Raw genomic sequence first — 112,895 nt, forward strand, 5'->3', positions numbered from 1 at the left:
GCGCTGGCTGCTGCCGCGCCGCGTCTGGCCCTACCTGGACACCGGGCTCGGCCATTTCCTGCTGCTGATGCTGATCGTCGTGCCACTGCTGGCGGCCGTGTTCGGCGTGCTCTACCAGCAGGAGATGCGTGCGCTTGCCGAGACCGTCGTCATGAACGCGCGCGACGGCGTGCTGCTCGGCATGCAGCCGTCGTCGCTGCGTTCGGGCTTCGTCAAGGCCTACATGGCGCTGCTGCTGATCGCGGGCATCGTGGCCTGGTGGCTGGTGCTTGCGCATCAGAGCCGCAAGGTGGCGCAGGAGGAATCGAACCGCCAGACGCACCTGCTCATGCGCGAGATCGAGCTGCACCGCAAGACCGACCATGCGCTGCAGGCCGCCAAGCAGACCGCAGAGCAGGCCCGCAGCATCGCCGAGGACGCCAAGCGCGCGGCCGAGCAGGCCAACCAGGCCAAGAGCCGCTACATCAGCGCCATCAGCCACGAGCTGCGCACCCCGCTCAACAGCATCCTGGGCTATGCGCAGCTGATGGGCGAGGACGCTGCCGTGCCGCCGCATCGCCGGCAGGCCGTGGCCGTGATCAAGCGCGGCGGCGAGCACCTGCTGTCGCTGATCGAAGGCACGCTCGACATCGCCCACATCGAGGCAGGCAAGCTCACGCTCAATGCCCGGCCGATGCTGTTCGCGGATCTCATGAGCGAGCTGGCCGACATGTTCGAGCTGGAGGCGGCCGAGAAGGGCCTGGCGTTCCGCTTCGAGCCCAGCGGCAACCTGCCCGAGACGGTGCGTGCGGACGAGAAGCGGGTGCGGCAGATCCTGTTCAACCTGCTCGGCAACGCGATCAAGTTCACGGCCAGCGGCCAGGTCACGCTGAGGCTGCGCTACGCACGCGAATTCGCGGCGATCGAGATCGAGGACACCGGACCCGGCATGTCGGCCGAGGAACTGGGCCGCATCTTCGAGCCCTTCGCGCGCGGAACCACCGCGGGCCCGGCGGCGCCCGGGGCCGGACTCGGCCTCACGATCGCGAAGATGCTGATCGACCTCATGGGCGGCGAGATGAGCGTCAAGAGCACGCCCGGCGTCGGCTCGGTGTTCAGCGTGCGGCTGTTCCTGCCGCGGGTGCACGAGCCGGCCGGCGCGGCGGGCCGGCGGGCGTCCGCGCCGGCGGCGCGCGCGCGCCGCGGCTACGAGGGCAGGCGCCGGCGCCTGCTGGTGGTCGACAACGAGGAAGCCGATCGCGAGCTGCTGGCCCAGGTGCTGGCGCCGCTGGGGTTCGAGCTGCGCAGCGCGGCCAGCGGTCATGATGCGCTGGACCTGATCGCCGCGGGCTGGCTGCCCGACGCCATGTTCGTCGACCTCGCGATGCCGGGCATCGACGGCTGGGAGACGATCCGGCGCGCGCGCGCGCTCGGCATGGGCCGCACCGCGGTCGCGATCGTCTCGGCCAACGCCTTCGACAAGCGCCTGGACAACGACGTCGGCATCACGCCGGACGACTTCTTCGTCAAGCCGGTGCGCCACAGCGAACTGCTGGACTGGCTCGAGCGCCGGCTCGGCATCGCCTGGACCGAGCGCGCGGCGCCCGCCAGCGCGCCGCCCGCGCCGCAGAGGGTGCTGCCCTCCGCGGACCGCCTGCGGCAGCTGGAGGAAGCGGTCGCACTGGGTTACTTTCGCGGGATCATGAATCAGCTCGACGACATCGATGCGGCCCAGCCCGAGTGTGCGGCCTGGACCGAGGCACAGCGCGCGCTCGCGCGGCAATTCCAGTTCGAGGCCATGAGCCGCGCACTGACGGCAGCGCTGCTGCGCGAAGGTGCGCCATGACCGCGCCGGGCAGCCAGCTGGTGGACACGCTGCGCGGCAGCACGGGCAACAGCGATTTGGTGCTGATCGTCGACGACGTGCCCGACAACCTCGCGGTGCTGCACGATGCCCTCGACGAATCCGGCTACACGGTGCTGGTCGCGACCAGCGGCGAGCAGGCGTTGCAGCGTGCGGCGCAGGCGCGCCCCGACATCGTGCTGCTCGACGCCATGATGCCGGGCATCGACGGCTTCGAGGTGGCGCGGCGGCTCAAGGCCGATGCGGCCACGGCCCACATCCCGATCGTCTTCATGACCGGCCTGACCGAGACCGAGCACCTGGTGGCGGCGCTCGATGCCGGCGGCGTGGACTACGTCACCAAGCCCATCAAGCCCAAGGAAGTGCTGGCGCGCATGAACGTGCACCTGCAGGCGGCGCGCCGCGCGCGGCAGGATGCGCAGCAGGCGGGGCAGGCCCGCAACGCGCTCGACGCCTTCGGCTACGCGAGCATCACGGTGCGCATGCCCGAGGGCAAGCTGATCTGGCAGACCGCGCTGGCGCGCGAGATGCTGCTGCGCTACTGCGGCACCAGCGCGCCGGTGACGCCGCCGGCAGTGCTCGAATGGCTGCGGCGCCACCTGCCCGATGCCGAGCAGCGCCAGATCGAGCCGCCGGCCCTCGCCATCGCGCAGGGCGCCAGCAGCCTGAGCCTGCGGCTGCACCAGCAGACCGGCCACGACGATGGCGGCGACGACTGGCTGATCATCATGCGCGAGGTGTCGGACACGGCCGTGATCGAGGTCATGAGCCTGAGCCTCAAGCTCACGGCGCGCGAGGCTGAGGTGCTCTACTGGGTGGTCAAGGGCAAGACCAACAAGGACATCGGCGAGATCCTCGGCAGCAGTCCGGCCACGGCCAAGAAGCATCTCGAGCGCGTCTACGTGAAGCTGGGCGTCGAGACGCGCACCGCCGCGGCCGGCGTGGCGATGAAGCGCATCCGCGAGTTGCAGCCGCAGTTCGAGATCTGATTCGGCGCGTGCGCATCCACGGAGCTGTCACGCCGCGCTTCTAGAATCCGCCGCATGTTTCGACGCCTGGCGCTCCTGCTGCTGCTTCCCTGGTGCGCATCGCAGGTCGATGCGGCCGGGCATTTCGATGTCGACGACGCCGCCACGCTCGATCCCGGCCAATGCCAGTACGAGCTCTGGGGCGGGCGTTTCGGCGCCGTGAAGGCGACCGAGTATCACCTCGGGCCCTCGTGCCGCGTCGGCCCGGTCGAGCTGGGCCTCAATCTCGATCGCGCGTCGGTGCCGGGCGAGTACGCCGTCGGCTTCGGTCCGCAGCTCAAGTGGACCTTCATGGGCGAGGCGCCCGAGTCCCGCCTGCAGGCGGCGCTTTACCTGGCCGCGACCTGGGACGTCACGCGCGGCGGGCGTACCGGCGGGCAGTTCACCGTGCCCGTGAGCTGGCATGCGCTGGACCCGCTGTGGCTGAACCTCAATCTCGGCTACGACTGGTCGCCCGGCAATGGCGAGCGCACCGGACGCGGCGGGCTGCAGGGCAACTGGGCCTTCAACGACACCGTGTCGCTGGTGGTCGAGCGCTTCAAGGCCTTCGACAACTGGACTTCGCGTGCCGGCCTGCGCTTCAACCTCACGCCGACGATCAGCCTGGACCTGAGCGCCGCGCGCAGCGGCCCCGACGGCGTCAGGGGCTACGCGATCGGGCTCAACCAGGTGTTCGAGCGCTAGTTACAGCGCGGCCTGGCGCGTGAACGAGACCTTGGGCTTGCTGTAGGCAGCCGGCACCGTGTCGCGATAGAAGGCGCGGCGATCCAGGCTCGCGAGCGGATCGTGCGACTTGGCGACTGCTTCGGCACGCACGGTGGCGCGGCTGGCGGTGGAGCTGAAGGTCTGGGCACCGGCGCTGGCACCGTCGGCATAGACGTTGCCGGCACGGGCTGCGGCGACGCCCTGGCTCCTCACTTCCGAGCGGCTGGCCGACGAGGTCAGCGCATGCACGCCGTCGTAGGTTTCGGCCTGGGCGCCGGCGGCGGCAAGCAGGGTGAGCGCGGCAGCGGCGATGATCTTCGAGGCTTTCATTTCACTTCCTTCACAAGGGTTGGTTGGTGAATGGAAGTTTGGACCGCGCTGCGCAGTCGCAACCACGGTGTTTGGAACCGCGGCGTTAGCAGGCTGGAAACAATCGCTGCGACGCGGCCGCGCTCAGAGTTCGGCGCCCTCGACCAGGAAGCGCACCCGCCGCACGCCCTGCCATTCGTCGGCATCGAGCCGCCAGGCCAGCACCACCTTCGGCGGCAGCGGATCGGTGTGTCCAAACCAGATGCCGTCCACCGGCTTGCCGCGGTGCCTGAGCTTGAGTGCCAGGTGCTTCTCGCCGACCAGGCGCTGCGACACCACCTCGACCTCCTCGCTGAAGGTCGGCGGGGCGAAGCCCTGGCCCCAGACCTCGCGGTGCAGCGTGTCGACCAGGTCGACGCGCAGGTACTCGGGCGCCAGTGGCCCGTCGGTGTCGAGCCGGCGCGTGAGCGTGGCGGCATCGAGCCACTCCTGCGCCACCTGCGCGAGCGCCTGCTCGAAGACCGGGAACTGGTCGCGCGCGACGGTGCAGCCCGCCGCCATCGCATGGCCGCCGAAGCGCAGCAGCACGCCCGGATGCCGCTTGGCGACCAGGTCCAGCGCATCGCGCAGATGGAAGCCAGGGATCGAGCGGCCCGAGCCCTTGAGCTCGTGCGACCTGCCGTCGGCGGCACTGGCCGCAAAGACGAAGGTCGGCCGGTGGAAGCGTTCCTTGATGCGCGAGGCCACGATGCCGACCACGCCTTCGTGGAAGTCGGCGCCGAAGACGCTGATCGCGGCCGGCGGGGCGGCGTGTTCGTCGAACAGCGTCTCGGCCAGCGCCAGCGCCGCCTCGCGCATGCCGCCCTCGATGTCGCGCCGCTCGCGATTGATGCCGTCGAGCGTGCGCGCGAGTTCCTCGGCGCGCCCGGCGTCGTCGGTCAGCAGGCATTCGATGCCGAGCGTCATGTCCGACAGGCGGCCCGCGGCATTGATGCGCGGACCCAGCGCGAAGCCGAAATCGAAGGTGGTTGCCGCGGACGCGTTGCGGCCGGCCGCCTTGAACAGCGCCGCGATGCCCGCGGGCATGGCACCGGCCCTGATGCGGCGCAGCCCCTGCGCCACCAGCCGACGGTTGTTGGCGTCGAGCCGCACCACATCGGCCACCGTGCCGAGCGCCACCAGCGGCAGCAGCGCATCGAGCTTGGGCTGGTTGGTGCTGTCGAACACGCCGCGCCGGCGCAGCTCGCCGCGCAGCGCCAGCAGCACGTAGAACATCACGCCGACGCCCGCGATGCTCTTGCTGTCGAAATCGCAGCCGGGCTGATTGGGGTTGACGAGCACGTCCGCCGCGGGCAGCTCGGGGCCGGGCAGGTGATGGTCGGTCACCAGCACTGCGAGGCCGCGCGCCCTGGCGGCGGCGACGCCCTCGACGCTGGCAATGCCGTTGTCCACCGTGATCAGCAGGTCGGCGCCCTTGTCAGCGACGCGCTCGGCGATCGGCGGCGTGAGGCCGTAGCCGTCGACCACGCGGTCGGGCACCAGGTAGTCGACATGGCGCGCGCCGAGCAGCCTCAGCCCGCGCACCGCGACCGCGCAGGCGGTGGCACCGTCGCAGTCGTAGTCGGCCACGATGCACAGGCGCCGGTGATCGCGGATGGCGTCGGCCAGCAGCACGGCGGCCTCGCGCGTGCCGCGCAGCGTATCGGGCGGCAGCAGCAGCGCCAGGCCATCGTCGAGCTCGGCCTTGGCCAGCACGCCGCGGGCGGCATAGAGCCGTGCGAGCAGCGGGTGCACGCCGGCCTGCTCGAGGGCCCAGGCGCTGCGCGGCGGAATCTCCCGGGCCAGGATCTTCATCGTGCTCATAGCGACTCCAGCACGGGCGCCAGTGCCGGCCGCCGGAACAGGCTGCGGGCCCACCCTGCGAAGCCGCGTGGCCGCAGTTCGTAGCGCCGCGCGACGCGATCGCCGCAGAGCGTGAGTGCGACCGTCTCGCCGCGCGTGGCGGCCGCCAGCAGTTCGGCCACCGGGCCGGCGTCGAGCGCCTGCCATGCTGAGGCCCAGGCTGCGCCATCGTCGCGCAGCGCCGGGCTGCGAAGGGCGTCCGCCACCACCGGCGGCGCGGCGCTCGGCACGAAGGCCACGGGCAGGCTGCCGGTGCCGCTCAACCAGAAGGAATTGATGGGCGGAACGCCGCGTGCGGTGCGTTCGTCGTTCACGCGCTCGGTGTAGAGCAGCATCTGCATCTCGTTCTGCAGCCGCCGCAGAGGCCGACCGGCCTCGGACAGCGGCGACCATTGCGAGATCGGGTAGCCCACCGCGCGGTCGATGGATGCGGTCGGCAGCTGGTCGAAGATCGCGCCCTGGACCACCCAGCGCCCCGGCGTGGCGGATTCATGCAGGGCGATCCCGTCCTCCTCGAAGAAGGGTCGCGCAGCGGCCAGCAGGGCAGCGGATTCGGCGGCGTCGATGCGGATATCGCCGGGGTCGCCGAGCATCACGTCGTCGATGCCGACCTGCCAGTGGCACAGGGTCGCGGTGCCCCAGGGCTGGCCGGCCTCGGTGGCCGGGAGGCCGGCCGCACGCGCCTCCATCGCGGCCCAGGGGATGCAGCCGTCGGCCGAAGCGATGCCCAGCGCCTCGGCCAGGGCCCGTTCGTGCGGCGGCGACAGCGTGGCCTCGTCGCCGATGTCCTCGTGCACCGGCGTCAGCCGGGCCAGCAGCGCCTCGAGCTTCGGCAGCCGCAGGCCGGCCACTGCCGCGCGGCAGCCGGGCGTGCCCCGGCCGGCAAAAGGAACGATCAAGTGGCGGGCGATGGCGGAGGCGGGCATGGGCCTATTGTCCGGGATGCCACAATTCCGCCCTTATGCCCCTTCCCTATGAACTGCAACTCGGCTGGCGTTACACCCGTGCCGGCCGGGCCACGCGGCGCAACGGCTTCATCTCCTTCATCTCGGGCGTGTCGATGTTCGGCATCGCGCTCGGCGTCGCCGCGCTGATCATCGTGCTGAGCGTGATGAACGGCTTCCAGAAGGAAGTCACCGACCGCATGCTCGGCGTCATCTCCCACATCGAGATCTTCTCGCGCGACGGCCAGGCGCTCGGCGACATCGACGCCATCATGGCGGCGGCGCGCAAGAACCCCGAGGTGATAGGCGTCGCGCCCTTCGTCACCTCGCAGGCGCTGCTCGCGCGCGGCGAGGACATGAAGGGCGCATTGATTCGCGGCATCGACCCGAAGCTCGAGCCGCAGGTGACGGACATCTCGACCACCGCGCAGCAGGGGGCGCTCGACAAGCTGGTGCCGGGCGAGTTCGGCATCGTGCTGGGCGTGGAGCTGGCGCGCTCGATGTACGTGCGCGTCGGCGACCAGGTCACGCTGGTGGCTCCGGGCGGCCAGGTCACGCCGGCCGGCGTGATGCCGCGCTTCAAGCCCTTCACCGTGGTCGGCACCTTCGACTCGGGCCACTACGAGTACGACTCGGCGCTCGCCATGGTCCACGAGCAGGACGCCGCCCGCGTGTTCCGCCTCGAAGGCCCGACCGGCGTGCGGCTCAAGCTCAAGGACCTGCACCAGGCCCGCCAGGTGGCCGACCAGCTCGCGGCCACGCTGCCCGGCGAGTTCCTGATCCGCGACTGGACCCGTGCCAACAAGACCTGGTTCGCCGCGGTGCAGGTCGAGAAACGCATGATGTTCATCATCCTCACGCTGATCGTCGCGGTGGCGGCGTTCAACCTGGTGTCGACGCTGGTCATGACCGTCACCGACAAGCGCGCCGACATCGCGATCCTGCGCACGCTGGGCTCGAGCCCGAAGAGCATCATGGGCATCTTCGTGGTGCAGGGCGCCATGGTGGGCGTGATCGGCACGCTGGCCGGTCTGCTGCTCGGCCTCGGCATCGCCTACAACATCGACGTCATCGTGCCGGCGCTGGAGCGCCTGTTCCATGCCAGCTTCCTGCCCAAGGACATCTACCTGATCAGCAAGATGCCGAGCGATCCGCAGCGTGCCGACATCATGCCGATCACCATCATCTCGCTGGTGCTGGCCTTCGTGGCCACGCTCTATCCGAGCTGGCGCGCGAGCCGCGTCAACCCCGCGGAGGCGCTGCGCTATGAGTGAGGTGGTGCTGAAGGTAAGAGGCCTGGCCAAGCGCTTCCACGAAGGGCGCATCGACCTCACGGTGCTGCATGGCGTCGACCTCGACGTGCACGCGGGCGAGACGCTGGCGATCGTCGGCGCCTCGGGCTCGGGCAAGAGCACGCTGCTGCATCTGATGGGCGGCCTCGATGCGCCGACCGCGGGCAGCGTCGAGCTGCACGGCAAGAACATCGCGCACGTGGACGCGGCCGAGCAGGGGCGCCTGCGCAACCGGCATCTGGGCTTCGTCTACCAGTTCCACCACCTGCTGCCGGAGTTCAGCGCACTCGACAACGTCGCGATGCCGCTCAAGATCCGGCGCCTGCCGCCGCCCGAATCGGCGGCCGCCGCAGCCGCGATGCTGCAGTCCGTGGGCCTCGGCGAGCGCGTGCAGCACCGTCCGGCCGAGCTGTCGGGCGGGGAGCGCCAGCGCGTGGCGATCGCGCGCGCCCTCGTGACCCAGCCCGACTGCGTGCTGGCCGACGAGCCCACCGGCAACCTCGACCGCACCACCGCGGATGGTGTCTTCGCGCTGATGCTGCAGCTCGCGCGCGACCGCGGCACCGCCTTCGTGATGGTCACGCACGACGAGAGCCTGGCTGCACGCTGCGACCGGGTGCTGCGGCTGACGGCGGGACGACTGGCGGACTGATCCACTGCCCGCGTCCCTGCGTACACCGGGGATTGGTCACCGGAGTCGGGCGATGAATCGATGGATGCGGATTGCGGTCGCGTCGCTGGGCGCGCTCGCGCTGGGAGCCGGGATCGCCGGCTGCGCGCATGCGCCGCCGACGATCGCGCCGGTTGCCGAGGTCGACCTCGAGCGCTTCATGGGCGACTGGTACGTGATCGGGAACATCCCGACCCGGCTGGAGCGGGAGGCCTTCAACGCGCGCGAATCGTATGTGCTCGATGCGGATGGCGCCATCCGCACCACCTTCGAATACCGGGACGGCAGCTTCGAGGCACCCGTCAAGACCCTGCATCCGGTCGGGCGCGTGCGGCCCGGCACGCGCAACGCCGTGTGGGGCATGCAGTTCGTCTGGCCGATCGAGGCCGAATACGTCATCGTCGATCTCGATCCGGCCTACCGGCTCACGATCATCGGTCGCAGCCAGCGCGACTACGCGTGGATCATGGCGCGAACGCCGCGGATTGCGGACAGTGACTATGCAGCCGCGGTGCAGCGGCTGAAGGCGCTCGGCTATTCGACGGAGGGGCTGCGCCGCGTGCCGCAGCGGTGGCCCGACCGCTGAGCGGGCGGGCGCACGCAGGCGCTACGGCGAGCGATGCAGCCGCGGCGCCGCCAGTGCGTCGATGTTGTCGGCGATCGCGACGTCGACGTCGCGCCAGCGCCCGGTGAGCTTCGCCGAGGCCAGCGCGGCCTGCAGCAGCCGCAGCTCCTTGGCGCCGGGCGCCACCTTGATCTGCGCGATCGCGGCCGTGCTGTTGCCGGTGCGCAGCAGCGCGACCATCTTGTCGACCCATTCGTTGGTTCTGGCCATGGGCGGGACTACTTCCTGCCCTTCTTCACCGCCTTGGGCTTGGAAGCCTTGCCCGCATTTGCCGTGCCGCCGGTCTCCTTCTGGAAGCGCTCGAAGTACTCCGACGCCATGCCGCGGATCGACTTGCCGATGTTGGCGTAGTCGTACTCGTTGAGGTTCGCGAGCGAGACGCGGCCCGAGGCGTGCGTGCCGCCGAAACCGCGGCCCGGCAGCAGCACGATGCTGGTTTCCTCCGCGAGGCGGAACAGTGCCTCGTTGGGCTTGAGCTGCGTCAGCAGCCACTTGGCGAAGGCCGGCCCGTGCATCTGGGTCGCGATCTCCTCCATGTCGAGCAGGTGGTAGTAGCGCACCGAATTCGGGTCGACCACCATCGGCAGGCCCAGCGCACGGTAGAGCGCCTCCTTGCGGCGCAGCACGATGCGCTTCATGGCGGCCTTGTAGGCCTGCGGTTCGTCCATCAGCGAGAACAGCGAGAACATCACCATCTGCGCCTGCACCGGCGTCGACAGGCCGGCCGTGTGGTTGAGCGCCACGGTGCGGCTGTCGGCCACCAGCCGGTCGATGAACTTGAGCTTGCGCGGCTCGGTGGTGATCGAGCTGTAGCGTTCGTCGAGTTCCTTGCGCCTGGCTTCGGGCAGCGCCGCGATCTTGCGGTCGAGGATGTTGTCCTCGTGCGTCGCCACCACGCCCATGCGCCAGCCCGTGGCACCGAAGTACTTCGAGAACGAATAGACCAGGATCGTGTTGTGCGGGCAGATGGCGAACAGCGAGACGAAGTTGTCCGCGAAGGTGCCGTAGACGTCGTCCGTGAGGATGATCAGGTCGGGCCGCTGCTTCACGATCTCGGCGATGTTCGCCAGCACCTCGTCGCTCATCTTGACCGAGGGCGGATTGCTCGGATTGCAGAGGAAGAAGGCCTTGACCTTCGGGTCGAGCAGCTTCTGCAGTTCCTTCTTGGTGTACTGCCAGTTGTTCTCGGGCTCGGCGTCGATGTTGAGCTCGAGCAGCTGGTAGTCATTGAGATGCGGGATCTCGATGTAGGGCGTGAAGATCGGCATGCCGAGCGCGATCGTGTCGCCGGCTTCGATCAGGTGGTTCTCGCGCAGGCTGTTGAACAGGTAGGTCATGGCCGCGGTGCCGCCTTCGACCGCATACATGTCGAACTTGCCCACGAAGGGATGGGTGCCGATCATCTCGCGGTGGATGTACTGGCCCACGATGATCTCCGACAGTCGCAGCATGCGGTCGGGCACCGGGTAGTTGCAGCCCAGGATGGCCTCGCACATCTCGTAGATGAAGTCGCCGGCCGACAGGCCGAGCTGGTCGCGCACGTACGAGACCGCGGACTCGATGAAGCGCACGCCGGGCACGCCGCGGTTCGTCTGCGTGAAGATCTCGAAGCGCGCCTCGATGCCTTCGCGCTGCGGGAAGCCGCCGACGTCGTCCATGTAGACATAGGAACGCTCGGATTCGCTCATGGCGAACAGGCCGAACTGGAAGAAGCCGTGGCGTGGCGTCGTGGCCAGGAAGTTCGGATTGCCGCGGCCCGCGTTCAGCATCAGGCGATCGCTCTCGCTGGCGACCTTGATCAGGGCATCCTTGAGTTCGAAGGGGCTCAGGTTGCCAAGCTTTTCGACGTCGCTGAATTCCATTGTTGTTTCCTTTGGGATCGAGATTGAAGGGATGGCACGCCTGCTCAGACCAGCGCCACGATCAGCGGTCCGAGCAGCGTGAGAAAGACGTTGGCCAGCGCGTAGGTGATCGCGAACGGCACCGTCGGGATCGCGTTCTCGGCCTTGTCGAGCACCTCGCCGAAGGCCGGGTTGGCACTGCGCGAGCCCGACAGCGCGCCGGCGAAGTTCGCCACGTTGTCGTAGCGCAGCACGTAGCGGCCGAAGACCATCGTGATCAGCATCGGGACCAGCGTCACGACGACGCCGACGCCGAAGATCGTGAGGCCGAGTTCGCGGATGGTCTGCACCGCCTGCAGGCCCGACGACAGGCCCACCACCACCACGAAGCCGGCCAGGCCGAGGTCCTTGAGCAACTGCACCGCACCGGCCGGCAGGGCGCCGAAGGTCTGGCGCCGTGCGCGGTACCAGCCGAACAGCAGGCCCGACAGCAGCGCGCCGCCGCCGCTGCCGAGCGTGAGCGGGATGTCCCCGAGCTTGACGCTCAGCAGGCCGATCAGCAGACCCACGACGAGGCCGGCGCCGAGGTAGACGAAGTCGGTCTTGCTGCTGGGCACGATGGTCTCGCCGATGCGCGAGGCGACCCGCTTGACATCCTGCTCGGCACCGAAGATCGAGACCAGGTCGCCGGCCTGCACCACCGTGTCGTCCTTCATCGGCAAAACCCGGCCCATGCGGCTGATCTGCGTCACGAAGATGCCGTGGCGGGCGCCGCCGGCGGTCTCTGTGCGGATGCGGCCGATGGTCTTGCCGTCGAACTCGTTGCGGGCCAGCACGATGTCGCGCTTGTGCATGGTGAGTTCCATGCCGTCGACGCCGTCGAGCTCGCGCCCGAGCATCGGCGCGCTGGACACCACGGCCTCGCGGCGCCCGACCACCAGCACGATGTCACCCTGCGCGAGCCGCAGGTCGGGCCCGACCTCGATGAACTTGCCGTCGCGCTTGACGCGCTCGATCGTGATCGTGGTGGCCGGAGTCGCGTTCTCGATATCGGCAACGCTGCGCTTCGGGTCGCTCGTGAGCTCGTAGATGCGGCCCACCAGCGCCGGCGCGGCCGCCTGCTGGTCGGGGCCGAGCGCCGCGGCCCCGGCCTGCATGCGCATTTCCTCGGCCACCGCATCGTCGCGGATCGAGCGGCCCATGAAGCGCGGGAGGATGTTGACGCACACGATGATGGCGCCGAAGGAGCCGAAGACGTAGGTCACCGCATAGCCGATCGCGACGTTGCCCTGCAGCCGCGTGGTTTCGTCGGCCGAGAGACCGAGCTTGGCGATCGCGTCGCCCGCGGTGCCGATGATGGCCGACTGCGTGAGGCCGCCGGCCGCGATGCCCGCGGCCAGCCCCTTGTCGAGCGAGAACAGCTTGGCCATGACGATCACGGTGGCCAGGCCGGTCAGTGCCATCACAGCGGCCAGCACGATCTCTTTTATCGAACGCTTGCCCAGCGAGCTGAAGAATTGCGGGCCGCTCTCGAAGCCGACCGCGTAGATGAACAGCGCGAACAGCACGGCCTTGACACCGTTGTCGATCTGCACGCCGACCTGGCTCACCACCACGGCCGCCAGCAGCGAGCCGGCAACGCCGCCGAGCTGGAACTTGCCGAACTTGAACTTGCCGATCCAGTAGCCGACCGCCAGCGAGAGGAAGAGCGCCATCTCGGGCGATCGCTTGAACAGTTCGTGCAGCCATTCCATGGTCGGGTGGTCCTTGTTCAGTGCGCCTGCATGGCGCTGACGATGCCGACGATCAGCGGCCCCATCAGGGGCAGTATCACGTTCGAGATCGCGTAGGTGATGGTGTAGCCGAGCAATGGCGTGGTATTGCCGGCCGCGTTCTGGACCGCGCTGAGCGCGGGCGTGCTGCATTGCTGGCCGGCGATCGCGCCGAGCAGCACCGGTGTCTCGATCTTGAGCAGCTTGCGCCCCACGAACAGCGAGCAGCAGGCAGGCACCACCGCGATCGCCACGCCCAGCAGCGGCAGCGCGATACCGAACTTGTGGATCAGGTCCAGCGCCTGCGGTCCCGATGCAAGGCCGACGCAGGCGATGAAGGTGGCCAGGCCGATGTCCTTCATGAGCGCGAGGGCGTCGTCGGGGATGCTGAGCCGGTGCGGGTTCCGGGCCTGCCACCAGCCGAAGGCGAGGCCGCTGAGCAGCGCACCGCCACCGGTGCCGAGCGAGAACGGGATGCCGCCGAACTTGATGCTGAAGTGGCCGATGAACACGCCCGCCAGGATGCCGGCCGCCATGTAGCTCATGTTGGTGCGCGCGGACCGGATGACGCGGTCGCCGAAGAGCGGCAGCACCTTTGTGATGTCGGCGCTCGGGCCGAGCAGCTTGAGCACGTCGCGTTTCTTGAGCCGGAAGTCGGGCAGCAGCGGCATCGTGTGGCCGTCGCGCACCACGCCGACCACGTGCAGGTTCTGCGGCAGCCGCGGCAAGGTGCCCTGCGCCTCGCCGTCGTGCACCTTGAGCTCGCGCAGGCTGCGGTCGAACCATTGGGGATGGTTCACCACCACCTCGGCAGTCTCGACCACCACCTCGAGGTCGCTGGTGTCGGCATGCTCGCGACCGAACTCGGCGCCGATGGCCACCATCGCGCTGCGTTCGCCGAACACCAGCACCCGATCGTCGGCAGCCAGCACCAGCGAAGGCGTGATCTCGAGCGTGGCGTCGCCGCGCTTCACGCGCTCGATGCCCGCGCGGCGCTCGAAGGGTCCCATGAGTTCGGCCACCGTGCGACCCTGGCCCCTGGGACCCACGTCGAACACGCGGCCGACGATGTCCGGCGTCGCGCTCTCGCCTTCGGTCGCACCGCCGCCCATCGAGCGCCAGAGCTTGTCGGCCTCGGCACGCAGGTTGATGCGCAACAGCAGCGGAAAGATCTGGCTCGTGACGATCACGATCGCGATCAGTCCGAAGATGTAGGTGATCGAATAGGCGGTCACCACATTGGCCTGCAACTGCTGGATCTGCTCGGCCGGCAGAGCCAGCTTGGAGATGGCGTCGGTCGCGGTACCGACCACGGCCGACTCTGTCGCGGCGCCCGCCATGAGGCCGGCCGCGGTGCCCGGATCGAAGCCGAAGAAGCGACTCGCGCCCACCACGAGTGCGATCACCACCACCACCTCCACCAGGCACAGCAAGCCCATGCGCAGGCCCTTGGCGTCGAGATTGGCGAAGAACTGCGGGCCGCCCGCGTAGCCGAGCGCGAAGATGAACAGCATGAAGAAGACGTTCTTCACACCGTTGTCGAGCGTGATGCCGAGCTGGCCCACGAGCAGCGCGACGATCAGCGTGCCGCAGACGCCGCCGAGCTGGATCGGTCCGAAGCTGATCTGTCCGATCGCATAGCCGATCGAAAGCACCAGGAACAAGGCGATCTCGGGATGCCTTCTGAGAATGTCTGCGAACTCGCTGAGCACGTGCGTGATTCCTCCGGGCTTGGCCGTCAAGTCGCGGCCTCGGCTCCCTTTCGGGCCAGTTTAGCCGGGGAAAACTTCAGGTCGGTGTAGACCTTCGTTTGCGGAGGAATTTTTCTAGAGGATGCGGTTGAACCAGAGCAGCGAGAGTCCTGCCGAGACCAGCGCCAGCGCTGCGGCAGCCATCGCGAACAGGGCCGAGACCTCGGTCTCCTTCTTCTCGACCGTGAGCCGCGAGCTCAGCGTGTTGTAGACCTTCTTGAGGTCGTTGGCGGTGCCCGCATAGAAGTACTCGGCCTGGGTCTTGTTGGCGATCGCTTTGAGCGTCTCCTCGTCGAGCCGCACGCGCATCGACCAGCCCTCGAAGCCGATGGTCTCGCCGTCGACCGTGCCGATGCCCACCGTGTAGACGCGCACGCCGCGGTCGGCCGCCACCTTGGCGGCGTCGAGCGGATCGACGCCCGTGGTGCGCTGGCCGTCGGTCAGCATGATGATCGCCGCCGAGGTGTAGGAGCCCGGCGTCACCGGCGTGAACTCCTTGGGTGCCGGCTTGCCCGCGCGCTCGATCGGGGTGCCGGTCTGGCGGCTCTTGGGCGCGAAGTCCGCGATGTCGATGCCCGCCTCGGGGAACAGCGTGGCCAGCGAAACCACGATCGCATTGCCGGTGGCGGTGGCCCGCTGCAGCTGGAAGGAATCGATCGCCGTGACCAGGTCGTCGCGGTTGGTGGTCGGCAGCTGCGCCACCTGCGCACTGCCGGCGAAGGCCACGATGCCGACCTTCACGGTGCGCGGCAGTTCCTTGAGGAAGCTCTTGGCTGCTTCCTGCGCCGCGACCAGCCGGTTGGGTTGCACATCGGCGGCGCGCATGCTGCCCGAGACGTCCATCGCAAGGATGATGGTCTGCTGGTTGGAGGGCAGCACCACCACCGCCATCGGCCGTGCGGCGGCGATCAGCATCGCCGTCAGCGCGAGCAGGAACAGCAAAGGGGGGATGTGCCGCCGCACGGTCTGGCCCGCGCCCATCGCCTCGCGCACGATCGACAGGCTCGCATAGCGCAGCGCGAGCTTCTTCTTGCGCCGGATGAGCCACAGGTAGAGCAGCACCAGAAGCGGCACGGCCAGCAGCAGCCAGAGGAATTGAGGCCAGAGGAAGTTCATGCGGCCACCGCCTTGGAGTTCGCCTGGCCCGAGCGGACGCGGCGCTTGCGCATGTCGGCAAATCGCACGATGGCTTCCACCAGGTCGTCGTCGGTCGAGAGCTCGAGGGCGTCGACGCCGATCTTGGCCAGCGATTCGCGCAGCTGTCCTTCGCGTTCGGCGGCGATGCGGGCAAAGCGCTTGCGAAAGCCCGCGTCGTGCGTGTCGACCCAGAGCTGCTCGCCGGTCTCGGCGTCGCGCAGCGGAACCAGACCGAGGTCCGGCAGCTCGAGCTCGAGCGGATCGAAGACGCGCACGGCGACCACGTCATGGCGTTGAACGAGATGCGCGAGCGGCCGCTCCCAGCCGGGCTCGGTGACGAAGTCCGAAACCACGAACACGGTCGAGCGGCGAGGAATCAGCACGGCGGCCGACTTGAGCAGGTCGGCCAGGCGGGTCATGCCCTTCTGGGTCGGTGCACGCTCGGCGGTGCGCCGCTCCATCGCGTGCATGAGGTGGAGCACATGGCGGCGGCCGCTTCGCGGCGGAATCACCGCTTCGACATCGTTGCCGTAGACCATCGCGCCGACGCGGTTGCCATGCCGCGTGAGCAGGCGCGCGATGACACCGACGAAGCCGGCAGAGATCTCGCGCTTGGCCTTCACGCCGGAGCCGAAATCGACCGAGCGGCTCAGGTCGAGGACGAACCAGGCGGCCATCTCGCGGTCTTCGGTGAACACGCGAACGTGCGGCGACTGCAGGCGGGCCGTGACGTTCCAGTCGATGTGCCGCACATCGTCGTGGTGCTGGTATTCGCGCAGATCGGCAAGGTCCAGCCCGGTGCCGCGCATCAGGGTGCGGTAGTCGCCTTGCAGCAGGCCGTCGAGGCGTCGTATGACGGTCCATTCGAGCCGACGCAGCGCGCGTTCGACCCCGCTGGCCGCGGCTTCAACGGCCGCGAGCTGCTCGTCGTTGGCGGCTTTCGCGCGCCTAGGCCACCAGCTTTTCATGCTCGAGCGGCTTGGGTGGTGCAGGCACGGCGCGCATGATGCGCTCGATCAGGCTGTCGGGCGTGAGCCCTTCGGACAGGCCTTCGTAGGAAAGCGTCACGCGGTGGCGCAGCACGTCGGGCACCAGCGCGGTCATGTCTTCCGGCAGCGCGTAGTTGCGGCCGCGCAGCATGGCCAGGGCGCGTGCGCCCTGCGTCAGGTTGATGCTCGCGCGCGGGCTGGCGCCGAAGGTGATGAAGCGGCGCATGTCCTTGAGGCCGTGCTTCTCGGGCGTGCGCGTGGCCGACACCAGCTTGACCGCGTACTGGATCAGCGAGGGATCGACGTAGACGCGCTGCGCCTCGGCCTGCAGTGCAGCGAGCTGCTCGGTGCTGGCGACCGGCTGCGCATCGACCTGGGGGCCGATGACGCGCTGGACGATGACGAACTCTTCCTCGTCGGTCGGGTAGTCGACCAGCACCTTCATCATGAAGCGGTCGACCTGCGCCTCGGGCAGCGGATAGGTGCCCTCGGTCTCGATCGGGTTCTGCGTGGCCATGACGAGGAAGGGGCGCGGCACCTTGTGCGTCTCGCCGGCGATCGTGACCTGGCGTTCCTGCATCACCTCGAGCAGCGCGCTCTGCACCTTGGCCGGCGCGCGGTTGATTTCGTCGGCCAGCAGCAGATTGGCGAACACCGGGCCCAGCGAGGTGCTGAAGTCGCCGGTCTTCTGGTTGTAGATGCGGGTGCCGACCAGGTCCGCCGGCACCAGGTCGGGCGTGAACTGGATGCGCTTGAACTGCCCGCGCACCGTGTCGGCCAGCGTCTTGACCGTGAGGGTCTTCGCAAGGCCCGGAACACCCTCGACCAGCAGGTGGCCGCCGGCCAGCATCGCCACCATGACGCGCTCGAGGAAGCGGTCCTGGCCGACCACGACGCGCTTGACCTGATAGAGGATCTGCTCCATCAGTTCGGCCGTGGCCGGGGAGGTCGATTCGAACTCTGTGCTCATGGGCGTTGTGCTTTCTTCGGTGGATCAGAAGGGCGGCGAACCGGCGGCGGATGCGGCGTTCTCGATCGGTACCGCGAAGGCGATGCCGATGAAGGTGCGCTGCTGGGTCGGGTTGAGGATCGCGGTCACGATGCCGAGCACCTCGCCGCTCATGTTGATGAGCGGGCCGCCCGAATTGCCGGGATTGGCTGCGGCGTCGAACTGGATCAGGTTGCCGAGTTCCTGCTTGCCCTCGGGCGATCGGAACGAGCGGTTGAGCCCCGAGACCACGCCGGCCGAGACGGAAGGGCCGATGCCGAAGGGAAAGCCGACCGCCGCGACCTGGTCGCCCGGCATCAGGTCGGCCGTGGATCGCATGGTGGCCGGGATCAGGTCGTCGGGCAGCTTCTGTGCCTGCAGTACCGCGAGATCGTTCTCCGGCTGCAGCGCAGTGATGGTGGCCGGCGCCTCGAAGCCGTCGGCGAAGGTGACCTTGATGGTCTCGGCGCCCGCGACCACGTGCAGGTTGGTGAGGATGATGCCCTTGTCGACAATCACGACACCGGTGCCGACGCCGCGTTCGACTTCCTTGCCGGGCACCTCGTCGGTCGTTTCGGGCGGCTTGCCCTTGGCGAGATTGCGCCCGCGCTTCTCGGTCTTGGCTTCGGGCGTGTTCTTCTCGGTGCCGTAGCCGACCACGCGCACGACCGAGGGCCGGATGATGTCGGCGGCGCGGGCAGCCTGCGACGGCAGGACGTTGGTCTGCAGCGTGCGCAGCACGGCGGCGTCGATGTCCTTCTGGGTGAGGGCCGGGCCTGCCTGGCGCGGCCACAGATAGGCGCCGGTGGCGCCGAGTCCGACCACCAGTGCCAGCAGCAGGCCGAAGCTGCGACGGCCCGGCTGCCACGCCGGCCTGGCCGAAGGCACTGCCGCCAAGGCGGGCGACTCGTCTGCGGACGTGCCCGGCTCCACCGCATCCTGCTGCGGTACGCGGGGCGAGCGGCTGTAGAAAGCAGGCCTGCGCATCGGGGCACCTCCGGGCAAAAGAGAGTCGCTGTGGCAGCCACGGTAGCACGCTTTCCGCGCCCGTGCATCCCTTCGGGCATCATGGCGCGATGGCCTTCTTCGTCGACACCCATTGCCACCTCGACGCGCCCGAATTCGGTTCGGAGATGCCCCGTATCCGTGCCCGTGCACGCAGTGCGGGCGTGGCCCTGTGCGTCATTCCGGCGGTTGCCGTCGACAACTTCGATGCCGTGCGCGAGCTTGCCCATCTGCAGGGCGATGCCTATGCGCTCGGCATCCATCCGCTGTGCACCGGCACGGCCCGCGACGAGGATCTGGACCGGCTCGACGAGGAACTCGGCCGGCGCCGCGACGACCCGCGGCTGGTCGCGGTCGGCGAGATCGGGCTCGACTACTTCGTCGAGGGCCTGGATGCCGCCCGCCAGGAGCGCTTCTTTCACACCCAGTTGCAGCTGGCGCGCAAGCACGCCTTGCCGGTCGTCATCCATGTACGGCGGTCGGTCGACCAGGTGCTCAAGCATCTGCGGCAGGTGGCACCGGGCCAGGCCTGGCAGGGCATCGCGCACGCCTTCAATGGCAGCGCGCAGCAGGCGCAGGCCTGCCTGGCGCTGGGCCTCAAGCTGGGTTTCGGTGGTGCCGTCACCTTCGAACGCGCGCTGCAGCTCCGGCGCCTGGCCGGCTCGCTGCCGATCGACGCGATCGTGATGGAGACCGACGCCCCCGACATCCAGCCGCACTGGCTCTACCGCACCCAGGCCGAGCGCGCTGCCGGCGCATCGCAGGGGCGCAACGAGCCCGCCGAACTGCCGCGCATCGCGCAGGTGGTGGCCGCCCTGCGCGGCATCGAGACCGGCGCGCTGGCCGAGGCGACGACGCGCAATGCGACGGCGGCGCTGCCAAGGCTGCTTCCCCTCGTTCGCCTGTCGGGCGAAGCCCTGCACGGCGCGTAGGCGGATTGCCCGACTTGCGCGGTCCGGTCTGCGGGGCGCCGTTTTGGTGTCATCCTCGCACCCTGTGCAGCCGTTGCGTCATAGTGGCGAGCCAGTCACTCCACTCAAACAAAGGAGCTTTCCCATGAATACATCCATCGTTCGCACCCTCCCGGCAGCAGTCGCGCTGGCCGTTGCCTGCATCGCCGGTTCGGCCGTCGCGCAGACCGCGGCACCGACCACCACCCAGAAGGTCGAGAACGCCGGCGAGAAGGCCTGGGACGCCACCAAGAGCGGCACCGAGAAGGCCTGGGACAAGACCAAGGCCGGCAGCGAGAAGGCCTGGGACGCTACCAAGAGCGGTACCAAGAAGGCCGTGAAGGCGACCGAGAAGGGTGCCAAGGCCACCGGAAAGGCGGTCGACAACGTGGCCACCGATGCCGCCGACGGTACGCGCAAGGTCGGCAACAAGATCGGCGAGAAGATCCCCGGCACCGCCCAGCACGACGCCGCCAAGAAGCCCTGAACACGGGCGCCCGGCCCGGTCGGGCGTGCCAGCGAAAAACCCGCCGACGGCGGGTTTTTTCATTGGCGGCGCGGTGGCTCAGGCCACGGCGGGCGGCGTGATGTTGCGATGCACCAGCGGCGTCTCGGGCGTCGGGTAGCCGGCGGTGCCGAAGGTCTGGACGATCGCCTTGTGGGTGTCGAAGTAGACCTGCCAGTAGTGGTCGGTGTGCGTGTAGGGCCGCACCGCGAGCAGCGGGCCCTCGGGTGTGAAGCCGAGGATCTCGACATCGGGCGCTGGCGTGGTGGCGATGTTGGGGATCTGGCCCACGGCCGCCTTCAGCAGTTCGATGGCCTGCGTCACATCGACGCCGTTGGCCACCTTGGCCGTGACGTCGACGCGGCGGAAGGCCAGCTGGCTGAAGTTCTGGATCGATTCCGACAGCACCTTGTTGTTGCCCACGGTCGTGACCACGTTGTCGGGCGTGATGACGGTGGTGCCGAACAGGCCCAGTTCCTTCACCGTGCCGTTGACGCCGCCGCCGATCGTCACGTAGTCGCCCACCTTGTAGGGCCGCAGCACCTGCAGGAACACGCCGGCCGCGAAATGGGTGAGCAGGCCGCCCCAGGCGGTGCCGATGGCGAGACCGGCGCCGGCCAGCAGCACGGCGAACGAGGTGGTCTTGACGCCGAACATGTCGAGGATCGCGAGGATCAGGACGATGTTGAGCAGCACGCCGAGGATGGAGACCAGGTAGTTGCTGAGCGTCGGGTCGATGCGCTTGCCGCGCTCGAGGGCCGCACCCGCGAGGCGCTGTGCCAGGCCGATCAGCCAGCGACCGACCCCCCATGCCACCAGGGCACCGATCACTTTCAGGCCAAAATCGACGCCCTGTGTCGTCAGGAAAATCCAGATCGCTTCCGTATTCATGTTCCATCCTCTCGCCGGGGCCTGTGCGTCGGCCGCCGTGCAACGTTATGAATAAGCCGGCCTTGCGCCCAGGCGACGCGAAAGTCGTGCTCACGGGACTCGCGCCGATCGTTTCCGACAACACCGCCGTGTTGATACTCGGCAGTTTTCCCGGTGCCCGATCGATCGCGCAGCAGCGGTATTATGCGCACCCGCAGAATGGTTTCTGGAGGATATTGCAGGCGCTGTGGCCCGCAGAGCCCCTTGCCACGGGCGAAGATAGCTATGAAAAGCGTAGCAGATGGCTGCTCGACCACGGCCTCGGCGTGTGGGACGTCTACGCCAGTTGCGAGCGCGAGGGCAGCCTCGATTCGGCCATCCGGGAAGGGGTCCTGAACGACATCGCGAGCCTGCGCCTGCCGCGGCTCGCGGCCGTCGCGCACAACGGCGGCGAAAGCTTCAGGCACGCGCGCCACACGCGCCTGCTGGGCGTCCCGGTGCATCGGCTGCCATCGTCGAGCCCGGCCAACGCGTCATGGAGCTTCGAGCGCAAGCTGGCGGCCTGGCGTGAAGTATTCGAAAGGTATCTGGTCATCCCATGAAGCTGTCGTTGCCCGAAGTCAATTTCTCCGATTGGGGCGACGTGCGCTATCTGCACCTCGGCACCGAGTGGGTCCAGGGCTCGATGAAGCTCGATGCGCCGTTCGAGATCGAGCTCGAATACGTGCAGCGCATGATGGCCTGGCTGCTGTTCGTCGACCCCGCGAGCGTCGGCAAGCGGCATGCGATGCAGCTCGGGCTCGGCGCGGCCAGCCTCACCAAGTTCTGCCGCAAGCAGCTGCGCATGCGCACCACCGCGATCGAGCTCAACCCGCAGGTGGTGGCCGCCTGCCGCGGCTGGTTCAAGCTGCCGGCCGACGACACCAAGCTCGAGATCGTCATCGCCGATGCCTCGGCCGAGATCCGCAAGCCGCGCTGGGCCGGCACGGTCGATGCCCTGCAGGTCGACCTCTACGACCACGAGGCGGCAGCGCCGGTGCTCGACAGCGAGGCCTTCTATGCCGACTGCCGCGCCCTGCTGACCGAGGACGGCTGCATGACGGTCAATCTCTTCGGCCGCTCGTCGAGCTACGAGCGCAGCCTCGAGAAGATCTCTGCCGCCTTCGGCGCCGATGCGGTCTGGGCCTTCAAGCCGACGCGCGAGGGCAACACCGTGGTGCTCGCGCAGCGCGAGGCCAGCCGGCCGAAGCGGCCCGTGCTTGCCGAGCGCGCACAAAGCATCCAGACTCGCTGGGGCCTGCCCGCGCCGAAGTGGCTGCGGGTCTTCAAACCCCAGACCTGACCTCATGAGCGCTGTCACTCCCGCCGCTGCCGCTGCCTCGCGCCACGAAGGCCCGCTGGTGCTGAGCCACCTGATCGAATGGCTGGCCAAGGACGGCGTGATCTCTCCAATGGAAGCCAAGCGCACGCTGGCGCGCTGCGCCCAGGCCGAGAGCCGGCAGGCGCCTCTGGTGCGCCTGGCCAACGTGGCCATGACCCGCGAGCGCGACGGCAAGCCGCTCGACCTCGAGATGCTGACCCAGTGGCTGGCCGGCCGCGCCGGCCTGGCCTACCTGCGCATCGATCCGATCAAGGTCGACGTCGGCAAGGTGGCCGACACCATGAGCGCGGCCTACGCCGAGCGCCACAAGGTGCTGCCGGTGCAGGTGACGCCGAACGAGGTGGTGGTTGCCACGGCCGAGCCCTTCCTGACCGACTGGATCGCCGAGGTCGAGCGCCAGTCGCGCCGCTCGGTGCGCCGCGTGGTCTCCAACCCGACCGATATCCAGCGCTACACGGCCGAGTTCTTCGCGCTCGCCAAGTCGGTGCGGGCGGCCCAGAAGGCGGGCGGCAGCGCGGGCGGTGCCAGCTTCGAGCAGCTGGTCGAGCTCGGCAAGACCAACAAGCAGCTCGACGCCAACGACCAGAGCGTGGTGCAGGTGGTCGACTGGCTCTGGCAGTACGCCTTCGATCAGCGCGCCAGCGACATCCATCTCGAGCCGCGGCGCGACCAGGGGATGATCCGTTTTCGCATCGACGGCGTGCTGCACCCGGCCTACCAGATGCCCATGGGCGTGCTCAACGCGATGGTGGCGCGCATCAAGCTTTTGGGCCGCATGGACGTGGTCGAGAAGCGCCGTCCGCTCGACGGCCGCATCAAGACCCGCAACATGCGTGGCGACGAGGTCGAGATGCGGCTGTCGACCCTGCCCACGGCCTTCGGCGAGAAGATGGTGATGCGCATCTTCGACCCCGACACCGCGGTCAAGGACCTCGATGCGCTGGGCTTCGCGCCGCATGACGCCGAGCGCTGGGAAAAGCTGGTGACGCGGCCGCACGGCATCATCCTCGTCACCGGTCCGACCGGCTCGGGCAAGACCACCACGCTGTACAGCACGCTCAAGCGCATCGCGACCGAGGAGGTCAACGTGAGCACGGTCGAGGACCCGATCGAGATGATCGAGCCCTCGTTCAACCAGACGCAGGTGCAGACGCAGCTCGACTTCGGCTTCACCGAAGGGTTGCGGGCGCTGATGCGGCAGGACCCGGACATCATCATGGTCGGCGAGATCCGAGACCTGGCGACCGCCGAGATGGCGGTGCAGGCGGCGCTCACGGGGCACCTGGTGTTCAGCACGCTGCACACCAACGACGCGCCGAGCGCGATCACCCGGCTCATGGAGCTCGGCGTGCCTTCCTACCTGATCACGGCCGTGATGCTCGGCGTGCTGGCACAGCGGCTGGTGCGGACCCTGTGCCCCAACTGCAAGGAACCCGACGAGTCGGTCACGCGCGAAAAGCTCGCCGAGTTCGTCAAGCCCTGGCAGATCAACGGCTCGGTGCGTGCGTACAAGCCGGTGGGCTGCGTCGACTGCCGCATGACGGGCTACATGGGCCGCATGGGCCTCTACGAGCTGCTCAGCATCACCGAGGCCTTCAAGGGCCAGGTCACCAAGGAGCCCAACACCGCCGGGCTGCGGCGCCAGGCGGTGGTCGACGGCATGCGGCCGCTGCGCCTGGCGGGCGCGCTGCGCGTGGCCGAGGGCGTGACCACCATCGAGGAAGTGCTGAGCGCGACACCTCCGCTCGAATAGCGCCGCGGCGCGCGTCGGCGCGTCGCCCGTTCAGGGAATACCCTGAAGCGCCGATAGGTGGAATCCACATTCGTCTGACTGAAGGCTGACTACACAATCTCCGATCGAATTTTTTCGTGGAGACCGTTCGTGAAAATCAAGAGTCAGAAAGACTTCTTCTCGGGGGTGATGTTCGCCGTCGTGGGCGTCGCCTTCGCATGGGGGGCGACCACCTACAACGTCGGCAGCGGTGCCCGCATGGGCCCGGGCTACTTCCCGCTGATGCTCGGCATCCTGATGGCCTTCATCGGCCTCGTCATCATGTTCACCGGTCTCACGGTCGAGACCGAGGACGGACAGCCGATCGGCAAGTGGGCCTGGAAGCAGGTGGTCTTCATCCTCGGCGCCAACCTGGCCTTCGGCGTGCTGCTCGGCGGCCTGCCGAGCATCGGCGTGCCGGCCATGGGGATGATCATCGCGATCTATGCGCTGGTCATCATCTCCAGCCTCGCGGGCAGCGAGTTCAACCTGCCCAAGGTGCTGATCCTCGCCACCGCGCTGGCGGTCGGCAGCTACATCGCCTTCATCTGGGCGCTCAAGCTGCAAATCCAGGTGTGGCCCACCTTCATCACGGGCTGAGGACCAGACAAATGGAACTACTCAACAATCTCTCGCTCGGCTTCGGCGTTGCGTTCACCTTCACCAACCTGCTGTATTGCCTGGTCGGCTGCATCCTGGGCACGCTGATCGGCGTGCTGCCGGGCATCGGTCCGGTCGCGACCATCGCGATGCTGCTGCCGGCCACCTATGCCCTGCCGCCGGTTTCGGCGCTGATCATGCTGGCCGGCATCTACTACGGTGCCCAGTACGGCGGCTCCACCACCGCGATCCTGGTCAATCTGCCCGGTGAATCGTCCTCGGTGGTGACCGTGATCGACGGCTACCAGATGGCGCGCAAGGGGCGGGCCGGGCCTGCGCTCGCGGCCGCCGGCCTGGGCTCCTTCTTCGCCGGTTGCGTGGGCACGCTGATCCTCGCGGCCTTCGCGCCGCCGCTGACCGAGCTGGCCTTCAAGTTCGGCCCGGCCGAATACTTCTCGCTGATGATCCTGGGCCTGATCGGCGCCGTGGTGCTGGCCTCGGGCTCGCTGCTCAAGGCGATTGCGATGATCGTGCTGGGCCTGCTGCTGGGGCTGGTCGGCACCGACGTCAATTCGGGCGTGGCGCGCTTCAGCTTCGACATCCCGGAACTGACCGACGGCATCGGCTTCGTCGCCATCGCCATGGGTGTGTTCGGCTACGGCGAGATCATCGCCAACCTGTCGCGCCCCGAGGAAGACCGCGAGGTCTTCACGGCCAAGGTCTCGGGCCTGTTCCCGACCAAGGAAGACTTCAAGCGCATGCTGCCCGCGGTGCTGCGCGGCACCACGCTCGGTGCCGCGCTCGGCATCCTGCCGGGCGGCGGCGCGCTGCTGGCGGCCTTCGCGGCCTACACGATCGAGAAGAAGACCAAGCTGCATCCCGGCGAAGTGCCGTTCGGCAAGGGCAACATCCGCGGCGTCGCGGCACCCGAGTCGGCCAACAACGCCGGCGCCCAGACCTCCTTCATCCCGCTGCTGACGCTGGGCATTCCGCCCAACGCCGTGATGGCGCTGATGGTGGGCGCGATGACCATCCACAACATCCAGCCGGGCCCGCAGGTCATGACCAGCAACCCGGAACTGTTCTGGGGCCTGATCGCCTCGATGTGGATCGGCAACGCGATGCTGATCGTGCTGAACCTGCCGCTGATCGGCATGTGGATCAAGCTGCTGTCGGTGCCGTACAAGTACCTGTTCCCGGCGATCGTGCTGTTCTGCGCCATCGGCGTCTATTCCACCAACAACAACACCTTCGACATCTGGATGGTGGCGGCCTTCGGCTTCGTCGGCTATGCCTTCTTCAAGCTCGGATGCGAGCCGGCGCCACTGCTGCTGGGCTTCATCCTGGGCCCGATGATGGAAGAGAACCTGCGCCGCGCGCTGCTGCTGTCGCGCGGCGACTGGGTGGTGTTCGTCTCGCGGCCGATCTCGGCCGGCCTGCTGGCGGCGGCCCTGCTGCTGCTGGTGATCGTGCTGCTGCCGGCGGTCAAGTCCAAGCGCGAGGAAGCTTTCGTCGAGGACTGAGAGCGCTTGCTCCAAAAGGAAAGAAGCACCTTCGGTGCTTTTTTCATGCCTTCGGCGCGCGCGGCGGCTTCATGTGCTGGCGCGCCAGCGCGAGGAAGGCCAGCGCCGCCGGGTTGAGCGGGTGCTTGGCCAGCCGCACGGCCACCACCGGGTATTCGAGCACCGGCCGGGTCACGGCCACGGCGCGCAGGTTGGCGGGCATCAGGACCTCGACGTAGCGAGGCAGCAGCGAGACGCCGGCACCCGCCTGGATCAGGCCGAAGGCGGTCGACAGCATCGACACATGGTGCGCCACGCGCGGATAGACGTTGGCGACGCTCGAGAGCTGCCGGCTCACCGCGCGCCAGACGTTGGCGTCCGGGTTGACGTGGATGAAGGGCAGCGCCTCGAGGTGCCGCGCATCGATCACGATGCGCTGCGCGAGCGGATGGTCGTCGCGCACGAAGAGCGCCATGCGTTCGGTGAAGAGCGGCTCGGTCGCGAGTTCGGAGTGGCCCTGGCCGATGTCGGAGCCGAAGCCCAGGTCGGCCTCCTGGGAGAGGATGCGCGAGATCATCTGCTCGGCCGTGCTGTCGACCAGCGTGGTGGCGAGCGCCGGGTATTGCTGCGAGAAACGCCCGAGCAGCGGCGGCAGCAGCGCGCCGGCCGTGAGATGGCCGACCGCCAGCACCACCCGGCCCTCGCGCAGCTGCGACTGCGACCGGCAGGCGCCGACCGATTCGTCGATCAGGCGCAGCGCGCGCACCGCGGTGTCGACCATCATCTGTCCCGCGTTGGTGATGCGCAGGCGGCGTCCGCGCACCACCAGCGGCTGGCCGAGCTCGTGCTCCATGCGCTTGATCAGGTGGCTGATCGCGGGCTGCGTGAGTTGCAGCACCTCGGCCGCGAGCGTGAAGCTGCCGGTCTCGGCCACCGCGGCCAGTGCCCGCAACTGCTGCAGCGAGATCTCTTCAGGTGCGTTGCCTGGCATAAACAGCGTTCATAGTTCGATAAAGCGGATTATCTGGCTTGATGCGACGGCCTTGCATAGCATTCGCATTCCCGCGTCGGGCCCACAGAGAGAATCACGCATCACCACCATGAAACGAATCCGCTTCCTCCAGGCCTGTGCCGCGCTGCTGTGCGCGGCCGCTGCGCCGGCCAGCTTCGCGCAGGCCTATCCGACCAAGCCGATCCGGCTGATCGTGCCTTTCCCGGCCGGCGGTGCCACCGACCTGTTCGCGCGCACGCTGTCGCAGAAGATGGGCGAGAAGCTCGGCACCACGCTGGTGATCGACAACAAGCCCGGTGCCGGCGGCGCGATCGGCTCCGACATGGCGGCCAAGGCCCCGGCCGACGGCTACACGCTGCTGCTTGCCACCACGAGCACGCATTCGATCGGCCCCGCGATCAACGCCAGGCTGCCCTACGACACGGTGCGCGACTTCACCCCGATCGCCCACGTGGGCGACGCGCCCAGCATCATGCTGGTGCCCAACGACTCGCCCGCCAAGACCGTGCGCGAGTGGATCGACTACGCGAAGAAGAACCCCGGCAAGCTCAACTACGCCTCGAGCGGCAACGGCACCATCGTCCAGCTCACGGCGGAGCTGTTCAAGTCGCAGGCCGGCGTCTACGTGACGCACATCCCGTACAAGGGCACGGCGCTCGCCATTCCCGACCTGATCTCGGGCAAGGTCGACGTGCTGTTCGACTCGCTGCCCACCGGCATGCCGCACGTGCGGGACGGCCGGCTGCGCGCGCTCGGCGTGACGACCCTCAAGCGCAGCCCGCTGGCGCCCGAGCTGGCGCCGATCGCCGACGTGCTGCCGGGCTTCGAATCGAACACCTGGTTCGGCCTCTACGGCCCCAAGGGCCTGCCGGCCGACCTGGTGGCGCGTCTCAATGCGGCTGCCAACCAGGCGCTTGCCGACCCCGAGGTCCGCGACAAGCTCGCACGCCTGGGCATCGAGCCGACGATCAGCACGCCGGCGCAGCTGGCGGGCATGGTGGCCGAGGATGCCGCCAAGTGGAAGAAGATCATCACCGAACGCAAGATCACCGGGGACTGACCCAATGAAATTCGATTACGCCAATCCCTACACCTCCACCCGCATCCCGGTCTTCGCGCGCAATGTCGTGTCGACCTCCCATCCGCTGGCGGCGCAGGCCGGGCTCCGCATCCTCCAGCAGGGCGGCAACGCGGTCGACGCGGCGGTCGCCACCGCGGCCGTCATGACGCTGGTCGAGCCGGTCAGCAACGGCCTCGGCAGCGACGCCTTCTGCATCCTGTGGGATGGCGAGAAACTGCACGGCCTCAACGCATCGGGCTGCGCGCCCGCGGCCTGGTCGCCCGGCTACTTCCGCGGCAAGTACGGCGCCGACGCGAAGACGCCGCCGATGCGCGGCATGGATTCGGTCACGGTGCCCGGCGCGGTCGGAAGCTGGGTCGCGCTGTCGGAGCGCTTCGGCAAGCTGCCTTTCGGCGACCTCATGGCGCCCGCGATCGAGATCGCCGAGCGCGGCTACCTGATGCCGCCCGTGGTGCAGCAGAAGTGGGCCGCCGCGACGCCGATCCTGCAGTCGCAGCCGGGTTTCGCGCAGAGCTTCCTGCCCTGGGGCCGGGCGCCCGAGGTCGGCGAACTGTTCCGCTTCCCCGCTGCGGCGCGTGCGCTCAAGGCCATCGCGGCCACGCGCGGCGAGGCCTTCTATGGCGGCGAGATCGCCGAGGCGCTCGAGAAGTTCTCGACCGCCAATGGCGGCAGCCTCAAGGCCAGCGACCTCGCGGGCTGGAAGCCCGAGTGGGTGGAGCCGGTCGGCCAGGACTACCGCGGCCACCGGCTGCACGAGATTCCACCCAACGGCCAGGGCATCGCGGCGCTGATCGCGCTCGGCATCCTCGAGCATTTCGACATCGGCGCGCTGGCGGTCGACTCGGTGCGCTCGCAGCACCTGCAGATCGAGGCCATGAAGCTGGCCTTCGCCGACGTCTATCGCTACGTGGCCGAGCCATCGTCGATGGAGGTGACCCCGCTGCAGATGCTCGATGGCGCCTACCTCGCATCGCGTGCCAAACTCATCGACTTGAACAAGGCACGGGACTTCAAGGCGGGCAACCCGGTCAAGGGCGGCACCATCTACCTCACGGCGGCCGACGAGAACGGCATGATGGTGAGCTTCATCCAGAGCAACTATATGGGCTTCGGCTCGGGCTGCGTCGAGCCCGGCTTCGGCATCAGCCTGCAGAACCGGGGCCACGGCTTCAGCCTGGCGGACGGCAGCCCCAACCAGGTGGCGCCGGGCAAGCGGCCCTTCCACACCATCATCCCGGCCTTCCTCACGAAGGACGGAGCCCCCGTCATGAGCTTCGGCGTCATGGGCGGCAACATGCAGCCGCAGGGCCACATGCAGACGCTGGTGCGCATGCTCGACTACGGCCAGAACCCGCAGGCGGCCTGCGATGCGCCGCGCTGGCGCTTCAACGCCGGGCTCGAGATCAACGTCGAATCGGCCATGGATCCGGCCACCGTGCAGGGCCTGACCGATCTCGGCCACCAGGTCGACGTCATCAACGATTCCTACCAGGACTTCGGCGCCGGCCAGTTCATCTGGCGCGCAGGCGACCCTGCGGTAGAGGGCTACGTGGCGGCCAGCGACGCACGCCGCGACGGCCTGGCGGCCGGGTTCTAGAGACGGATGGCCCAGGTTCTCCCGGCGCAGGCCGTACCCAGGAGCCTCGCACCGGGCCTGGCCCTGGCCACCTTCGGCGCCATTGCCTTCAGCGGCAAGGCGATCATCGTCAAGCTGGCGTACCGCCACGGGGTGGATGCGGTCACGCTGATCATGCTGCGCATGCTGTTCGCGCTGCCGCTGTTCGCGGTCATGGCCTGGTGGGCCGGGCGCGGCAAGCCGCCGCTCTCACGGCGTGACTGGCTCGGCGTGCTGGGGCTGGGCTTCTCGGGCTACTACCTCTCGAGCTTTCTCGACTTCGCCGGGCTGGCCTACATCACGGCCAGCCTCGAGCGGCTGATCCTGTATCTCAACCCGACGCTGGTGCTGCTGTTCGGCTGGATCGCCTACCGCCGCCGCATCACGCGCTGGCAGGTCGGCGGCATGGCGATCAGCTATGCGGGCGTGCTGCTGGTGTTCGGCCACGAGCTCAGCCTGGGCCAGACCGGGGCCGCGGCCTGGGGCGCGCTGCTGGTGTTCCTGAGCGCGGTCAGCTATGCGATCTACCTGGTGGCGAGCGGCGAGTTCGTGAAGCGCCTGGGTTCGCTGCGGCTGGTCGGCCTCGCGACCAGCTTTGCCTGCCTGCTGTGCATCGCGCAGTTCCTGCTGCTGCGGCCGATGAGCGCGGCCTTCGAGGTGGCACCCGAGGTGATCTGGCTGTCGGTGCTCAACGCCACGCTGTGCACCGCGGTGCCGGTGCTCGCGGTCATGATGGCGATCGAGCGCATCGGCCCCGCGATGGCAGCGCAGACCGGCATGGTCGGGCCGATGTCCACTATCCTCATGGGCGTGCTGATCCTCGGCGAGCCTTTCACGGCCTGGATCGCGGCCGGCACCGTGCTGGTGGTCGCCGGCATCTTTGTCTTCACACGAACGGGGCGCTGAGCCCGGGGAATTCATCATGGATCTGGGAATCGCGGGCAAGGCGGCGCTGGTGTGCGGCGCCAGCAAGGGTCTGGGCTACGGCTGTGCCGAGGCGCTGGTGCGCGAAGGCGTCAACGTGGTGATCGTGGCGCGCGGCGCCGAAGCGCTGGAGGACGCCGCCCGGTCGCTGCAGGCGGTGGCGGCCGGCGCACCCGGCAAGCCCTTCGTCAGGCCCGTCGCGGCCGACATCACGACGCCCGAAGGCCGCGCTGCCGCCTTCGCGCAGCATGCCGACTTCGACATCGTGGTCACCAACGCGGGCGGGCCGCCGCCCGGCGACTTCCGCGACTGGGACCGCGAAGCCTGGATCAAGGCGGTCGACGCCAACATGCTGACGCCGATCGAGCTGATCAAGGCCACGGTCGACGGCATGGCGCAGCGCGGATTCGGCCGCATCGTCAACATCACCTCGAGCGCGGTGAAGGCGCCGATCGACATCCTCGGCCTCAGCAACGGCGCGCGCAGCGGCCTCACGGGCTTCGTCGCGGGCGTGTCGCGCACGGGCATCGCGGCCCGGGGCGTGACCATCAACAACCTGTTGCCGGGCTCCTTCGACACCGACCGGCTCAAGAGCACGCTGGCAGGCGCGGTGAAGAAGACCGGCCAGGACATCGACACGATCCGCGCCGGCCGCCAGAAGAACATCCCCGCCGGCCGCTTCGGCACGCCGGCCGAGTTCGGCGCCATCTGCGCCTTTCTCTGCAGCATTCACGCGGCCTACGTCACGGGGCAGAACGTCCTTGCCGACGGCGGCGCCTATCCCGGCACCTACTGATCGAGGAGACCCTCACATGAAGAGCAAGGCAGTCCGCATCGAGCGCAACGGCGGCCCCGAGGAACTGAAGATCGTCGAGGTCGAGGTCGGCGAGCCCGGCCCGGGCGAGATCAGGATCCGTCACAAGGCCGTCGGCCTCAACTTCATCGACACCTACCAGCGCAGCGGGCTCTACCCGTTCGCGATGCCGCTGTACCTGGGCATGGAGGCCGCCGGCGTGGTCGAGGCGGTGGGCGAGGGCGTCACCCACCTGAAGGCCGGCGACCGTGCCGCCTATGCCAGCGCACCGCCGGGCTCGTATTGCGAGCTGCGCGTGATGCCGGCCAAGACCGTCTGCAAGCTGCCCGATGCGATCTCCTTCGAGACCGGTGCCGCGATGATGCTCAAGGGGCTCACGGCGCAATACCTGCTCAAGAAGACGCTGCCGGCCGAAGGTCTCGTGCCCGGCGACTTCGTGCTCTTCCATGCGGCCGCCGGCGGCGTCGGCCTGATCGCCTGCCAGTGGGCCAGGGCGCTGGGCCTGCAGCTGATCGGCACCGCAGGCACCGACGCCAAGTGCAAGCTGGCGCTCGCGCACGGCGCTGCGCACGCGATCAACTACAGCACCGAGAACTTCGCTGAGCGGGTCAGGGAGATCACGGGCGGCCAGGGCGTGAAGGTGGCCTACGACTCGGTCGGCAAGGACACCTTCGAGGGCTCGCTCGCCAGCCTGCGGCCCTTCGGCCTGCTCGCGGTGTTCGGCAACGGCTCGGGGCCGGTGGCGGCCTTCAACCTCGGCGCGCTGGCCAAGGGCTCGACCTACGTCACGCGCCCGACCCTGTTCTCGCACATGAACTCGCGCGAGAGCACGCAGGCGATGGCCGACGACCTGTTCGCGGGGGTGCTGAGCGGCGCGGTGAAGATCCCGATCGACCAGCGCTACGCGCTCGAAGACGTGCAGCAGGCGCACCGCGATCTCGAGGCCCGCAAGACCACGGGCTGCACGATCCTCACGCTGTAGCGCTGGCTACAGCGCGTCGAGGCGCGACTCGCGCATGCGCGTCGGCGCCAGCGCCCCGGCCGACTCGAGGATCGGGTAGGCGATCGAGCAGATGTGCGAGTTGATGCGCTTCAGTTCGCTGATCAGGTCGATGTGCAGCGAACTGGTCTCGATGCTCAGCGTGGTCTGGTCCGACAGGCGCCCGAGGTGCGTGGTCGCGTAGGCGCGCTCCAGATCGCGGAAGCGCGCCTTCTCCTGCAGGAGCTTCTGGGCGTCGCGCACGTTGCCGTTGAGGAACACGCTCATGCTGAGCCGCAGGTTGGCCACCAGCCGTTCGTGCAGCTCGACGATCTCGGCCATGCCGGCTTCGGAGAAGTTGCGCTGCGGCTTGATCTTCTTGTCCTCGATGTCGATGATCACGCGCTCGATGATGTCGCCGATCTGCTCCATGTTGATCGTGAAGCTGATGATGTCGGTCCAGCGCCGGCTCTCTTCCTCGCCGAGTGCCTCGCGCGAGATCTTCGTCATGTAGTACTTGATGGCCGAATACAGCTCGTCCACGGTGTCGTCGAGCTTGCGCAGCTCCTGCGCCAGCCGCAGGTCGTTGTTGCGGATCACGCCGAGCACGCCGATCAGCATGGTCTCGACCACGTCGGCCTGGTGCAGCGCTTCCCGTGCCGCGTTCGAGATCGCGAGCGTGGGCGTCGACAGCGCCGAAGGATCGAGATGCTGGGGGCGCCGCGTTGCGGCGGGCTCCTGCGGCACCGGCAGCAGCCGCGTCACCAGCTTCGCGACCCAGTTCGTGAGGCCGATGAAGCCGATGCTCACGAGCACGTTGAAGGCCAGGTGGTAGAGCACCACGAACTGCGTCGCGTCCGAGATGTAGGGCCTGACCTCGCGCAGCCACAAGCCGACGAAGGGCGCGGCGATCGCCACGCCGAGCAGCTTGAAGATCAGGTTGCCGACCGTGACCTGCCGCACCGAGACCGCCGACTTGGCCGTTGTCAGCACCGCGAGCACGCCGCTCCCCAGGTTGGCGCCGAGCACCAGGCCCATCGCGACGTCGAGCGGCACCACGTTCGAGCTCGCCATGGCGGCCACCAGCAGCACGACCGCCAGGCTCGAATAGGCGACCACCGCGAGCGCGGCGCCGATCGTGATCTCGAGCAGCACGTCGCTGCCGAGCGTGCCCAGCAGCTCGCGCATCGCCGGGCCGTCGAACAGTGGTCCGGTGGCGGCAACCACCAGCTGCAGCGCCAGCAGCATCAGGCCGAGCCCGATCAGCACGCGCCCGACCCGGCCCGCCATGCTCGAGGAGCGCGTGATGAACAGCACCACGCCGACGAAGATGAAAAGGGGCGACAGCCAAGAGAGGTCGGCCGAGAACAGCACCGACATCAGGGCGGTGCCGATGTCCGCTCCGCGCATCACCGCGAGCGCGGCCGGCAGCGTGACCAGGCCCTGGCCGACGAAGGAGGAGGTCATCAGCGAGGTCGCGGTGCTCGACTGCACCAGGGCGGTCACGCCGATGCCGGACAGCGCTGCCGTGAAGCGGTTGCGCATGCTCTGGACCAGGATCTTGCGCAGATTGGCGCCGAACACCCGCAGCACGCCGGTGCGAACGAGATGGGTACCCCACACCAGCAGCGCGATGGCCGCCAGCAGATTCAACAGATGCTTCATGGAAGCGAAGCACTATAGACCACGCAGGCACCTTCGCCTGCAGGGCGGCGCCGCGTGCGGCGCGAAGCCTCGGCCTACCTGGCCTTGCGGACCCGGCGCAGCTCGTCGAGGATCAGGCAGATGGCGCCGATCGTGATGGCGCTGTCGGCCACGTTGAAGGCCGGGAAGTGGCGCCCTGCGATGTGGAAGTCGAGAAAGTCGACCACGTAGCCGTGCATCATGCGGTCGATCACGTTGCCGACCGCGCCGCCGAGGATCGCCGCCATCGCGAACGAGAACAGCTTCTGGCCCGCGTGCGACTTGAGCATCCAGATGATGAAGATCGCCGCGACAACGCCGATGCCCGTGAAGAACCAGCGCTGCCAGCCGGCGGCATCGGCCAGGAACGAGAAGGCCGCGCCGGTGTTGTGGGCCCGCACGACGTTGAAGAAGCTCGTCACGTAGGTGGCGTCGCCGAGCTTGTAGTAGCCGAGGATCAGCGTCTTGGTGAACTGGTCGACGATCACGATGACGAGCGCGAGGCCGAGCCAGGGCCAGATGCCGAGCCCCGACCCGCCGGAGGATTTGCGAACCATCAGGCGATCTTCCTGGGCTCGCCGGCGCCGTAGAGGTTGCTGGTGCAGCGGCCGCACAGGCCGGCGTGCGCCGCGTCGTGGCCGACGTCGTCGCGCCAGTGCCAGCAGCGCTCGCACTTGGTCGCGGTGCTGGCTTCCACCTGCGCCGACAGCGTGCCGCCGGCCGACAGTTCGACCGCCGAGGTGATCAGCACGAACTTGAGGTCGTCGCCCAGCGAGGCCAGAAGCGCATGGTCGTCGGGTGGGGCCGAGAGCGTCACGTTGGCCTGCAGCGAGGATCCGACCTGACCGGCCGTGCGCACCGTCTCGATCTCCTTGTTGACCGCGTCGCGGATCTCGCGGATGCGGCTCCACTTGGCGAGCAGCGCGGCGTCGGGCGTGCCGAGGTCGCTGTAGGTCTGGACGAAGATCGAGCGGCCGTCGCCGCAGACCTTCCAGGCCTCCTCGGCCGTGAAGCTCAGGAAGGGCGCCATCCAGCGCAGCATCGCCTGCGTGATGTGCCACAACGCGGTCTGGGCGCTGCGGCGCGCGTGCGAGCCGGGCGCCGTGGTGTAGAGCCGGTCCTTGAGCACGTCGAGGTAGAAGGCGCCGAGGTCTTCCGAGCAGTACACCTGCAGCTTGGCCACCACCGGATGGAATTCGTAGACCTTGTAGTGCGCCAGCACCTCGGCCTGGAATTCGGCCGCGCGCGCGAGCGCGTAGCGGTCGATCTCGAGCAGTTCGCCCAGCGGCACCGCGTCCTTCGCGATGTCGAAGTCGCTGGTGTTGGCGAGCAGGAAGCGCAGCGTGTTGCGGATGCGGCGATAGGCGTCGACCACGCGCGCGAGGATCTTGTCGTCGCCCGCGATGTCGCCCGAGTAGTCGCTAGCGGCCACCCACAGGCGCGTGATCTCGGCGCCGAGCTTCTTGTTGACCTCCTGCGGATCGATGCCGTTGCCGAGCGACTTGCTCATCTTCCGGCCCTGGCTGTCGACCGTGAAGCCGTGCGTGAGCAGGCCGCGGTAGGGCGCGCGGCCCTCGAGCGCACAGGCGATCAGCAGCGAGGAGTGGAACCAGCCGCGATGCTGGTCGTGGCCTTCGAGGTACAGGTCGGCCTCGGGGCCGGCGTCGTGGTGCACGTTCGGATGGGTGCCGCGCAGCACGTGCCAGAAGGTCGAGCCCGAGTCGAACCAGACCTCGAGGATGTCGGTGCTCTTGGTGTAGAGCGGGGCGTCCTCGGCGCCGAGGATCTCCTCGGTCGACACGCGGCTCCAGGCCTCGATGCCGCCTTCCTCGACGATGGCCGCGGCCTGGTCGAGGATTTCCATCGTCCGCGGATGCAGCTCGCCCGAATCCTTGTGCAGGAAGAAGGGGATCGGCACGCCCCAGCTGCGCTGGCGGCTGATGCACCAGTCGGGCCGGTTGGCGATCATGTCGTGCAGGCGTGCACGGCCGTTCTCGGGATAGAAGCTGGTCTTGTCGATCGCGGCCAGCGCGGTCTGGCGCAGGGTGAGCGGCGCCTTGTCCTTCGTGAAAACGCCTTCGCCTTCGTCCATGCGAATGAACCACTGGGCCGCGGCGCGGTAGATCACCGGCGTCTTGTGGCGCCAGCAGTGCGGGTAGCTGTGGCTGATCGCCTCGGTCGTGAGCAGCCGGCCGGCATCGCGCAGCGCCTGGATCACCAGCGGCACCGCCTTCCAGATGTTCTGGCCGCCGAACAGCGGGAAGTCCGGTGCGTAGGCACCGTTGCCCTGCACCGGGTTCAGGATGTCGTCGTACGAGAGGCCGTGCGCGATGCAGGAGTTGAAGTCGTCCACGCCGTAGGCCGGCGAGGAGTGGACCAGGCCGGTGCCGTCGTCGGCGGTCGCGTAGTCGGCCAGGTAGACCGGCGACAGGCGGCGATAGCCGGCATCGACGTCGTACAGCGGATGCTCGAACTCGAGCCCGCCCAGCCGCTCGCCCTTGACCGTGGCCAGCACCGTGCCGTCGAGCGCATAGCGGTTCATGCACATCTCGACCAGCGAGGCCGCCAGCACCAGCAGGCCGCGCTCGGTGTCGACCAGCGCGTAGTCGAGCTCGGGGTTCAGGTTGATCGCCTGGTTGGCCGGGATGGTCCAGGCGGTGGTGGTCCAGATGACCGCGAAGGCGTCCTTCGTCAACGCGGGCAGGCCGAAGGCCGCCGCCAGCCGGGCGGGATCGTGCGCCTTGAAGGCGACGTCGAGGGTCTGCGACTTCTTGTCCGCGTATTCGATCTCGAACTCGGCCAGCGAAGAGCCGCAGTCGAAGCACCAGTACACGGGCTTCAGCCCGCGATAGACGAAGCCGCGCTCGATCACGCGCTTGAAGGCGCGTATTTCCCCGGCTTCGTTAGCGAAGTCCATGGTCTTGTACGGATGGTCCCATTCGCCCAGCACGCCCAGGCGCTGGAAGTCGGTCATCTGCTGGGCGATCTGCTCCGTGGCGTAGGCCCGGCTCTTGGCCTGCATCTCGTCGCGGCTCAGGTTGCGGCCGTACTTCTTCTCGATCGCGTTCTCGATCGGCAGGCCGTGGCAATCCCAGCCCGGCACGTAGAGCGCGTCGTAGCCCTCGAGCTGGCGCGCCTTGGTGATCATGTCCTTGAGGATCTTGTTCACCGCGTGGCCCATGTGGATCTGGCCGTTGGCGTAGGGCGGACCGTCGTGCAGGATGAACTTGGGCGCGCCGTGGCGGGCGTCGCGCAGGCGGTGGTAGCGCCCCTCGTCGTTCCATTCCTTGACCCAGCCCGGCTCGCGCTTGGGCAGGTCGCCGCGCATCGGGAAGGGCGTGTCGGGCAGGTTCAGTGTGGCGCGGTAGTCGGTGGCGCCGTCGGTCTTGGTGTCAGCCATGGAAGTTCCAGAAATCTGCGCTGCTCGGGCAGCGCGCGGGGATAGAGGGGGGCATGCGGCCCCTGGCATCCCAGGGCGGCCGAACGCGGCGGAAAGCGACGGTTTCCGCTTTAAATTCGGTCGCGCGTGGTCTGGCGATGGGTTTCGGCGTGCGTGGAGGCGAAGAACGCGCGCGCGTCCCGGCCGTCCTTCGCGATGCCCGCAGTCAGGGCCTCGAGGCTGGTGTAGCGCAATTCGTCGTGCAGTTTGTGCAGCAGTTCCACGCGCACGATTTTACCGTAGGCCCCCTCGCTGCCGAGTTCGGCCGGCCAATCGAGGCAGTGGGTCTCGAGCAGCACGCGGCCGCCGTTGACGTCGTTGGCGTCGAGCGAGGGCCGCACGCCGAGGTTGGCGACGCCCGGCAGCGGCGTTTCGGACAGGCCGTGCACCAGCACGGCGAAGATGCCGCTGGCGGCCGGTTTCCAGTGCTTGAAGCGTAGGTTGAGCGTGCGAAAGCCATCGCTGCGCCCCGGCGCCGAGGCGCCGAGCGCGCGTCCGAGCTTGCGCCCGTGCACCACGTGGCCCGAGATCGCGTAGGGCCGGCCCAGCAGCGCCTGCACGTCGGCCATGCGGCCTTCGCCGAGCGCCTCGCGCACGGCCGAGCTCGACACGCGCAGCCCATGCACTTCGTAGCTGTTCATGCGCGCGACGTCGAAGCCGTGCACGTCGCCGGCGCGGTCGAGCATTGCGTAGTCGCCGGCGCGTCTGGCGCCGAAGCGGAAGTCGTCGCCGACCAGCACGTAGCGCGCACCCAGGCCCTCCAGCAGCACCTCGCGGATGAATTCGTCGGGTGTCTGCGAGGCCAACCGGTGATCGAAGGGCAGCACGATGGTCTGGGCCACGCCGCCCGCGGCCAGCTCGGACAGCTTGTCGCGCAGCGTGCCGATGCGCGCCGGTGCCAGTTCGGGACGCTTGTTGAGCGCCGCGAAGTAGTCGCGCGGATGCGGCTCGAAGGTCAGTACGCAACTGGGCAGGCCGCGCAGCCGCGCCTCGGTGTTGAGCAGCCCGAGCATGGCCTGGTGGCCGCGGTGCACACCGTCGAAATTGCCGATGGTCAGGGCGCAGGCTGGAGCCACGCCCGGATGCCTGAAACCCCGGAAAACCTGCATGTCGGTATCTTTTTGATAGCACTTTGCGCCCACGGAACGGGCGCATCAGGGCTTTTTGTCACAAAGCCGGTATATTGTGACGCACTGCGACATGCGCAAGCCCGGGGGCTCGCGTCGTGCCCTGGTCTTTCCGAGGTTCTCTTTTCATCGAAGGAGGCGTGTGGTGAAGGTCTTGAAGCTGTCGGCCCAAGGGCTGCCCCAATCGTGGATATCGCTCGAACAGGCGGTCATCCACTACGCGTCCGACGAGGTGCGCTGGGAAGTCGGCGCGCAGGTGGCCGTGTTCCGGGGTGGCCACAACGCACTCACCGGCCAGCAGTCGCAGATCGCGATCAACAGCATCATCGGCACCAAGGGCGTGCCGCGCATCAACCCTTTCAACCAGCGTCCGGGCCTCACCAACAGCAAGCTGTTCGCGCGCGACCGCAACGTCTGCGCCTATTGCGGCGGACATTTCCACGAGGACGAGCTCACGCGCGAGCACATCATCCCGTTCGCCCAGAAGGGCATCGACACCTGGATGAACGTGGTCACGGCCTGTCGCCCGTGCAATCACCGCAAGAGCAGCCGTACGCCCGAGCAGGCCGGCATGGACCTGCTCTACGCGCCCTACGTGCCCAGCCTGTGGGAAGACTTCATCCTGCGCAACCGCCGCATCCTCGCGGACCAGATGGAGTTCCTGATGGCGCACCTGCCGCAGAGCTCGCGCCTGCACGCGTGAAAGGAAAACGCCCGCCGGCGCAAGGCGGGCGGGCGTTGGCGGTCAGCGCAGCGTGATCGTCAGGCGAACACCCCCGCCGTGTCCTGCATGCGCGCCGAGACCTCGCCCAGGTGGTGCAGGCTGTCGCCGAAGGTGAGCTCAAGCTGGGTCAGCTTGCGGAAGTAGTGGCTGCCGATGTATTCGTCGGTGACGCCGATGCCGCCGTGCAGCTGGACGGAGTTCGCGGCCACATAGCGCATCGAGGTGCCCAGCTGGTACTTGGCGCGTGCCAGTGCCTGGCGACGCTCCGCGGCCGGGGCGTTGAGCTTGAGCGTCGCGTAGTAGCTCATCGAGCGCGCGAGTTCCACCTGCATCTTCATGTCGGCGACGCGGTGACGCAGCGCCTGGAAGCTGGCGATGACAACGCCGAACTGCTTGCGCTGGTTCAGGTAGTCGACCGTGAGGTCGAGCGTCTTGTCGAGCACGCCGACAGCCTCCGCGCAGGTGGCGGCGATGCCGACGTCGACCGCGTATTCGAGCGCGGCCAGGCCATCGGCGGTGATCAGCGTCGCGTCGGCCTTGTCGAACACGACTTCGGCCGCCCGGCCGCCGTCCTGCGTGCCGTAGCCGCGTGCCTCGACACCGCTGGCGCTGCGCTCGACGAGAAACAAGGCGATCTTGCCGTCGAGCTTCGCGGGAACGATGAAGGCATCGGCCTCGTCGCCCACCGGCACCACGCTCTTCGTTCCGGTCAATGAATAGCCGTTGCCCGACTTGGTCGCCGTGGCCTCGCACACGTCAAGCCGGTAGCGCGCCTTGCGCTCCTGGTAGGCCAGCACCACGATGGCCTGGCCGCCGGCGATGCGCGGCAGCCAGTTTTCCTTGGTGGCCGCGTCTGCATGGCCGCCGAGCACCGCACCGGCGATCAGCGTCTGGGCGAAGGGCTCGAGCACGATGCCGCGGCCCAGTTCCTCCATCACGACCATGCCGGCCACCGGGCCCATGCCCAGGCCGCCATCGTCTTCGCTGATGTAGAGGCCGCCGAGGCCGAGTTCGGCCAGTTCGTCCCAGGCTTCGCGCGAGAAGCCGCCCTTGGCCTCGATGCCGCGGCGGCGTTCGAAGCCGTAGCCCTTGTCGACCCACTTGCGAACGGCGTCGCGCAACTGGTCCTGGTCGTCCGAAAAATTGAAATCCATGTTTGTGTCTCCTCAGCCCAGGACGGTTTGCGCCACGATGTTGCGCTGGACTTCGTTCGAGCCGCCGTAGATCGTGGTCTTGCGCATGTTGAAGAAGGTGGATGCCAGCGGCGCAAGGGCCGGGTTGCCACCGGGGAAGTTGCCCTGCCAGCCGGCTTCCATGGCTTCGCGGATCAGCGGCAGCGAATAGGGGCCGCCGGCCAGCACCATCAGCTCGGCGTAGCGCTGCTGGATCTCGCTGCCGCGAATCTTCAGCAGGCCCGCCACGTCGAGCGAATTCTTGCCCGACGTCGCGGCCGAGAGCACCCGCAGCACCATCATCTCGAGGGCCACGATGTCGACTTCGAGCTTGGCGATCTCGTCGCGGAAGCGCTGGTCGTCGTAGACGCCTTCGCTCTTGGCGATGCGCTTGAGGCGCTCGAGCTCGCGCTTGGCCCGGTTCACGTCGGCGATGTTGGTGCGTTCATGCGAGAGCAGGTGCTTGGCGTAGGTCCAGCCCTTGTTCTCCTCGCCGATCAGGTTCTCGGCCGGCACTTCGACGTTGTCGAAGAACACCTCGTTCACCTCGTAGCCGCCGTCGATCAGCTTGATCGGGCGCACCGTGACGCCCTTGGACTTCATGTCCAGCAGCAGGAAGCTGATGCCGGTCTGGGGTTTGCCCTCGTTGCTGGTGCGCACGAGGTTGAACATCCAGTCGCCGTACTGGCCCAGCGTGGTCCAGGTCTTCTGGCCGTTGACGATGTACTTGTCGCCCTGGCGCTCGGCCTTGGTCTTGACCGAGGCCAGGTCGGAACCCGATCCGGGCTCGCTGTAGCCCTGGCTCCACCAGACTTCGCCGCTGGCGATGCCGGGGAGGAAGCGCTTCTGCTGCTCGGGGCTGCCGAAGGCCATGATCACCGGGGCCACCATGACGGGGCCGAAGGGGACGATGCGCGGTGCGCCGGCCAGTGCGGCTTCCTCCTCGAACAGGTGGCGCTGCACGGCGGTCCAGCCCGGGCCGCCGAATTCCTTCGGCCAGCCATAGCCGAGCCAGCCCTTCTTGCCGAGGATCTTGGCCCAGCGCTGCAGGTCGTCGCGCGTCAGTTCGAGCGCGTTGTGGACCTTGTGGGAGATGTCTTGGGGAAGGTTCTCTTTGACCCAGGCGCGAATATCTTCGCGGAACTTCTGTTCTTCGGGCGTGAAGCTCAAATCCATGCGTGCCTCGCTGTGTTGAATCGTTGCGCCGCGGTGCGCGGCGTGTCTCCGGGACCGCGGTTTTTAGCACGGTCGTGCGCTTCGGAGGTGTCCGCGCGGCGACATCGGCGGCCCCCTGAAATGCAGCACGGATAATCCCGCGTCCCATGAAGAACATTGTGATCCTTATCTCGGGCGGCGGGTCGAACATGGCGGCCATCGTGCGGGCCGCCGAGCACGAGCGCTGGGCCGCGCGCTTCGATGCCCGCGTCGCCGCCGTCATCAGCAACAAGGCCGATGCCGCAGGCTTGGCGCTGGCGCGCGAACGCGGCATCGCGACCGCCGTGGTGCCGCACAGGGACTTCGCGAATCGCGAGGATTTCGACCGCGCCCTGGCCGCGGCCGTCGATGCGCACGCGCCGGCCCTGGTGGTGCTGGCGGGCTTCATGCGAATCCTCACGCCGGGATTCGTCGGCCGCTACGCGGGTCGGCTGATCAACATCCATCCTTCATTGCTGCCGGCCTTTCCGGGGCTGAACACACATCAGCGTGCCATCGACGCCGGCTGCAAGGTGGCCGGACTCACGGTGCACCAGGTGACGGCCGAACTCGACCACGGCCCGATCCTCGCGCAGGCGGTAGTACCTGTGTTTGCGGACGACACCGCCACCAGCCTGGCCGAGCGGGTGCTCGTCCACGAACATAGGGTTTACCCCGCCGCGATTGCCGCCTGGCTTGGCGAAACAAAATGACACAATCGCCGAGGCTCAATCTCCCTGATCGAGCTTCTCGAAGCGCAGACGCGAGGCGCCGTCGATCTCCACGCAGCTGTTGAACATGGCGGCCGGCCGCACCCAGAGGCCACGTTGGCCGTACAGCGCGCGGTAGAGAGTCATCGGTTCCAGGGTTTCGCTGTGGCGCACGGTGCCGAGGACCTCGTAGTCGCCGCCCTTGTAGTGGCGGTAGCGGCCGAGCGGGGTCTCGATCAGGGGTGGCAGGTCGTCGTCGTTCACTCGGGTGTCTCCTTCATGCAACTGAAAGGTCGGGATGGATAGGGCGGATTTCGTTCACCTCGTTCGCCTGAGCGAGCATGCCAGCGCCGACGACAGCCACGGCTATCGGCGCGGTGTCGCCGTCTTCGCGGCGCTCGGCTACCTGTGGGTGATCGCCTGCCTCGCGCTCGCGCTGGGCCTCATCGCCTGGATTCTCGGCGGCCTCGGGCAGGGCGGGCGTTTCGGCTTCACGCGCGGCTGGCTGCTGCTGTTCGCTCTCGGCCTGCTGTGGGCCACGCTGCGCGCGCTCTGGGTGCGTTTCGACGAGCCCGAGGGCGTCGAGCTCGAGCGCGAGGACGCGCCCGAGCTGTTCGAGGCGCTCGACCGCATCCGCAAGCGCATCGACGGGCCGCCGGTGCACCGCGTCTTCCTCGACGACGAATTCAACGCCAGCATCCGCCAGCTGCCGCGCTTCGGTCTCTTCGGCGGCGCGGTCAACCACCTGAGCATCGGACTGCCGCTGCTGATGGCGCTGGACCGCCGCCGGCTGCTGTCGGTGCTAGCGCACGAGTACGGCCACCTGCGCGGCAACCACGGCAAGCTCAGCGCCTGGATCTATCGAACCCGGCTGTCCTGGCTCAAGCTCGACGCCAGCTTCCAGCGCGACGAGGGCGTGATGGCCTACGCCTCGCAGGCCTTCTTCCGCTGGTACTTCCCGCGCTTCGCTGCCCGGACCTTCGCACTTGCGCGGCAGGACGAGTACGAAGCCGACAGGGTCGCCGCGCGGCTGCTCGGCACCCGTGTCGTCGGGCGCGCACTCAGCGAGATCGTGGTCAAGAGCGCCTGGTATGCGGAGCGCTTCTGGCCCGCCCACTGGGCGCGGGCGCTCGACGACGAACTGCCGGCGGGCCCGTTCGCGTCGATGGCGCCACAGCTCGGCGGCCCGATGGCGCCGGAATTCGCGCGCGTCGCGCTGCGCAACGCCTTGCGCGCAGTCAGCGACGTCGACGACACCCATCCCGTGCTGCGCGACCGCCTCGAGGCCCTGGACGAGAAGCCGGCGCTGCCGTCCTGGTCCTCCAAGCCGGCGCTCGGCCTGTTGGCCGACGGGCAGCGCTGGATCGAGCATTTCGATGCCGAATGGCGCAGCTCCCACGCCGGCGACTGGAAGCAGCACCACGCCTACCTGGTGCGCGTGCGCGAGCGCGTGAAGGTGCTCTCGGCCGCTGCCGGCCGCAACAGTGCCGACGAGATGGTGGAGTGGGCCGACTGCGCGCGCCGCATCGACGCCGCGGCCGACGTGCTCGGGCACTACGAGCGCGCGCTGCAGCTCACCGAGAACCATCCGGGCGCCCTGCGCGGGCTCGCGCAGCTGCTGCCGGCGAGCGACCGCAGCGCCCGGCTGGCGGTGCTCGAGCGGCTGCACGAATCGAGCGTCGCCAGCCGCTGGTGGGCGGCGCGCACCGCGCTCGCGCTGCTCGAGGACCCCGATGCCGGCGGCCACGACGATCGCGCGATCAAGCTCTGGCGCGAGCGCGCCAAGGTCGCGGAGGAGGCCGAGCAGCGCGCCTGGGAGGAGATCACGGCGACGCCCTGCTTCAGCCAGATCACGCGCCACGACCTGAGCGAATTCGAGCTCGGCGAGCTGCGCGCCGACCTGCTGCGCTGCACGCCGGTGGCGCGCGCCTGGCTGGTGCGCAAGACCCTGCGCGAATTTCCGTGGCGGCGTGCCTACGTGCTGTTCCTCGAGCTGCCCGACCTGGTCGACGACGAGCGCTGGTACCTGTGCCGCCAGCTCGAGCAGACCCTGGGGCTGCCCGGCGCGGTACTGGTGCTCTGGGCCGGCCATTCGCCCACGCTCGAGCAGATCGAGCGGCAGGCCTTCGGCGCCATCTGGACCCGCGGCGAGGACTGAGACAATGGGGGATGCACCCCAAAGCCCTGCTTGACGCCACCGCCGACCTCGTCGGCCTGGTCCTGAAATTCGATCACCCGGCCGACCAGGTCGTTTCGCGCTTCTTCCGCGACCACCGCGAGTTCGGTCCGCGCGAGCGCGCCACCCTGGCCGAGACGGTCTACACCGTGCTGCGCAAGAAGCAGCTGTTCGACCATCTGTCGCCCTCGGGCAGCGGCCCCAAGGAGCGCCGCATGGCGATCCTGGGCTTCCACGGCCCGCGCGACTTCCTCAAGAGCGCGCTCAACGACACCGAGAAGCGCTGGCTCGACAACTGCGACGGCGTGAAGCAGGACGACCTGCTCGAACGCCATCGCCACAACCTGCCGGAGTGGCTGGTGGCACCGCTCAAGGCGCAGCTGGGCGACCAGTTCTGGCCGCTGGCCGAGAGCCTGCAGCAGCCGGCGCCGCTCGACCTGCGGGTCAATGCGCTGGCCGACAAGCGCGCCGAGGTCCAGAAGGAGCTCGCCAAGGCCGGCATCAAGGCGGTCGCCACGCCGTATTCGCCATGGGGCCTGCGCGTCGACGGCAAGCCGCCGCTCAACAAGCTCGATGCCTTCACGCGCGGCGCGGTCGAGGTGCAGGACGAAGGCTCGCAGCTGCTCGCGCTGCTGCTCGACGCCAAGCGCGGCGAGATGGTGGTCGACTTCTGCGCCGGCGCCGGTGGCAAGACGCTCGCGATCGGTGCCAGCATGCGAAATACCGGGCGCCTCTACGCCTTCGACACCTCGGCGCACCGGCTCGATGCCCTGAAGCCGCGGCTGGCGCGCAGCGGCCTCTCGAATGTCCACCCGGCCGCCATCGCGCACGAGCGCGACGACCGCATCAAGCGCCTGGCCGGCAAGATCGACCGCGTGCTGGTCGATGCGCCGTGCTCGGGACTCGGCACGCTGCGGCGCAATCCGGACCTCAAGTGGCGCCAGTCGCCGCAGTCGGTCCAGGAACTGACCGCCAAGCAGACCGCCATCCTGCAGAGCGCGGCCCGGCTCGTGAAGCCCGGCGGACGGCTGGTCTACGCCACCTGCAGCGTCCTGCCCGAGGAAAACGAGGCGATCGCCGAGGCCTTCGGCGCCGCCAACCCCGACTTCGAGCTCCAGGACGCGGCGGCGCTGCTGGCCGGCCTCAAGGTAGAGAACGCGGCCTCCCTTTGCGCCGGCGGGGAGGGCGGCACCCGTTACCTGCGGCTTTGGCCGCACCGCCACGCGACGGACGGTTTTTTTGCTGCCGTGTGGAACCGGAAATAGGCTCAGCGCTCCAAAGAAGGTGTAAATCTTGCGGTGAATCAAGTGTTTAGGCCCCTTTTCGGGCCCGAACCTTTAAAATCGCTGGTTACCTGAAGGCTGCACCTTTGTGCGCCATGGAGTACTGATTTCAATGTTGCCTCCTGACTCTGCCGTACTGAGCGCGGCCATCGACTGGCTCGGAAACGGTTTGTTGGACCTCACGTGGTGGGAAGTCGTGCTGTACACGCTCGTCACCACGCACATCACGATCGCGGGCGTCACGATCTTCCTGCACCGCACGCAGACGCACCGGGCCATGGATCTGGGGCCGATTCCGTCGCATTTCTTCCGCTTCTGGCTCTGGCTCAGCACCGGCATGGTGACCAAGGAATGGGTCGCCATCCACCGCAAGCACCACGCCAAGTGCGAGACCGTTGACGATCCGCACAGCCCGCAGGTCAAGGGCATCGACGAAGTCATGTGGCGCGGCGCCGAGCTGTACCGCAAGGAATCGAAGAACAAGGAAACGATGGAGCGTTTCGGTCACGGCACGCCCGACGACTGGATCGAACGCAACCTCTACACGCGTTTCAGCTGGCAGGGCGTGGGCCTGATGCTGGTCATCAATGTGGCGCTGTTCGGCATGCTGGGCCTCACGGTCTGGGCGGTGCAGATGCTCTGGATCCCGTTCTGGGCCGCCGGCGTGGTCAACGGCATCGGTCACTTCTGGGGCTACCGCAACTTCGAAGCGGTGGACGCCAGCACCAACCTGATCCCCTGGGGCATCATCATCGGCGGCGAAGAGCTGCACAACAACCACCACACCTACCCGACCTCGGCCAAGTTCTCGGTCAAGAAGTACGAGTTCGACATCGGCTGGGTCTACATCAGCATGATGCAGAAGATCGGCTGGGCCAAGGTCAAGAAGCTGCCGCCCAAGCTGCAGATGGGCGACGTGGTGCCGGTGGCCAACGAGAAGACGCTCGAGGCCGTGATCGCCAACCGCTACGAGGTCATGGCCGGCTATGCGCGCGAGATGCGCCGTGCCACCCGCGACGAACTGGCTCAGCTAAAGGCCAAGGGTGCCGATCTGTCGGTGCTCAAGGCAGCCAAGAACTGGCTGCACCGCGACGACGAGAAGGTTCCCGCGGCCGCCCGCTCGAACCTGGTCCAGGCCCGTGCTGCCCATCCGGTGCTCGACAAGATGGTGACGATGCGCGAAGAGCTGCGCCAGCTGTGGCTCAACACCTCGCACTCGCGCGAGCAACTGGCTGCCGACCTGGCCGCCTGGTGCCATCGCGCCGAAGCCAGTGGCATCGCCGGCCTGCGCGAGTTCTCGACCAAGCTGCGCGGCGCCAGGGCCTGATTCCCCCGGCGCAGCGCGTCAAGAAAGCCGGCCTGAGCGCCGGCTTTTTTTCGTCTCAGCTTTTCTGCCTGGTCGAGCCCCGGTTCCGATCGGCCAACAAAAAACCCGCTGGATCACAGCGGGTTTTTTGTTGGGAACGGCCGAATTACTTCAGCTTGATTTCCTTGTATTCGACGTGCTTGCGCGCCTTCGGGTCGAACTTCATGATCGACATCTTTTCAGGCATCGTCTTCTTGTTCTTGCTGGTCGTGTAGAAGTGGCCGGTACCCGCGGTGGATTCCAGCTTGATCTTTTCGCGTCCGCCTTTGCTCGTTGCCATGATTCAGCTCCTTAGGCTTGGCCGCGTGCGCGCAGGTCTGCGAGCACGGCATCGATGCCGTTCTTGTCGATCAGGCGCAGCGCTGCGCTCGAAACACGCAGGCGAACCCAGCGGTTTTCGGTCTCGACCCAGAAACGACGGTATTGCAGGTTCGGGAGGAACCGGCGCTTGGTTTTGTTGTTGGCGTGGGAAACGTTGTTCCCGACCATCGGGCCCTTGCCCGTGACTTCGCAGACGCGTGCCATGTTGGACACTCTTTCTTGAACAGCTGGCACCAAAGGCAACGCAAGAGGTTGCGAAGGTGGATTGCAGCTTGACCTCGCCAGAAAACGGGTGGCGGTACCCCGGGTAGCCGGTTCGACGCGGGCGTCAAATTCGGCAAAGCCTTGGATTATAGCCCAAGCCTCGCCATGGCCGGCAACCCGGTGCTTCGAGCCGCCCCGTGCCTCACTCCTGCTCGAGGAAGCGCTGGGCGTCGAGCGCGGCCATGCAGCCGGTGCCGGCGCTGGTGATCGCCTGGCGGTAGATGTGGTCCTGCACGTCGCCCGCGGCGAAGACGCCCGGCACGGTGGTCATGGTCGCGAAGCCCTGCAGGCCCGAGCGGGTGAGGATGTAGCCGTCCTTCATCTCGAGCTGGCCCTGGAAGATGTCGGTGTTCGGATGATGGCCGATGGCAATGAAGCAGCCCTTCAGGGCCAGGTCCTCCGTGGCGCCGGTCTGAGTGTTCTTGAGCCGGATGCCCGTCACGCCCGAGTCGTCGCCGAGCACCTGCTCCAGCGTGTTGTGTACCTTGAGCTCGATCTTGCCCTCGGCCACCTTGGCGTGCAGCTTGTCGATCAGGATCGGCTCGGCGCGGAACTTGTCGCGGCGGTGGACCAGCGTGACCTTGCTCGCGATGTTCGACAGGTAGAGCGCTTCCTCGACCGCGGTGTTGCCGCCGCCGATCACGCAGACTTCCTGCTCACGGTAGAAGAAGCCGTCGCAGGTGGCGCAGCCCGAGACGCCGCGGCCCATGAAGTGCTGCTCGGATTCCAGGCCCAGGTACTTGGCCGATGCGCCGGTCGCGATGATCAGTGCGTCGCAGGTGTAGGTGCCGCTGTCGCCCGTGAGCGTGAAGGGGCGCTGGCTGAAGTCGACCTTGTTGATGTGGTCGAAGACGATCTGGGTCTTGAAGCGCTCCGCATGCTCGAGGAAGCGTTGCATCAGGTCGGGCCCCTGGACCCCATGGACGTCGGCCGGCCAGTTGTCGACCTCGGTGGTGGTCATGAGCTGGCCGCCCTGGGCGATGCCGGTGATCAGCATCGGCTCGAGGTTGGCACGGGCCGCGTAGACTGCGGCGGTGTAGCCGGCCGGGCCGGAACCGAGAATGAGAACCTTGGCGTGGCGTGGGGAGGACATGAGTAGAAAACCTAGGATTGACGCTGCGGCAGCGTGTACATTTTGAGGGTTGTGAGTAGATATGGAGTATCACCGTTGGGTTCAAGCCATCGCGTGAGCTCTTTTCAATGCGCGCGATTGTATGAATCCATGGATTCGCGTCGCGCGGAATCGGGGAAACGTTGAATGTCGATGCTGTCCAATCTTGAATTGCTTCGTCGCGTGCCGCTCTTCGCCGCACTGACGCCTACCCAGTCGGCGAGCATCGCCGATGCGATCATCAAGAAGCGCTTCAAGCGCGCCGAAGTGGTGGTCGAGCAGGGCAAGAAGTCCGACGCGCTCTACATCATCCTGACCGGCCGGGCGCGCGTCATGAGTACCGACAGCCGCGGCCGCGAGGTGATCCTCGCCACGCTGCATCCGGGCGACTACGTCGGCGAGATGAGCATGATCGACGACGAGCCGCATTCGGCCACCGTCCGCACCGAGATCCAGACCGATGTGCTGATGCTCGACCGCGAGGCCTTCGCGCGCTGCTTGCCCGAGAACTCCTCGATGTCGTACAACATCATGCGCGGCCTCGTGGCGCGCCTGCGCCACGCCGACCGCAAGATCGAGTCGCTGGCGCTGATGGACGTCTACGGGCGCGTGGCGCGCTCGCTGCTGGAGTTCGCGGTCGACGACGGCGAAGGCAACCTCAAGGTGCGCGACAAGATCTCCCGCCAGGACCTGGCCAAGATGGTCGGCGCTTCGCGCGAGATGGTGAGCCGCGTCATGAAGGATCTGGAGGAGCGCGGCTTCGTCCAAACCCAGGTCGATGGCTCGATGATCGTCAAGGAACGGCTCTCATCGCTCACCTGACCTCCAGGTCGGCGGCCCCGTGCGCCGGCCACCCTGTCGCTGGCCCTGACAACGCGGCCATGGACTTTTTCGTTGTCTCTTTGCCGTATCGCCTGCCCGCCATCGCGGGCCGGACGGCGTGCCTTTCATGACCTATTCGCTGAACACCCTCCAAAACGCCGCGCCGGGCGACGCGCAGCCCGTGCGGCTGCGCGCGATGCGCTTCGCGCACGAGATCACGCTGATCGCGGGCTTCGTGGCCCTGCTGTTCTGGCTGCTCGCGATGCTGAGCTTCGCGCCCTCCGACGCCGCCTGGTCGACGTCGGGCACCGGCGGCGAGATCAAGAACTGGGGCGGCCGAATCGGCGCCTGGCTGGCCGATGCCAGCTATTTCCTGGCCGGCTATTCGATCTGGTGGTGCCTGGCCGCCGGCTTGCGCGTCTGGCTGTCCTCCCTGGCCGGCTGGATGCGCGGCGGCGAGGTCGACGCGGCCGAGCCGCCGCCGCCGCGCGGCCGCTTCAACCGCAGCCGGCTGGCCTTCTGGTTCGGCCTCGTGCTGCTGCTGTGTGCCAGCGCGGTGCTCGAGTGGTCCCGGCTCTATCGGCTCGAATTCCGGCTGCCGGGCCACGGTGGCGGCGTGCTCGGCTACCTGGTCGGCCCGGCCAGCGTCAAGTGGATGGGCTTCACGGGCTCGGCGCTGATCGCGATCGCTGCCGGCGTGATCGGTTCGGCGCTGGTGTTCCGCTTCTCATGGGGCCAGATCGCCGAGCGCATCGGCATGCGGCTCTATTCGCTGTTCGAGTCGCGGCGCGAGAAGCGCGAGATCGCACAGGACATCGCCATGGGCAAGCAGGCCGTGCGCGAGCGCGAGGAACTGTCCGCGGTCGACATCGACCCGGGACTCGACGACGGTCCCGACGAGGAACTGCGCATCCTGCCGCGCCCCAAGCGCCGGGCACCTGCACCGCCCGTGCAGATCGAGCCCGCGCTCGCCGAGGTGCCCAAGAGCGACCGGGTGGCCAAGGAACGCCAGAAGCCGCTGTTCCGCGAGCTGCCCGACAGCAAGCTGCCGCAGGTCGACCTGCTCGACGCGGCGCAGGCGCGCCAGGAGACGGTGTCGGCCGACACGCTCGAGATGACCTCGCGCCTGATCGAGAAGAAGCTCAAGGATTTCGGCGTCGAGGTGCGCGTGGTGCTGGCCTCCCCGGGCCCCGTGATCACGCGCTACGAGATCGAGCCGGCCACCGGCGTCAAGGGCTCGCAGATCGTCAACCTCGCGAAGGACCTGGCGCGCTCGCTGTCGCTGGTGTCGATCCGCGTGGTGGAAACCATTCCGGGCAAGAACTACATGGCGCTCGAGCTGCCGAACGCCAAGCGGCAGTCGATCAAGCTCAGCGAGATCCTGGGCTCGCAGGTCTACAACGAGGGCAAGTCGATGCTCACGATGGGCCTGGGCAAGGACATCATCGGCAATCCGGTGGTCGCCGACCTGGCCAAGATGCCGCACGTGCTGGTGGCCGGCACCACGGGCTCGGGCAAGTCGGTCGGCATCAACGCGATGATCCTGAGCCTCCTGTACAAGGCCGAGGCGCGCGACGTGCGCCTGCTCATGATCGACCCGAAGATGCTCGAGATGTCGGTCTATGAAGGCATCCCGCATCTGCTGGCGCCGGTCGTGACCGACATGCGCCAGGCGGCCCACGGCCTCAACTGGTGCGTGGCCGAGATGGAGCGCCGCTACAAGCTCATGAGCAAGCTCGGCGTGCGCAACCTGGCCGGCTACAACACCAAGATCGACGAGGCCAAGGCACGCGAGGAGTTCATCTACAACCCCTTCAGCCTCACGCCCGACAGCCCCGAGCCGCTGCGCCGCGAGCCGCACATCGTGGTCGTGATCGACGAGCTGGCGGACCTGATGATGGTGGTCGGCAAGAAGATCGAGGAGCTGATCGCGCGGCTCGCGCAGAAGGCGCGCGCGGCCGGCATCCACCTGATCCTGGCCACGCAGCGGCCCAGCGTCGACGTGATCACGGGCCTGATCAAGGCCAACATCCCGACCCGCATCGCCTTCCAGGTGTCGAGCAAGATCGACTCGCGCACCATCCTCGACCAGATGGGCGCCGAGGCGCTGCTGGGCATGGGCGACATGCTCTACATGCCGAGCGGCACCGGCCTGCCGGTGCGCGTGCACGGCGCCTTCGTGAGCGACGAGGAAGTGCACCGTGTCGTCGCGTACCTCAAGTCGCAGGGGGAACCGGACTACATTGAGGGCGTGCTCGAAGGCGGTACCGTCGATGGTGACGGCGACCTGCTCGGCGAGGGCGGTGGCGATGGCGGCGGCGAGAAAGACCCGATGTACGACCAGGCGGTCGAGGTGGTGCTCAAGAACCGCAAGGCCAGCATCTCGCTCGTGCAGCGCCACCTGAAGATCGGCTACAACCGCGCCGCGCGGCTGGTCGAGGACATGGAGAACGCAGGCCTCGTGAGCGCGATGAGCGGCAGCGGCCAGCGCGAGATCCTGGTGCCGGCAAGGACGGAATGAGCTCGCCCCCAGGTTGGCTCACTTCGTGTAGCCCGCCCACCCCCTGCCGGGGGCAACGCCTGCGGCCCGGCGAAGCCGGTTCCGCGGCATTTCCCGAAGGGGGCTGGCTGCGCCGCCCCTTGCATTGGAGAGTCGATGACGAGATTGATTGCGAGTGTTGCGCTGGCGGTGATGGCCGCTTCGGCGGCGGCCACCGGCCTGGAAAGCCTCGAGGCCTTTGTGAAGAACGCGAAGTCGGGCCGTGCCGAGTTCACCCAGACCGTGACCGCCCCGCCCAGGGACGGCCAGGCGGCGCGCGCCAAGGTGTCGAGCGGCAGCTTCGAGTTCCAGCGGCCGGGGCGCTTTCGCTTCGACTACAAGAAGCCCTTCGTGCAGAGCATCGTGGCCGACGGCGAAACGCTCTGGCTCTATGACGCCGACCTGAGCCAGGTCACGCAGCGGCAGCAGGCGCAGGCCCTGGGCTCGACGCCCGCGGCGCTGGTCGCCGCCGCGCCCGACCTGCGCGCACTGCAGGCCGACTTCGCGCTCGAGAACCAGCCCGAGCGCGACGGGCTCCAGTGGGTCAAGGCGACGCCGAAGAACAAGGACGGGCAGCTGCAAAGCGTGCAGGTCGGCTTCCAGGGTGACGCGCTCGCGGCGCTCGAGATCCTCGACAGCTTCGGCCAGCGCTCGGTGCTCAGGTTCGGCAAGGTCGAGGTCAACCCCGCGCTGCCCGCGTCGACCTTCCAGTTCAAGGTGCCGAGCGGCGCCGACCTGATCCGCCAGTAGCCGCCCACCGGTCGAGCCGGTCGCCGACGCGCCCGGGCCTCTCGTCCGGCGACACTGGCGCCATCCCTCCATGGCAACGAGCACCCACCAACCCCTCGCCGAACGACTGCGCCCGCGGACGCTGGGAGACGTGATCGGCCAGCAGCACCTGCTGGGCGCGGGCATGCCGCTGCGCATCGCCTTCGAATCGGGCCAGCCGCACTCGTGCATCCTCTGGGGCCCGCCCGGCGTCGGCAAGACCACCATCGCGCGACTCATGGCCGATGCCTTCGATGCGCAGTTCCTGAGCATCAGCGCGGTGCTCGGTGGGGTGAAGGACATCCGCGAGGCGGTCGAGCGCGCCACTGCGGCGCGCGACGGACTTGAGCAGCGCCGCACCATCGTCTTCGTCGACGAGGTGCACCGCTTCAACAAGAGCCAGCAGGACGCCTTCCTGCCGCACGTCGAATCGGGCCTCTTCACCTTCATCGGCGCCACCACGGAGAACCCGTCCTTCGAGGTCAACTCGGCGCTGCTGTCGCGGGCCGCGGTCTACGTGCTGCAGCCGTTGAACGAGGACGACCTGCAGCAGATCGTGGCGCGGGCGCAGGCGATCGGGGCCGTGCCGGCCATCGAGGACTCGGCGGTCGAACGGCTGGTCGCTTATGCCGACGGCGATGCCCGCCGCCTGCTCAACACGCTCGAGACGCTGGCCGTGGCGGCCACGGCCGAGAAGCTCGAGCGCATCGCCGACGACTGGCTGCTGCGCGTGCTGGGCGAGCGGCTGCGCCGCTACGACAAGGGCGGCGAGCAGTTCTACGACACCATCTCGGCGCTGCACAAGTCCGTGCGCGGCAGCGATCCCGATGCGGCGCTGTACTGGTTCGTGCGCATGCTCGACGGCGGCGCCGACCCGCGCTACATGGCGCGCCGGCTGGTGCGCATGGCGAGCGAGGACATCGGCCTGGCCGACCCGCGCGCACTGCGGATGGCCCTCGATGCGGCCGAAGTGTACGAGCGGCTCGGCACGCCCGAAGGCGAGCTGGCGCTGGCCCAGTGCGTGGTGTACCTCGCGGTGGCGCCGAAGTCGAACGCGGTCTACAAGGCCTACAACGAGGTCAAGGCCTTCATCAAGTCGGACGGCACGCGACCGGTGCCGATGCATCTGCGCAATGCGCCGACCAAGCTCATGAAGCAGCTCGACTACGGCCGTGGCTATCGCTACGCGCACGACGAGGAGGGCGGCTTCGCGGCGGGCGAGAACTACCTGCCCGAGGGCATGGCCGCGCCTTCCTTCTACCGCCCGGTCGAGCGCGGCCTCGAGATCCGGATCGCCGAGAAGCTGCGCGATCTGCGAAAACGCAACGACGACGCGGCCGACTGAACGGTTTCCGACGGACGGCTGACGGCCGCCTCCGCGCGGGAGAAGCCCATGCACCGCCAACGGTACTTTGGAGCCGACGAACTGCCCTTTGCCTGTGCGCCAGCGGGAAAACCCGGTCGAATGCGCACCAGAACGGCGATGCGGCGTCATTACAATCCCGCCACTTAACCCGCCGTCGTCACATGCTGGCGGGTTTTTTGCTAAGTGAAACCAGGACGCCAAACCGGTGCGCCGGGTCGGCTAGCCGTCAATCGAAGGCGGCTACACACAAAGGGACTTTCGTTATGGACATCTTGCTGCAGCAGATCATCAACGGTCTGGTTCTCGGCAGCATGTACGCCTTGATAGCCTTAGGCTATACGATGGTGTACGGCATTATCAATCTCATCAATTTCGCGCATGGCGAAGTGCTCATGGTCGGCGCGCTGACCAGTTGGAGCATCATCGGCCTGATGCAGGAATCGATGCCCGGCACGCCGGGGTGGTTGATCCTGCTGATCGCGTTGATCATTGCCTGCGTGGTTGCCGCCACGCTCAACTTCGTGATCGAGAAGGTGGCCTACCGGCCGCTGCGCAACAGCCCGAAGCTGGCTCCGCTGATCACCGCGATCGGCATGTCGATCCTGCTGCAGACGCTGGCGATGATCATCTGGAAGCCGACCAACAAGGCCTATCCGAACCTGCTGTCGACCACGCCGATCCATGTCGGCGGCGCCGTGATCTCGCCCACGCAGGTGATGATCCTCAGCGTGACCGCGATCTGCCTGGCGATCCTCACCTGGCTCGTCAACTACACCAAGCTCGGCCGCGCAATGCGCGCCACGGCCGAGAACCCGCGGGTGGCGGCGCTGATGGGCATCCGGCCCGACATGGTGATCTCGGCGACCTTCATCATCGGCGCCGTGCTGGCCGCAGTCGCGGGCGTGATGTATGCGTCCAACTACGGCATCGCGCAGCACGCGATGGGCTTCATCCCCGGGCTCAAGGCCTTCACGGCGGCGGTCTTCGGTGGCATCGGCAACCTGGCCGGCGCGGTGGTCGGCGGCATCCTGCTGGGCCTGATCGAGGCGATCGGCTCGGGCTACATCGGCGCGCTCACGGGCAATGTGCTGGGCAGCCACTACAGCGACATCTTCGCCTTCATCGTGCTGATCATCATGCTCACGCTGCGGCCCTCGGGCCTGCTCGGCGAGCGCGTGGCGGACCGGGCCTGAGGAGCACGTCATGAAGAACGGCAAGAACCTCGCTCTCTACATCGTCGGCGTCATCGCGGTGCTCGCGCTGCCGCTGCTGCTGCAATCCCAGGGCAATGCCTGGGTCCGCATCGCCGACATCGCGCTGCTCTACGTGATGCTCGCGCTCGGCCTCAACATCGTGGTCGGCTACGCCGGCCTGCTCGACCTCGGCTACGTGGCCTTCTTCGCGATCGGGGCCTACCTGTTCGCGCTGCTCGATTCGCCGCACCTGACCGACACCTTCCCGGCCATCAAGGCGATGTTCCCGAACGGGCTGCACGTGCCGCTGCTCGTGGTGGTGCCGCTGGCGCTGCTGGTGGCGGGGCTGTTCGGGGCGCTGCTCGGGGCACCCACGCTCAAGCTGCGCGGCGACTATCTCGCGATCGTGACGCTCGGCTTCGGCGAGATCATCCGCGTGTTCCTGAACAACCTCGACCACCCGGTCAACATCACGAACGGACCGAAGGGCATCACGGCGATCGAGCCGGTGCACTTCTGGGGCCTCAACCTGGGCAAGGCGCTCAAGATCGGCGACTTCACGATCTCGTCGGTCACGCTCTACTACTACCTGTTCCTCGCCTTCGTGATCTTCACGATCATCATCTCGCACCGCCTGCAGGTCTCGCGCATCGGCCGCGCCTGGATGGCAATCCGCGAGGACGAGATCGCCGCCAAGGCGATGGGCATCAACACCCGCAACATGAAGCTGCTGGCCTTCGGCATGGGCGCGAGCTTCGGCGGCGTGTCGGGCGCGATGTTCGCGTCGTTCCAGGGCTTCGTGTCGCCCGAGTCGTTCAGCCTCATGGAGTCGGTGATGATCGTCTCGATGGTGGTGCTGGGCGGCATCGGCCACCTGCCGGGCGTGATCCTCGGCGCCGTACTGCTGGCGGCGCTGCCCGAGGTGCTGCGCTATGTGGCAGGCCCGCTGCAGTCGATGACCGGCGGCCGGCTCGACGCCTCGATCCTGCGCCAGCTCTTCATTGCGCTCGCGATGATCATCATCATGCTGGTGCGTCCGCGCGGCCTCTGGCCTTCGCCCGAGCACGGCAAGTCGCTCGCGCGGCGCGGCACGGCGCCGGCCTCCGGCATGCCGGCGGCGGCCCCGGGCATCGAGACGCCTGCCGACGAGGTTCCAGGCGATCCCGCGCGTCCGATGTCGATCAATCCGTGAGCGAGGACGCAACAACATGACTGAAACCATCCTCGACGTCCGCGGCATCTCCAAGCGCTTCGGCGGCCTGCAGGCCCTCTCCGATGTCGGCATGAAGATCATGCGCGGACAGGTCTACGGCCTGATCGGCCCCAATGGCGCCGGCAAGACCACCTTCTTCAACGTCATCACCGGGCTCTACACGCCCGACAGCGGCAGCTTCGAGCTGGCCGGCAAGCCCTACCAGCCGACTGCGGTGCACGAGGTCGCCAAGGCCGGCATCGCGCGCACCTTCCAGAACATCCGTCTCTTTGCCGAGATGACCGCGCTCGAGAACGTGATGGTCGGTCGCCACGTGCGCACCCATTCGGGCGTCTTCGGCGCGATCTTCCGCTCCGGCGGCTTCAAGGCCGAGGAGCACGCGATCACCGAACGCGCACACGAGCTGCTCGAGTACGTGGGCATCGGCAAGTTCGCCGACTACAAGGCGCGCACGCTGTCATACGGCGACCAGCGGCGCCTGGAGATCGCGCGCGCGCTCGCCACCGACCCGCAGCTGATCGCGCTCGACGAGCCGGCGGCCGGCATGAACGCAACCGAGAAGGTCATGCTGCGCGAGCTGATCGACCGCATCCGCAACGACAACCGCACCATCCTGCTGATCGAGCACGACGTGAAGCTCGTGATGGGCCTGTGCGACCGCGTGACGGTGCTCGACTACGGCAAGCAGATCGCCGAGGGCACGCCCGCCGACGTACAGAAGAACGAAAAGGTGATCGAGGCCTACCTCGGCACGGGAGGACATTGAGATGGCACAGACACTGCTGAAAGTGAGCGGCGTGAAGGTCGCCTACGGCGGCATCCAGGCCGTGAAGGGCATCGATTTCGAGGTCCGCGAGGGCGAGCTGGTCTCGCTGATCGGCTCCAACGGCGCCGGCAAGACCACCACCATGAAGGCCATCACGGGCTCGCTGCCCTTCCTGGGCGGTGAGATCGAATTCCTCGGCAAGAGCATCAAGGGACGCGGCGCCTGGGACCTGGTCGGCGAGGGCCTCGTGATGGTGCCCGAGGGCCGCGGCGTGTTCACGCGCATGACGATCACCGAGAACCTGCAGATCGGCGCCTACATCCGCAATGACAAGGCCGAGATCGCCAAGGACATCGAGCGCGTGTTCGCGACCTTTCCGCGGCTCAAGGAGCGCGCGACGCAGCTGGCCGGCACCATGTCGGGCGGCGAGCAGCAGATGCTGGCAATGGGCCGCGCGCTGATGGCGCGTCCCAAGGTGCTGCTGCTCGACGAGCCCTCGATGGGCCTGTCGCCGATCATGGTCGACAAGATCTTCGAGGTCGTGAAGCAGGTCTACGACCAGGGCGTGACCGTGCTGCTGGTCGAGCAGAACGCGAGCCGCGCGCTGCAACTGGCCGACCGCGGCTACGTGATGGAGTCGGGCCTGATCACCATGAGCGGCGACGCCAAGGCGATGCTGAGCGACCCGAAGGTACGCGCCGCGTACCTCGGCGAATAGTCGCTCAGTCGACCTTCGCGCCGGTCGCCTTGACGACCTTTTCGTACTTGCCCAGTTCGCTCTTCATGAAGGCGCCGAACTGCTCGGGCGTGGTCGCCACGGGCTCCGCCAGCAGCGTCGCGAAGCGGGTCCTGGTCTCGGGCGATTCGAGCGCGGCGACGAAGGCCTGATTGAGCTTGGCGACCACGTCCGGCGGCGTGCCGGCCGGCGCCACCAGGCCCCACCAGGTATCGATCGAGAAGCCCTTCAGGGTCGAGGCCACCGTCGGCACCTCGGGCAGCGCGCTGCTGCGTTCGGCGGTCGTCACCGCGATCGCCTTGAGCTTGCCCGAGCGGATGTTCGGCGCGGCGGTCGCGAGGTTGTCGAAGTTGAAGTCGACCTGCCCCGACAGCAGCGCGAGCTGGGCCGGGTTGCCGCCGTTGTACGGAATGTGCACCGCGAAGATGCCGGCTTCCTTCTTGAACAGCTCGCCCGCGAGATGGCCCGCACTGCCATTGCCGCCGCTGCCGTAGTTGAGCTTGCCGGGGTTGGCCTTGGCGTAGGCGATGAGGTCGGGCAGCGTGTTGATCTTGAGCCGCTGCGCGGTCTCGGCATTCATCACCAGCACGTTCGGCACGCGCACCATCTGCGTGATCGGCGCGAAGTCGGTGGCCGCGTTGTACGGCATCCTGGCGTAGAGCCAGGGGTTGACCGCATTCGTGGCGGTGGCCGCAATGCCGATCGTGAGGCCGTCGGGCGCGGCCTTGGCGACGGCATCGGCGCCGATGTTGCCGCCGGCGCCGGGCTTGTTGTCGATGATGACCGTGCCGAGCGAATCCTTGACCCGCTCGGCCAGCAGGCGCGCCGTGACGTCGATGGGGCCGCCCGGCGCGTAGGGAACGATCAGGCGGATTGGCCGTTGTGGCTGTTGCTGGGCGGCGGCATGGCCGGTGGCCATCAGGGCGGCGGCGCCGAGCAGCGTCGAAAGCAGTTGTCTCTTGTTCATCGGGTTCTTGCAGGGAAGGGATTCAGGGCAGGGCCTTGTCGGCCTCGGTGGTGAAGGCGTCGGCAAAGAATTCGTCCTCGGGCAGGGCGCGCTCGGCCACGTAGTCGCGCCTGGCGGAATCGACCACCACGGGCGCGCCGCAGGCATAGACCTGATGGTTCGAGAGGTCGTCGAAATCTTCCAGCACCGCGCGGTGCACGAAGCCGGTCCGGCCACGCCAGTCGTCCTCGGGCACCGCGTTCGAGACCACGGGCACGTAGCGCAGGTTGGGCATCTGCGGCAGCAGGGTGCGCACCCATTCGTCCATGTAGAGGTCCTCGGGCCGGCGGCCGCCCCAGTAGAGCGTGGCTGGCCGGTCGATGCCCTTGGACAGCATGTGTTCGAGCAGGGCCTTGATCGGCGCGAAGCCGGTGCCGGAGGCCAGCAGCACCATCGGCTTGTCGGAGTCCTCGCGCAGGAAGAAGCTGCCGTAGGGGCCCTCGATGCGAAGAATCTCCTTTTCCTTCATGGCGCCAAACACGTGGTCGGTAAACTTGCCGCCCGGCAGGTGGCGGATGTGCAGTTCGATGCCGGTGCCCGCCACCTGCAGCGTGTGGGGCGCATTGGCCATCGAATAGCTGCGCCGCGTGCCGTCGCGCAGGATGAATTCCACGTACTGTCCGGCATGGAACTGCAGCGGTTCGCCCGCCGGCAGCTGCAGCCGCAACTGCACCACGTCGTGCGACTGCCGTGCGAGCGACAGCACGCGGACCGGCATCTTGCGGATCGGGAAGGCACCGGCCTCGGTGACCTGCCGCGACTCGAGCACCACGTCGCTCTCGGGCCGCGCGCAGCAGGTCAGCACGTAGCCGGCCAACTCTTCTTCCGCACTGAGGGCCTTGCTCTGGTGCGGGCCGAGCGTCACGGTGCCCGACAGCTTCCGGCACTTGCAGGAGCCACAGGCGCCGTCCTTGCATCCGTAGGGCAGGCCGATGCCCTGGCGGATGCCGGCCGCGAGGATGGTCTCGTCCGCGTGGGCCGCGAACTGGCGACCGCTGGGCTCGACCGTGATCTGGAAGCCCGCTTCGCTCGGCGCTGCGCTGGTCATGGGTATTCTTCGTTCTCTTGCTCTAAAGGGAGACCGGATTTTGCCCTCAATCAACAGCCCCCTCGGCGCGCTGCCTTCGCGCTTTCGCCGGCAGCGCGTGCTGCTGGTGGGCTGCGGCGACGTCGGACTGCGTGCCGCGCGCCTGCTCGGGGGCCGCGTCAACCTGATCGCGCTGACCTCCACGCCCGCGCGCGTGCCGGCGCTTCGGCAGGCCGGCATCCGGCCGCTGGTGGCTGATCTGGACCGTCCGTCGACGCTGCGCCGGCTCGCCGGGCTGGCCACGCGCGTGCTGCACCTGGCGCCGCCGGCGCGGGTCGAGGAGGACGGCCGCTGGTGGCACGACGCCCGCAGTCTGGCGCTGGTGCGCGCCCTGCGCCAGCGCAGCCTGCCCGCGGCCTTCGTCTACGGATCGACCAGCGGCGTGTACGGCGATTGCGGCGGCGCGCGCATCGACGAAACGCGCGCGCTGCGCCCCGACACGCCGCGCGCGCACCGCCGTGTCGACGCCGAGCGGACCGTGCGCTGGCTAGGCCGCGCCGGCGTCGCGGTGCGCATCCTGCGCATCCCGGGAATCTACGCGCCCGACCGCGAAGGCGGCACGCCACGCGAGCGCCTGGCTCGCGGCACGCCGGTGCTGCGTGCCGAGGACGACGTCTATACCAATCACATCCATGCCGACGACCTCGCACGCGCCTGCGTGGCGGCGCTGTGGCGCGGCGGCACGATGCGCGCCTTCCATGCCAGCGACGACAGCGAGATCAGGATGGGCGACTACATCGAGCTTGCGGCCCGCCTGTACGGCCTGCCGATGCCGCCGCGCATCGCGCGCGACGAGGCCCAGGCCCGGTTGCCGCTCTCGCTGCTGAGCTTCATGGGCGAATCGCGCCGGCTCGACAACACGCGGCTCAAGCGCGAGCTTCGGCTGCGGCTGCGCTATCCGACGGTGGCGACCGGGCTCCTGCCGGCGGCCTGAAACATTCCGCAGCCGGGATCGGCGCAAGGTGGCGGCAGAATCGGTGCCATGCCCATCACGCAACTCTCCGTCTATTTCTTCCTCCAGGTCGCAGTCATCATCGCCGTGTGCCAGCTGGTCGGCCGGCTCGCCCAGCGCCTGGGTCAGCCGCAGGTGGTCGGAGAGATGATTGCCGGCGTCGCGCTCGGGCCCTCGCTGTTCGGGCTCTTCCTGCCCGAGATGCAGCGCGCGCTGTTCCCGAAGGAGACGCTCGGCATGCTGTACGTCGGTGGCCAACTCGGCGTCGGCATGTACATGTTCCTGGTCGGCACCGAGTTCCGTTCGGACCACTTCAAGAGCCGCTTCCGCAGCGCCGCCTCGGTGTCGGTGGCCGGCATCGTGGTGCCCTTCGTCCTTGCGTTCGCGCTCACGCCCTGGCTGCACGAGATTCCGGGCCTGTTCTCGGAGCGCGCCAAGCCGCTGGAAGCGGCGCTGTTCCTCGGCGCCGCAATCGCGATCACGGCCTTTCCGATGCTGGCGCGCATCATCCACGAGCGCGGCCTCGCGGGCACGTCGCTCGGCACGCTGGCGCTCACTGCGGGCGCGGTCGACGACGCGGCGGCCTGGTGCATCCTGGCGGTGGTGCTCGCGAGCTTCGGCGGCTCCTGGGGCGGCGCCTATGCGGCGATCGGCGGCGGCGTCGCCTATGCGCTCTTCATGGTGTTCGTGGGCTCGCGCCTGCTGCGCAGGCTGGGCGAACACGTGCGGCCCGACGCGCCGCTGAGCCCGTCGCTGCTGGCGCTGGTGCTGGCGCTGTTCTGCCTGAGCGCCTTCGCGATGGACGCGATCGGCATCCACGCGGTCTTCGGCGGCTTCCTGCTCGGCGCGGTGCTGCCGCGCGGCCTGCTGACGCAGAAGCTGCGCGAGCAGCTGCAACCCTTCGTCGTGATCTTCCTGCTGCCGATGTTTTTTACCTATTCGGGCCTCAACACGCGGCTCGCGGTGCTGATGGATCCGGCGATCCTGGTCGGCGCGATCGCGATCCTCGCGGCATCGTTCGGCGGCAAGGGCATCGCCTGCTGGGCCGCCGCCCGGCTCGCGGGCGAGAGTCCGCGCGATGCGATGGCGATCGGCTCGCTCATGAACGCGCGTGGCCTCATGGAGCTGATCATCATCAACATCGGCCTGCAGGCGGGCGTGATCCTGCCCGGGCTGTTCTCGATCCTGGTGCTGATGGCGATCGTCACGACGCTCTTGGCGACGCCGCTGTTCAACCGGGTCACGCGCGAGCGGCCGCCTGCGGCGCCGCGGGTCGAGGCTTCGGCCTGACGACGCGCCGATCGGGCCTCAGGCCGGGTCCGGACCGTCCCAGGCCGGCCCGCGCTCGATGCCATGCTTCTTGAGCAGCTTGCCGAAGGCACGCCGCTCCTTGCCCACCATCTGTGCAGCGCGCGTGACGTTGCCTTCGGCCTGGCGCAGCGCGCGCTGCAGATAGTCCTGCTCGAAGAGGCGCACCGCCTCGGCCTTGGCAAGCTGGAAGCGCATGAATCCGCTGTCGTCCCAGTCTTCGGCCAGGGGCGCCGCTTCGGCCCGCGCGACCGCCTGCGGGCTGCGCAGGGGAATGCCGCCGCCCATGAGGAATTCGCGGTGCACCCAGTTCTCGAGCTCGCGCACGTTGCCGTGCCATGGCTGGCTGCGCAGCCACTGCAGTTCGGGTGACGACAGCGTCTTCGCGGGCAATCCGTACTTGGCGCTGAAGCGGTCGATGAAGTGTGCGGCGAGCAGGTCGATGTCCTCGACGCGTTCGCGCAGCGGCGGCAGCACGAGGTGCAGGATCTTGAGCCGATACATGAGGTCGGCGCGGAATCCGCCCTGGGCCACAAGCGCCGCCAGCGGCCGGTTGGTGGCGGCGATCACGCGCACGTCCGAGGTCAGCTCGCGTGCCGTGCCCAGCGGCCGGTAGCGCTGGTCCTGAAGAAAGCGGAGCAAGGTCACCTGCGCCTTGCTGCTGAGGGCATCGACCTCGTCGAGGAAGAGCGTGCCCCCGTTGGCTTCGGCCACCAGGCCGGTGCGCGCATGCCGTGCATCGGTGAAGGCGCCGCGCTCGTGGCCGAACAGCTCGGATTCGATCAGCGTCTCGGGGAGGGCGCCGCAATTGACCGGCACGAACGGCCGCGCGCTGCGCAGGCCACCGTAGTGGATCACGCGCGCGGCAAGCTCCTTGCCCGAGCCGGTCTCGCCCTCGATCAGTGCCGGCGCCTCGGTGGCGGCAATGCGTTCGAGCTGCGTCAGCATCCGCCGGTGGGCAGCCGAGACGCCGACGATCTGCTCGGAGAGCCGCATCCAACCTTCCGGTTCGCCCCTGATTTCCCGCAGCAGATTTGAAGACATGAGAGTCGAGGTGTGGCACTCAAAGTAAGGGCCCACCGACGGGCCATCCGGAGCGCCAATCTACCCGGCTCGCGTCCAAGCGCAATATGACTGACGGCGTACGGCGAAGCGGCGCCTCACTGCGCGCCCGGGCTTCAGGGTGCGGCCTTCGCCGGGACGACGCCACGGCCGCCTGGCGCCCATCGGCAGAAAGGCCAGCCTTCGACGCCCGCCCAGATGCAGGCGCGTATGCAGGCAATCGCGATGCGCGGGTCGGGTGTGGGCGGTACGGATTTCAACGTGATCAGCATGGCCGGTCTCCGCGCTCAAGCAGCGGGCAGGCCGCTCGCGACCTCGTGCACCGTGTAGCCGAGCAGCTGCCAGAACAGCGCCTCCGAGCGGCTCCGGGTCCAGACGATGCTGGCCTGGGGTCCGCGGCATTCGAAGCGCGTGCCGCCGACCGGAATGAAGAGGATGTCCTTGTTCATCGCGTGCCTCCGTTTCCTGTAGCTGCAGGTTTAGCGCGGTTCCAGGTCGGGGGCCAGCGGCGCTCGGCGTGGTGCGGAGTCGGCGGTGGCTGGCGTGCGTTGTGCGGCATCGCGCCGTGCGGGCGCAGGAGACTGGCGGCGCGCGAGCGCGGCAACGCTGGGGCGTGCGGCCCGCAGCCAGCGCGGAGGGCTCGGTGCCGGATGGTGCCCGGGGCCGGAATCGAACCGGCACGCCTTGCGGCGGGGGATTTTGAGTCCCCTGCGTCTACCAATTTCACCACCCGGGCACGAAAGGAAGGCAGCCCAAAATTATGGCACAGTGCCTTCCATGCAATATCCGACGATTGAAGACGCGATCGGCAAGACGCCGCTGGTCGCGCTGCAGCGCATCGACGCCGCGGCCAACTCCGCGCGCGGCAACGTGATCCTGGGCAAGCTCGAAGGCAACAACCCCGCGGGGTCGGTCAAGGACCGGCCGGCGCTGTCGATGATCCGGCGTGCCGAGGAGCGCGGCGAGATCAAGCCCGGCGATACGCTGATCGAGGCCACCTCGGGCAACACCGGCATCGCGCTTGCCATGGCGGCGGCCGTCAAGGGCTATCGCATGGTGCTGATCATGCCGGAGGACCTGTCGGTCGAGCGGGCACAGACCATGAAGGCGTTCGGCGCCGAACTCATGCTGACGCCCAAGAGCGGCGGCATGGAATACGCGCGCGACCTGGCCGAGCAGATGGTGCAGCAGGGCAAGGGCCGGGTGCTCGATCAGTTCGCCAACCCGGACAACCCGCGCATCCACTACGAGACCACCGGCCCCGAGATCTGGGCCGATACCCAGGGCCGCATCACCCACTTCGTGAGCGCCATGGGCACCACGGGCACCATCACCGGCGTCTCGCGCTTCCTGAAGGAGAAGAACCCCGCGGTACGCATCGTCGGCGCCCAGCCCGACGAAGGTTCGCGCATTCCGGGCATCCGCAAATGGCCGCAGGAATACCTGCCGAAGATCTACGACCCGAGCCGGATCGATCAGGTGGTCAACGTCAGCCAGGACAACGCCGAGGAACTCTGCCGCCGGCTTGCCAGGGAAGAAGGCATCTTCGCGGGCATCTCGGCCGCCGGCGCGCTGTGGGTGGCGCTCGAGATCGCGAAGACGGTCGAGAATGCGACCATCGTCTTCGTGGTCTGCGATCGCGGTGATCGCTATCTGTCCACCGGCGTCTTCCCGGCCTGAACCATGCCACACCCCAAATATTGCCCCGACTGCGCCACGCCCGTGGAGTCGATCGAACTCGCCGAGGACGGCGGCCCGAAGTCGCGCCTGCGCTGCCCGGCCTGCGGCTGGACCCACTGGAACAACCCGACGCCGGTGCTGGCCGGCATCATCGAATACCGGGGCCAGGTGCTGCTGGCGCGCAATGCGGCCTGGGCCCACAAGGCCTACGCGCTGATCACCGGATTCATGGAAGCCGGTGAGACGCCGCAGGAAGGCATCGCGCGCGAGATCAAGGAAGAGACGAACCTCGATGCCAGCGAACTCAACCTGGTCGGCGTCTACGACTTCCAGCGCATGAATCAGGTCATCATCGCCTACCACGCGGTGGCGGACGGCGAGGTGCGCCTGTCACCCGAACTGGTCGACTACCGGCTCTACGATCTGCCCGCGCTGCGCTGCTGGCCCGCGGGAACCGGCTACGCGCTGGCCGACTGGCTGCGCACGCGCGGCCACGAGCCCCAGTTCGTCGAGTGGCCGGCGCGCCCGGCCTCCTAGAATTGCCGCAATTTCAAGGAACGGCCCCATGCAAATCCACAAAGAGCTCGACACCCGCGGTCTCAACTGCCCGCTGCCGATCCTGAAGGCGAAGAAGTCACTCAACGAGATGCACAGCGGAGAGCTGCTCAAGGTGGTGTCCACGGATGCGGGCTCGGTGCGCGATTTCCAGGCCTTCGCGCGCCAGACCGGCAACGATCTGGTCGACCAGCAGACGGTCGGCACCGACTTCATTCACGTGCTGCGCCGGCGCTGAGCCGCATCAACCGACATGCCAAGCGGCGTACGCACTGCCACCGCGACGATCGCGCTGGCGGGGTTGGTCGCCGTGTTCGGTGCCGCGGCCTGGGACGCCGACCACCGCAGCGCCCAAGCCACCGCCCCGCTTGCCATTCCGCTCGCGGTGCTCGGCGACTCCGACAGCCATTCCTACCAGGACCACATCAGTTTTCCTGCAGGATCCAAAGAGCGCGGCGGCGCCCTGAGGTCCCGGACCTACCAATGGACCGAAGTGCTGGCCCGGCTGCGCAGCCAAGAGCTCGACCTCGGCCCGTGGGGCAGTTGGGGCGAGGCTCCGGGTGTGATCCAGAGCCGCGAATGGCTTCTGATGGCAGCCCCGCGTTCGCCCCGGCGCGAAGACTATCGCTACAACTTCGCCTACTCGGGCGCCCGCTGCCTGGACCTGATGTCCGGGCAGCAGCAGGCGCGTCGCCTGGTCGAACTCATGAACCGCGAGCCTGTACGATGGCAGCAAGGCGTGGTCGTGATCCGCATGGGCTTCAACGACTGGCGGCCGCTGTTCGATGCCCAGGCACGCGACCCAGCCGCGCCCGAGGTGCTGGCTGCCACGGATGAATGCAGGAAGGACCTCGGAGCCGCGGTGGCACTGATCCAGGCCTCGCACCCTGCGACGCGCGTCGCGCTGGTCGGGATCGGCAACGGCGCCAACGGACCGACGCACCTTCACAAGTGGCAGTCGGCGGCCGAGACGCAGAAGCTCCAGCTTGCGCTCACGGGTTTCAACGACGCAATCCGCGACCTCGGCAAGGGCAATCCGAAGGTCACGTTCTTCGATGAGCTGGCCTTCTTCGAAGGCCGCTGGGGCGGACGCAGCGCCGACGGCAAACCCGCCCCCGGGACGGTCTCGATAGGCCCTCGGATTCAGGTCAGGAACACGATCGGCGACGATCCCCGCAACGCCTGGCTCGCGGACACCCATGCCGGCGTGGCCAGGAGCGCGATCTGGGCGCAGGCGCTGGTGGCGCGGCTCGACGAGGCCTTCGGCATGAAGCTGACGCCGATCACCGACGCCGAACTGCGCCGCTTCCTCGAACCGCTGTTCGAGCCGACGGCCGCGGCGGCGACGCCGCCTACAGCACCAGGTTCTTGAGGTATTCGCGGAACGAGGCGCCCACCTCGGGGTGCGCCAGCGCCAGTTCCACGCTGGCCTGCAGGAAACCTTCCTTGCTGCCGCAGTCGTAGCGCGTGCCCTGGTACGAATAGGCGTGCACCGCTTCCTTCTTCATGAGCGCGGCGATGCCGTCGGTGAGCTGAATCTCGCCGCCTGCGCCCTTGGGCTGGTTGCGGATCTCGGCGAAGACGCCCGGCGTGAGGATGTAGCGGCCCGCGACGCCCAGACGCGAAGGCGCTTCCTCGGGCTTGGGCTTCTCGATCATGCGGCTGACCTTCACCAGGCCGTCCTCGACCGGGTCGCCGGCCACGATGCCGTAGCGCTTGACGTGCTCCAGCGGCACTTCCTGAACCGCCAGCAGCGAGCCGCCGAGTCGCTCGTACATGCGCGTCATCTGCGCCAGCACCGGCTCGCCGCCGTTCGGACCGACCATCAGGTCGTCGGCCAGCAGCACCGCGAAGGGCTCGTTGCCCACCAGGTGCTCGGCGCACAGCACCGCGTGGCCCAGGCCCAGCATGCGCGGCTGGCGCACGTAGGAGCAGGTCATGTCGTCGGGCATGACCGAACGCGCGATGCGCAGCAATTCGTCCTTCCCGCTGGCCTCGAGCTGCGATTCGAGCTCGTAGGCGGTGTCGTAGTGATCCTCGATCGCGCGCTTGTTGCGTCCGGTGACGAAGATCATGTCGCGGATGCCCGCGGCATAGGCTTCCTCGACCGCGTACTGGATGAGCGGCTTGTCCACCACCGGCAGCATCTCCTTGGGCTGCGCCTTGGTGGCAGGCAGGAATCGGGTGCCGAATCCTGCTACGGGAAACACGGCCTTGCGAATACGCGTCGAAGTTTGGGACATGGGCTTGAGTCGGTCAGGAGGTAGGGACGTCGAACGGCGGCTGCCCTCAGGCAACCTCCGCAATACTAAAGGCCCGCGCCACCGACGGTCTGTCAGCCGAGGCGCACAAGCTGGTCGCGCAGGCGCTCCAGCGTGGCGCTGAAGTCCGTCAACCGCTTGCGTTCCTGGTCGATGACCGCGGGAGGCGCCTTTGCAACGAAGGCCTCGTTGCCGAGTTTGGCATCGACCTTGGCGATCTCGCCCTCGATTCGCGCAAGCTCCTTGCCGATGCGGACCTTTTCCGCAGCCTTGTCGATTTCCATGTGCAGGCAGATGCGCACGTCGCCGACCACCGCCACCGGGGCCGCCTCGGCGGCCGCCGACCAGGCTGCCGCGTCGTCGAAGACCTTCACTTCCTTGAGCTTGGCGAGCGCCTGCAGCACCGGCGCGGCGCTGCGCAGGAAGTCGCTGCTGGCGGCATCGTCGGCCACCGCGTAGAGCGGCATCCGCGTGGCCGGCGAGACGTTCATCTCGCCGCGCAGCGTGCGGCAGGCGTCGACCAGCGACTTGAGCCGTGCCACATGCGCCTCGGCAGCCTCGTCGATCTTCTCGGGCTGGCTCTTCGGGTAGGCGGCGATCATCACCGACTCGCCTTCGCGCCCGGCCACCGGCGCCACCTTCTGCCATAGCGCCTCGGTGATGAAAGGGATCACCGGATGCGCGAGCCGCAGCAGGGTCTCGAGCGTGCGGATCAGCGTCCGGCGCGTGGCGCGCTGCTGCGCGGCGTCGCCCTGCTGGATCTGGACCTTGGCGATCTCGAGGTACCAGTCGCAGAACTCGTCCCAGGCGAACTGGTAGATCGCGTTGGCGACGTTGTCGAGCCGGTATTCGTCGAAGCCCTTCGTGACCTCGGCCTCGACGCGCTGCAGCTTCGAAGTGATCCAGCGATCGGCCTGGCTGAACTGCAGGTAGCCGTGGGCCGGGCCGCCGGGCGCGCACTCGGCCTTGGTGTGCTCGCGCAGGCCGCAATCCTGGCTTTCGCAATTCATGAGCACGAAGCGGGTCGCATTCCAGAGCTTGTTGCAGAAGTTGCGATAGCCCTCGCAGCGCTTGGCATCGAAGTTGATGCTGCGGCCCAGCGAGGCCAGCGAGGCGAAGGTGAAGCGCAGTGCGTCGGCGCCGAAGGCCGGGATGCCGTCCGGGAATTCCTTTTGCGTGTTCTTGCGCACCGCGGGCGCGGTCTCGGGCTTGCGCAGCCCCTGGGTGCGCTTGTCGAGCAGCTCGGGCAGCGCGATGCCGTCGATCAGGTCGACCGGGTCGAGCACGTTGCCCTCGGACTTGCTCATCTTCTTGCCGTGCGAATCGCGCACCAGGCCGTGGATGTAGACGTGCCTGAACGGCACCTTGCCCGTGAAGTGCTTGGTCATCATGATCATCCGGGCGACCCAGAAGAAGATGATGTCGTAGCCCGTGACCAGCACGCTGGAGGGCAGGTAGAGGTCGAGGTCCTCGGTCTTTGCCGGCCAGCCGAGCGACGAGAACGGGATCAGCGCCGACGAGTACCAGGTGTCGAGCACGTCCTCGTCGCGCCGGAGCGTCCTGCCCGGTGCCTGGGCCTGTGCCTCTTCCTCGCTGCGGGCCACGTAGACCCGGCCGTCCTCGTCGTACCAGGCCGGAATCTGGTGGCCCCACCAGAGCTGGCGCGAGATGGTCCAGTCCTGGATGTTCTCCATCCAGTGGTTGTAGGTGTTGACCCAGTTCTCGGGCACGAAGCTGACCTCGCCCGAGCGCACGGCGTCGATCGCCTTCTGAGCGATCGACTGTCCGTTGGCGTCCGGCCTGGTCATGGCGACGAACCACTGGTCGGTCAGCATCGGCTCGACCACCGCGCCGGTGCGCGCACAGCGCGGCACCATGAGCCTGTGCTTCTTCGTCTCGACCAGCAGGCCCAGCGCCTCGAGGTCGGCCACCACGGCCTTGCGGGCCACGAAGCGGTCCATGCCGCGGTATTTCCCGGGCGCGTTGTCGTTGATCGTGGCGTCGAGCGTGAGCACGCCGATGTTCTCGAGGCCGTGGCGCTGGCCGACTGCGTAGTCGTTGGGGTCGTGCGCGGGCGTGACCTTGACCACGCCGGTGCCGAATTCGCGGTCGACGTAGTCGTCGGCGATCACCGGAATCAGCCGGTCGACCAGCGGCAGCCTGACGTGCTGGCCGATCAGCTTGCGGTAGCGTTCGTCCTCGGGATGGACCATCACGGCGACGTCGCCGAGCATGGTCTCGGGGCGCGTGGTGGCCACCGTGAGCGAGCCCGAGCCGTCCTCGAGCGGATAGGCGATGTGCCAGAGGAAGCCGTCTTCCTCCTCGCTCTCGACCTCCAGGTCGCTGACCGCGGTCTTGAGCACCGGGTCCCAGTTGACCAGGCGCTTGCCGCGGTAGATCAGGCCTTCCTCATAGAGCTGCACGAAGGTCTGCGTCACGACCTGCGAGAGGTCGTCGTCCATCGTGAAGTACTCGCGGCTCCAGTCGACCGTGTCGCCCATGCGGCGCATCTGCCGGGTGATGGTGTTCCCCGACTGCTGCTTCCATTCCCAGACCCGGGCGACGAAGTTCTTGCGGCCGAGGTCGTGGCGGCTGATCTTCTGCTCCTGCAACTGGCGCTCGACCACGATCTGGGTCGCGATGCCCGCGTGGTCGGTGCCAGGCACCCACAGCGTGTTGTCGCCCGCCATGCGGTGATAGCGCGCGAGGCTGTCCATGATGGTCTGGTTGAACGCATGGCCCATGTGCAGCGTGCCCGTGACGTTCGGCGGCGGCAGCTGGATCGAGAAGGCGCCGGCATCCGGCCGGGCCTTGCCGGTGCCGCGGAAGCCGGCGGCCGCGTAGCCGCGCCGCTCCCATTCGGGCCCCCAGTGCGCCTCGATGGCAACGGGTTCGAAGGATTTGGAAAGGCTCTCGAGGCCGGGTTGGGGCAGGGTGTCGCTCATGGCGTTGCAAAGACGAACGGCATCCCGCAGGATGCCGCTTGTGGGGGTGGAGGTGAGGGGAATTTTATTCGACTGGGCGCACCCCGTGTCGAACCGCGACGCCGCCCGATAATTCGCCGATGCTGTTCCTGCTTTCCCCTGCCAAGTCGCTCGACTACGACACGCCGCCGCCCGACGCCCTGCCTGCCACGCAGCCCCGCTTCGAGGGCCCGCGAGGCCCGGCCGCCGAGCTGATCAGGGTGCTGCGCGAGAAGTCGCCGCAGCAGATCGCCGAACTCATGAGCCTGTCGGACAAGCTCTCGGCCCTCAACGTGGCCCGCTATGGCGCCTGGGCATCGAAGGCCACCGCGCGCAACGCGAAACAGGCCGCGCTGGCCTTCGATGGCGACGTCTACGGCGGCCTCGACGCCAAGACGCTCGATGGCGCGCAGCTGGCCTGGGCCCAGGACCATCTGTGCATCCTGAGCGGTCTCTATGGCGTGCTGCGCCCGCTCGACCTGCTGCAGCCCTACCGGCTCGAGATGGGCACGCAACTGGCCAACCGCCACGGCAAGGACCTCTACGCCTTCTGGGGCTCGCGCATCGCGGCCTACCTCAACGAGCGGCTGGGGGCCGACCGCACGCCGGTCGTGATCAACCTGGCATCGCAGGAATACTTCCGCTCGGTCGACCTCGGTGTGCTCAAGGCCCGCGTGGTCGAATGCGTGTTCGAGGAGTGGAAGGCCGGTGCGGGCCGCGGCGAGCCGGGCCGCTACAAGGTCATCAGCTTCTTCGCCAAGCGCGCGCGCGGACTCATGGCACGCTGGGCCGTGCTGCACGAGGCGGCCACGCCGCGCGCCCTCGAGCGTTTCGACCTCGAGGGCTATGGCTTCGATGCAGCGGCCTCGAAGCCGGATCAGATGGTGTTCAGAAGGAAATCGTCATGAGCGAAGGCCAGCCCATCACCCCCGAACTGCGCGAGTGGGTCGCGGCGCAGCTCGCGGCCGGGCATTCGGTGCCGAGCCTGCGTGCCTCGATGCGAGCTGCCGGCTGGCGCGATGAGGCGGCCGACCTCGCGCTGCAGGCGATCGAGCTGCAGTCCACGGGGGCCGTGCTGCCGGCCGCGCCACGTCCGGCCATGCCGGGCCCCGATCTCTCGGGCTCGCCGCTGCTGGTCGATGCCGGCGACAGGCCGGTGCGCGTGCTGCAGACGATGCAGCATCCGCGCGTCATCGTCTTCGGCGACCTGCTGTCGGCAGACGAATGCGAGGCCCTGATCGCGGCGGCGCGCCAGCGCCTCGCACGTTCGCTCACGGTCGAGACCAAGACCGGCGGCGAGGCGCTCAACGTCGACCGCACCAGCGACGGCATGTTCTTCGAGCGCGGCGAGAACCCGGTCGTCGCCCGCATCGAGCAGCGCATCGCGAAGCTGCTCAAATGGCCGCTCGAGTTCGGCGAAGGGCTGCAGATCCTGCGCTACGCGCCCGGTGCGCAATACCGCCCGCACTACGACTACTTCGATCCCGGCGAACCCGGCACGCCGACCATCCTGCGGCGCGGCGGCCAGCGCGTCGCCACGCTCGTGATGTACCTGCAGGAACCCGAGCAGGGCGGCGGCACCACCTTCCCCGACGTCGGCCTCGAGGTCGCGCCCCAGCGCGGCAGCGCGGTCTTCTTTAGCTACGACCGGCCCGATCCGTCCACCCGCACGCTGCACGGCGGCGCGCCGGTCGTGGCGGGCGAGAAATGGGTGGCCACCAAGTGGCTGCGCGAACGCGAATTCATCTGAACCCGAACATGAAGATCAAGACCAACGGCATCGAGATCGAAGTCCAGGACTCCGGCGGCGAGGGGCGGCCGGTGGCGCTGCTCGTGATGGGCCTTGGCATGCAGCTGATCGGCTGGCCGGACGACTTCGTGCAGGCGCTGGTCGACGGCGGCTTTCGCGTGGTTCGCCACGACAACCGCGACATCGGCCTGAGCCAGGGGTTCGACGACGCCGGTGCTCCCAATCTGCTGTGGCAGAGCGTGCGCCAGCGCCTCGGGCTGCGCATCCGCTCGCCCTACAGCCTGCAGGACATGGCGAACGATTCGCTCGGCGTGCTGGATGCGCTCGGCATCGCGCGCGCCCACGTGGTCGGTGCGTCGATGGGCGGCATGATCGCCCAGCGGCTCGCGGCCAGCGCGCCGCAGCGCACCGCCAGCCTGGTCAGCATCATGAGTTCGAGCGGCGCGCGAAAGCTGCCGGGCCCGCGCGCCGACGTCGCGGCCGCGCTGATCCGGCGGCCCGCGAGCCGCACAGAGGCGGCGCTCGTGGCCCACAGCCTCGGCATGGTGCGACTGATCGAAAGTCCGGCCTACCCGCAGGAGGACGCGGTCGTTGCCGAGCGCATCCGCTTCGCCATGCGCCGCGCGTACCGGCCCGCCGGGATGATGCGGCAGATGCTCGCGGTCGTGGCCGACACCTCCCGGGCCGAACTGCTGTCGCGCATCGAGAGCCCCACCCTCGTGCTGCACGGCGAGGCGGACGCCCTGGTGCCGATCGCCTGTGGCCGTGACGCGGCGCAGCGGATCACCGGCGCCCACTTTGTCGCCGTGCCCGGCATGGGCCATGACCTGCCACCCCAGGTGGTCGAGATCCTCATGCAGCACATCCTTCCTTTCCTCGAAGCCGCAGACAATCGCGCATGAGCCTCGACAACACCCCCGAACAATCGCAGCTGGGCCGGGCCTCGGCGTACATCGACCAATACGACGCCGGCCTGCTGTTCCCGATCCCGCGCGCCACGCAGCGCGAGGCCATGGGCATCGCGAGCGACCGCCTCCCCTTCTTTGGCGCCGACCTGTGGACCGCCTTCGAACTGAGCTGGCTCAACCCGCGCGGCAAGCCGCAATTGGCGATCGCGCACTTCACGATCCCCTGCGACACGCCCAACATCATCGAGAGCAAGTCCTTCAAGCTCTACCTGAACAGCTTCAACAGCTCGGTGTTCGTCGATGCGCAGGCCGTGCGGGAGCGCCTGCGTACCGATCTCGGCGAGGCCGTCTGGCGTGGCAGCGAACGCTCGGCAAGCGTCGGTGTGAAGCTGCTGTCGCCCGAAGTCTTCGACCAGGAGCCGGTGCATGAACTCGACGGCCTCGATCTCGACCGCCTCGACATCGAGTGCACCCAATACCAGCCGGCGCCCGAGTTGCTGGGCTGTGACATGTCGCAGCCTCCCGTGACGGAGACCCTCACCAGTCGCCTGCTGAAGAGCAATTGCCTGGTGACCGGCCAGCCCGACTGGGGCAGCGTGCAGATTCGATACAACGGCCCGCCGATCGACCAGGCCGGCCTGCTCGCCTACATCGTGAGCTTCCGCAACCACAACGAATTCCACGAGCCCTGCGCCGAGCGCATCTTCACGGACATCTGGCGGCGCTGCGCCCCTACGCAGCTGGCGGTCTATGCGCGCTATACGCGGCGCGGCGGCCTGGACATCAATCCCTTCCGGACCAGCTGGCCGCAGGCCCTGCCAGCCAACGCGCGCACTGCGCGTCAGTGATCTTCTTCAAAAAGTTGAGGGAGGTCGGGGAAACCCTCGAAAGTCGTGCCATAATCGACGGCTCAGCTGCAGCGAAGCAGTGATCGAGGCCTCTCTGGGGTTGTTGATTGCGGGTTCGGTGGAGCGGAAGAAAAAAGCCTCTTGAGGTTGACGAGATCAAAAAATCTGTGTCATAATCGAAGGCTCCGCTCAGCGCGGTGACTGCAACGGTTCTGAAGGGTTTTGCCTGGAGGGGTCGAGTGGGAATCGAAGAGGGTGGCTTTGTGGGATTCGCTGGTTTGTCTGGTGAGTTCGGCGAAGGAAGAAAAAATAGTTTGCCGGTTCTATTAAAACCGTGCTAGAATCGAAGGCTTCGCTGATCACAGCGAGTCGGCAAAAACAGTCAGATGTTTTTGCGAGGATCCTTAAAAATATACAGCCGATAAGCGTGGGCGTTTGAGGCGAATGGCTAAGTTCTTCGGAACAAAGTCTTCAAGACTTTAAACGCTCATGAGAATAGAAGTGAAGTTCACTTCAATTTCTTTTTTTATGAGTTTTGTTTGACCGCGAGGTCAGACGCAAAATCAAGATCGAACTATAGAGTTTGATCCTGGCTCAGATTGAACGCTGGCGGCATGCCTTACACATGCAAGTCGAACGGCAGCGCGGGAGCAATCCTGGCGGCGAGTGGCGAACGGGTGAGTAATACATCGGAACGTGCCCAATCGTGGGGGATAACGCAGCGAAAGCTGTGCTAATACCGCATAAGATCTACGGATGAAAGCAGGGGATCGCAAGACCTTGCGCGAATGGAGCGGCCGATGGCAGATTAGGTAGTTGGTGAGGTAAAGGCTCACCAAGCCTTCGATCTGTAGCTGGTCTGAGAGGACGACCAGCCACACTGGGACTGAGACACGGCCCAGACTCCTACGGGAGGCAGCAGTGGGGAATTTTGGACAATGGGCGCAAGCCTGATCCAGCCATGCCGCGTGCAGGATGAAGGCCTTCGGGTTGTAAACTGCTTTTGTACGGAACGAAAAGGTTCTTTCTAATAAAGAGAGCTCATGACGGTACCGTAAGAATAAGCACCGGCTAACTACGTGCCAGCAGCCGCGGTAATACGTAGGGTGCAAGCGTTAATCGGAATTACTGGGCGTAAAGCGTGCGCAGGCGGTTATGTAAGACAGTTGTGAAATCCCCGGGCTCAACCTGGGAACTGCATCTGTGACTGCATAGCTAGAGTACGGTAGAGGGGGATGGAATTCCGCGTGTAGCAGTGAAATGCGTAGATATGCGGAGGAACACCGATGGCGAAGGCAATCCCCTGGACCTGTACTGACGCTCATGCACGAAAGCGTGGGGAGCAAACAGGATTAGATACCCTGGTAGTCCACGCCCTAAACGATGTCAACTGGTTGTTGGGTCTTCACTGACTCAGTAACGAAGCTAACGCGTGAAGTTGACCGCCTGGGGAGTACGGCCGCAAGGTTGAAACTCAAAGGAATTGACGGGGACCCGCACAAGCGGTGGATGATGTGGTTTAATTCGATGCAACGCGAAAAACCTTACCCACCTTTGACATGTACGGAATTTGCCAGAGATGGCTTAGTGCTCGAAAGAGAACCGTAACACAGGTGCTGCATGGCTGTCGTCAGCTCGTGTCGTGAGATGTTGGGTTAAGTCCCGCAACGAGCGCAACCCTTGTCATTAGTTGCTACATTTAGTTGGGCACTCTAGTGAGACTGCCGGTGACAAACCGGAGGAAGGTGGGGATGACGTCAAGTCCTCATGGCCCTTATAGGTGGGGCTACACACGTCATACAATGGCTGGTACAAAGGGTTGCCAACCCGCGAGGGGGAGCTAATCCCATAAAACCAGTCGTAGTCCGGATCGCAGTCTGCAACTCGACTGCGTGAAGTCGGAATCGCTAGTAATCGTGGATCAGAATGTCACGGTGAATACGTTCCCGGGTCTTGTACACACCGCCCGTCACACCATGGGAGCGGGTTCTGCCAGAAGTAGTTAGCTTAACCGCAAGGAGGGCGATTACCACGGCAGGGTTCGTGACTGGGGTGAAGTCGTAACAAGGTAGCCGTATCGGAAGGTGCGGCTGGATCACCTCCTTTCTGGAAATAAAGCTGTTCAAGCTGAACGCCCACACTTATCGGTTGTTGGATGAAGTCGAGTGATCGACATGGGTCTGTAGCTCAGCTGGTTAGAGCACCGTCTTGATAAGGCGGGGGTCGTTGGTTCGAGCCCAACTAGACCCACCAAATTCTTCCAATGGTCATGGTGCCGTCTCGGTGCCGGATGTGAGGACCCGGGGGATTAGCTCAGCTGGGAGAGCACCTGCTTTGCAAGCAGGGGGTCGTCGGTTCGATCCCGTCATCCTCCACCAATCCGTACAACGAAAAACAAGTAGAAAATCAACACCAAAGCTGCTTTGCAAGAGGCATCTTTGTTGTTGATCGAGATCTCTCGATCAATCGGCTGTTCTTTAAAAATTCATAGAGTCGAATTAGCGTCGCTGGTGGAAACCGCACATTCGTAAAGGTTTAGTGCGGACCGTGCCATCAGCGACATGAATTTTTGATTGCGTCAAATATGAACTTCAATTTCGAGGAAACTTGAAAGTATGAAGAACGGCATAACGCGACAGGTGAGAGACCTGTCAATTCCTTGATTGATTTTGGTTTCCGTGAGGAAACGTCAAAGTTATAGGGTCAAGTGAATAAGAGCACGTGGTGGATGCCTTGGCGATGATAGGCGACGAAGGACGTGATAGCCTGCGAAAAGCTTCGGGGAGCTGGCAAATTAGCTTTGATCCGGAGATATCCGAATGGGGAAACCCACCTGCAAAGGTATCGCATGCTGAATACATAGGCATGCGAGGCGAACCGGGTGAACTGAAACATCTCAGTAGCTCGAGGAAAAGACATCAACCGAGATTCCGAAAGTAGTGGCGAGCGAAATCGGAAGAGCCTGTTAGTGATAGCACAAGACTTAACGGAACAGTTTGGAAAGACTGGCCATAGTGGGTGACAGCCCCGTACGTGAAAAGACCTGTGTGGTACTGAGCTAACGAAAAGTAGGGCGGGACACGAGAAATCCTGTCTGAATATGGGGGGACCATCCTCCAAGGCTAAATACTCATCATCGACCGATAGTGAACTAGTACCGTGAGGGAAAGGCGAAAAGAACCCCGGGAGGGGAGTGAAATAGATCCTGAAACCGCGTGCTTACAAAAAGTAGGAGCCTCGTAAGGGGTGACTGCGTACCTTTTGTATAATGGGTCAGCGACTTACATTCAGTGGCAAGGTTAACCGAATAGGGAAGCCGTAGAGAAATCGAGTCCGAATAGGGCGATCAGTCGCTGGGTGTAGACCCGAAACCAAGTGATCTATCCATGGCCAGGATGAAGGTGCCGTAACAGGTACTGGAGGTCCGAACCGACTAGTGTTGCAAAACTAGCGGATGAGCTGTGGATAGGGGTGAAAGGCTAAACAAACTTGGAAATAGCTGGTTCTCTCCGAAAACTATTTAGGTAGTGCCTCAAGTATTACCGTCGGGGGTAGAGCACTGTTTTGGCTAGGGGGTCATGGCGACTTACCAAACCAAGGCAAACTCCGAATACCGACGAGTACAGCTTGGGAGACAGAGCACCGGGTGCTAACGTCCGGACTCAAGAGGGAAACAACCCAGACCGCCAGCTAAGGTCCCTAAAATTGGCTAAGTGGGAAACGAAGTGGGAAGGCTAAAACAGTCAGGATGTTGGCTTAGAAGCAGCCATCATTTAAAGAAAGCGTAATAGCTCACTGATCGAGTCGTCCTGCGCGGAAGATGTAACGGGGCTAAGCCAGTTACCGAAGCTGCGGATTTGCAATTTATTGCAAGTGGTAGGAGAGCGTTCTGTAAGCCTGTGAAGGTGCGTTGTAAAGCGTGCTGGAGGTATCAGAAGTGCGAATGCTGACATGAGTAGCGTTAAAGGGGGTGAAAAGCCCCCTCGCCGTAAGCGCAAGGTTTTCTACGCAACGTTCATCGGCGTAGAGTGAGTCGGCCCCTAAGGCGAGGCAGAGATGCGTAGCTGATGGGAAACAGGTCAATATTCCTGTACCGATGTGTAGTGCGATGTGGGGACGGATCTTAATAGGTCATCCGGGTGTTGGATATCCCGGTTTAGTGGGAAGTAGGCGTACGTTAGGCAAATCCGGCGTACATATACCGAGGCCCATGATCGAGCGAGCTTGCTCGCGAAGTGACTGAACGAGGTTCCAGGAAAAGCCACTAAGCTTCAGCTACACACGACCGTACCGCAAACCGACACTGGTGCGCGAGATGAGTATTCTAAGGCGCTTGAGAGAACTCAGGAGAAGGAACTCGGCAAATTGACACCGTAACTTCGGAAGAAGGTGTGCCCTATTAGTGTGAAGTGAACAACGGAGCATGAATGGGTTGCAAAAAATCGGTGGCTGCGACTGTTTATTAAAAACACAGCACTCTGCAAACACGAAAGTGGACGTATAGGGTGTGACGCCTGCCCGGTGCTGGAAGATTAAATGATGGGGTGCAAGCTCTTGATTGAAGTCCCAGTAAACGGCGGCCGTAACTATAACGGTCCTAAGGTAGCGAAATTCCTTGTCGGGTAAGTTCCGACCTGCACGAATGGCGTAACGATGGCCACACTGTCTCCTCCTGAGACTCAGCGAAGTTGAAATGTTTGTGATGATGCAATCTCCCCGCGGAAAGACGGAAAGACCCCATGAACCTTTACTGTAGCTTTGTATTGGACTTTGAACAGATCTGTGTAGGATAGGTGGGAGGCTTTGAAGCAGGGTCGCTAGATCTTGTGGAGCCAACGTTGAAATACCACCCTGGTGTGTTTGAGGTTCTAACCTAGGTCCATTATCTGGATCGGGGACAGTGCATGGTAGGCAGTTTGACTGGGGCGGTCTCCTCCCAAAGCGTAACGGAGGAGTTCGAAGGTACGCTAGTTACGGTCGGACATCGTGACGATAGTGCAATGGCATAAGCGTGCTTAACTGCGAGACTGACAAGTCGAGCAGATGCGAAAGCAGGACATAGTGATCCGGTGGTTCTGTATGGAAGGGCCATCGCTCAACGGATAAAAGGTACTCTGGGGATAACAGGCTGATACCGCCCAAGAGTTCATATCGACGGCGGTGTTTGGCACCTCGATGTCGGCTCATCTCATCCTGGGGCTGTAGCCGGTCCCAAGGGTATGGCTGTTCGCCATTTAAAGAGGTACGTGAGCTGGGTTTAAAACGTCGTGAGACAGTTTGGTCCCTATCTTCCGTGGGCGCTGCAGATTTGAGGAAGCCTGCTCCTAGTACGAGAGGACCGGAGTGGACACACCTCTGGTGTATCGGTTGTCACGCCAGTGGCATTGCCGAGTAGCTAAGTGTGGAAGAGATAACCGCTGAAAGCATCTAAGCGGGAAACTCGTTTCAAGATGAGATCTGCCGGGGCCTTGAGCCCCCTAAAGAGTCGTTCAAGACCAGGACGTTGATAGGTCAGGTGTGGAAGCGCAGTAATGCGTTAAGCTAACTGATACTAATTGCTCGTGCGGCTTGACCCTATAACTTTGATCTACGATCAAGGTGTTATGCCAAGTTGACGCATTCAAAACATAAAAGCTAATTCCAGACTCTATGAATTCGTTGCCTTGACTCAGTCAAGGTGACAACCCTTTATGCCTGATGACCATAGCGAGGTGGTCCCACTCCTTCCCATCCCGAACAGGACAGTGAAACGCCTCAGCGCCGATGATAGTGCGGGTTCCCGTGTGAAAGTAGGTCATCGTCAGGCTCTTACAGCCCAAATCGCCCAGCCCCTCAAAAGGCTGGGCGCTTTGCTTTGGGGAATCTGCTTTGCTGCGCCGGCGTCCGTTTGCTGGCGAGCCGATGCTGCCTCAGAAACACCAGCAATCGCGCTTCTGAGGCACGAAGGTGCCGACGGCCCTGTGCCTGCCCGCTGATTCGTTCCCAGATATTGCCGATCGTGTCGGCTTGGCCAGCCAGCTGACTGCCGAGCGCCAGCACGGCGGGATGCACGTAGGCCTTCTTGCAGACGGCCGGTGTATTGCCCAACTGCCGGGCGACCGCCTCGACGATTTCCTTTGCGTTGTACCGTGCGCCGCCGACTTCGCCTTCACGGCGATCAGTGCAGGCCAGTCGCGTCAGCTCGAGCGCCTGCACGGTCCCGTGCCAGGTACGGAAATCCTTGGCAGTGAAGTTTTCATCGGTGGTTTCACGTAAGTAGTCGTTCACATCAGTGGATGATGCAATACGCAACGAGCCATCCTCGGCCTGGTACTGAAAGAGCTCCTGCCCTGGCAACTGCTGACAGCGTCGGACGATCGCAGCAACCCGGGCATCATCGACCGTGGCTTCGTGAATGACCCCGCTCTTGCCGCGAAAGCGCAGCTTGAAGGACGACTTTCCCCCGAGGGTCACATGCTTGTTGCGCAAGGTCGTGAGTCCGTAGGACCCATTGCTGGCGGCATACGATTCGTTGCCCACACGCAGGAAGGTGGTGTCGAGCAGACGAACCAGCGTCGCCAGTACCAGGTCGCGACCGGGCGGCCCCTTCGCGCCCCGAGCAAGATCACGCGCCACGCGGCGCCGGATGGCGGGCAGCGCGCGTCCAAAGGCTTCGAGCCGCTCGAATTTGCTTTCGTCCTTCAACAGACGCCATTCGGCGTGATAGCGGTACTGTTTGCGTCCCCGCGCATCGATGCCGGTGGCCTGCAGGTGACCATTGGCGTAGGGGCAGATCCACACCTTGGCATAGGCAGGCGGAATCGCCAGCCGGCGAATCCGTGCCACCTCGTCGGCGTCGCGCAGCCACTGACCTGCGGTGTCGCGGTAGCGGAAGTGGATGCCGCGCTTCACGCGCGTCCAGCCCGGCATGTCCGGGTTCACGTAGACGAGCCCGTTGGCAAGCGCGACGGGCTGCAGAGATGAAGTGGCAGTGGCGGGCATGGGCTTTGCGACAATCCGGTTCTGGCTCTGTGCAGTCGATGGATCGACGCACCGAGATCGGGAGCCTGCCCGCTGCGCCTCGCACCGCATGTAGGACACCCTAAACGCCAACGGTGCGCGGCCCTCTCGTTAACCGTGGCCCTTTTCCATTCCCCGGAGACCTCATCATGTTTTCAAACTGGACCCGCAGCCTTCGATGGCTCGCGATCCCGGCCCTCGTCGTGCTGCTCGCTGCATGCACATCCACCCCGGCCACGCGGAGCGCGCAGCCGATCGAGGTCAAGGTCTTCGTCGGTGCGATGTTCGAGATCGGCCAGAACACCGGCGACCGCGCCGGCGAATTCCAGCATTGGTACGAGCGCTACTGGAAGGGCGCCACGCCGATTCCCGTTGCAGGCGCGCTGCAGCCCGTCTATTGCAATGCCGACGGCGTATGCGGTTCGGTGCTCGGCATGGGCAAGGTCAATTCCTCGGCGTCGATGCAGGCGATCCTCACGAACCCGGCCTTCGATTTCTCGAAGGCCTACTACGTGATCTCGGGCGTCGCCGGCACGCCGCCTTCGCGCGGAACGATCGGCGAAGTGAGCTGGGCCACCTGGCTGGTGGACTACGACCTTGGCCATCGCTGGGCGCCCGAGGAAAACAAGGCCGGCGAACCGACCTTCATGCCGCGCAAGGGCTACGAGGAATACCGCCGCTTCAAGCTCAACCCGGCACTGGTCGGCTGGGCCATGAAGCTGTCTGGCGATACGCCGCTGAAGGACTCTGATTCAGCCCGCGCCTACCGCCAGCGCTATCCGCAGGCGGCCGCGCGCCGCGCGCCCTTCGTCGGCACCGGCACCCACATGACCGGCGACACCTTCTTCCACGGCCCTGGCATGTCGAACCAGGCGCAGTACATCGCCAAGCTGTATGGCGCCGACGACTACGTGATCACGGAGATGGAGGCCGCCGCGATCGCGCTCGTCATCAAGCGCCAACACGGCATCGACCGCGTGATGAGCCTGCGCGGTGCGGTCAACTTCGACCAGGGCAACCCGCGCGAGACCACACTGCAGCATCTGGATCCGGCACCCGGTGAAACCGCGGGCGGCTTCGCCGAGACGGTCGCGAACGTCGAGCTCGTGGGCAGCCGGGTGGTCGATCACATCGTCGCCAACTGGCCGCAGTGGCAGGCCGGCGTGCCGCCGCTGCCTGCGCGTTGACATCCGCGAACGCGACAACGGCCGTGGTGCTCGCGAGCCCTAGAACAACGAAGCGGTGCGCGAGGCCGCATCGCCTGCGGCCGGCACCTTGCCGCGACCAGACTTGCCGCCGCCGAGCCCCGCGTCGCTCGAGGTGACCGCCACCTCGTCGGCCCGCGCCAGCGTGCCCACGCGCACGCCGAGCAGCCGCAGAGGGCGCTCGAGCGGCACGCGCTTCAGGCACTGGCCCGCGATGTGGCGGATCGTCCTGGGATCGGCCGTGAAGCCCTCGACGGTCTGATCGCGCGTCGCGATGCGGAAGTCGCCGTAGCGCAGCTTGATGCCGATGGTCTTGCCGACGTAGCCCTTGCGCTGGAGGTCCTCGGCCAGCTTCTCGCACAGGTGCGTGAAGATCCGGCCGAGTTCGGCGCGGTCGCGCACCGCATGCAGGTCGCGCTCGAAGGTGGTCTCGCGGCTCATCGACACCGGCTCGCTCTCGGTGACCACGGGCCGGTCGTCGCGGCCCCAGGCGACTTCGTGCATCCAGGCGCCGGTGGCCTTGCCGAAGTTGGCGATCAGCCAGTCGCGGTCTTTGGCGGCCAGCTCGCCGATGGTGCGGATTTCGTGGCGCTGCAGCTTCTCGTCGGCCTTGGGTCCGATGCCGTTGACCTTGCGGCAGGGCAGCGGCCAGATGCGCGCCTGCAGATCGCTGTCGTGCACGATCGAGATGCCGTTGGGCTTGTCGAATTCGCTGGCCATCTTGGCCAGGAGCTTGTTCGGCGCGACGCCGATCGAACAGGTGAGACCGGTGGCGTCCAGGATCGATTTCTGGATCAGCCGCGCCAGCACGCGGCCGCCTTCGCGCTGGCCGCCCGGCACCTCGGTGAAGTCGATGTACACCTCGTCGACGCCGCGGTCTTCCATCAGCGGCGCGATCTCGGTGATGACCTGCTTGAAGCGGCGGGAGTACTTGCGGTATTCGTCGAAATCCACGGGCAGGATCAGCGCCTGCGGGCACAGCTTGGCGGCCTTCATGAGCCCCATCGCCGAGCCGATGCCGAACTGCCGCGCCGCGTAGGTCGCGGTCGTGATGACGCCGCGGCCGGTGTAGTCCTTGAGCAGCGGGAAGGCGGCAACCGGAATGTCGGCCAGCGCGCCGCCTTCGGGCACCTCGCGCAGCGCTTCGTCAACACGGCGCCGGCCGCCGCCGATCACCATCGGCAGGCCCTTGAGCTGTGGGTAGCGCAGCAGTTCGACGGAGGCGTAGAAGGCATCCATGTCGAGATGGGCGATGCGGCGGATCGGAGCGGTCGTCACGTCGCAGATTGTCGCCGTTGCGGTCGCGGTGACCGCGCTTCGCCGTGCCCGCATGCAGCCAGGACCCGCTCACCGATTCGATCCGCTAGGGTTGCGCTGCCCGGCCTCGCGGTGCCATGATCCGCCCATGCAGCCCCTTGCGACGATCCTCTGGCGCCGGCTCGACCAGCCTGGCCACGACGTCTGCCGCCTCGACCGGATGGGCGAGAACTGGCAACTCGACGGCGGGGCGGCGTTTCGGCACGAGGATGGCCGGCTCGTTCAGCTGCACTACCGCGTGCGCTGCGACCGCGCCTGGCACACGCAATGGGCCACGGTGCGCGGCTGGCTCGGCGGCGAGGCGATCGATCTGTCGATCGTGCGCGATGCGCATGGTGCCTGGAAGCTCAACGACGTGCCCGTGACCGATCTCGGCCACTGCGTCGACCTGGACCTCGGCTTCACGCCTGCGACCAACATGCTGCCGCTGCGGCGCCTGCATCTCGCGCAAGCCGAAGGTGCCGATGCACCGGCCGCCTGGCTGGAGCTCGGCGGCGAAGGCGGCCTGAGCGAGCTGAACCAGCGCTACGAGCGCCGCAGCGAGACCGACTACTGGTACGCTGCGCCGCGCTTCGACTACGCCGCGATGCTCGTGGTCACGCCCGAAGGCTTCGTGGCGCGCTATCCGACGCTCTGGGAAGCAGAGCACTGAGGCGTGGGCCGCGCACGCGGCGGCCAAGTCGACAGCCCGCTGCTCGGGCTCGATGATTCAATGATCGTGATGCAGGTAGCTGGCCTGACGCGGCAAGCGCCAGGCGACCGCGAAGGCCAGCACCATCATGCCGGTCACGTACCAGTAGAACGCGGTCTCGTGGCCGATCGACTTGAGGCCCAGCGCCACGTATTCGGCCGAGCCGCCGAAGATCGCATTGGCCACCGCGTAGGCCAGGCCGACACCCAGCGCGCGCACCTCGGGCGGGAACATCTCGGCCTTCACGATGCCGCTGATCGAGGTGTAGAAGCTGACGATCGCGAGCGCCAGGATGATGAGCAGGAAGGCCGCCACGGGGCTCGTGACGCTCTGCAGCGCGGTCAGGATCGGCACCGTGGCGAAAGCGCCGAGACCGCCGAACAGCAGCATGTTGTTGCGTCGGCCGATGCGGTCGGACAGCGCACCGAACAGCGGCTGCATGCACATGTAGACGAAGAGAGCGACCGTCATGACGTAGCTGGTGGTCTTGATCGGCAGGCCGACCGTGTTGACCAGATACTTCTGCATGTAGGTCGTGAAGGTGTAGAAGATCAGCGAGCCGCCGGCGGTGTAGCCGAGCACCGTGAAGAAGGCCGCCTTGTGATGGCGGAACAGGCCCGAGAGGCTGCCGGCCTCCTTGTTGGCACGCGATTCGGCGCTTTGCGTCTCTTGCAGCGTGCGGCGCAGGAACAGCGCGACCACTGCGGCCACGGCGCCGATCACGAACGGGATGCGCCAGCCCCAGGCCTTGAGCTCGGCCTCGCTGAGCAGCTGCTCGAGGATCACGATCACGAGCACGGCCAGCAGCTGGCCGCCGATCAGCGTGACGTACTGGAAGGACGAGAAGAAGCCGCGCTGGCCACGCAGCGCGACCTCGCTCATGTAGGTCGCGGTGGTGCCGTATTCGCCGCCTACCGAGAGGCCCTGGAACAGCCGACAGACCAGCAGCAGGAAGGGCGCCCAGGCGCCGATCGCGGCGTAGGTGGGCAGGCAGGCGATCGCGAGCGAGCCGGCGCACATCATCGTGACCGAGATCAGCATCGAGGTGCGGCGGCCGTAGCGGTCTGCGATGCGGCCGAACAGCCAGCCGCCGATCGGCCGCATCAGGAAGCCGGCCGCGAACACGCCCGCGGTGTTGAGCAGCTGTGCCGTGGGATCGGACTTGGGAAAGAAGGCCGGCGCGAAATATAGCGCGCTGAAGGCGTAGACGTAGAAGTCGAACCATTCGACCAGGTTGCCCGAGGAGGCCGCCATGATCGCGAAGATGCGATGTCGCTTTTCTTCGGGCGTGTAGGGACGGGGGGTGGTGGCGGGATCGGCGGTGATGGCCGCGCCCGCGGCAGTTGCAGCGGTGCTCATGGAAGTGCCTTTGTTGGAAGTCGTAATGGCGACTTCCATCATGCCGCCGCTGCTGCGCGGGCGCTGTCAGTCGAGGCCGGCTTTGGCCCGCGAGCGGGCTGATTCCGGCCTCGGACCCCGCTAGAAGGTGCCGGGGAGCAGGATGCTCGAGTCGACCTCATCGATCTGCGTGCGGCCGCAGAAGGCCATCGTGATGTCGAGTTCCTTCTGGATGATCTGCAGCGCGCGCGTCACGCCGGCTTCGCCGAAGGCGCCCAGTGCGTAGAGGAAGCTGCGGCCGATCATGGTGCCGTGGGCGCCGAGCGCGCGCGCCTTGAGCACGTCCTGGCCGCTGCGGATGCCGCCGTCCATCCAGACCTCGATCTCGGTGCCCACCGCCTCGGCGATCGCGGGCAGGGCCGAGATCGACGACGGCGCGCCGTCGAGCTGCCGGCCGCCGTGGTTCGAGACGATCAGCGCATCGGCGCCGCTCGCGGCCGCGAGGCGCGCGTCCTCGACGTCCATCACGCCCTTCAGGATCAGCTTGCCGCCCCAGAGCTTCTTGATCCATTCGACGTCGGCCCAGCTCAGCGTCGGGTCGAACTGCTCGGCGGTCCAGGACGACAGCGAGGACAGGTCCTTCACATCCTTGGCGTGGCCCGCGATGTTGCCGAAGGTGCGGCGCTTCGTGCCCAGCATGCCCATGCACCAGCGCGGCTTGGTCGCGAGGTTGATGAGGTTCCTGATGGTCGGCTTGGGCGGCGCCGTGAGGCCGTTCTTGATGTCCTTGTGGCGCTGGCCGAGGATCTGCAGGTCGAGCGTGAGCTGCAGCGCGCTGACGTTGGCGGCGCGTGCGCGCTCGATCAGGCGCTCGATGAAGTCGCGGTCGCGCATCACGTAGAGCTGGAACCAGAACGGGTGGCGGTCGGTCTTCTCGGCGATGTCCTCGAGCGAGCAGATGCTCATGGTCGAGAGCGTGAACGGGATGCCGAAGGCCTTGGCCGCGAGTGCGCCCAGGATCTCGCCGTCAGCGTGCTGCATGCCGGTCATGCCGGTGGGAGCGATCGCCACGGGCATCGCGACCTCCTGGCCGATCATGGTGCTGCGGGTCGAGCGGCCTTCCATGTTGACCGCCACGCGCTGGCGCAGCTTGATCTTCTGGAAGTCGCTTTCGTTGGAGCGGTAGGTGCCCTCGGTCCAGGAGCCCGAGTCCGCGTAGTCGTAGAACATGCGCGGCACGCGGCTCTTGGCGATGACTCGCAGGTCTTCGATGGTCGTGATCTTGGACAGGTCTGGCACGGGGAAGGGCTCCTGGTTTGGGTGGCTGCGCGGCTGCCCATTATCCCCGCCCTGGAAACGGGCTCCTGCCGGAGTGCACCAAGGCGGCACGGCTGTTGCTTGCAACTGGTGCATGGAGACTCCCGTACTCGCGCCCCCGGCCAGCGATCCGCTGTGGCAGCACCAGCTGGGCCTGCTGCTGGAATCGACCGGCGAGGGCATCTTCGGCATTGATCTCGACGGCCATTGCATGTTCATCAACCGCGCCGGCGCGCAGATGCTGGACCATGCGCCCACGGCGGTGCTCGGGCGCAACATGCACGAGCTCACGCACCATTCGCACCCGGACGGCTCGCACTACGCCGACACCGACTGCCCGATCTTCAACGCCTTCCGGCGCGGCCTGCCGTGCCGCATCGACACCGAGGTCTTCTGGCGCCGCGACGGCAGTGCCTTCGCGGTCGAATACTCGAGCCACCCGATCCTCGACGGCGGCGTCGTGCGCGGCGCGGTCATCACCTTCGTCGACATCACCGAGCGACGCCGGCAGGCGCTGGCGCTGCAGCAGGCCAAGGAAGAGCTGGGCCTGCGCGTGGACGAGCGAACGCGCGAGCTCAGCGACGCGCTGGCCCAGCTGCGCGAGCTCTCGGCCTGGCTCGACAAGGTGCGCGAGGACGAGCGCACGCGCATCGCGCGCGAGGTGCACGACGAGCTCGGAAGCCTGCTGGTGGCGCTCAAGATGGATGTCGACTGGATCGGCAAGCGCCTCGGCGAGCAGCAGGAGCGCACGCCCGAGGCGGCGCAAGGCATGCGAACGCTGATGCGCAGCAAGTGCCACAACATGAGCGGGCTGATCGAGCGCGCGGTCGACAACGTCGGCCGCATCATCACCGACCTGCGCCCGAGCATCCTCGACCACCAGGGCCTGTGGGCAGCGCTGGAGTGGCAGGCCCATGAGTTCGTGCAGTCGGCCGAGCTGGTGCTGGACTGGCAGATGGCGGTGGACCCGGCGCTCGAGCTGCCGGAGCAGGCAGCGATCGCGGTGTTCCGCATCTTCCAGGAGATGCTCAGCAACGTCGGCCGCCATGCGCGCGCCGCGCATCTGGAAGTCCGCATCGAGACCGGCGCCGACGGCCTGCTGCGCATCGCGGTGCGTGACGACGGCGTGGGCGCGCCGGCGCGCGCCTTCGAGGCCGGCACCGCCTACGGCGTGCTCGGCATGCGCGAGCGGGCACGCCATTTCGGCGGCCGCATCGACATCGACAGCGCACCCGGCGCCGGCACCCTGCTGCGGCTCGCGTTGCCGCTCACGCAGCCATGACGCGGCCGCCTGACATCCGTGTGCTGATCGGCGACGACCACCGGATCGTGCGCGAGGGCCTCAAGCAGGTGCTGGGCGACCTGTCGAACGGCCCGCCCGAGATGGTGGTGCGGGCCGAGGCGCAGAGCGGTACCGAGGTCATCGAGGGCGTGACGGCGCTCGGCGGTGCCGACGGCCTGGACGTGGTGCTGCTCGACATCGCGTTGCCGGGCCGCGATGGCCTGGACGTGCTGCAGGCCTTGCGCCGCCAATGGCCGGCACTGCCGGTGCTGATGCTCAGCACCTATCCCGAGAAGCAGTACGCGGTGCGCTGCATCCGGCTCGGCGCCGCCGGCTACCTGCACAAGAGTGCCGACCCCGACGACATGGTGGCCGCCGTGCGAAAGGTGGCGGCCGGCGGGCGCTACCTCTCGGCCGCCACGGCCGAGGCGCTCGCGGCGGCCGTGGGCGGCAGCGGTGCGCGCGGCGCCGAGGCGCTGTCGCATCGCGAGCACCAGGTGTTCCGGCTCCTCACGGCGGGGCAGACCGTGAGCGAAATCGGTGCGCAGCTCGGGCTTGCGCCCAACACCGTGAGCACCTACCGAGCGCGCATCCTCGAGAAGACCGGGACCAAGAACGACGTCGAGCTCGCGCTGTACGCCGAGCGCCACGCCAAGCCGCCACCTTCCGTTGCCTGAAGCGCTGTTGCAGGCCCTGAAAGGGCCTCGGGGCCTGCCCGCTCGACCTGCCGTGTAGTGCTGCCCCTACACGGCGTCGACCTGCCGCCCGCGATCTGCGTGCGGTCGCGCGTCGAGGCCCGGAAACGGCACGTAGCGGCCCGGCACTTGCATCTGCACAGCATTCATTCAACGAGGTGCGCCATGTCCCGACTGCCCACGGATTCCGTCAATGATCCCTTCGACGCCGATCGCCCGCTCGCTCTACGCTGCTCTTGCGGGCGCGACCATGCGCCGGGCGAGCATGCGAGCGCCGTCGAGGATTCGAACGCCAAGCTCGAGGCCAGCCTGGTGAAGGCGCTGTTCCCGGTCGACAGCGTGCGACGCGGCTTTCTGCGCGCGGTGGGCGCCGGCACGGCGCGCGCCGCGATCCTTTCGCTGCTGCCGCTCGGGGCCTTGCAGGTCATGGCGCAGGACAAGGCGCCGCTCGAGAAGAAGAACCTCAAGATCGGCTTCATCCCGATCACCTGCGCGACGCCGCTGATCATGGCGCACCCGCTGGGCTTCTACCAGAAGCAGGGTCTCGAGGTGGAGGTCGTGAAGACCGCGGGCTGGGCGCTGATCCGCGACAAGATGCTCAACAAGGAGTACGACGCCACGCACTTCCTGTCGCCGATGCCGCTCGCGATCTCGATGGGCGCCGGTGCCAACGCGACGCCGATGAACGTGGCGACGATCCAGAACACCAACGGGCAGGCCATCACGCTGGCCAACAAGCACAAGGACAAGCGCGACCCGAAGCTGTGGAAGGGCTTCAAGTTCGCGGTGCCCTTCGAGTACAGCATGCACAACTTCCTGCTGCGCTACTACGTGGCGGAAGCGGGTCTCAATCCCGACACCGACATCCAGATCCGTGTCGTGCCGCCGGCCGAGATGGTGGCCAACCTGCGCGCCGGCAACATCGACGGCTACCTGGGGCCCGATCCGTTCAACCAGCGCGCCGTCTACGAGGAGGTGGGCTTCATCCACATCCTCACCAAGGAGATCTGGAACGGCCATCCCTGCTGCGCATTCGGCAGTTCGAGCGCCTTCATCCAGCAGAACCCGAACACCTTCGCGGCCCTCACGCGAGCGGTGCTGACCGCATCGGCGATGGCGCGCCAGCCCAAGAACCGCGAGCTGATCGCCAAGGTGATCGCACCCGCGCAATACCTGAACCAGCCCGAGACCGTGCTCACGCAGGTGCTCACCGGCCGCTTCGCGGACGGCCTCGGCAACATCCGCAACGTGCCGGACCGCATCGACTTCGATCCGATCCCGTGGCAATCGATGGCGGTCTGGATGCTCACGCAGATGAAGCGCTGGGGCTACGTGAAGGGCGACGTCGACTACGCCCAGTTGGCCGAGAAGGTGTTCCTCATCACCGATGCGAAGAAGCGCATGAAGGAGATCGGCGAAGCGCCGCCAGAGGGCACGATGCCGAAATTCACGATCATGGGCCGCGTGTTCGATCCGGCGAAGGCCCAGGACTACGCGCGCAGCTTCCCGATCAACAAGATGGCGGCAGGCTGAGCACCATGAACCCATCGCTGCGCCTGAAGGCGAAGGCCGGGCTGGTGTCGCTGCTGCTGCTGCTGGCCTTCCTGGGGCTGTGGCAGGCTGCGACCATGGCGCCGGCCGGCGCGGCGGCGCAGGCCGGCCTGACTCCCGAGCAGATCGAATACCAGAAGATGCTCGGCAAGGACCCGGGGCAGGTGAAGACCGCGGGTTTCCCGACGCCCGCCGAGCTCGGCGCCACGGCCTGGAAGCACCTGTCGAACCCCTTCTACGACAACGGGCCCAACGACAAGGGCATCGCGATCCAGCTGGCCTGGTCGCTGGGCCGCGTCGCGCTCGGCTTCCTGCTGGCCTGCCTGGTGGCGGTGCCGCTGGGCTTCGTGATCGGCATGTCGCCGCTCATGCAGAAGGCCTTCGATCCCTTCATCCAGGTGCTCAAGCCGATCTCGCCGCTGGCCTGGATGCCGCTCGCGCTCTACACCATCAAGGATTCGTCCACCAGCGGCATCTTCGTGATCTTCATCTGCTCGGTGTGGCCGATGCTGCTCAACACCGCTTTCGGCGTGGCCTCGGTCAAGCGCGAGTGGCTCAATGTCGCGAGCACGCTCGAGGTGAAGCCGCTGCGCCGCGCCTTCCGCGTGATCCTGCCGGCCGCGGCGCCGACGATCCTGACCGGCATGCGGATCAGCATGGGCATCGCCTGGCTCGTGATCGTGGCGGCCGAGATGCTGGTGGGCGGCACCGGCATCGGCTACTTCGTCTGGAACGAGTGGAACAACCTGTCGCTTACCAACGTCATCTTCGCGATCCTCGTGATCGGGGTGGTCGGCATGCTGCTCGACATGGCCTTCGCGGGCCTGCAGAAGAAGGTCACCTATGTGGAGTGAACAGGGAATCGCCATGACAGCCAGCCTCGCCCCTCAGACTGCCGCGGGCAGCGGCTTCGTGCGCATCGAGGGGCTCGCGAAGTCCTTCGTGCCGGGCAAGCCGGTGTTCGCCGACGTGAACTTCGCGCTCGAGCGCGGCGAGTTCGTCTGCATCATCGGCCACTCGGGCTGCGGCAAGACCACGATCCTCAATGTGCTGGCGGGCCTCGACACGGCCAGCAGCGGCCATGTGCTGATGGACGGCCGCGAGATCGCCGGGCCCGGCCTCGAACGCGGCGTGGTGTTCCAGAGCCATGCGCTGATGCCCTGGCTCACCGTGCGCCGCAACATCGCCTTCGCGGTGCAGTCGCGCTGGCCCGGCTGGTCTGCGCTGGAGGTCGACGAGCAGGTGCGGCGCTTCGTCTCGCTCGTGGGGCTCGATGGCGCGATCGACAAGAAGCCCTCGCAGCTCTCGGGCGGCATGAAGCAGCGCGTGGGCATTGCGCGCGCGTTCTCGATCCAGCCCAAGATGCTGCTGCTCGACGAGCCCTTCGGCGCGCTCGATGCCCTCACGCGCGGCACGATCCAGGACGAGCTGATGGCGATCGTGCGCCAGACGGCGCAGACCGTCTTCATGATCACGCACGACGTCGACGAAGCCATCCTGCTGGCCGACCGCATCCTGCTCATGAGCAACGGCCGCGAGACGGACGCCGGCTGGCGCCCCGGCAACATCGCCGAGACGGTGGTCAACCCGCTGCCGCGCGAGCGCAGCCGCGCCGGCCTGCACCACCTCGACGGCTACTACGCGCTCCGCAACCACATCGTCGACTTCCTGGTCTCTCGGGCGCGCGCCTGACCGACCGCCTTCTTCATCCCTCCCTCAGAAGCAACAGGAGCATTTCCGCATGAACCGCAACGACGTCACCGAGAAGATCATCACCGTCAAGGTCGCCAAGGGCATCCAGTGGGCCGACGTGGCCGCCAAGCTCGGCCTCTCCAAGGAATGGACCACCGCCGCCTGCCTGGGCCAGATGACGCTCGACGCCGCGCAGGCCAAGGTGATCGGCAAGATCTTCGGCCTCACGGCCGAGGAGCAGAAGTGGCTGCAGGTGGTGCCGTACAAGGGCTCGCTGCCGACGCCGGTGCCGACCGACCCGCTGATCTACCGCTGGTACGAGATCGTCAGCGTCTACGGCACCACGATCAAGGAGCTGATCCACGAGGAGTTCGGCGACGGCATCATGAGCGCGATCGACTTCAGCATGGACATCCAGCGCCAGGCCGACCCTAAGGGCGACCGGGTCAGCGTGGTGCTGTCGGGCAAGTTCCTGCCCTACAAGACCTACTGAGCCGCTCCCCGCCGCGGCCGGCGCCTGCAGCCTCGCGCGCAACGGCGCAGAATGCCCGCTCCTTCATCGGTGGGGAAGACGACATGCGGTTCCTGGTCGTGGGCGCGGGCGCGCTGGGCGGTTATTTCGGTGGCAGGCTGCTCGAGGCAGGGCGCGACGTCACCTTTCTTCTGCGGCCCGGACGCGCGGCGCAGCTCGCACGCACCGGCCTGGTCATCAAGAGCCCGAAGGGCGATCTGGCGCTGCCGGCGCCGCCCTCGGTGCAGGCCGACGCCATTGGCGGGCCCTTCGATGTGGTGATCGTCGGCTGCAAGGCCTACGACCTCGCACAGACCATGGAATCGTTCGCGCCCGCGGTCGGACCCGCCACGCTGGTGCTGCCGCTGCTCAACGGCATGCGCCATCTCGACGACCTGCGCGCGCGCTTCGGCGCCGAGCGCGTGCTGGGCGGCCTTTGCATGATCTCGGCCTCGCTCGACGAGGCTGGCACCGTGCTGCATCACAACGACATGCACGGCCTGACCTACGGCGAACTCGGTGGCGGCCGCTCGGCGCGGATGCAGGCGCTCGAGGCCGCCTTCGCGGGCGTCCGCTTCGATGCCCGTGCCTCCGACGCCATCCTGCAGGACATGTGGGAGAAGTGGATGTTCATCGCCTCGGCCGCGAGCATGACCTGCCTGATGCGCGGCTCGGTCGGCGACATCGTGCTGGCCGGCGGCAGCGACATCGGCTCCGCGATGGTCGATGAATGCGCCGCGATCCTCGCCCACAACGGCTTCGCGCCGCGTGCCGAGCCGCTGGCGCGGGCCAAGGCGATGCTGGCCGTCCAGGGCTCGCCGGTGACCGCCTCGATGTTCAAGGACATCGAGCGCGGCGCCCCGATCGAGGGTGAGCACATCGTGGGCGACCTGCTGCGCCGCGCGGCCGACGGCAGCCAGGCCGTGTCGCCGCTGCGCATCGCCGCGGTGCATCTGCGCACCTACGAGGCGCGTCGCATGCGCGAACAGTCGGCGCAATCGCAGTCCGCCGCCTGAGGGCCCTCAGCGCGCCGCCGCCGCCACCACGCCCGCGCCGCGTACCTCGACGCGAACCCGGTCGACCACGCGTCCGCGGGCGTCGACCAGCTCGATCACGTGGCGCCCCGGCCACGGCAGCCATTGCGCGCTCGCGCCGCGCGCAAACGGCTTGCCGTCGATGCGCCACTGCACGGTGCGGGCGTCGGCCTCGAAGCGCAGGCGCTGCCGTTCGGGCGGGATGTCGGGATCGAGCGCCAGGATGGTGCCGTCGGACGGCGACGTGATGCGCGGCGCCGATTCGCCCGTTGCCGCTTGCGGCGCCAGCGCGACCAGCGACTGCTCGGTGCCCGCGAGGAACCATTCGCTGCGGGCGGCCTCGAGCGCGTCGGCGAAGCGCACGCCGGCCTGCACCACGCCGGGCGGCGGCGCGGGCGCGCGGCTCGGCTGGTCGCGGTGCAGGAAGGCCATCACCTGGGCCCAGACCGGCGCCGCCCCGCTGGTGCCGCTGACCTCCCACATGGGTGCGCCGCCGGCGTTGCCGACCCAGACGCCGACCGTGTAGCGCTGCGACCAGCCGATCGCCCAGTTGTCGCGCATGTCCTTGCTGGTGCCGGTCTTCACCGCGGTCCAGAAGCGTGTGCCGAGCAGGCTGTCGAGGCCGAAGGTGCGGGCGCGCGCGTTCGGGTCCGCGAGGATGTCGCCGACGATGAAGGCCGCGCGGGGGTCGATGGCGTCCTGGCCACGGCGGGTGCTGCCGCCTGCGGAAGGCGCGGCCGCCAGCGCGCGCGTCGGGCCGAAGCGCCCGCCGTTGGCCAACGTGCGGTAGGCGTTGGTGAGCGTCAGCAGCGAGACCTCGGCGCTGCCGAGTGCGAGGCTGTAGCCGTAGTAGTCGCCGTTGCGGGCCAGTGGCAAGCCGGCGGCGCGCAGCTGCTGCGCGAAGGCCTCGGGCGTCACCATCACGAGCGTGCGCACGGCCGGCACGTTGAGCGAGGCGCCGAGCGCGGTGCGCACCGAGACGTGTCCCTTGAACTGGCGGTCGTAGTTCTGCGGGATGTAGAGGCCGCCCGCGGTGTTGATCTGGGCCGACGAATCGTCGAGCAGCGATGCGGCCGTGAGGCGCCGCTCGGCGATCGCCTGCGCGTACAGGAAGGGCTTCAGCGTCGATCCGGGCTGGCGTTGCGCGAGCACGCCGTCGACATCGGCCGCGCGGCTCAGCGGGCCCGACGACCCGACCCATGCCAGCACCTCGCCGCTCGCGTTGTCGAGCACCACGAGCGCGCCGTCCTCGACGTTGCGGCCGCGCAGTTCGCGCAGCTGACGATCGAGCGCCTCGAGCGCGAAGCGCTGCAGCGGCGCGCGCAGCGTGGTGCGCAGTTCCTGCGACGCGACGGGCGATTCCTTGAGGGCCCGCCGCGCGAGGTGCGGCGCGATGCCCTCGGTGGGATCGAAGGCGCGCCGCTGCAGGGCCGCCGCCGTGAACATCTCGACGGCGTCGCAGTCGGTCGGCGGCACCGGCTCCATCGCCTGCAGCAGCTCGCAGGCACGCCGCGCCACCAGCGCGGGCCGGGCATTGGGCGCGCGCACCAGTGCCGCCGCCACTGCCGCTTCGCGCGCATCGAGCCCGTGCGGCGCCTTGCCGAACAGGGTGCGCGACAGCGCGTCGATGCCGACCAGTTCGCCGCGGAACGGCACGCTGTTGAGATAGGCCTCGAGGATCTGGTCCTTGCGCCAGCTGCGCTCCAGTTGCTGCGCCGCCAGCGTCTGGCCGATCTTCTGCGTCAGGCTGCGGCCGCCGCCCGCGCGCCGAAGCGCGTCGTCTTGCAGGCCGGCGAGCTGCATCGTGATGGTCGAGGCGCCGCGCGTGCGGGTGTTCCATAGGTTGCCCCAGGCCGCGGCCGAGGCCGCGCGCCAGTCGACGCCGCTGTGCTCGTAGAAGCGCCTGTCCTCGCTCAGCAGCATGGCTGTGCGCAGCGCAGGCGAGATGTCGGCCAGCGCGATCCAGTCGCCGCGCCGCACCTCGGCATCGGTGCGCACGCGCTGCAGCAGCACGCCGTCGCGGTCGAGCACGCGGGTGTCCGAGGGCCGGTGGGCGCGCCGCACCTCGTCGAAGCTCGCCACGGCCCGGGCCGGTGCGCACGCCGCCGCCAGCACCGCAGCCAGCAGCAGTGCAGGCAGGCGCGGGGGCAGTGGCTTCATGCCATGCCGAGCAGGTGTGCCAGCGTGCGTTCGGGCGCGGCGCGCTGCAGAGAGACGTTGCGTTCGAGCTCGCGCAGATGCTCGTCCATGAGGCGCGAGGCGCCGTCGGCATCCCCGCGCGCGATGCAGTCGACGATGCGCTCGTGCTCGTCGTGCTCGCACGAGGCATTGCCGGGCGGCTCGTAGAGCGCCACGATCAGCGAGCAGCGCGACACCATCTCGACCAGGTAGCGCTCGAGGATCGGGTTGCGCGCCAGGGCCGCGATGCGCAGGTGGAACGAGCTCGCGAGCCGGGCCCAGGCCGGCTGGTCGAATCGATGCATGGCGTCGTGCTCCTGCCTGAGCTGCTTGCGCAGTTCGCTGAGGTCGCGCGCCGTGGCGTTCTGGGTCGCGAGCCGCACGATGACCGCCTCGAGGCCGCGCCGGGCCTCGAAGATCTGGCGCATCTCCTCGGGCGAGGGCACGGCGATGATGGCGCCGCGGTTCGGCCGCAGCTGCACGATGTGGTCGTGCGCGAGCCGCTGCAGCACCTTGCGCACCACCGAGCGGTTGACGCCGAACAGCTCGCACAGCGAGGCCTCGGGCAGCTTGGTGCCCGGCGTCAGGCGCTGGTTCATGACGCTGTCGAACACCGCGCGGTAGATGCGCGTCTCGACGTCGTCGGCGTCTTCTTCGTCTGCGGTGGGCTGGGCGGTCATCTCGATGTCATGGGTGGTGTGCCGGGTCCAGGTCCTGCATGTGGCGGCAGATGGCTCCCGGCGTCGTGAACCATACCTCGCCGCGGTCGCGCATGCCGGCCAGGTGCGAAAGCGCGCGCCGCAGGTGGCGCAGGCGGTAGGGCTGGCCCACGATGTAGGGATGCAGCGCCAGTCCCATGACGAGCGGCTGCCGGCGCGACTGTTCGAGCATCTCGTCGGCATTGTCGATCACCAGTGCCGCGAAATCCTTGGCGTCCATCTGGCGCGCGATGATCATCGGGATGTCGTTGAGCTCCTGCGGATAGGGCACCGACCACAGCCCGCGGCCCGAGCGCGTGCGCATGCGGATCGGCTGATCGTCATGGCTCCAGTTGAGCGTGTAGTCGTAGCCGGCCTCGGCCAGCAGGTCGGGCGTGAGCGGGCTTTCGGAGATCCACGGCGAGAGCCAGCCGGCCGGTGCGCTGCCGCTCTCGCGCCGCATGCGTTCGCGGCAGTCGGTCAGCAGCGCCGCCTCGTCTTCCTCCGCCATGTCGGCCTGGCGCTCCGAATTGCTGTGGCCGTGGCCGATGAGTTCGTCGCCGCGGGCTACCGAGGCCGCGACCAGTTCGGGGCAATGGTCGTAGAGCGCGGTGTTGAGCAGCGTGCTCGAGGGCAGGCCGAGGCTGTCGAACAGCTCGAGGCAGCGCCAGGCACCGACCCGGTTGCCGTATTCGCGCCACGAGAAATTGAGCACGTCGGGATGCGGATGCGCAGGCCCGATGCAGGCCCCCATGCCTTCGCCGAAGGCGAAGTGCTCGAGGTTGAAGCCCAGGTAGACCGCCAGGCGGGCGCCGTTGGGCCAGGCATGGTCGGGCCGGCGCGTGATCGGCTGGTAGTCGAAGCGGCCGTGCGCGGGCAGGGCGCCCATGTAGCGCCGGGTCACCGGCGTACCTCGCGCAGGAAGGCGGGCGCCGGCGACGCGGGAATTTCGGGCAAGGTGGGCATCGGGGATTCCAGTTTGGGGCGCTGCCGGTTCGAAAGCGTGCAGCCTCGCTCTTACCTGGGTCGTGTGCAAATTGCGTGCCGATTGTCCACAAGTTGACGCCAGTCTTGTGCGCACACAATGGTGAAGATTGGCAACACTGGCACGGCGCTTGCAATCGGGCTGCACATCTCATCCAAGGAGTCCTGCCATGTCCGCAATGTCCGCCTTCGCTCGCCGCACCCTTCTCTCCAGCGCCTGCGCGCTGGCCCTCGCTGCCCTGTCGGGCACCGCACTGGCGGCCGGCGAGCCGATCAAGATCGGCCTCGTGACCGCTCTCTCGGGCCAGTCCGCGCTGTCGGGCGAGGCCATCTCGCGCGGCCTGCAACTGGCGATCGACGAGGTCAATGCCAAGGGTGGCCTGCTCGGCGGGCGCCCGCTCGAGCTGGTGCGCCGCGACGACGAAGCCAATCCCGCCAAGGGCGTGATCGCGGCGCGCGAGCTGATCTACAAGGAGAAGGTCGCGGTGCTGTTCGGCGGCCTCGACACGCCGGTGTCGATGGCCATCGTGCCGCTGATCAACCAGGAGAAGGTGCCGGTTCATGGGCCCGTGGGCCGCGGGCACGCCGATCACCAAGAACGGTGCCAATCCGAACTACGCCTTCCGTGTCTCGGCGGTCGACGAGACCGTCGACAAGGCGATGCTCCAGTACGCGCAGAAGACCTTCAAGTCGGCCAAGCCCGGCATGATCCTGGTCAACAACCCGTGGGGCGAATCGAACGAGAAGGGCCTGAAGGACGCACTCGCGGCCAAGGGCATCACGCCGGCGGGCGTCGAGAAGTTCGAGGCCGGCGATCTCGACATGGTGCCGCAGCTCACGCGCCTGAAGGCCGCGGGCGCCGATTCCCTGTTCCTCGTGGCCAACGTCGGCCCTTCGGCGCAGGTCGTGAAGTCGCTCGACCGCATGGGCTGGAAGGTGCCGGTGGTCTCGCACTGGGGACCGGCCGGCGGCCGCTTCACCGAGCTGGCCGGGCCGAACGCCAAGGACGTGCATTTCGTCCAGACCTACAGCTTCTTCGGCAAGCAGTCGCCGGTGGGCGAACGCGTCATCAAGTCGCTGGTGGCCAAGTACCCGACCATCAAGGGCCCGGGCGACATCACGCCCGCGGTCGGCGTGGCCAACGCCTACGACGGCATGCACCTGGCCGCGCTCGCGATCGCCGCGGCCGGCTCGACCGACGGCGACGCGGTGCGCCAGGGCTTCTACAAGCTCGGCAGCTACGACGGCCTGATCAAGAGCTACAAGACGCCGTTCACCGCGGGCAACCACGATGCGCTGGGCGCCGACGACTACGTCTGGGCGCAGTTCATCGACAACCGCATCCTGCCGGTCGGCGTCGCGGCCAACTGACGGCAAGGGCGCTGCACGATGTCGATGCTGTCTGCGCTGCTCGGTGGCTTCGGCCTCGGAAGCATGTACGGCCTGATGGCGCTCGGGTTCTACGTGACCTACGCGGTGTCGGGCACGGTCAACTTCGCGCAGGGCAGCTCGATGATGCTCGGCGCGGTGCTGACCTTCACCTTTGCGCAGACGCTGGGCTGGCCGGTGGCGCTGGCGGTCGCGCTGGCCCTCGCGGGCTGCGCGCTCTATGGCCTCGCGGTGGAGTTCCTCGCGGTGCGCCCCTTCGCGAGCCGCGGTTCGAACGCCTGGCTGATCGCCACCGTGGCGCTCGGCATCGTGCTCGACAACGTCGTGCTGTTCACCTTCGGCAAGGAGCCGCGCAGCCTGCCGTCGCCGCTCGCGGTCTCGCCCGTGACGCTGGGCGATACCAACCTGGGCGTCTATCCGCTGCAGCTGCTGATCCCCGCGGTCGGGCTCGCGCTGGCGGCCGCGCTGCATGCGGTGTCGCGCCGGACGCGCTGGGGCGTCGCGATGCTCGCGGTGGTGCAGAACCGCGATGCCGCGCGGCTCATGGGCATCCCGATCCGCCGCGTGGTGGCGCTCGCTTTCGCGCTGTCGGCTGCCTTCGCGGGCGTCGCGGGCGTGCTGATCGCGCCGCTGTTCAACGTCAACGCCGACATGGGCACCCTGTTCGGCCTGAAGGCCTTCGCGGTGGCGATCCTCGGCGGCATCTCGAGCCCCTGGGGCGTGATGGTCGCGGGGCTGCTGTTCGGCATCCTCGAATCGCTGATCGGCTCGACGCTGGGTTCGAGCTACACGCAGATCCTGAGCTTCACGCTGGTGATCGTGGTGCTGGCGCTGCGGCCCAACGGGCTTTTCGGCAGCGCCGAGGTGAGGAAGGTATGAGCCGCATGGCCGCTCCGAAGGCGAATTCCGCAGCGCTGCTGCGCCCAGGCACCGCAGCACCCGCCGTGCCGCCTGCGTTCCATCCGCCCGTCGCTTCCGGGTCAGCGCGGCTGGGCCTCGGTTCGAGCGCGCAGATCGCGGCCGTGCTGGTGCTCATGCTGGCCGGCCTGGCGGCCGTCTCGGGCGCCAACGGCTACTACGTGTTCGTGCTCGCCAACGTGGCGCTGCTCGCGATCGTCGGCATCGGGCTCAACGTGCTGCAGGGGCTGACCGGGCACGTCTCGTTCGGGCATGTCGGCTTCTACGCGATCGGCGCCTACACGGTGGCGATCCTCACGACCAAGGCCGGCTGGAGCTTCTGGGCCGCCTGGCCGGTGGCGGCTGCGCTCGCGGGCGTGACCGGCGCGCTGCTGGCGCTGCCGGCGCTGCGCGTGCGGGGGCCGTACCTCGCGATGATCACGATCGCCTTCGGCTTCATCGTCGAGCACGGGGTGATCGAGCTGCGCGAGCTCACGGGCGGGCAGAACGGCATCATGGGCATCGTCGCCCCGGCCATGCCCTTCGCGGCCAGCGGCGAGAAGGCGATGGCGATGCTGGCGATCGTCACGGCCGGCATCGCGCTGGCGCTGTTCGCCTGGCTCTCGCGCGGCAGTTGGGGCGCGGCGATGCGCGCGGTGCGCGACAGCGAGACCGCGGCCGAGTCGGTCGGCATCGATCCGCTGGTGGTCAAGACCATGGCCTTCGCGCTGTCGGCCGTGGCCGCGGGCGCGGCGGGCGGCCTGTTCGCACCGCTGTCGGGCTTCGTCACGCCGAGCACCTTCGGCTTCGGGCAGTCGATCCTGTTCGTGCTGGTGGTGGTGATCGGCGGCGCCGGCTCGGTCGCCGGGCCGCTGGCCGGCGCGATCATCGTCGCGCTGCTGCCCGAGCTGCTGGCCAGCCTCGAGGAGTACCGGCTGCTGTTCTTCGGCGCGCTGCTGCTGGTGGTGCTGTGGGCGGCGCCCGAAGGTGCGGTCGGAACCTGGCAGCGGCTCAGGATGCGCTGGTCGCGCCGCAAGGGTGCGGCCCCGGCGCCTTCCGCCCCGCTTCCGTCTGCCATGGCTGCCACGGCTGCCACGCCTGCCACGGCGTCGCCCATCGGTACCCGCACCCGCCATGCACTCGTGGCCGAGCGGCTCGTGATGCAGTTCGGCGGCGTGCGCGCGGTGGCCGGCGTGGGCTTCGACACCGCGCCGGGTCGCATCACCAGCCTGATCGGCCCCAACGGCGCCGGCAAGACCACGGTGCTCAACATGCTGAGCGGCTTCTACAGGCCCAGCAGCGGTCGCTTCCGGCTCGGCGAGGAGATGCTGGAGGGCCTGGCTTCCTACGTCATCGCCCGCCGCGGCGTGGCGCGCACCTACCAGACCTCGCAGCTGTTCGGCAGCCTCGGCGTCGAGGACAACGTGGTGCTGGCGCTGCAGCGCGGCGCGCTCGGTCCGTTGTTCGGCGCCGCGCGATTCGCCGGCAACGCACAGCGCGCTCGCGCCCGCGCGCTGCTCGAATTCGTCGGCTGGCGCGGCCGGGCCGACACGCCCGCGGCCGACCTCGCGCACGTCGACCGGCGGCTGGTCGAGATCGCGCGCGCACTGGCCACCGATCCGCAGGTGCTGCTGCTGGACGAGCCGGCCGCCGGCCTCTCGCGCGAAGACAAGGACAGGCTCGCAGCCCTGCTGCGCCGGATCGCCGATGCCGGCATCGGGCTGCTGCTGGTCGAGCACGACATGGAGCTCGTGATGGGCGTGTCGGACCGCGTCGTGGTGCTCGACGCCGGCCAGCTGCTGGCCGCCGGCACGCCGGCCGAGGTGCAGGCCGATCCGCGCGTGCGCCAGGCCTACCTCGGCGAGTCGCTCGCGGCGCCCGAGGCGGTGCGGCTGCGGCCCGCGCCCGGCATGGCCGAGGAGATGCTCGGCGTCGGTGCGCTGGTCGCGGGCTATGGCGCCGAGCCCGTGCTGCACGGCATCGACCTGCAGGTGCGCGCGGGCGAGGTGGTCGCGCTGCTCGGTGCCAACGGCGCGGGCAAGTCGACCCTGATGCGTGCGCTCGCGGGCCTGCATCGGCCGGTGCAGGGCGGCATCCATCTGCAGGGGCGCGAGCTCGCGCAGCTGGCGGCCGAGCTGATCGTGCGGCAGGGCCTGGTGCTGGTGCCCGAGGGCCGGCAGGTCTTCGCGGAGCTCAGCGTGATCGACAACATCCGGCTCGGCGCCTTCCGTCAGCCGCAGGACCGCGAGGCGCGCGTGGCCGAGATGTTCGAGCGGTTTCCGCGGCTGCGCGAGCGCCAGGACCAGCGCGCCGGCCTGCTGTCGGGTGGCGAGCAGCAGATGCTGGCGATCGCGCGCGGCCTGATGTCGAAGCCGCGCATCCTGCTGCTGGACGAGCCCTCGCTCGGGCTGGCGCCGAAGATCATCGCCGAGCTGTTCGCTGCGCTCGACGCCCTGCGCGCCGAGGGCATGACGATCCTGCTGGTGGACCAGATGGCGAGCCTCGCGCTCGCGCTGGCCGACCGCGCCTACGTGATCGAGGGCGGCCGCATCGTGGCACAGGGCACGGCGCAGGAGATCGCGGCCGACGATGCGCTGGCACGGGCGTATCTCGGGGTGCAGGAGGCGCAACCGCAGCTTGCGTAGCGGCACATCCCGTAACCGTGCTTCACGCAAACGCTGCGGGGCACGCACCGGGGCGATACGCGGCCACCGGACCATGGGATCTCCAATCCAAGGAGATCACCATGAAGCGCATCGCCCTCGTGTTCGCCGCCCTGGCGCTGTCGGGCTGCATCGTCGCGCCCTACGACCACTACCGCCCGCCGCCGCCGCGCGGCGGCGCCTACTACATGGACCGCGACCGCGACGGCGTGCCGGACCGCCATGACCGGCGGCCGGGCAATCCATACCGCTATTGAGGCGTCGCTCGCACACGCCGTCAGCGACGAACCTCGTAGACCACGTTGAACGGCGTCTCGGCGGCGCGCCGGAACTGCGTAAAGCCCGCCTTCCGAAAGACTTCGGCCAGGCGACGGGGCCCGGCCTGCGCACCGAGCACGAGCTTGCCGCCCTCGGAGATGGCGTGCGCGCAGCACATCACGGTCGATCCCGCGTAGTACAGCTGGCCCACCGGCGTCAGGTTGTGTTCCGTCCTGTCGCCTGCCAGGGGTTCCACCAGCATCACGGTGCCGCCCGGCGCCAGCACCCGGGCCGCATGCTGCGCGGCGGCCACGGGGTCTCCCAGGTCGTGCAGCGTGTCGAAGAAGCAGACCAGCCCGTAGCGCTCGTCGGGGTAGTCCACCGCCCGTGCGATCGAGAAGGCGGCTCGCTGCGAGACCGCGGCGGCCTGGGCATTGCGCTGAGCCTCGAGGATCGACGGCCGGTGCGTGTCGAAGCCGAAGAAGCGCGAGTTGGGAAACGCCTGCGCCATCAGCAGCGTGGAATGACCGTGCCCGCAGCCGACGTCCGCCACCGGGATTCCGGATTCGAGTTGCGCCACCACGCCTTCGAGCGCGGGCAGCCACTGGGCCACCAGGCTCGCGCGGTAGCCGTTGCGGTAGAAGGCGGCGACGCCGCAGGACATGCGCGCATCGTGTTCACCCCAGGCCACGCCGCGGCCGGTACGGAACGACTCGAGCGCCTTGGGTTCGTCGAACCACATCGCCGCCGGCACGTTCCAGGCATGCGGGATGAAGCAGGGGCTGTCATCGTCGGCCAGCACGAGCGCGTGCTCGGGCGAGAGCTCGTAGGTGTCGCTGAGGGCGTGGTAGCCCAGGTAGCCTGCGGCCGCCTGGGCGTTGAGCCACTCCTGCACGTAGCGTTCGGCGCACCCGGCGCGCCGGGCCACCTCCTTCGCGCTGAGCGGGCCGGCGCCGGTCATCGCCCGGTAGAGGCCGAGCTTGCTGCCCAGGCTGACCATGACACCGGTGTAGCCGGCAGTGACGTCGCCGATGGTGCGCATGGCGAAGGCTTCGAGCTTCGCGTGATCGATCGTGAGGGTTTCCATGGTGCGCATTCCGCTGTGGTGGATGAGGCTTCCATGGTCGCCAGATCACTGCCTCGGCGACAGCGCCGGAATCGCCCGCAACCGGTTCGTTCGTGCCACGCGACGAGGCCCGTGCGCTACGGTCGGGCGTAGTCGGGAATCCGGAATCTCGTGCGATAGGCGCCCGGCGCCAGCCCGGTCGTGCGCTTGAAGAGGCGCCTGAAGAAGGCCGCATCCTCGTAGCCGACGCGCCAGCTGATTTCCTCCACCGAAGCGTCCGTGCGCTCGAGGCGGCGCTTGGCGTCCTCGATGCGCAGGCGCTGCACATAGGCGATCGGCGCGAGCCCGGTGGCCGCCGTGAAGCGGCGCTTGAAGGTCCGCTCGGCAAGTGCCGACCGCGTGATCATCTGGTCGACCGGGTTCGCCACCGAGAAATGCGTGCTCAACCAGCCTTGTGCCCCCTTGATCTCGGCGTCACCGTGGTCGGCCCGGCCCTCGAAGCTGATGTAGGGCGCGAGGCCGTCCTGGTGCCACTGGAGCGCGAACAGGCGCGCCACCTCCTGTGCATCCGTCGCGCCCGCGTAGCGGGCGATCAGGTACAGCACCATGTCGTGCCAGGTCGTCGAGGCGCCGGAGCTCACGAGCTCTTCCCGCGTACCCGAGATCACGAGCACCCGCTCGGGATGGACGGGCACGGCAGGATAGGCCTGCGCAAAATGCCCGACGTAGGCGAAGTGCACCGTGGCGTCCCTGCCGTCGAACAGGCCCGTCTCGGCGAGCAGGAAGATGCCCGAGCAGGCGGAACACAGGATCGCGCCGCCGGCATGCATGCGCTGGAGCCAGGCCACCAGCGCGGGATAGCGGCCCTTTTGCCAGCCTTGGCTGCGCACCAGCACCGACGGCACGATGACGATGTCGCTGGCCTCGATCGTGTCCACCGATCGCTGGACGTGGATCGGCACGCCGCTGGCCAGATCGAGCGGGCCGACCGCTTCGCCGACGATCTCGATGTGGAACGGGGCGCCTGCCGGGCCGCTCGGCAGGCCCATCAGTGCAGGCGCGTTCATCACGTCGTAGATGCCTGCCAGAGTGGCAATGGCCGCGTCGGGCAGCGCGAGCAGGGCGACGTGGCGAGAGCCTGTCCGTGCTCGCTGCGGCCGTGGTGTCGAGGACTGGGGCATCGTTGCTTCGGTTGGGAATGGCACGAATGGACCGATCGTGGGCGCGACCGACTCTGCCGTGAATCGGGCGCCTTCGCAATCATGGACGCCTGCTCCACCGTCGCAGCGCGAACAAGGAAGACCCGACCATGACCCTCACATCCCTCCTTTGCCATGGATAGCCTCCAGTTGCTTCACACATTCAGGGAAGTCGCCGCGCGCGGCAGCTTTTCGCGCGCGGCGGTCCGGCTCCGGGTGTCCAGGCCTACCGTGAGCAAGCATGTGGCCGAGCTGGAAAGGCGCTTCGACGTGCGGCTGCTCCATCGATCCACGCGTGCCGTGAGCCTGACCGATGCGGGACAAGTCCTGCTCGACCGCAGCGAACCGCTGGTCGAGATGGCCGCGATGGCCGGTGCGGAACTGCGCGAGCATGCGAGTCGGCCCCGGGGCAGGCTTCGGATCGCCGTGTCGCACGGCCTGGACTTCACCGGTCTGCCGGACATCCTCAGCAAGTTCATGACCGACTGTCCGGACGTACACCTGGGCCTTCACGTTACCCACCGGCAGGACGATCTGGCACAGGATGGCTGCGACCTCGCGCTGCGCGTGGGACGGCTGCGCGACGAGAACCTGATCGTTCGACGCCTGGCCCGGGTCGACTGGGTCGTCTGCGCGAGCCCGCAGTACTGGGCCCGCAGTCGCATGCCCGCACATCCCGAAGAGCTGCACAGGCATGAGCTGTTGGGCCTGTCGAGCGGGCAGGGCCCGATCGAGCTGCCTTTCCAGGAGAACGGCAAGGCCTGCCGCCTGCAGCTGCAATCCCGGATGCAGGCCGACGAAGCTTCGTTGCTGCTGCCCATGGCGCTGCAGGGCTTCGGCGCCGTCAGTCTTCCCGTGGCCATCGTTCGGCCGCATCTCGAGAACGGTGCCCTGGTCTCCGTGCTCGAGGATTTCATGCCGCGCGACATCTGGTTCCACGCGGCGTATGCGCAGCGCCGTCATCACAGCGCGGCACTGCGAAGCCTGCTGGGCTGCCTCGAGAGCGGCCTCGCCCTGCGCGCCATGGCATCGGAGCCGGCGAACCCGGCCGCATTGCCCTGACGCGTCCCGGCTTAGGGTCTCAGGCCCGCAGGCCTGCCAGAACGCCCTGCACGAATGGCGTCTTGGCCTCGGTGTAGGCCTCGCGGTCATCGCGGTGCAGCTGCGCGAGCCGCAGCTTGAGCGCCGCGTATTCGGCGGCGAGTGCCGGCTGGCCGCGCAGCGCGTCGCGAAAGGCGAGGCGCTCGCGCCACAGCGGGCTGTCGAGCGGCACCAGGTGCAGGTGGTGCGTGCGCAGCGCGGGCGAGGGCTTGCAGAACCAGTGCATGACGTCGGCCTTGTACGGCGCGTGGCGGTAGCCGATCGCGGCGGCGGCCTCGATCGCGGGTCGCGAGGCGGCGAGCGAATGCACGGGCGCCATGATGTCGATCACGGGCTTGGCGGGCAGCGCCGGCACCGCCGTGCTGCCGATGTGCTCGATGGCGCCCGCGAGCCACGGCGCCAGCACGCCTTGCAGCAGTCGACGCTCCTGCTCGAAGCGTGCGGGCCACGCCGGGTCGTAGGGCACGACTTCGATCGCGGCATCGGTCATGGCCTGCTGCGCTTTCTCGGCTTGAACGCGATCGCCACCGACTCGCGCGCGAGGGCCAGCAGCCGTTCGCGGTCCTCGAGCAGATCGGCCGGCAGCGCGTAGTAGCGCCGCACCTCGACCCGGCGCACGCGCGTGCTGTAGGCGAAGCAGTGGCTGCCCATGGCCTCGTAGGCCGGGCGCGTGGTGTCGTCGACCGCGAAGTACAGCACGTTGTCGATGACGATCGCGAACTGCACGCCGTCGGCCTTGAATCCGACGCCACCGAACAGCCGCGCGCTGCGCAGGCCGTGCAGCGCATCGAGCTGGTCCCTCACGAACTCGACGAAGTCCGGCGTGGTCTTCAAGGCGGCGGCCGGCGGTGGTTCAGGCGTCGATGACCAGCTGCGTCTGCGTGACCACTGCACACAGCTTGCCCTCGGTGGTCTTGATCGTGGTCTGCCAGACCATGGTGGTGCGGCCGCGGTGCAACGCCAGCGATTCGCCGATCACCGTGGTGTCGACGCGCGCGCCGCCGATGAACTTGGTGCTCGAGTCGGTGGTCGTGGTGCGCTTGCCCTGGGGCAGGTTGACGACAGTGCCCACGGCACCGAGCGTGTCGGCGAAAGCCATGTAGGCGCCGCCGTGCAGGATGCCACCGGCCGTGCAGAGGTCGGGCCGCACCACGAGTTCAGCCACCACGCGCTCCGGTTCGAGCGTGACCAGCCGCACGCCCATGAGGCCGGGGAACAGCGGCTCGAGCAGCTGCTGGATTTGTTCGATGCCTGGCATTCGGTCTCCTTGTTGTCGTGGACGGTGGATTCAGCGCAGGGCCGTGAACCGGGTGACCGAGCGAACGCGTGCGCGCGCGGCCTCGATCTCGCGGTCGCGCGGGTCGGCATGGGTCACGAGCGAGCCGAGCAGCCGGTGGGCCGAAGCCGTGATCTCTTCCACCGCACGCTCGAAGGCGGCCTCGTTGGCCTTCGACGGGTGCGTGAAGCCGCTGAGCTTGCGCACGAACTGCAGCGAGGCCGCGCGCATCTCCTCGTCGGTGGCGGGCGGCTCGAAGTTGAACAGGGTCTTGATGCTTCTGCACATGATGGCTCCAGGTTACTTCGCCGCCTCCACCTTCACGCGTTCGTTCGGCGCCTCGCCGAACATCTCGGGCGCGTACAGGGCCTCGACCCGGCTCGGCGGCAGGGCGAAGTCGCCGACGTTGTTGAGGCGCAGGGTGTATTCCATCTTCACCGTGCCCTTGGGCAAATATTCGTAGTAGCTGCGGAAGGCCTCGAAGCTGCGTTCCTCGAAGGCCGGCCAGCCGGCGCCGGAGCGCTTCTCGCCCTGCGTCGCGATCTGCGAATCGCGGCCCAGGCCGCCGCCCAGGATGGTCGCGCCTGCGGGAATCGGGTCGGTGATGGCGACCCAGCTCATGTCGGCGCTGGCGTGGACCTCGAGGCTCACGCGCAGCACGTCGCCGCGCGTGTAGGTGCCGGCCACTGCCTGCTCGACCGGCGTGACGGTCCTGCCGATCGTGTAGCCGGCCGCGAACGGCGCGCGCAGCGGCACGGCGGCCAGCGACTGCAGCGTGAGCCAGGGCTTGCCGCTGCCGCTCTGCGTGACCAGCAGCGTGTCGCGCGTGGCGGCCGCGGCCGTGGGCCAGGGCAGGAACATCGCGTTGTTGCGCAGCATGCCGGGCGCGGCCGGCGCGCCGAAGCTCGCGGCCTGGTTCGGCGCACCTGCGGGGTCGCTCGCCTTCACGCGCTCGACCTTGCTCCAGTCGACCTGCGCCCGGGCCGTGCCCAGCGTTGCGGCCGTCACGCCGGTGACCGGCACGCTCTCGAAGCGCCGGGAGAACTTCTCGAGCGCGAGGCCGCCCCACAGGTTGGCCGTGGTGGTGCGCCAGGCGCCGTTCTGCTGGCGGCCGATGAAGCCGGTCGCCAGTTTGCCGATGTCGTCCTTCCAGGCGGGGTCGTCGAGCACCGCGAGCAGCAGGCGCGCGCCGTTGACGTCGCCGTTGGTCATCAGCCACCACCAGTTGTCGTCCTGCTCGGTGCCGAAGATCAGCTTGGTGCCCTGCCAGTTCAGGCGCGCCTTCAGCACCTGACCGGCCTCGTCGATGCGCTGCTGGCGCTTCGGCACGTCGGGCACGCGGCGCAGTATCTGCAGCCAGTCGATGACGGCGCTGGTCGGCCACTGGTTGGGTGCGATGGTGATGCTCTCGGCCATGCGGCCGCGCGCCTTGCCGTAGCGCGACAACGCCTCGAGGGCGGCCAGCTTGCGCACGTCGAGGTCCTTGCGCGGGCTCCAGAACTCGCGCTGGATGCGGCCTTCGACGAAGGCGGCCAGCCCCTGCAGCATCGGCGCGCTGGCCGCCGCCGGCAGGGCGAAGGCCGGATCGAGCCCGGCCGCCTCCTGGCTGGCCGCGAGCAGATAGGCGGTGAGGATGTCGCTGCCGCGGTTGGCTTCGCCGTCGCGCGGCGGAAAGTAGCTCGCGAGGCCGTCGCCGTCGAGGTAGGTCGGCATCTGGGCCAGCAGCCGGCCCCAGGCCTTGCCGTCGCGCAGGCCGATCGACTTGCTGGCCTGCTGCTCGAGGCAGCTGTACGGATAGGCTGCGAACCAGTCGCGCACTCCGCCCAGGCCTTCGGCCAGCCGCGGCTGCAGCAGCATGCGCAGGCCGCCGCGCCCGGGCAGCGCGTCGGCCGGCGCGCCGACGTCGAGCGTGAAGGGGCCGTCGAGCTGCACCAGCGTGGCCTGCTGCACCGTGACCGGCACCGCGGGCAGGATGCGCTGGCGCACCTTGAGTGCGTCGCGCGCGCCGCCCAGCGTGTCGCGCGCCTCGATCTCCCACAGGATGGCCTCGGCGCGCAGCTGCGCGAGCTGCGCCGGCGCGGTCACGTTCCAGCTCAGCTCGCGCGCTTCGCCGGCGGGAATCTCGACCGTCTGCGCTTCGAGCGCGAGCAGCGTGGCGCGCGGCGTGGCTTCGACCTTCATCGCCTTCTGCGTCGTGTTGCGCAGCGTGAACTGGGCCCGGAACTGGTCGTCCTCGCGCACCAGCGGCGGCAGGCCGCTGATGATCTGCAGGTCCTGGGTGGCGCGGATCGAGGCCTGGCCGGTCCCGAACAGGCCGGTGCCTGCATCAGCCACCGCGACGATGCGGAAGGTGGTCAGCGCGTCGTTGAGCGGCACGGTCACCGTCGCCTGGCCGTTGGCATCGAGCACCACGGCGGGCTGCCACAGCAGCAGCGTGTCGAGCAGTTCGCGCGTCGGGCTCTTGCCGCCGCCGCCGCCCGCGGGGACGGCCTTGCGGCCGTAGTGCCGGCGGCCGACGATCTCCATCTGCGCGGTCGAGGTGCCCACGCCCCAGCTGCGCCGCTGCAGCATGGCATCGAGCAGGTTCCAGCTGTCGTTGGGCAGCAGCTCGAGCAGCGACTCGTCGACCGCCGCCAGCGCGACCTCGGCGCCGGCTGCGGGCTTGCCGTCGGGCAGCCGGCCCGTGATCGTCACCCGGGCCTGGCTGCGCACCGTGTAGCTGGGCTGGTCGGTCGCGACCTTGACGTCGATGCGGCGCGACTGCGTCCCGACCCGGATCTCGGCCAGCCCGAGCCGGTAGGCCGGCTTGCTGAGGTCGACCAGCGCGGTCGGCGCGACGTATTCCTTGCCCTCGTACCAGAAGGCGGTCCACCACTCGCGCGGCGCCTTGAAACCCCAGCTGAAGAAGCTGTACCACGGCACCTCGCGCAGCCGGCCGCGCAGCGCCAGCACGCTCACGTAGACGTTCGGCCCCCACTCGGGCTTGACCTGCAGCGTGACGGTCGGGTCCTGGCCGTTGAGCTGCACGACGTGCGACTCCATCACCCCTTCGCGCTCCACCGACACCAGCGCGGTGGCGAAGCGGAACGGGCTGCGGACCTGGAAGCGCGCGACCTCGCCGGGCTGGTAGCTCTTCTTCTCGGGCAGCACGTCGATGCGGTCATGGTCCTCGCCGCCGAACCAGAGCTCGCCCTGGTGCGTGACGTAGACCGAACTCGCGGCGCGGCTTTCGCGGCCGTCGCGGTCGGTGGCGCTCGCGATCAGCTCGACCTGGCCCGGTTCCTTGAGTTCGACCTCGCACAGCAGGAGGCCACGCGCGTCGCTCTTGCCGCTGCACACGGTGCCGATCTCGCGGGTGTCGGTCTTGTTGTCGTAGGTGTAGAAGCCGCCCACCATGCGCTTGCGGCTGCTGGTCGTGACCCGCGCGATGGCGCGCACGTTGAGCGTCACGCCTTCCTGCGGCTTGCCGGCGAGATCGAGCGCCAGCGCCTGGAAGCGGATCTTCTGGCGCGTCGACACCCAGCCTTCGGTCTTGATGCCCGCGATGACCGCGGCCGGCCACAGCGTCTGCGTGCTGCGCAGGGTCTGCACCTCGCCGTTGGGATCGGCATAGCTGGCCTCGAGCAGCAGCTCGCGCGGCGCGTTGCGGGCCACCGGGATCCTGTCGACCACCAGCTTGCCGGCGCCGCCGCGGTCGAGCGTCAGCGGCAGCTTGTCGGCGACCACGCGGGCATCGTCGATGCTCGCGGCATCGGCTTCGTTCTCGCCGTCCTTGGCGGGTGCGGCGAAGCTGAAGGCCTCGAAATCGGGGAAGGCGAGCGACTTGCCGCGCACCAGCGCCGACACGCGCACCGGCAGGCCCGAGGCGCCGCCGCCGGCCAGGTAGTTGACCTGCACGCCGACCGGCAGCGAGCCGACGGCCACCAGCGGCCTGGCGTCGCTCGGCCCGATGCGGCCCTCGAGCACCGGCAGGCGGAATTCCTCGACCCGGAACTGGCCGGAGGCATAGCTCGGCGCGCCGCCTTCCCCGGCGGCGGCCGCGCCTTCCTTGCCGCTGCGCAGCTCGACCTGATAGCTGCCGAGCCGTGCCGCGGCCGGCAGCGCGAAGCTGCTCTCGGCGCTGAGGCCGCCGGTCGCCGTCTTGCGCCAGCGGATCGGCTGCGTGAACTGCTGGCCGCTGCCAACATGGGTCAGCACCTCGGTGTCGGGCAGCTGCGTGGGCAGGCCGAAGCCCTTCTGCGTCTGGGTGCGGATCAGGTGCTTCATCGACACGGTCTCGCCCGCGCGCAGCAGCGTGCGGTCGAACACCGTGTGGGCGATGCGGTCGGGCTGCGCCTCGGCGCTGGTGGGCACATTGAAGCGCCAGGGCTCGATGCCGCGCTGCCAGTCGCTCCAG

97 protein-coding genes, 3 tRNA genes, 3 rRNA genes and 1 pseudogene (2 of these 104 cut by a window edge) are annotated in these 112,895 nt (G+C 67.6%); 60 read left to right on the top strand and 44 right to left on the bottom strand.

The genetic code is table 11. The features are described from left to right. The 3 genes in view from QTH87_RS08690 to QTH87_RS08700 are tightly spaced (at most 54 nt apart) and all read left to right on the top strand, a layout consistent with a single transcriptional unit that may run on beyond the window. A protein-coding gene (locus tag QTH87_RS08690; protein ID WP_286608520.1) for a hybrid sensor histidine kinase/response regulator crosses the window boundary here: on the top strand, window positions 1-1,825 show its 3' portion. 1,772 nt of this gene lie to the left of the window's left edge; the window shows 1,825 of its 3,597 coding nt (coding positions 1,773-3,597); its start codon lies beyond the left edge, outside the window; the stop codon is at window positions 1,823-1,825. After that, on the top strand, window positions 1,822-2,832 hold the full coding sequence (locus QTH87_RS08695; protein ID WP_286608521.1) for a response regulator transcription factor: 1,011 nt from the start codon (window positions 1,822-1,824) through the stop codon (window positions 2,830-2,832). Before QTH87_RS08690 ends, QTH87_RS08695 begins: the two co-directional genes overlap by 4 nt. Window positions 2,833-2,886: 54 nt before the next feature. Further along, on the top strand, window positions 2,887-3,555 hold the full coding sequence (locus tag QTH87_RS08700) for a PA4824 family protein (RefSeq protein WP_286608522.1): 669 nt from the start codon (window positions 2,887-2,889) through the stop codon (window positions 3,553-3,555). On the opposite strand, the gene QTH87_RS08705 is transcribed toward QTH87_RS08700, so the two are convergent. The 3 genes from QTH87_RS08705 to QTH87_RS08715 all read right to left on the bottom strand — a co-directional run bounded on the left by QTH87_RS08705 (window position 3,556) and on the right by QTH87_RS08715 (window position 6,713). Beyond that, window positions 3,556-3,906, bottom strand: coding sequence for an alpha/beta hydrolase (locus QTH87_RS08705; RefSeq protein WP_286608523.1), 351 nt, complete (start codon window positions 3,904-3,906; stop codon window positions 3,556-3,558). It lies immediately after the preceding gene. Window positions 3,907-4,029: 123 nt separating this feature from the next. Beyond that, complete coding sequence (recJ, locus tag QTH87_RS08710) at window positions 4,030-5,739, bottom strand: single-stranded-DNA-specific exonuclease RecJ (protein ID WP_286609053.1); 1,710 nt, start codon at window positions 5,737-5,739, stop codon at window positions 4,030-4,032. Between the two features lie 5 nt (window positions 5,740-5,744). After that, window positions 5,745-6,713: a hypothetical protein gene (locus QTH87_RS08715; protein ID WP_286608524.1), complete on the bottom strand. Its 969-nt coding sequence runs from the start codon at window positions 6,711-6,713 to the stop codon at window positions 5,745-5,747. A 35-nt stretch (window positions 6,714-6,748) separates the two neighbouring features. Here QTH87_RS08715 and QTH87_RS08720 point away from each other — a divergent pair, with 35 nt between their 5' ends. Genes QTH87_RS08720 through QTH87_RS08730 form a run of 3 tightly spaced genes read left to right on the top strand, consistent with a single transcriptional unit; the run spans window position 6,749 to window position 9,279 of the window. After that, entirely contained in the window at window positions 6,749-8,005 is a 1,257-nt protein-coding gene (locus QTH87_RS08720; RefSeq protein ID WP_286608525.1) for a lipoprotein-releasing ABC transporter permease subunit, read from the top strand. Further along, window positions 7,998-8,675, top strand: coding sequence for a lipoprotein-releasing ABC transporter ATP-binding protein LolD (gene lolD / locus QTH87_RS08725; protein ID WP_286608526.1), 678 nt, complete (start codon window positions 7,998-8,000; stop codon window positions 8,673-8,675). Before QTH87_RS08720 ends, lolD begins: the two co-directional genes overlap by 8 nt. 52 nt (window positions 8,676-8,727) lie before the next feature. After that, the gene (locus QTH87_RS08730) at window positions 8,728-9,279 is read left to right on the top strand and encodes a lipocalin family protein (RefSeq protein WP_286608527.1); all 552 of its coding nucleotides are present in this window, start codon (window positions 8,728-8,730) and stop codon (window positions 9,277-9,279) included. Window positions 9,280-9,300: 21 nt separating this feature from the next. On the opposite strand, the gene QTH87_RS08735 is transcribed toward QTH87_RS08730, so the two are convergent. The 8 genes from QTH87_RS08735 to QTH87_RS08770 all read right to left on the bottom strand — a co-directional run bounded on the left by QTH87_RS08735 (window position 9,301) and on the right by QTH87_RS08770 (window position 18,783). Then, window positions 9,301-9,528: a hypothetical protein gene (locus tag QTH87_RS08735; protein WP_286608528.1), complete on the bottom strand. Its 228-nt coding sequence runs from the start codon at window positions 9,526-9,528 to the stop codon at window positions 9,301-9,303. An 8-nt stretch (window positions 9,529-9,536) separates the two neighbouring features. After that, the gene (locus QTH87_RS08740; RefSeq protein ID WP_286608529.1) at window positions 9,537-11,180 is read right to left on the bottom strand and encodes a bifunctional aspartate transaminase/aspartate 4-decarboxylase; all 1,644 of its coding nucleotides are present in this window, start codon (window positions 11,178-11,180) and stop codon (window positions 9,537-9,539) included. Between the two features lie 44 nt (window positions 11,181-11,224). Further along, window positions 11,225-12,913: an aspartate-alanine antiporter gene (gene aspT, locus QTH87_RS08745; RefSeq protein WP_286608530.1), complete on the bottom strand. Its 1,689-nt coding sequence runs from the start codon at window positions 12,911-12,913 to the stop codon at window positions 11,225-11,227. Window positions 12,914-12,930: 17 nt separating this feature from the next. Then, a complete protein-coding gene (aspT, locus tag QTH87_RS08750; protein ID WP_286608531.1) occupies window positions 12,931-14,673 on the bottom strand; it encodes an aspartate-alanine antiporter in 1,743 nt (580 codons plus the stop codon). 84 nt (window positions 14,674-14,757) lie between these two features. After that, window positions 14,758-15,798, bottom strand: coding sequence for a VWA domain-containing protein (locus tag QTH87_RS08755; RefSeq protein ID WP_286608532.1), 1,041 nt, complete (start codon window positions 15,796-15,798; stop codon window positions 14,758-14,760). Next, window positions 15,795-16,787 carry a DUF58 domain-containing protein gene (locus tag QTH87_RS08760; RefSeq protein WP_286608533.1) on the bottom strand — a complete coding sequence of 331 codons (993 nt, stop codon included), beginning with the start codon at window positions 16,785-16,787 and terminating at the stop codon, window positions 15,795-15,797. The genes QTH87_RS08755 and QTH87_RS08760 overlap by 4 nt, the downstream gene beginning before the upstream one ends. Further along, the gene (locus tag QTH87_RS08765; protein WP_286608534.1) at window positions 16,768-17,778 is read right to left on the bottom strand and encodes an AAA family ATPase; all 1,011 of its coding nucleotides are present in this window, start codon (window positions 17,776-17,778) and stop codon (window positions 16,768-16,770) included. Before QTH87_RS08765 ends, QTH87_RS08760 begins: the two co-directional genes overlap by 20 nt. A gap of 24 nt (window positions 17,779-17,802) precedes the next feature. Further along, window positions 17,803-18,783 (bottom strand): S1C family serine protease, encoded by a 981-nt coding sequence (locus QTH87_RS08770; RefSeq protein WP_286608535.1) that lies wholly within the window; start codon window positions 18,781-18,783, stop codon window positions 17,803-17,805. Between the two features lie 89 nt (window positions 18,784-18,872). Between QTH87_RS08770 and QTH87_RS08775 the strand changes: the two genes are divergently transcribed. Both QTH87_RS08775 and QTH87_RS08780 read left to right on the top strand, forming a co-directional pair. Beyond that, window positions 18,873-19,733 carry a TatD family hydrolase gene (locus QTH87_RS08775; protein ID WP_286608536.1) on the top strand — a complete coding sequence of 287 codons (861 nt, stop codon included), beginning with the start codon at window positions 18,873-18,875 and terminating at the stop codon, window positions 19,731-19,733. A 124-nt stretch (window positions 19,734-19,857) separates the two neighbouring features. Then, window positions 19,858-20,238 carry a hypothetical protein gene (locus QTH87_RS08780; RefSeq protein WP_286608537.1) on the top strand — a complete coding sequence of 127 codons (381 nt, stop codon included), beginning with the start codon at window positions 19,858-19,860 and terminating at the stop codon, window positions 20,236-20,238. Window positions 20,239-20,316: 78 nt separating this feature from the next. Here the strand turns inward: QTH87_RS08780 and QTH87_RS08785 are convergent, their stop codons facing one another. Next, on the bottom strand, window positions 20,317-21,147 hold the full coding sequence (locus QTH87_RS08785) for a mechanosensitive ion channel family protein (RefSeq protein ID WP_286608538.1): 831 nt from the start codon (window positions 21,145-21,147) through the stop codon (window positions 20,317-20,319). Between the two features lie 47 nt (window positions 21,148-21,194). On the opposite strand from QTH87_RS08785, the gene QTH87_RS08790 reads away from it, so the two are divergent. The 5 genes from QTH87_RS08790 (at window position 21,195) to QTH87_RS08810 (ending at window position 26,401) form a co-directional block, all read left to right on the top strand. Further along, a complete protein-coding gene (locus QTH87_RS08790; protein WP_286608539.1) occupies window positions 21,195-21,728 on the top strand; it encodes a DNA-deoxyinosine glycosylase in 534 nt (177 codons plus the stop codon). Continuing rightward, entirely contained in the window at window positions 21,725-22,468 is a 744-nt protein-coding gene (locus tag QTH87_RS08795; protein ID WP_286608540.1) for a class I SAM-dependent methyltransferase, read from the top strand. The genes QTH87_RS08790 and QTH87_RS08795 overlap by 4 nt, the downstream gene beginning before the upstream one ends. Before the next feature lie 4 nt (window positions 22,469-22,472). Next, window positions 22,473-24,260, top strand: a complete 1,788-nt coding sequence (tfpB, locus tag QTH87_RS08800; RefSeq protein ID WP_286608541.1) for a type IV pilus assembly ATPase TfpB — start codon at window positions 22,473-22,475, stop codon at window positions 24,258-24,260. A 129-nt stretch (window positions 24,261-24,389) separates the two neighbouring features. After that, window positions 24,390-24,878: a tripartite tricarboxylate transporter TctB family protein gene (locus QTH87_RS08805; protein WP_286608542.1), complete on the top strand. Its 489-nt coding sequence runs from the start codon at window positions 24,390-24,392 to the stop codon at window positions 24,876-24,878. Window positions 24,879-24,889: 11 nt separating this feature from the next. Beyond that, the gene (locus QTH87_RS08810) at window positions 24,890-26,401 is read left to right on the top strand and encodes a tripartite tricarboxylate transporter permease (protein WP_286608543.1); all 1,512 of its coding nucleotides are present in this window, start codon (window positions 24,890-24,892) and stop codon (window positions 26,399-26,401) included. 43 nt (window positions 26,402-26,444) lie between these two features. On the opposite strand, the gene QTH87_RS08815 is transcribed toward QTH87_RS08810, so the two are convergent. Beyond that, window positions 26,445-27,371 carry a LysR family transcriptional regulator gene (locus tag QTH87_RS08815; RefSeq protein WP_286608544.1) on the bottom strand — a complete coding sequence of 309 codons (927 nt, stop codon included), beginning with the start codon at window positions 27,369-27,371 and terminating at the stop codon, window positions 26,445-26,447. A gap of 109 nt (window positions 27,372-27,480) precedes the next feature. Here QTH87_RS08815 and QTH87_RS08820 point away from each other — a divergent pair, with 109 nt between their 5' ends. Genes QTH87_RS08820 through QTH87_RS08840 form a run of 5 tightly spaced genes read left to right on the top strand, consistent with a single transcriptional unit; the run spans window position 27,481 to window position 32,808 of the window. Next, a complete protein-coding gene (locus QTH87_RS08820) occupies window positions 27,481-28,452 on the top strand; it encodes a tripartite tricarboxylate transporter substrate binding protein (protein ID WP_286608545.1) in 972 nt (323 codons plus the stop codon). A 4-nt stretch (window positions 28,453-28,456) separates the two neighbouring features. After that, window positions 28,457-30,070, top strand: a complete 1,614-nt coding sequence (locus tag QTH87_RS08825) for a gamma-glutamyltransferase family protein (RefSeq protein ID WP_286608546.1) — start codon at window positions 28,457-28,459, stop codon at window positions 30,068-30,070. Window positions 30,071-30,076: 6 nt separating this feature from the next. Continuing rightward, window positions 30,077-30,994, top strand: a complete 918-nt coding sequence (locus QTH87_RS08830) for a DMT family transporter (protein WP_286608547.1) — start codon at window positions 30,077-30,079, stop codon at window positions 30,992-30,994. Window positions 30,995-31,010: 16 nt separating this feature from the next. After that, a complete protein-coding gene (locus QTH87_RS08835) occupies window positions 31,011-31,808 on the top strand; it encodes an SDR family oxidoreductase (protein ID WP_286608548.1) in 798 nt (265 codons plus the stop codon). A gap of 16 nt (window positions 31,809-31,824) precedes the next feature. Then, window positions 31,825-32,808 (top strand): quinone oxidoreductase family protein, encoded by a 984-nt coding sequence (locus tag QTH87_RS08840; protein WP_286608549.1) that lies wholly within the window; start codon window positions 31,825-31,827, stop codon window positions 32,806-32,808. 6 nt (window positions 32,809-32,814) lie between these two features. On the opposite strand, the gene QTH87_RS08845 is transcribed toward QTH87_RS08840, so the two are convergent. The 4 genes from QTH87_RS08845 to QTH87_RS08860 form a co-directional block, all read right to left on the bottom strand. After that, window positions 32,815-34,470 carry a Na/Pi cotransporter family protein gene (locus tag QTH87_RS08845; RefSeq protein WP_286608550.1) on the bottom strand — a complete coding sequence of 552 codons (1,656 nt, stop codon included), beginning with the start codon at window positions 34,468-34,470 and terminating at the stop codon, window positions 32,815-32,817. Window positions 34,471-34,544: 74 nt separating this feature from the next. Continuing rightward, a complete protein-coding gene (lspA, locus tag QTH87_RS08850) occupies window positions 34,545-35,045 on the bottom strand; it encodes a signal peptidase II (RefSeq protein WP_286608551.1) in 501 nt (166 codons plus the stop codon). After that, window positions 35,045-37,888, bottom strand: coding sequence for an isoleucine--tRNA ligase (gene ileS, locus QTH87_RS08855; RefSeq protein WP_286608552.1), 2,844 nt, complete (start codon window positions 37,886-37,888; stop codon window positions 35,045-35,047). Before ileS ends, lspA begins: the two co-directional genes overlap by 1 nt. Before the next feature lie 110 nt (window positions 37,889-37,998). Continuing rightward, window positions 37,999-39,036 (bottom strand): bifunctional riboflavin kinase/FAD synthetase, encoded by a 1,038-nt coding sequence (locus QTH87_RS08860; protein WP_286608553.1) that lies wholly within the window; start codon window positions 39,034-39,036, stop codon window positions 37,999-38,001. Window positions 39,037-39,199: 163 nt separating this feature from the next. Between QTH87_RS08860 and QTH87_RS08865 the strand changes: the two genes are divergently transcribed. Further along, the gene (locus tag QTH87_RS08865; protein ID WP_286608554.1) at window positions 39,200-39,757 is read left to right on the top strand and encodes an HNH endonuclease; all 558 of its coding nucleotides are present in this window, start codon (window positions 39,200-39,202) and stop codon (window positions 39,755-39,757) included. 59 nt (window positions 39,758-39,816) lie between these two features. Here the strand turns inward: QTH87_RS08865 and QTH87_RS08870 are convergent, their stop codons facing one another. Next, a complete protein-coding gene (locus QTH87_RS08870) occupies window positions 39,817-40,932 on the bottom strand; it encodes an acyl-CoA dehydrogenase family protein (RefSeq protein WP_286608555.1) in 1,116 nt (371 codons plus the stop codon). A 12-nt stretch (window positions 40,933-40,944) separates the two neighbouring features. After that, window positions 40,945-42,126, bottom strand: coding sequence for an acyl-CoA dehydrogenase family protein (locus QTH87_RS08875; protein WP_286608556.1), 1,182 nt, complete (start codon window positions 42,124-42,126; stop codon window positions 40,945-40,947). A 146-nt stretch (window positions 42,127-42,272) separates the two neighbouring features. On the opposite strand from QTH87_RS08875, the gene purN reads away from it, so the two are divergent. Further along, on the top strand, window positions 42,273-42,857 hold the full coding sequence (gene purN, locus QTH87_RS08880; RefSeq protein ID WP_286608557.1) for a phosphoribosylglycinamide formyltransferase: 585 nt from the start codon (window positions 42,273-42,275) through the stop codon (window positions 42,855-42,857). Between the two features lie 15 nt (window positions 42,858-42,872). Here purN and QTH87_RS08885 read toward each other — a convergent pair whose 3' ends face one another. Then, window positions 42,873-43,118 (bottom strand): DUF1653 domain-containing protein, encoded by a 246-nt coding sequence (locus QTH87_RS08885; protein WP_286608558.1) that lies wholly within the window; start codon window positions 43,116-43,118, stop codon window positions 42,873-42,875. Window positions 43,119-43,152: 34 nt separating this feature from the next. Here QTH87_RS08885 and QTH87_RS08890 point away from each other — a divergent pair, with 34 nt between their 5' ends. The 3 genes from QTH87_RS08890 (at window position 43,153) to QTH87_RS08900 (ending at window position 47,640) form a co-directional block, all read left to right on the top strand. Continuing rightward, window positions 43,153-45,012, top strand: a complete 1,860-nt coding sequence (locus tag QTH87_RS08890) for a M48 family metallopeptidase (RefSeq protein ID WP_286608559.1) — start codon at window positions 43,153-43,155, stop codon at window positions 45,010-45,012. 11 nt (window positions 45,013-45,023) lie between these two features. Further along, window positions 45,024-46,295, top strand: coding sequence for an RsmB/NOP family class I SAM-dependent RNA methyltransferase (locus QTH87_RS08895; protein ID WP_286608560.1), 1,272 nt, complete (start codon window positions 45,024-45,026; stop codon window positions 46,293-46,295). 130 nt (window positions 46,296-46,425) lie between these two features. Next, a complete protein-coding gene (locus QTH87_RS08900) occupies window positions 46,426-47,640 on the top strand; it encodes a DesA family fatty acid desaturase (protein WP_286608561.1) in 1,215 nt (404 codons plus the stop codon). Window positions 47,641-47,785: 145 nt separating this feature from the next. On the opposite strand, the gene rpmG is transcribed toward QTH87_RS08900, so the two are convergent. From rpmG to trxB, 3 genes are all read right to left on the bottom strand, one after another. Continuing rightward, window positions 47,786-47,959 carry a 50S ribosomal protein L33 gene (gene rpmG / locus QTH87_RS08905; RefSeq protein WP_007830291.1) on the bottom strand — a complete coding sequence of 58 codons (174 nt, stop codon included), beginning with the start codon at window positions 47,957-47,959 and terminating at the stop codon, window positions 47,786-47,788. Window positions 47,960-47,970: 11 nt separating this feature from the next. After that, window positions 47,971-48,204: a 50S ribosomal protein L28 gene (gene rpmB / locus QTH87_RS08910; protein ID WP_028251282.1), complete on the bottom strand. Its 234-nt coding sequence runs from the start codon at window positions 48,202-48,204 to the stop codon at window positions 47,971-47,973. Between the two features lie 202 nt (window positions 48,205-48,406). Beyond that, the gene (gene trxB / locus QTH87_RS08915) at window positions 48,407-49,357 is read right to left on the bottom strand and encodes a thioredoxin-disulfide reductase (protein ID WP_286608562.1); all 951 of its coding nucleotides are present in this window, start codon (window positions 49,355-49,357) and stop codon (window positions 48,407-48,409) included. Between the two features lie 165 nt (window positions 49,358-49,522). On the opposite strand from trxB, the gene QTH87_RS08920 reads away from it, so the two are divergent. From QTH87_RS08920 to QTH87_RS08955, 8 genes are all read left to right on the top strand, one after another. Next, window positions 49,523-50,197 (top strand): Crp/Fnr family transcriptional regulator, encoded by a 675-nt coding sequence (locus QTH87_RS08920; RefSeq protein ID WP_286608563.1) that lies wholly within the window; start codon window positions 49,523-49,525, stop codon window positions 50,195-50,197. A gap of 127 nt (window positions 50,198-50,324) precedes the next feature. After that, the gene (locus tag QTH87_RS08925) at window positions 50,325-52,718 is read left to right on the top strand and encodes a DNA translocase FtsK (protein WP_286608564.1); all 2,394 of its coding nucleotides are present in this window, start codon (window positions 50,325-50,327) and stop codon (window positions 52,716-52,718) included. A gap of 135 nt (window positions 52,719-52,853) precedes the next feature. Then, entirely contained in the window at window positions 52,854-53,486 is a 633-nt protein-coding gene (gene lolA / locus QTH87_RS08930; RefSeq protein ID WP_286608565.1) for an outer membrane lipoprotein periplasmic chaperone LolA, read from the top strand. Window positions 53,487-53,556: 70 nt separating this feature from the next. Next, on the top strand, window positions 53,557-54,849 hold the full coding sequence (locus QTH87_RS08935; protein WP_286608566.1) for a replication-associated recombination protein A: 1,293 nt from the start codon (window positions 53,557-53,559) through the stop codon (window positions 54,847-54,849). A 284-nt stretch (window positions 54,850-55,133) separates the two neighbouring features. Then, window positions 55,134-56,063, top strand: a complete 930-nt coding sequence (locus QTH87_RS08940; RefSeq protein WP_286608567.1) for a branched-chain amino acid ABC transporter permease — start codon at window positions 55,134-55,136, stop codon at window positions 56,061-56,063. Window positions 56,064-56,073: 10 nt separating this feature from the next. Further along, entirely contained in the window at window positions 56,074-57,255 is a 1,182-nt protein-coding gene (locus tag QTH87_RS08945) for a branched-chain amino acid ABC transporter permease (RefSeq protein ID WP_286608568.1), read from the top strand. 16 nt (window positions 57,256-57,271) lie between these two features. After that, complete coding sequence (locus QTH87_RS08950; protein WP_286608569.1) at window positions 57,272-58,042, top strand: ABC transporter ATP-binding protein; 771 nt, start codon at window positions 57,272-57,274, stop codon at window positions 58,040-58,042. Window position 58,043: 1 nt separating this feature from the next. After that, window positions 58,044-58,760: an ABC transporter ATP-binding protein gene (locus QTH87_RS08955; RefSeq protein WP_286608570.1), complete on the top strand. Its 717-nt coding sequence runs from the start codon at window positions 58,044-58,046 to the stop codon at window positions 58,758-58,760. A gap of 4 nt (window positions 58,761-58,764) precedes the next feature. Here QTH87_RS08955 and QTH87_RS08960 read toward each other — a convergent pair whose 3' ends face one another. Beyond that, a complete protein-coding gene (locus QTH87_RS08960) occupies window positions 58,765-59,745 on the bottom strand; it encodes a Bug family tripartite tricarboxylate transporter substrate binding protein (RefSeq protein ID WP_286608571.1) in 981 nt (326 codons plus the stop codon). Between the two features lie 22 nt (window positions 59,746-59,767). Beyond that, the gene (locus QTH87_RS08965; RefSeq protein ID WP_286608572.1) at window positions 59,768-60,832 is read right to left on the bottom strand and encodes a CDP-6-deoxy-delta-3,4-glucoseen reductase; all 1,065 of its coding nucleotides are present in this window, start codon (window positions 60,830-60,832) and stop codon (window positions 59,768-59,770) included. A gap of 40 nt (window positions 60,833-60,872) precedes the next feature. Here QTH87_RS08965 and QTH87_RS08970 point away from each other — a divergent pair, with 40 nt between their 5' ends. Beyond that, window positions 60,873-61,805 (top strand): NAD-dependent epimerase/dehydratase family protein, encoded by a 933-nt coding sequence (locus QTH87_RS08970; protein WP_286608573.1) that lies wholly within the window; start codon window positions 60,873-60,875, stop codon window positions 61,803-61,805. Window positions 61,806-61,853: 48 nt separating this feature from the next. Next, window positions 61,854-63,113 (top strand): cation:proton antiporter, encoded by a 1,260-nt coding sequence (locus QTH87_RS08975; RefSeq protein WP_286608574.1) that lies wholly within the window; start codon window positions 61,854-61,856, stop codon window positions 63,111-63,113. A gap of 18 nt (window positions 63,114-63,131) precedes the next feature. Here QTH87_RS08975 and QTH87_RS08980 read toward each other — a convergent pair whose 3' ends face one another. The 3 genes from QTH87_RS08980 to QTH87_RS08990 form a co-directional block, all read right to left on the bottom strand. Next, complete coding sequence (locus tag QTH87_RS08980; RefSeq protein ID WP_286608575.1) at window positions 63,132-64,127, bottom strand: sigma 54-interacting transcriptional regulator; 996 nt, start codon at window positions 64,125-64,127, stop codon at window positions 63,132-63,134. A 353-nt stretch (window positions 64,128-64,480) separates the two neighbouring features. After that, on the bottom strand, window positions 64,481-64,642 hold the full coding sequence (locus QTH87_RS08985; protein WP_286608576.1) for a hypothetical protein: 162 nt from the start codon (window positions 64,640-64,642) through the stop codon (window positions 64,481-64,483). 202 nt (window positions 64,643-64,844) lie between these two features. Then, window positions 64,845-64,929, bottom strand: a tRNA-Leu gene (locus QTH87_RS08990). Between the two features lie 41 nt (window positions 64,930-64,970). On the opposite strand from QTH87_RS08990, the gene cysM reads away from it, so the two are divergent. From cysM to QTH87_RS09010, 4 genes are read left to right on the top strand one after another with little or no spacing between them, the layout of a single operon-like run. Next, window positions 64,971-65,873, top strand: coding sequence for a cysteine synthase CysM (gene cysM / locus QTH87_RS08995; protein ID WP_286608577.1), 903 nt, complete (start codon window positions 64,971-64,973; stop codon window positions 65,871-65,873). A 3-nt stretch (window positions 65,874-65,876) separates the two neighbouring features. Then, window positions 65,877-66,410, top strand: a complete 534-nt coding sequence (locus QTH87_RS09000) for an NUDIX hydrolase (protein ID WP_286608578.1) — start codon at window positions 65,877-65,879, stop codon at window positions 66,408-66,410. 28 nt (window positions 66,411-66,438) lie between these two features. Further along, window positions 66,439-66,666, top strand: coding sequence for a sulfurtransferase TusA family protein (locus tag QTH87_RS09005; protein WP_286608579.1), 228 nt, complete (start codon window positions 66,439-66,441; stop codon window positions 66,664-66,666). A gap of 15 nt (window positions 66,667-66,681) precedes the next feature. Beyond that, window positions 66,682-67,800: an SGNH/GDSL hydrolase family protein gene (locus tag QTH87_RS09010; RefSeq protein WP_286608580.1), complete on the top strand. Its 1,119-nt coding sequence runs from the start codon at window positions 66,682-66,684 to the stop codon at window positions 67,798-67,800. Here QTH87_RS09010 and galU read toward each other — a convergent pair. Continuing rightward, complete coding sequence (galU, locus tag QTH87_RS09015; RefSeq protein ID WP_286608581.1) at window positions 67,781-68,671, bottom strand: UTP--glucose-1-phosphate uridylyltransferase GalU; 891 nt, start codon at window positions 68,669-68,671, stop codon at window positions 67,781-67,783. The genes QTH87_RS09010 and galU overlap by 20 nt on opposite strands. A gap of 92 nt (window positions 68,672-68,763) precedes the next feature. Beyond that, the gene (locus QTH87_RS09020; RefSeq protein WP_286608582.1) at window positions 68,764-71,634 is read right to left on the bottom strand and encodes a valine--tRNA ligase; all 2,871 of its coding nucleotides are present in this window, start codon (window positions 71,632-71,634) and stop codon (window positions 68,764-68,766) included. A 119-nt stretch (window positions 71,635-71,753) separates the two neighbouring features. Between QTH87_RS09020 and yaaA the strand changes: the two genes are divergently transcribed. The 9 genes from yaaA (at window position 71,754) to rrf (ending at window position 80,964) form a co-directional block, all read left to right on the top strand. Next, complete coding sequence (gene yaaA, locus QTH87_RS09025; protein WP_286608583.1) at window positions 71,754-72,560, top strand: peroxide stress protein YaaA; 807 nt, start codon at window positions 71,754-71,756, stop codon at window positions 72,558-72,560. After that, window positions 72,557-73,402, top strand: a complete 846-nt coding sequence (locus QTH87_RS09030) for a 2OG-Fe(II) oxygenase (RefSeq protein WP_286608584.1) — start codon at window positions 72,557-72,559, stop codon at window positions 73,400-73,402. The genes yaaA and QTH87_RS09030 overlap by 4 nt, the downstream gene beginning before the upstream one ends. Before the next feature lie 8 nt (window positions 73,403-73,410). Further along, window positions 73,411-74,304, top strand: coding sequence for an alpha/beta fold hydrolase (locus tag QTH87_RS09035; protein ID WP_286608585.1), 894 nt, complete (start codon window positions 73,411-73,413; stop codon window positions 74,302-74,304). Further along, window positions 74,301-75,158, top strand: a complete 858-nt coding sequence (gene queF, locus QTH87_RS09040) for an NADPH-dependent 7-cyano-7-deazaguanine reductase QueF (RefSeq protein WP_286608586.1) — start codon at window positions 74,301-74,303, stop codon at window positions 75,156-75,158. The genes QTH87_RS09035 and queF overlap by 4 nt, the downstream gene beginning before the upstream one ends. Before the next feature lie 571 nt (window positions 75,159-75,729). Beyond that, window positions 75,730-77,264, top strand: a 16S ribosomal RNA gene (locus QTH87_RS09045). 70 nt (window positions 77,265-77,334) lie between these two features. Next, window positions 77,335-77,411 (top strand) — tRNA-Ile (locus QTH87_RS09050). 49 nt (window positions 77,412-77,460) lie between these two features. Then, window positions 77,461-77,536, top strand: a tRNA-Ala gene (locus tag QTH87_RS09055). A 323-nt stretch (window positions 77,537-77,859) separates the two neighbouring features. Continuing rightward, a 23S ribosomal RNA gene (locus tag QTH87_RS09060) occupies window positions 77,860-80,734 on the top strand. Between the two features lie 117 nt (window positions 80,735-80,851). Further along, window positions 80,852-80,964 (top strand): 5S ribosomal RNA (rrf, locus tag QTH87_RS09065). Together the 16S, 23S and 5S rRNA genes with 2 tRNA genes alongside form the textbook arrangement of a ribosomal RNA operon. A 26-nt stretch (window positions 80,965-80,990) precedes the next feature. Here rrf and QTH87_RS09070 read toward each other — a convergent pair. Then, window positions 80,991-82,139, bottom strand: a complete 1,149-nt coding sequence (locus tag QTH87_RS09070) for a DNA topoisomerase IB (RefSeq protein ID WP_286608587.1) — start codon at window positions 82,137-82,139, stop codon at window positions 80,991-80,993. Between the two features lie 167 nt (window positions 82,140-82,306). Between QTH87_RS09070 and QTH87_RS09075 the strand changes: the two genes are divergently transcribed. Next, complete coding sequence (locus QTH87_RS09075) at window positions 82,307-83,344, top strand: purine-nucleoside phosphorylase (RefSeq protein ID WP_286608588.1); 1,038 nt, start codon at window positions 82,307-82,309, stop codon at window positions 83,342-83,344. Between the two features lie 39 nt (window positions 83,345-83,383). Here the strand turns inward: QTH87_RS09075 and QTH87_RS09080 are convergent, their stop codons facing one another. Next, window positions 83,384-84,601, bottom strand: a complete 1,218-nt coding sequence (locus tag QTH87_RS09080) for a Y-family DNA polymerase (protein ID WP_286609054.1) — start codon at window positions 84,599-84,601, stop codon at window positions 83,384-83,386. A 166-nt stretch (window positions 84,602-84,767) separates the two neighbouring features. Here QTH87_RS09080 and QTH87_RS09085 point away from each other — a divergent pair, with 166 nt between their 5' ends. Beyond that, window positions 84,768-85,331, top strand: coding sequence for a putative glycolipid-binding domain-containing protein (locus tag QTH87_RS09085; RefSeq protein WP_286608589.1), 564 nt, complete (start codon window positions 84,768-84,770; stop codon window positions 85,329-85,331). A 57-nt stretch (window positions 85,332-85,388) separates the two neighbouring features. Here QTH87_RS09085 and QTH87_RS09090 read toward each other — a convergent pair whose 3' ends face one another. Together QTH87_RS09090 and QTH87_RS09095 are read right to left on the bottom strand one after the other, a co-directional pair. Further along, the gene (locus tag QTH87_RS09090; RefSeq protein ID WP_286608590.1) at window positions 85,389-86,729 is read right to left on the bottom strand and encodes an MFS family transporter; all 1,341 of its coding nucleotides are present in this window, start codon (window positions 86,727-86,729) and stop codon (window positions 85,389-85,391) included. Between the two features lie 120 nt (window positions 86,730-86,849). Continuing rightward, window positions 86,850-88,007, bottom strand: coding sequence for an alpha-hydroxy acid oxidase (locus tag QTH87_RS09095; protein ID WP_286608591.1), 1,158 nt, complete (start codon window positions 88,005-88,007; stop codon window positions 86,850-86,852). A 112-nt stretch (window positions 88,008-88,119) separates the two neighbouring features. Here QTH87_RS09095 and QTH87_RS09100 point away from each other — a divergent pair, with 112 nt between their 5' ends. From QTH87_RS09100 to panE, 7 genes are all read left to right on the top strand, one after another. Further along, a complete protein-coding gene (locus QTH87_RS09100; RefSeq protein ID WP_286608592.1) occupies window positions 88,120-89,307 on the top strand; it encodes a sensor histidine kinase in 1,188 nt (395 codons plus the stop codon). Next, a complete protein-coding gene (locus QTH87_RS09105) occupies window positions 89,304-89,984 on the top strand; it encodes a response regulator (protein WP_286608593.1) in 681 nt (226 codons plus the stop codon). Before QTH87_RS09100 ends, QTH87_RS09105 begins: the two co-directional genes overlap by 4 nt. A gap of 183 nt (window positions 89,985-90,167) precedes the next feature. Then, a complete protein-coding gene (locus QTH87_RS09110; RefSeq protein WP_286608594.1) occupies window positions 90,168-91,535 on the top strand; it encodes a CmpA/NrtA family ABC transporter substrate-binding protein in 1,368 nt (455 codons plus the stop codon). Between the two features lie 5 nt (window positions 91,536-91,540). Next, window positions 91,541-92,407 (top strand): nitrate ABC transporter permease, encoded by an 867-nt coding sequence (ntrB, locus tag QTH87_RS09115; protein ID WP_286608595.1) that lies wholly within the window; start codon window positions 91,541-91,543, stop codon window positions 92,405-92,407. Window positions 92,408-92,420: 13 nt separating this feature from the next. After that, window positions 92,421-93,245 (top strand): ABC transporter ATP-binding protein, encoded by an 825-nt coding sequence (locus QTH87_RS09120; RefSeq protein WP_286608596.1) that lies wholly within the window; start codon window positions 92,421-92,423, stop codon window positions 93,243-93,245. Window positions 93,246-93,294: 49 nt separating this feature from the next. Beyond that, the gene (gene cynS, locus QTH87_RS09125; RefSeq protein ID WP_286608597.1) at window positions 93,295-93,738 is read left to right on the top strand and encodes a cyanase; all 444 of its coding nucleotides are present in this window, start codon (window positions 93,295-93,297) and stop codon (window positions 93,736-93,738) included. A gap of 83 nt (window positions 93,739-93,821) precedes the next feature. Continuing rightward, window positions 93,822-94,772, top strand: a complete 951-nt coding sequence (gene panE / locus QTH87_RS09130) for a 2-dehydropantoate 2-reductase (protein ID WP_286608598.1) — start codon at window positions 93,822-93,824, stop codon at window positions 94,770-94,772. A gap of 6 nt (window positions 94,773-94,778) precedes the next feature. Here the strand turns inward: panE and pbpC are convergent, their stop codons facing one another. The 3 genes from pbpC to QTH87_RS09145 are packed head-to-tail and all read right to left on the bottom strand — an operon-like array spanning window position 94,779 to window position 98,555. Then, window positions 94,779-96,950, bottom strand: coding sequence for a penicillin-binding protein 1C (gene pbpC / locus QTH87_RS09135; RefSeq protein ID WP_286608599.1), 2,172 nt, complete (start codon window positions 96,948-96,950; stop codon window positions 94,779-94,781). Continuing rightward, window positions 96,947-97,648 carry a GntR family transcriptional regulator gene (locus QTH87_RS09140; protein ID WP_286608600.1) on the bottom strand — a complete coding sequence of 234 codons (702 nt, stop codon included), beginning with the start codon at window positions 97,646-97,648 and terminating at the stop codon, window positions 96,947-96,949. The genes pbpC and QTH87_RS09140 overlap by 4 nt, the downstream gene beginning before the upstream one ends. Before the next feature lie 7 nt (window positions 97,649-97,655). Next, a complete protein-coding gene (locus tag QTH87_RS09145; RefSeq protein WP_444812773.1) occupies window positions 97,656-98,555 on the bottom strand; it encodes a polysaccharide deacetylase family protein in 900 nt (299 codons plus the stop codon). Between the two features lie 274 nt (window positions 98,556-98,829). Here QTH87_RS09145 and QTH87_RS09150 point away from each other — a divergent pair. The 4 genes and pseudogenes from QTH87_RS09150 (at window position 98,830) to QTH87_RS09165 (ending at window position 103,856) form a co-directional block, all read left to right on the top strand. After that, window positions 98,830-100,021: pseudogene (locus tag QTH87_RS09150) on the top strand (ABC transporter substrate-binding protein). A gap of 18 nt (window positions 100,022-100,039) precedes the next feature. Continuing rightward, on the top strand, window positions 100,040-100,918 hold the full coding sequence (locus QTH87_RS09155; RefSeq protein WP_286608602.1) for a branched-chain amino acid ABC transporter permease: 879 nt from the start codon (window positions 100,040-100,042) through the stop codon (window positions 100,916-100,918). Beyond that, window positions 100,915-103,581 (top strand): branched-chain amino acid ABC transporter ATP-binding protein/permease, encoded by a 2,667-nt coding sequence (locus QTH87_RS09160; protein WP_444812759.1) that lies wholly within the window; start codon window positions 100,915-100,917, stop codon window positions 103,579-103,581. The genes QTH87_RS09155 and QTH87_RS09160 overlap by 4 nt, the downstream gene beginning before the upstream one ends. Window positions 103,582-103,682: 101 nt before the next feature. After that, window positions 103,683-103,856, top strand: coding sequence for a hypothetical protein (locus QTH87_RS09165; protein ID WP_286608603.1), 174 nt, complete (start codon window positions 103,683-103,685; stop codon window positions 103,854-103,856). A 20-nt stretch (window positions 103,857-103,876) separates the two neighbouring features. Here QTH87_RS09165 and QTH87_RS09170 read toward each other — a convergent pair whose 3' ends face one another. Then, the gene (locus QTH87_RS09170; RefSeq protein ID WP_286608604.1) at window positions 103,877-104,944 is read right to left on the bottom strand and encodes a class I SAM-dependent methyltransferase; all 1,068 of its coding nucleotides are present in this window, start codon (window positions 104,942-104,944) and stop codon (window positions 103,877-103,879) included. A 116-nt stretch (window positions 104,945-105,060) separates the two neighbouring features. Further along, a complete protein-coding gene (locus QTH87_RS09175; protein ID WP_286608605.1) occupies window positions 105,061-106,104 on the bottom strand; it encodes a GlxA family transcriptional regulator in 1,044 nt (347 codons plus the stop codon). 153 nt (window positions 106,105-106,257) lie between these two features. On the opposite strand from QTH87_RS09175, the gene QTH87_RS09180 reads away from it, so the two are divergent. Then, complete coding sequence (locus QTH87_RS09180) at window positions 106,258-107,184, top strand: LysR family transcriptional regulator (protein ID WP_286608606.1); 927 nt, start codon at window positions 106,258-106,260, stop codon at window positions 107,182-107,184. Between the two features lie 19 nt (window positions 107,185-107,203). Here the strand turns inward: QTH87_RS09180 and QTH87_RS09185 are convergent, their stop codons facing one another. The 5 genes in view from QTH87_RS09185 to QTH87_RS09205 are tightly spaced (at most 30 nt apart) and all read right to left on the bottom strand, a layout consistent with a single transcriptional unit that may run on beyond the window. Beyond that, window positions 107,204-107,713: a GrpB family protein gene (locus QTH87_RS09185; RefSeq protein WP_286608607.1), complete on the bottom strand. Its 510-nt coding sequence runs from the start codon at window positions 107,711-107,713 to the stop codon at window positions 107,204-107,206. Then, the gene (locus QTH87_RS09190; RefSeq protein ID WP_286608608.1) at window positions 107,710-108,057 is read right to left on the bottom strand and encodes a TfoX/Sxy family protein; all 348 of its coding nucleotides are present in this window, start codon (window positions 108,055-108,057) and stop codon (window positions 107,710-107,712) included. Before QTH87_RS09190 ends, QTH87_RS09185 begins: the two co-directional genes overlap by 4 nt. 19 nt (window positions 108,058-108,076) lie before the next feature. After that, on the bottom strand, window positions 108,077-108,481 hold the full coding sequence (locus QTH87_RS09195) for a PaaI family thioesterase (RefSeq protein ID WP_286608609.1): 405 nt from the start codon (window positions 108,479-108,481) through the stop codon (window positions 108,077-108,079). A gap of 30 nt (window positions 108,482-108,511) precedes the next feature. After that, a complete protein-coding gene (locus tag QTH87_RS09200) occupies window positions 108,512-108,787 on the bottom strand; it encodes a DUF2277 domain-containing protein (protein ID WP_286608610.1) in 276 nt (91 codons plus the stop codon). A gap of 12 nt (window positions 108,788-108,799) precedes the next feature. Next, window positions 108,800-112,895: the 3' portion of an alpha-2-macroglobulin family protein gene (locus QTH87_RS09205; protein WP_444812760.1), read on the bottom strand. Its footprint extends 1,889 nt past the window's final position; only the last 4,096 of its 5,985 coding nucleotides appear in the window; its start codon lies off the right edge, out of view; its stop codon occupies window positions 108,800-108,802.

Source organism: Variovorax jilinensis, assembly GCF_030316885.1.
GTDB classification, from domain to species: domain Bacteria; phylum Pseudomonadota; class Gammaproteobacteria; order Burkholderiales; family Burkholderiaceae_C; genus Variovorax; species Variovorax jilinensis.

Excerpts from the sequence above, each read along its gene's own strand:
- QTH87_RS08695 (WP_286608521.1), top strand. The coding sequence starts at position 1,822 with ATGACCGCGCCGGGCAGCCAGCTGGTGGACACGCTGCGCGGCAGCACG.
- QTH87_RS08700 (WP_286608522.1), top strand. The coding sequence starts at position 2,887 with ATGTTTCGACGCCTGGCGCTCCTGCTGCTGCTTCCCTGGTGCGCATCG.
- QTH87_RS08705 (WP_286608523.1), bottom strand. The coding sequence starts at position 3,906 with ATGAAAGCCTCGAAGATCATCGCCGCTGCCGCGCTCACCCTGCTTGCC.
- recJ (WP_286609053.1), bottom strand. The coding sequence starts at position 5,739 with ATGAAGATCCTGGCCCGGGAGATTCCGCCGCGCAGCGCCTGGGCCCTC.
- QTH87_RS08715 (WP_286608524.1), bottom strand. The coding sequence starts at position 6,713 with ATGCCCGCCTCCGCCATCGCCCGCCACTTGATCGTTCCTTTTGCCGGC.
- QTH87_RS08720 (WP_286608525.1), top strand. The coding sequence starts at position 6,749 with ATGCCCCTTCCCTATGAACTGCAACTCGGCTGGCGTTACACCCGTGCC.
- lolD (WP_286608526.1), top strand. The coding sequence starts at position 7,998 with ATGAGTGAGGTGGTGCTGAAGGTAAGAGGCCTGGCCAAGCGCTTCCAC.
- QTH87_RS08730 (WP_286608527.1), top strand. The coding sequence starts at position 8,728 with ATGAATCGATGGATGCGGATTGCGGTCGCGTCGCTGGGCGCGCTCGCG.
- QTH87_RS08735 (WP_286608528.1), bottom strand. The coding sequence starts at position 9,528 with ATGGCCAGAACCAACGAATGGGTCGACAAGATGGTCGCGCTGCTGCGC.
- QTH87_RS08740 (WP_286608529.1), bottom strand. The coding sequence starts at position 11,180 with ATGGAATTCAGCGACGTCGAAAAGCTTGGCAACCTGAGCCCCTTCGAA.
- aspT (WP_286608530.1), bottom strand. The coding sequence starts at position 12,913 with ATGGAATGGCTGCACGAACTGTTCAAGCGATCGCCCGAGATGGCGCTC.
- QTH87_RS08755 (WP_286608532.1), bottom strand. The coding sequence starts at position 15,798 with ATGAACTTCCTCTGGCCTCAATTCCTCTGGCTGCTGCTGGCCGTGCCG.
- QTH87_RS08760 (WP_286608533.1), bottom strand. The coding sequence starts at position 16,787 with ATGAAAAGCTGGTGGCCTAGGCGCGCGAAAGCCGCCAACGACGAGCAG.
- QTH87_RS08765 (WP_286608534.1), bottom strand. The coding sequence starts at position 17,778 with ATGAGCACAGAGTTCGAATCGACCTCCCCGGCCACGGCCGAACTGATG.
- QTH87_RS08770 (WP_286608535.1), bottom strand. The coding sequence starts at position 18,783 with ATGCGCAGGCCTGCTTTCTACAGCCGCTCGCCCCGCGTACCGCAGCAG.
- QTH87_RS08775 (WP_286608536.1), top strand. The coding sequence starts at position 18,873 with ATGGCCTTCTTCGTCGACACCCATTGCCACCTCGACGCGCCCGAATTC.
- QTH87_RS08780 (WP_286608537.1), top strand. The coding sequence starts at position 19,858 with ATGAATACATCCATCGTTCGCACCCTCCCGGCAGCAGTCGCGCTGGCC.
- QTH87_RS08785 (WP_286608538.1), bottom strand. The coding sequence starts at position 21,147 with ATGAATACGGAAGCGATCTGGATTTTCCTGACGACACAGGGCGTCGAT.
- QTH87_RS08790 (WP_286608539.1), top strand. The coding sequence starts at position 21,195 with ATGAATAAGCCGGCCTTGCGCCCAGGCGACGCGAAAGTCGTGCTCACG.
- QTH87_RS08795 (WP_286608540.1), top strand. The coding sequence starts at position 21,725 with ATGAAGCTGTCGTTGCCCGAAGTCAATTTCTCCGATTGGGGCGACGTG.
- tfpB (WP_286608541.1), top strand. The coding sequence starts at position 22,473 with ATGAGCGCTGTCACTCCCGCCGCTGCCGCTGCCTCGCGCCACGAAGGC.
- QTH87_RS08810 (WP_286608543.1), top strand. The coding sequence starts at position 24,890 with ATGGAACTACTCAACAATCTCTCGCTCGGCTTCGGCGTTGCGTTCACC.
- QTH87_RS08815 (WP_286608544.1), bottom strand. The coding sequence starts at position 27,371 with ATGCCAGGCAACGCACCTGAAGAGATCTCGCTGCAGCAGTTGCGGGCA.
- QTH87_RS08820 (WP_286608545.1), top strand. The coding sequence starts at position 27,481 with ATGAAACGAATCCGCTTCCTCCAGGCCTGTGCCGCGCTGCTGTGCGCG.
- QTH87_RS08825 (WP_286608546.1), top strand. The coding sequence starts at position 28,457 with ATGAAATTCGATTACGCCAATCCCTACACCTCCACCCGCATCCCGGTC.
- QTH87_RS08830 (WP_286608547.1), top strand. The coding sequence starts at position 30,077 with ATGGCCCAGGTTCTCCCGGCGCAGGCCGTACCCAGGAGCCTCGCACCG.
- QTH87_RS08835 (WP_286608548.1), top strand. The coding sequence starts at position 31,011 with ATGGATCTGGGAATCGCGGGCAAGGCGGCGCTGGTGTGCGGCGCCAGC.
- QTH87_RS08840 (WP_286608549.1), top strand. The coding sequence starts at position 31,825 with ATGAAGAGCAAGGCAGTCCGCATCGAGCGCAACGGCGGCCCCGAGGAA.
- QTH87_RS08845 (WP_286608550.1), bottom strand. The coding sequence starts at position 34,470 with ATGAAGCATCTGTTGAATCTGCTGGCGGCCATCGCGCTGCTGGTGTGG.
- lspA (WP_286608551.1), bottom strand. The coding sequence starts at position 35,045 with ATGGTTCGCAAATCCTCCGGCGGGTCGGGGCTCGGCATCTGGCCCTGG.
- ileS (WP_286608552.1), bottom strand. The coding sequence starts at position 37,888 with ATGGCTGACACCAAGACCGACGGCGCCACCGACTACCGCGCCACACTG.
- QTH87_RS08860 (WP_286608553.1), bottom strand. The coding sequence starts at position 39,036 with ATGCAGGTTTTCCGGGGTTTCAGGCATCCGGGCGTGGCTCCAGCCTGC.
- QTH87_RS08870 (WP_286608555.1), bottom strand. The coding sequence starts at position 40,932 with ATGGATTTCAATTTTTCGGACGACCAGGACCAGTTGCGCGACGCCGTT.
- QTH87_RS08875 (WP_286608556.1), bottom strand. The coding sequence starts at position 42,126 with ATGGATTTGAGCTTCACGCCCGAAGAACAGAAGTTCCGCGAAGATATT.
- purN (WP_286608557.1), top strand. The coding sequence starts at position 42,273 with ATGAAGAACATTGTGATCCTTATCTCGGGCGGCGGGTCGAACATGGCG.
- QTH87_RS08890 (WP_286608559.1), top strand. The coding sequence starts at position 43,153 with ATGGATAGGGCGGATTTCGTTCACCTCGTTCGCCTGAGCGAGCATGCC.
- QTH87_RS08895 (WP_286608560.1), top strand. The coding sequence starts at position 45,024 with ATGCACCCCAAAGCCCTGCTTGACGCCACCGCCGACCTCGTCGGCCTG.
- QTH87_RS08900 (WP_286608561.1), top strand. The coding sequence starts at position 46,426 with ATGTTGCCTCCTGACTCTGCCGTACTGAGCGCGGCCATCGACTGGCTC.
- rpmG (WP_007830291.1), bottom strand. The coding sequence starts at position 47,959 with ATGGCAACGAGCAAAGGCGGACGCGAAAAGATCAAGCTGGAATCCACC.
- rpmB (WP_028251282.1), bottom strand. The coding sequence starts at position 48,204 with ATGGCACGCGTCTGCGAAGTCACGGGCAAGGGCCCGATGGTCGGGAAC.
- trxB (WP_286608562.1), bottom strand. The coding sequence starts at position 49,357 with ATGTCCTCCCCACGCCACGCCAAGGTTCTCATTCTCGGTTCCGGCCCG.
- QTH87_RS08920 (WP_286608563.1), top strand. The coding sequence starts at position 49,523 with ATGTCGATGCTGTCCAATCTTGAATTGCTTCGTCGCGTGCCGCTCTTC.
- QTH87_RS08925 (WP_286608564.1), top strand. The coding sequence starts at position 50,325 with ATGACCTATTCGCTGAACACCCTCCAAAACGCCGCGCCGGGCGACGCG.
- lolA (WP_286608565.1), top strand. The coding sequence starts at position 52,854 with ATGACGAGATTGATTGCGAGTGTTGCGCTGGCGGTGATGGCCGCTTCG.
- QTH87_RS08935 (WP_286608566.1), top strand. The coding sequence starts at position 53,557 with ATGGCAACGAGCACCCACCAACCCCTCGCCGAACGACTGCGCCCGCGG.
- QTH87_RS08940 (WP_286608567.1), top strand. The coding sequence starts at position 55,134 with ATGGACATCTTGCTGCAGCAGATCATCAACGGTCTGGTTCTCGGCAGC.
- QTH87_RS08945 (WP_286608568.1), top strand. The coding sequence starts at position 56,074 with ATGAAGAACGGCAAGAACCTCGCTCTCTACATCGTCGGCGTCATCGCG.
- QTH87_RS08950 (WP_286608569.1), top strand. The coding sequence starts at position 57,272 with ATGACTGAAACCATCCTCGACGTCCGCGGCATCTCCAAGCGCTTCGGC.
- QTH87_RS08955 (WP_286608570.1), top strand. The coding sequence starts at position 58,044 with ATGGCACAGACACTGCTGAAAGTGAGCGGCGTGAAGGTCGCCTACGGC.
- QTH87_RS08960 (WP_286608571.1), bottom strand. The coding sequence starts at position 59,745 with ATGAACAAGAGACAACTGCTTTCGACGCTGCTCGGCGCCGCCGCCCTG.
- QTH87_RS08965 (WP_286608572.1), bottom strand. The coding sequence starts at position 60,832 with ATGACCAGCGCAGCGCCGAGCGAAGCGGGCTTCCAGATCACGGTCGAG.
- QTH87_RS08975 (WP_286608574.1), top strand. The coding sequence starts at position 61,854 with ATGCCCATCACGCAACTCTCCGTCTATTTCTTCCTCCAGGTCGCAGTC.
- QTH87_RS08980 (WP_286608575.1), bottom strand. The coding sequence starts at position 64,127 with ATGCGGCTCTCCGAGCAGATCGTCGGCGTCTCGGCTGCCCACCGGCGG.
- QTH87_RS08985 (WP_286608576.1), bottom strand. The coding sequence starts at position 64,642 with ATGAACAAGGACATCCTCTTCATTCCGGTCGGCGGCACGCGCTTCGAA.
- cysM (WP_286608577.1), top strand. The coding sequence starts at position 64,971 with ATGCAATATCCGACGATTGAAGACGCGATCGGCAAGACGCCGCTGGTC.
- QTH87_RS09000 (WP_286608578.1), top strand. The coding sequence starts at position 65,877 with ATGCCACACCCCAAATATTGCCCCGACTGCGCCACGCCCGTGGAGTCG.
- QTH87_RS09005 (WP_286608579.1), top strand. The coding sequence starts at position 66,439 with ATGCAAATCCACAAAGAGCTCGACACCCGCGGTCTCAACTGCCCGCTG.
- QTH87_RS09010 (WP_286608580.1), top strand. The coding sequence starts at position 66,682 with ATGCCAAGCGGCGTACGCACTGCCACCGCGACGATCGCGCTGGCGGGG.
- galU (WP_286608581.1), bottom strand. The coding sequence starts at position 68,671 with ATGTCCCAAACTTCGACGCGTATTCGCAAGGCCGTGTTTCCCGTAGCA.
- QTH87_RS09020 (WP_286608582.1), bottom strand. The coding sequence starts at position 71,634 with ATGAGCGACACCCTGCCCCAACCCGGCCTCGAGAGCCTTTCCAAATCC.
- yaaA (WP_286608583.1), top strand. The coding sequence starts at position 71,754 with ATGCTGTTCCTGCTTTCCCCTGCCAAGTCGCTCGACTACGACACGCCG.
- QTH87_RS09030 (WP_286608584.1), top strand. The coding sequence starts at position 72,557 with ATGAGCGAAGGCCAGCCCATCACCCCCGAACTGCGCGAGTGGGTCGCG.
- QTH87_RS09035 (WP_286608585.1), top strand. The coding sequence starts at position 73,411 with ATGAAGATCAAGACCAACGGCATCGAGATCGAAGTCCAGGACTCCGGC.
- queF (WP_286608586.1), top strand. The coding sequence starts at position 74,301 with ATGAGCCTCGACAACACCCCCGAACAATCGCAGCTGGGCCGGGCCTCG.
- QTH87_RS09070 (WP_286608587.1), bottom strand. The coding sequence starts at position 82,139 with ATGCCCGCCACTGCCACTTCATCTCTGCAGCCCGTCGCGCTTGCCAAC.
- QTH87_RS09075 (WP_286608588.1), top strand. The coding sequence starts at position 82,307 with ATGTTTTCAAACTGGACCCGCAGCCTTCGATGGCTCGCGATCCCGGCC.
- QTH87_RS09080 (WP_286609054.1), bottom strand. The coding sequence starts at position 84,601 with ATGGATGCCTTCTACGCCTCCGTCGAACTGCTGCGCTACCCACAGCTC.
- QTH87_RS09085 (WP_286608589.1), top strand. The coding sequence starts at position 84,768 with ATGCAGCCCCTTGCGACGATCCTCTGGCGCCGGCTCGACCAGCCTGGC.
- QTH87_RS09090 (WP_286608590.1), bottom strand. The coding sequence starts at position 86,729 with ATGAGCACCGCTGCAACTGCCGCGGGCGCGGCCATCACCGCCGATCCC.
- QTH87_RS09100 (WP_286608592.1), top strand. The coding sequence starts at position 88,120 with ATGGAGACTCCCGTACTCGCGCCCCCGGCCAGCGATCCGCTGTGGCAG.
- QTH87_RS09105 (WP_286608593.1), top strand. The coding sequence starts at position 89,304 with ATGACGCGGCCGCCTGACATCCGTGTGCTGATCGGCGACGACCACCGG.
- QTH87_RS09110 (WP_286608594.1), top strand. The coding sequence starts at position 90,168 with ATGTCCCGACTGCCCACGGATTCCGTCAATGATCCCTTCGACGCCGAT.
- ntrB (WP_286608595.1), top strand. The coding sequence starts at position 91,541 with ATGAACCCATCGCTGCGCCTGAAGGCGAAGGCCGGGCTGGTGTCGCTG.
- QTH87_RS09120 (WP_286608596.1), top strand. The coding sequence starts at position 92,421 with ATGACAGCCAGCCTCGCCCCTCAGACTGCCGCGGGCAGCGGCTTCGTG.
- cynS (WP_286608597.1), top strand. The coding sequence starts at position 93,295 with ATGAACCGCAACGACGTCACCGAGAAGATCATCACCGTCAAGGTCGCC.
- panE (WP_286608598.1), top strand. The coding sequence starts at position 93,822 with ATGCGGTTCCTGGTCGTGGGCGCGGGCGCGCTGGGCGGTTATTTCGGT.
- pbpC (WP_286608599.1), bottom strand. The coding sequence starts at position 96,950 with ATGAAGCCACTGCCCCCGCGCCTGCCTGCACTGCTGCTGGCTGCGGTG.
- QTH87_RS09140 (WP_286608600.1), bottom strand. The coding sequence starts at position 97,648 with ATGACCGCCCAGCCCACCGCAGACGAAGAAGACGCCGACGACGTCGAG.
- QTH87_RS09145 (WP_444812773.1), bottom strand. The coding sequence starts at position 98,555 with ATGGGCGCCCTGCCCGCGCACGGCCGCTTCGACTACCAGCCGATCACG.
- QTH87_RS09155 (WP_286608602.1), top strand. The coding sequence starts at position 100,040 with ATGTCGATGCTGTCTGCGCTGCTCGGTGGCTTCGGCCTCGGAAGCATG.
- QTH87_RS09160 (WP_444812759.1), top strand. The coding sequence starts at position 100,915 with ATGAGCCGCATGGCCGCTCCGAAGGCGAATTCCGCAGCGCTGCTGCGC.
- QTH87_RS09165 (WP_286608603.1), top strand. The coding sequence starts at position 103,683 with ATGAAGCGCATCGCCCTCGTGTTCGCCGCCCTGGCGCTGTCGGGCTGC.
- QTH87_RS09170 (WP_286608604.1), bottom strand. The coding sequence starts at position 104,944 with ATGGAAACCCTCACGATCGATCACGCGAAGCTCGAAGCCTTCGCCATG.
- QTH87_RS09175 (WP_286608605.1), bottom strand. The coding sequence starts at position 106,104 with ATGCCCCAGTCCTCGACACCACGGCCGCAGCGAGCACGGACAGGCTCT.
- QTH87_RS09180 (WP_286608606.1), top strand. The coding sequence starts at position 106,258 with ATGGATAGCCTCCAGTTGCTTCACACATTCAGGGAAGTCGCCGCGCGC.
- QTH87_RS09185 (WP_286608607.1), bottom strand. The coding sequence starts at position 107,713 with ATGACCGATGCCGCGATCGAAGTCGTGCCCTACGACCCGGCGTGGCCC.
- QTH87_RS09195 (WP_286608609.1), bottom strand. The coding sequence starts at position 108,481 with ATGCCAGGCATCGAACAAATCCAGCAGCTGCTCGAGCCGCTGTTCCCC.
- QTH87_RS09200 (WP_286608610.1), bottom strand. The coding sequence starts at position 108,787 with ATGTGCAGAAGCATCAAGACCCTGTTCAACTTCGAGCCGCCCGCCACC.